The sequence below is a fragment of the Methylobacterium sp. 1030 genome, assembly GCF_040544715.1.
Classification (GTDB): domain Bacteria; phylum Pseudomonadota; class Alphaproteobacteria; order Rhizobiales; family Beijerinckiaceae; genus Methylobacterium.
This window is the reverse complement of sequence record NZ_JBEPKM010000013.1, coordinates 1-112126: the sequence shown is the minus strand read 5'-3', so window position 1 is coordinate 112126 and position 112126 is coordinate 1. Positions and strand designations below refer to the sequence as shown.

General features: G+C 72.8%; 105 protein-coding genes, 2 tRNA genes and 2 pseudogenes (1 of these 109 cut by a window edge). 75 read left to right on the top strand and 34 right to left on the bottom strand.

Features of this window, described 5'->3' with window-relative positions:
- The 5 genes in view from ABIC30_RS19870 to ABIC30_RS19850 are tightly spaced (at most 33 nt apart) and all read right to left on the bottom strand, a layout consistent with a single transcriptional unit that may run on beyond the window.
- Window positions 1-695: the 5' portion of an ABC transporter ATP-binding protein gene (locus tag ABIC30_RS19870; protein WP_354455995.1), read on the bottom strand. 106 nt of this gene lie to the left of the window's left edge; the window shows 695 of its 801 coding nt (coding positions 1-695); it begins with the start codon at window positions 693-695; the stop codon falls past the left edge of the window.
- Between the two features lie 7 nt (window positions 696-702).
- Window positions 703-2070, bottom strand: coding sequence for an ABC transporter substrate-binding protein (locus ABIC30_RS19865; protein WP_354455994.1), 1368 nt, complete (start codon window positions 2068-2070; stop codon window positions 703-705).
- A 33-nt stretch (window positions 2071-2103) separates the two neighbouring features.
- Window positions 2104-3135: a branched-chain amino acid ABC transporter permease gene (locus ABIC30_RS19860; RefSeq protein ID WP_354455993.1), complete on the bottom strand. Its 1032-nt coding sequence runs from the start codon at window positions 3133-3135 to the stop codon at window positions 2104-2106.
- Window positions 3136-3144: 9 nt separating this feature from the next.
- The gene (locus ABIC30_RS19855) at window positions 3145-4038 is read right to left on the bottom strand and encodes a branched-chain amino acid ABC transporter permease (RefSeq protein WP_354455992.1); all 894 of its coding nucleotides are present in this window, start codon (window positions 4036-4038) and stop codon (window positions 3145-3147) included.
- A complete protein-coding gene (locus ABIC30_RS19850; protein WP_354455991.1) occupies window positions 4035-5009 on the bottom strand; it encodes an ABC transporter ATP-binding protein in 975 nt (324 codons plus the stop codon). Before ABIC30_RS19850 ends, ABIC30_RS19855 begins: the two co-directional genes overlap by 4 nt.
- Window positions 5010-5433: 424 nt before the next feature.
- Here ABIC30_RS19850 and ABIC30_RS19845 point away from each other — a divergent pair, with 424 nt between their 5' ends.
- Together ABIC30_RS19845 and ABIC30_RS19840 are read left to right on the top strand one after the other, a co-directional pair.
- Entirely contained in the window at window positions 5434-6165 is a 732-nt protein-coding gene (locus tag ABIC30_RS19845) for a Crp/Fnr family transcriptional regulator (protein ID WP_354455990.1), read from the top strand.
- 56 nt (window positions 6166-6221) lie between these two features.
- Window positions 6222-6940 (top strand): annotated as a pseudogene (locus tag ABIC30_RS19840) (HWE histidine kinase domain-containing protein).
- A 3-nt stretch (window positions 6941-6943) separates the two neighbouring features.
- On the opposite strand, the gene ABIC30_RS19835 reads toward ABIC30_RS19840, so the two are convergent.
- Together ABIC30_RS19835 and ABIC30_RS19830 are read right to left on the bottom strand one after the other, a co-directional pair.
- Entirely contained in the window at window positions 6944-7723 is a 780-nt protein-coding gene (locus ABIC30_RS19835; protein ID WP_354455989.1) for a Crp/Fnr family transcriptional regulator, read from the bottom strand.
- Window positions 7724-7958: 235 nt separating this feature from the next.
- Window positions 7959-8177 carry a DUF6894 family protein gene (locus tag ABIC30_RS19830; RefSeq protein WP_020095142.1) on the bottom strand — a complete coding sequence of 73 codons (219 nt, stop codon included), beginning with the start codon at window positions 8175-8177 and terminating at the stop codon, window positions 7959-7961.
- A 325-nt stretch (window positions 8178-8502) separates the two neighbouring features.
- On the opposite strand from ABIC30_RS19830, the gene urtA (ABIC30_RS19825) reads away from it, so the two are divergent.
- The 7 genes from urtA (ABIC30_RS19825) (at window position 8503) to ABIC30_RS19795 (ending at window position 15023) form a co-directional block, all read left to right on the top strand.
- Window positions 8503-9798: an urea ABC transporter substrate-binding protein gene (urtA, locus tag ABIC30_RS19825; RefSeq protein WP_020095143.1), complete on the top strand. Its 1296-nt coding sequence runs from the start codon at window positions 8503-8505 to the stop codon at window positions 9796-9798.
- Between the two features lie 91 nt (window positions 9799-9889).
- The gene (gene urtB / locus ABIC30_RS19820) at window positions 9890-11461 is read left to right on the top strand and encodes an urea ABC transporter permease subunit UrtB (RefSeq protein ID WP_354455988.1); all 1572 of its coding nucleotides are present in this window, start codon (window positions 9890-9892) and stop codon (window positions 11459-11461) included.
- A 5-nt stretch (window positions 11462-11466) separates the two neighbouring features.
- Entirely contained in the window at window positions 11467-12621 is a 1155-nt protein-coding gene (gene urtC / locus ABIC30_RS19815; RefSeq protein WP_354455987.1) for an urea ABC transporter permease subunit UrtC, read from the top strand.
- Window positions 12618-13421, top strand: a complete 804-nt coding sequence (gene urtD / locus ABIC30_RS19810; protein WP_020095146.1) for an urea ABC transporter ATP-binding protein UrtD — start codon at window positions 12618-12620, stop codon at window positions 13419-13421. Before urtC ends, urtD begins: the two co-directional genes overlap by 4 nt.
- Window positions 13422-13423: 2 nt before the next feature.
- Window positions 13424-14119: an urea ABC transporter ATP-binding subunit UrtE gene (gene urtE / locus ABIC30_RS19805; protein WP_020095147.1), complete on the top strand. Its 696-nt coding sequence runs from the start codon at window positions 13424-13426 to the stop codon at window positions 14117-14119.
- A 300-nt stretch (window positions 14120-14419) separates the two neighbouring features.
- A complete protein-coding gene (locus ABIC30_RS19800) occupies window positions 14420-14626 on the top strand; it encodes a hypothetical protein (protein WP_020095148.1) in 207 nt (68 codons plus the stop codon).
- Window positions 14627-14726: 100 nt separating this feature from the next.
- Window positions 14727-15023, top strand: coding sequence for a hypothetical protein (locus ABIC30_RS19795; protein ID WP_354455986.1), 297 nt, complete (start codon window positions 14727-14729; stop codon window positions 15021-15023).
- A gap of 15 nt (window positions 15024-15038) precedes the next feature.
- Here ABIC30_RS19795 and ABIC30_RS19790 read toward each other — a convergent pair whose 3' ends face one another.
- From ABIC30_RS19790 to ABIC30_RS19780, 3 genes are all read right to left on the bottom strand, one after another.
- Window positions 15039-16685, bottom strand: coding sequence for a hybrid sensor histidine kinase/response regulator (locus tag ABIC30_RS19790; RefSeq protein ID WP_091926788.1), 1647 nt, complete (start codon window positions 16683-16685; stop codon window positions 15039-15041).
- 431 nt (window positions 16686-17116) lie between these two features.
- Entirely contained in the window at window positions 17117-17962 is an 846-nt protein-coding gene (locus ABIC30_RS19785; protein WP_354455985.1) for a hypothetical protein, read from the bottom strand.
- 79 nt (window positions 17963-18041) lie between these two features.
- Complete coding sequence (locus tag ABIC30_RS19780; protein ID WP_354455984.1) at window positions 18042-18674, bottom strand: LuxR C-terminal-related transcriptional regulator; 633 nt, start codon at window positions 18672-18674, stop codon at window positions 18042-18044.
- Window positions 18675-19071: 397 nt separating this feature from the next.
- On the opposite strand from ABIC30_RS19780, the gene ABIC30_RS19775 reads away from it, so the two are divergent.
- The 11 genes from ABIC30_RS19775 to ABIC30_RS19725 all read left to right on the top strand — a co-directional run bounded on the left by ABIC30_RS19775 (window position 19072) and on the right by ABIC30_RS19725 (window position 30612).
- A complete protein-coding gene (locus tag ABIC30_RS19775) occupies window positions 19072-19542 on the top strand; it encodes a hypothetical protein (protein WP_354455983.1) in 471 nt (156 codons plus the stop codon).
- 3 nt (window positions 19543-19545) lie between these two features.
- Entirely contained in the window at window positions 19546-20655 is a 1110-nt protein-coding gene (locus ABIC30_RS19770) for an AAA family ATPase (RefSeq protein ID WP_354455982.1), read from the top strand.
- An 85-nt stretch (window positions 20656-20740) separates the two neighbouring features.
- Entirely contained in the window at window positions 20741-22696 is a 1956-nt protein-coding gene (locus ABIC30_RS19765) for an AAA family ATPase (RefSeq protein WP_026605242.1), read from the top strand.
- Between the two features lie 22 nt (window positions 22697-22718).
- Complete coding sequence (locus ABIC30_RS19760) at window positions 22719-24080, top strand: hypothetical protein (RefSeq protein WP_354455981.1); 1362 nt, start codon at window positions 22719-22721, stop codon at window positions 24078-24080.
- Entirely contained in the window at window positions 24077-25504 is a 1428-nt protein-coding gene (locus tag ABIC30_RS19755) for a peptidoglycan-binding protein (RefSeq protein WP_354455980.1), read from the top strand. The genes ABIC30_RS19760 and ABIC30_RS19755 overlap by 4 nt, the downstream gene beginning before the upstream one ends.
- A gap of 12 nt (window positions 25505-25516) precedes the next feature.
- Window positions 25517-26860 (top strand): hypothetical protein, encoded by a 1344-nt coding sequence (locus ABIC30_RS19750; RefSeq protein ID WP_354455979.1) that lies wholly within the window; start codon window positions 25517-25519, stop codon window positions 26858-26860.
- 52 nt (window positions 26861-26912) lie between these two features.
- Window positions 26913-27665, top strand: coding sequence for a hypothetical protein (locus ABIC30_RS19745; protein WP_132367908.1), 753 nt, complete (start codon window positions 26913-26915; stop codon window positions 27663-27665).
- Between the two features lie 67 nt (window positions 27666-27732).
- The gene (locus ABIC30_RS19740; protein WP_354455978.1) at window positions 27733-28542 is read left to right on the top strand and encodes a hypothetical protein; all 810 of its coding nucleotides are present in this window, start codon (window positions 27733-27735) and stop codon (window positions 28540-28542) included.
- Between the two features lie 129 nt (window positions 28543-28671).
- Window positions 28672-29091, top strand: a complete 420-nt coding sequence (locus ABIC30_RS19735; RefSeq protein ID WP_056530795.1) for a hypothetical protein — start codon at window positions 28672-28674, stop codon at window positions 29089-29091.
- 91 nt (window positions 29092-29182) lie between these two features.
- Window positions 29183-30115 (top strand): lysozyme inhibitor LprI family protein, encoded by a 933-nt coding sequence (locus ABIC30_RS19730; RefSeq protein WP_354455977.1) that lies wholly within the window; start codon window positions 29183-29185, stop codon window positions 30113-30115.
- A 152-nt stretch (window positions 30116-30267) separates the two neighbouring features.
- Window positions 30268-30612, top strand: coding sequence for a hypothetical protein (locus ABIC30_RS19725; RefSeq protein WP_354455976.1), 345 nt, complete (start codon window positions 30268-30270; stop codon window positions 30610-30612).
- 46 nt (window positions 30613-30658) lie between these two features.
- On the opposite strand, the gene ABIC30_RS19720 is transcribed toward ABIC30_RS19725, so the two are convergent.
- Genes ABIC30_RS19720 through ABIC30_RS19705 form a run of 4 tightly spaced genes read right to left on the bottom strand, consistent with a single transcriptional unit; the run spans window position 30659 to window position 33999 of the window.
- Window positions 30659-30958, bottom strand: coding sequence for a hypothetical protein (locus ABIC30_RS19720; RefSeq protein ID WP_056530802.1), 300 nt, complete (start codon window positions 30956-30958; stop codon window positions 30659-30661).
- Entirely contained in the window at window positions 30942-32069 is a 1128-nt protein-coding gene (locus tag ABIC30_RS19715) for a hypothetical protein (protein WP_354455975.1), read from the bottom strand. The genes ABIC30_RS19720 and ABIC30_RS19715 overlap by 17 nt, the downstream gene beginning before the upstream one ends.
- Complete coding sequence (locus ABIC30_RS19710; RefSeq protein ID WP_026605246.1) at window positions 32066-32485, bottom strand: DUF4383 domain-containing protein; 420 nt, start codon at window positions 32483-32485, stop codon at window positions 32066-32068. Before ABIC30_RS19710 ends, ABIC30_RS19715 begins: the two co-directional genes overlap by 4 nt.
- Before the next feature lie 59 nt (window positions 32486-32544).
- Window positions 32545-33999, bottom strand: coding sequence for an FAD-binding oxidoreductase (locus ABIC30_RS19705; RefSeq protein ID WP_354455974.1), 1455 nt, complete (start codon window positions 33997-33999; stop codon window positions 32545-32547).
- Window positions 34000-34307: 308 nt separating this feature from the next.
- On the opposite strand from ABIC30_RS19705, the gene ABIC30_RS19700 reads away from it, so the two are divergent.
- From ABIC30_RS19700 to ABIC30_RS19600, 21 genes are all read left to right on the top strand, one after another.
- Window positions 34308-34994, top strand: a complete 687-nt coding sequence (locus ABIC30_RS19700; protein ID WP_020095167.1) for a helix-turn-helix domain-containing protein — start codon at window positions 34308-34310, stop codon at window positions 34992-34994.
- Between the two features lie 101 nt (window positions 34995-35095).
- Window positions 35096-36004, top strand: coding sequence for a class II glutamine amidotransferase (locus ABIC30_RS19695; protein ID WP_354455973.1), 909 nt, complete (start codon window positions 35096-35098; stop codon window positions 36002-36004).
- Window positions 36005-36038: 34 nt separating this feature from the next.
- On the top strand, window positions 36039-36725 hold the full coding sequence (locus tag ABIC30_RS19690; protein ID WP_354455972.1) for a GXGXG domain-containing protein: 687 nt from the start codon (window positions 36039-36041) through the stop codon (window positions 36723-36725).
- A gap of 14 nt (window positions 36726-36739) precedes the next feature.
- The gene (locus tag ABIC30_RS19685; protein WP_354455971.1) at window positions 36740-38068 is read left to right on the top strand and encodes an FMN-binding glutamate synthase family protein; all 1329 of its coding nucleotides are present in this window, start codon (window positions 36740-36742) and stop codon (window positions 38066-38068) included.
- Window positions 38069-38143: 75 nt separating this feature from the next.
- Window positions 38144-39451 (top strand): type III glutamate--ammonia ligase, encoded by a 1308-nt coding sequence (glnT, locus tag ABIC30_RS19680; protein ID WP_354455970.1) that lies wholly within the window; start codon window positions 38144-38146, stop codon window positions 39449-39451.
- Between the two features lie 90 nt (window positions 39452-39541).
- Window positions 39542-40006 (top strand): urease accessory protein UreE, encoded by a 465-nt coding sequence (gene ureE / locus ABIC30_RS19675; RefSeq protein WP_354455969.1) that lies wholly within the window; start codon window positions 39542-39544, stop codon window positions 40004-40006.
- Window positions 40000-40683, top strand: a complete 684-nt coding sequence (locus ABIC30_RS19670) for an urease accessory protein UreF (protein ID WP_354455968.1) — start codon at window positions 40000-40002, stop codon at window positions 40681-40683. Before ureE ends, ABIC30_RS19670 begins: the two co-directional genes overlap by 7 nt.
- A 10-nt stretch (window positions 40684-40693) precedes the next feature.
- A complete protein-coding gene (locus ABIC30_RS19665; RefSeq protein ID WP_354455967.1) occupies window positions 40694-41389 on the top strand; it encodes an urease subunit gamma in 696 nt (231 codons plus the stop codon).
- A 10-nt stretch (window positions 41390-41399) separates the two neighbouring features.
- Window positions 41400-43112 (top strand): urease subunit alpha, encoded by a 1713-nt coding sequence (gene ureC / locus ABIC30_RS19660; RefSeq protein WP_354455966.1) that lies wholly within the window; start codon window positions 41400-41402, stop codon window positions 43110-43112.
- A gap of 42 nt (window positions 43113-43154) precedes the next feature.
- Window positions 43155-43781 carry an urease accessory protein UreG gene (gene ureG, locus ABIC30_RS19655; RefSeq protein WP_132367921.1) on the top strand — a complete coding sequence of 209 codons (627 nt, stop codon included), beginning with the start codon at window positions 43155-43157 and terminating at the stop codon, window positions 43779-43781.
- A 2-nt stretch (window positions 43782-43783) separates the two neighbouring features.
- Window positions 43784-44620, top strand: coding sequence for an urease accessory protein UreD (locus ABIC30_RS19650; protein WP_354455965.1), 837 nt, complete (start codon window positions 43784-43786; stop codon window positions 44618-44620).
- A 176-nt stretch (window positions 44621-44796) separates the two neighbouring features.
- The gene (urtA, locus tag ABIC30_RS19645) at window positions 44797-46029 is read left to right on the top strand and encodes an urea ABC transporter substrate-binding protein (protein WP_091681517.1); all 1233 of its coding nucleotides are present in this window, start codon (window positions 44797-44799) and stop codon (window positions 46027-46029) included.
- A gap of 298 nt (window positions 46030-46327) precedes the next feature.
- Window positions 46328-46789: a (2Fe-2S)-binding protein gene (locus ABIC30_RS19640; RefSeq protein WP_354455964.1), complete on the top strand. Its 462-nt coding sequence runs from the start codon at window positions 46328-46330 to the stop codon at window positions 46787-46789.
- A gap of 14 nt (window positions 46790-46803) precedes the next feature.
- On the top strand, window positions 46804-48999 hold the full coding sequence (locus tag ABIC30_RS19635; RefSeq protein WP_354455963.1) for a xanthine dehydrogenase family protein molybdopterin-binding subunit: 2196 nt from the start codon (window positions 46804-46806) through the stop codon (window positions 48997-48999).
- Window positions 49000-49004: 5 nt separating this feature from the next.
- A complete protein-coding gene (locus ABIC30_RS19630; RefSeq protein WP_020095605.1) occupies window positions 49005-49289 on the top strand; it encodes a c-type cytochrome in 285 nt (94 codons plus the stop codon).
- Window positions 49289-50548: an NAD(P)/FAD-dependent oxidoreductase gene (locus ABIC30_RS19625; RefSeq protein ID WP_020095604.1), complete on the top strand. Its 1260-nt coding sequence runs from the start codon at window positions 49289-49291 to the stop codon at window positions 50546-50548. Before ABIC30_RS19630 ends, ABIC30_RS19625 begins: the two co-directional genes overlap by 1 nt.
- A complete protein-coding gene (gene soxX, locus ABIC30_RS19620; RefSeq protein ID WP_502915852.1) occupies window positions 50545-51015 on the top strand; it encodes a sulfur oxidation c-type cytochrome SoxX in 471 nt (156 codons plus the stop codon). Before ABIC30_RS19625 ends, soxX begins: the two co-directional genes overlap by 4 nt.
- Window positions 51016-51044: 29 nt before the next feature.
- Window positions 51045-51497, top strand: a complete 453-nt coding sequence (locus tag ABIC30_RS19615) for a SoxY-related AACIE arm protein (RefSeq protein WP_354455962.1) — start codon at window positions 51045-51047, stop codon at window positions 51495-51497.
- A 5-nt stretch (window positions 51498-51502) separates the two neighbouring features.
- The gene (locus ABIC30_RS19610) at window positions 51503-51823 is read left to right on the top strand and encodes a thiosulfate oxidation carrier complex protein SoxZ (protein ID WP_020095601.1); all 321 of its coding nucleotides are present in this window, start codon (window positions 51503-51505) and stop codon (window positions 51821-51823) included.
- 9 nt (window positions 51824-51832) lie between these two features.
- Window positions 51833-52624: a sulfur oxidation c-type cytochrome SoxA gene (gene soxA, locus ABIC30_RS19605; protein ID WP_502915851.1), complete on the top strand. Its 792-nt coding sequence runs from the start codon at window positions 51833-51835 to the stop codon at window positions 52622-52624.
- Window positions 52625-52799: 175 nt separating this feature from the next.
- A complete protein-coding gene (locus tag ABIC30_RS19600) occupies window positions 52800-53486 on the top strand; it encodes a zinc metallopeptidase (RefSeq protein WP_020095599.1) in 687 nt (228 codons plus the stop codon).
- 257 nt (window positions 53487-53743) lie between these two features.
- Here the strand turns inward: ABIC30_RS19600 and ABIC30_RS19595 are convergent, their stop codons facing one another.
- Window positions 53744-54232, bottom strand: coding sequence for a DUF302 domain-containing protein (locus ABIC30_RS19595; protein ID WP_354455961.1), 489 nt, complete (start codon window positions 54230-54232; stop codon window positions 53744-53746).
- An 82-nt stretch (window positions 54233-54314) separates the two neighbouring features.
- Window positions 54315-54755 (bottom strand): hypothetical protein, encoded by a 441-nt coding sequence (locus tag ABIC30_RS19590; protein WP_091681523.1) that lies wholly within the window; start codon window positions 54753-54755, stop codon window positions 54315-54317.
- 243 nt (window positions 54756-54998) lie between these two features.
- Here ABIC30_RS19590 and ABIC30_RS19585 point away from each other — a divergent pair, with 243 nt between their 5' ends.
- Window positions 54999-55943, top strand: a complete 945-nt coding sequence (locus ABIC30_RS19585; protein ID WP_354455960.1) for a LysR family transcriptional regulator — start codon at window positions 54999-55001, stop codon at window positions 55941-55943.
- A gap of 9 nt (window positions 55944-55952) precedes the next feature.
- On the opposite strand, the gene ABIC30_RS19580 is transcribed toward ABIC30_RS19585, so the two are convergent.
- Window positions 55953-56114 carry a hypothetical protein gene (locus tag ABIC30_RS19580; protein WP_020095594.1) on the bottom strand — a complete coding sequence of 54 codons (162 nt, stop codon included), beginning with the start codon at window positions 56112-56114 and terminating at the stop codon, window positions 55953-55955.
- A 331-nt stretch (window positions 56115-56445) separates the two neighbouring features.
- On the opposite strand from ABIC30_RS19580, the gene atzD reads away from it, so the two are divergent.
- Window positions 56446-57552: a cyanuric acid amidohydrolase gene (gene atzD, locus ABIC30_RS19575; RefSeq protein ID WP_354455959.1), complete on the top strand. Its 1107-nt coding sequence runs from the start codon at window positions 56446-56448 to the stop codon at window positions 57550-57552.
- Between the two features lie 276 nt (window positions 57553-57828).
- Here atzD and ABIC30_RS19570 read toward each other — a convergent pair.
- Window positions 57829-57904: transfer RNA gene (locus tag ABIC30_RS19570), tRNA-Glu, on the bottom strand.
- Window positions 57905-58066: 162 nt separating this feature from the next.
- Between ABIC30_RS19570 and cobU the strand changes: the two genes are divergently transcribed.
- The 5 genes from cobU (at window position 58067) to ABIC30_RS19545 (ending at window position 62389) form a co-directional block, all read left to right on the top strand.
- A complete protein-coding gene (cobU, locus tag ABIC30_RS19565) occupies window positions 58067-58609 on the top strand; it encodes a bifunctional adenosylcobinamide kinase/adenosylcobinamide-phosphate guanylyltransferase (RefSeq protein WP_170863042.1) in 543 nt (180 codons plus the stop codon).
- Window positions 58606-59208, top strand: coding sequence for a cob(I)yrinic acid a,c-diamide adenosyltransferase (gene cobO / locus ABIC30_RS19560; protein WP_354455958.1), 603 nt, complete (start codon window positions 58606-58608; stop codon window positions 59206-59208). Before cobU ends, cobO begins: the two co-directional genes overlap by 4 nt.
- A 35-nt stretch (window positions 59209-59243) precedes the next feature.
- Window positions 59244-60686: a cobyric acid synthase gene (locus ABIC30_RS19555; RefSeq protein ID WP_354455957.1), complete on the top strand. Its 1443-nt coding sequence runs from the start codon at window positions 59244-59246 to the stop codon at window positions 60684-60686.
- A gap of 78 nt (window positions 60687-60764) precedes the next feature.
- Entirely contained in the window at window positions 60765-62111 is a 1347-nt protein-coding gene (locus ABIC30_RS19550; protein WP_091683153.1) for an MFS transporter, read from the top strand.
- Window positions 62112-62212: 101 nt separating this feature from the next.
- Entirely contained in the window at window positions 62213-62389 is a 177-nt protein-coding gene (locus ABIC30_RS19545; RefSeq protein ID WP_010687019.1) for a hypothetical protein, read from the top strand.
- 41 nt (window positions 62390-62430) lie between these two features.
- Here the strand turns inward: ABIC30_RS19545 and ABIC30_RS19540 are convergent, their stop codons facing one another.
- Window positions 62431-63345 (bottom strand): NAD(P)-dependent oxidoreductase, encoded by a 915-nt coding sequence (locus ABIC30_RS19540; protein ID WP_091683151.1) that lies wholly within the window; start codon window positions 63343-63345, stop codon window positions 62431-62433.
- Window positions 63346-63520: 175 nt separating this feature from the next.
- Window positions 63521-64516, bottom strand: a complete 996-nt coding sequence (gene cbiB / locus ABIC30_RS19535) for an adenosylcobinamide-phosphate synthase CbiB (protein ID WP_056524805.1) — start codon at window positions 64514-64516, stop codon at window positions 63521-63523.
- Here cbiB and cobD point away from each other — a divergent pair.
- Complete coding sequence (gene cobD, locus ABIC30_RS19530) at window positions 64508-65542, top strand: threonine-phosphate decarboxylase CobD (RefSeq protein WP_354455956.1); 1035 nt, start codon at window positions 64508-64510, stop codon at window positions 65540-65542. The two genes, cbiB and cobD, sit on opposite strands and share 9 nt — an antisense overlap.
- On the opposite strand, the gene ABIC30_RS19525 is transcribed toward cobD, so the two are convergent.
- Window positions 65535-66710 carry an MFS transporter gene (locus tag ABIC30_RS19525; RefSeq protein WP_354455955.1) on the bottom strand — a complete coding sequence of 392 codons (1176 nt, stop codon included), beginning with the start codon at window positions 66708-66710 and terminating at the stop codon, window positions 65535-65537. The two genes, cobD and ABIC30_RS19525, sit on opposite strands and share 8 nt — an antisense overlap.
- Window positions 66711-67042: 332 nt before the next feature.
- On the opposite strand from ABIC30_RS19525, the gene ABIC30_RS19520 reads away from it, so the two are divergent.
- From ABIC30_RS19520 to ABIC30_RS19510, 3 genes are all read left to right on the top strand, one after another.
- Window positions 67043-67234 (top strand): hypothetical protein, encoded by a 192-nt coding sequence (locus ABIC30_RS19520; RefSeq protein WP_012318462.1) that lies wholly within the window; start codon window positions 67043-67045, stop codon window positions 67232-67234.
- Window positions 67235-67478: 244 nt separating this feature from the next.
- Window positions 67479-68888: a malonyl-CoA decarboxylase gene (locus tag ABIC30_RS19515; RefSeq protein ID WP_020095583.1), complete on the top strand. Its 1410-nt coding sequence runs from the start codon at window positions 67479-67481 to the stop codon at window positions 68886-68888.
- Window positions 68889-69004: 116 nt separating this feature from the next.
- Entirely contained in the window at window positions 69005-70522 is a 1518-nt protein-coding gene (locus tag ABIC30_RS19510) for a malonate--CoA ligase (RefSeq protein ID WP_020095582.1), read from the top strand.
- Between the two features lie 175 nt (window positions 70523-70697).
- Here ABIC30_RS19510 and ABIC30_RS19505 read toward each other — a convergent pair whose 3' ends face one another.
- The 4 genes from ABIC30_RS19505 to ABIC30_RS19490 all read right to left on the bottom strand — a co-directional run bounded on the left by ABIC30_RS19505 (window position 70698) and on the right by ABIC30_RS19490 (window position 73009).
- Complete coding sequence (locus ABIC30_RS19505; protein ID WP_354455954.1) at window positions 70698-71525, bottom strand: hypothetical protein; 828 nt, start codon at window positions 71523-71525, stop codon at window positions 70698-70700.
- A 119-nt stretch (window positions 71526-71644) separates the two neighbouring features.
- Window positions 71645-72016 carry a DUF3618 domain-containing protein gene (locus ABIC30_RS19500; RefSeq protein ID WP_020095580.1) on the bottom strand — a complete coding sequence of 124 codons (372 nt, stop codon included), beginning with the start codon at window positions 72014-72016 and terminating at the stop codon, window positions 71645-71647.
- Between the two features lie 5 nt (window positions 72017-72021).
- Window positions 72022-72459, bottom strand: a complete 438-nt coding sequence (locus ABIC30_RS19495; protein ID WP_354455953.1) for a phage holin family protein — start codon at window positions 72457-72459, stop codon at window positions 72022-72024.
- Between the two features lie 4 nt (window positions 72460-72463).
- A complete protein-coding gene (locus ABIC30_RS19490; RefSeq protein ID WP_354455952.1) occupies window positions 72464-73009 on the bottom strand; it encodes a hypothetical protein in 546 nt (181 codons plus the stop codon).
- A gap of 430 nt (window positions 73010-73439) precedes the next feature.
- Here ABIC30_RS19490 and ABIC30_RS19485 point away from each other — a divergent pair, with 430 nt between their 5' ends.
- Window positions 73440-74861 carry an alpha,alpha-trehalose-phosphate synthase (UDP-forming) gene (locus tag ABIC30_RS19485; RefSeq protein ID WP_042672419.1) on the top strand — a complete coding sequence of 474 codons (1422 nt, stop codon included), beginning with the start codon at window positions 73440-73442 and terminating at the stop codon, window positions 74859-74861.
- Between the two features lie 54 nt (window positions 74862-74915).
- Window positions 74916-77039, top strand: a complete 2124-nt coding sequence (glgX, locus tag ABIC30_RS19480; RefSeq protein WP_020095576.1) for a glycogen debranching protein GlgX — start codon at window positions 74916-74918, stop codon at window positions 77037-77039.
- A gap of 45 nt (window positions 77040-77084) precedes the next feature.
- Here glgX and ABIC30_RS19475 read toward each other — a convergent pair whose 3' ends face one another.
- A complete protein-coding gene (locus ABIC30_RS19475; RefSeq protein ID WP_012318471.1) occupies window positions 77085-78029 on the bottom strand; it encodes a ribose-phosphate pyrophosphokinase in 945 nt (314 codons plus the stop codon).
- 226 nt (window positions 78030-78255) lie between these two features.
- Window positions 78256-78492 (bottom strand): DUF4170 domain-containing protein, encoded by a 237-nt coding sequence (locus ABIC30_RS19470; RefSeq protein WP_020095575.1) that lies wholly within the window; start codon window positions 78490-78492, stop codon window positions 78256-78258.
- Between the two features lie 197 nt (window positions 78493-78689).
- Here ABIC30_RS19470 and ABIC30_RS19465 point away from each other — a divergent pair, with 197 nt between their 5' ends.
- Entirely contained in the window at window positions 78690-79085 is a 396-nt protein-coding gene (locus ABIC30_RS19465) for a hypothetical protein (RefSeq protein WP_020095574.1), read from the top strand.
- A 22-nt stretch (window positions 79086-79107) separates the two neighbouring features.
- Here ABIC30_RS19465 and ABIC30_RS19460 read toward each other — a convergent pair whose 3' ends face one another.
- Together ABIC30_RS19460 and ABIC30_RS19455 are read right to left on the bottom strand one after the other, a co-directional pair.
- Window positions 79108-79356 (bottom strand): hypothetical protein, encoded by a 249-nt coding sequence (locus ABIC30_RS19460; protein ID WP_103986185.1) that lies wholly within the window; start codon window positions 79354-79356, stop codon window positions 79108-79110.
- Window positions 79357-79566: 210 nt separating this feature from the next.
- Window positions 79567-79659: transfer RNA gene (locus ABIC30_RS19455), tRNA-Sec, on the bottom strand.
- 131 nt (window positions 79660-79790) lie between these two features.
- On the opposite strand from ABIC30_RS19455, the gene ABIC30_RS19450 reads away from it, so the two are divergent.
- From ABIC30_RS19450 to ABIC30_RS19415, 8 genes are all read left to right on the top strand, one after another.
- Window positions 79791-82271, top strand: a complete 2481-nt coding sequence (locus tag ABIC30_RS19450; protein ID WP_354455951.1) for a sensor histidine kinase NtrY-like — start codon at window positions 79791-79793, stop codon at window positions 82269-82271.
- Window positions 82268-83632, top strand: a complete 1365-nt coding sequence (gene ntrX, locus ABIC30_RS19445; protein ID WP_020095571.1) for a nitrogen assimilation response regulator NtrX — start codon at window positions 82268-82270, stop codon at window positions 83630-83632. Before ABIC30_RS19450 ends, ntrX begins: the two co-directional genes overlap by 4 nt.
- Window positions 83633-83828: 196 nt before the next feature.
- Window positions 83829-84080, top strand: a complete 252-nt coding sequence (gene hfq / locus ABIC30_RS19440) for an RNA chaperone Hfq (protein ID WP_007563033.1) — start codon at window positions 83829-83831, stop codon at window positions 84078-84080.
- A gap of 249 nt (window positions 84081-84329) precedes the next feature.
- Window positions 84330-85742, top strand: coding sequence for a GTPase HflX (gene hflX, locus ABIC30_RS19435; RefSeq protein ID WP_020095570.1), 1413 nt, complete (start codon window positions 84330-84332; stop codon window positions 85740-85742).
- A complete protein-coding gene (locus ABIC30_RS19430; protein ID WP_020095569.1) occupies window positions 85742-87067 on the top strand; it encodes an adenylate/guanylate cyclase domain-containing protein in 1326 nt (441 codons plus the stop codon). The genes hflX and ABIC30_RS19430 overlap by 1 nt, the downstream gene beginning before the upstream one ends.
- Before the next feature lie 157 nt (window positions 87068-87224).
- Window positions 87225-88199: a putative selenate ABC transporter substrate-binding protein gene (locus ABIC30_RS19425; protein ID WP_354455950.1), complete on the top strand. Its 975-nt coding sequence runs from the start codon at window positions 87225-87227 to the stop codon at window positions 88197-88199.
- Between the two features lie 5 nt (window positions 88200-88204).
- On the top strand, window positions 88205-88921 hold the full coding sequence (locus ABIC30_RS19420) for an ATP-binding cassette domain-containing protein (RefSeq protein ID WP_354455949.1): 717 nt from the start codon (window positions 88205-88207) through the stop codon (window positions 88919-88921).
- A complete protein-coding gene (locus ABIC30_RS19415) occupies window positions 88921-90480 on the top strand; it encodes a PhnE/PtxC family ABC transporter permease (RefSeq protein WP_354455948.1) in 1560 nt (519 codons plus the stop codon). Before ABIC30_RS19420 ends, ABIC30_RS19415 begins: the two co-directional genes overlap by 1 nt.
- A 154-nt stretch (window positions 90481-90634) precedes the next feature.
- Here the strand turns inward: ABIC30_RS19415 and ABIC30_RS19410 are convergent, their stop codons facing one another.
- Entirely contained in the window at window positions 90635-92881 is a 2247-nt protein-coding gene (locus ABIC30_RS19410) for a TonB-dependent siderophore receptor (protein WP_354455947.1), read from the bottom strand.
- A gap of 230 nt (window positions 92882-93111) precedes the next feature.
- Window positions 93112-94476 (bottom strand): alpha/beta hydrolase, encoded by a 1365-nt coding sequence (locus tag ABIC30_RS19405; protein ID WP_354455946.1) that lies wholly within the window; start codon window positions 94474-94476, stop codon window positions 93112-93114.
- 285 nt (window positions 94477-94761) lie between these two features.
- On the opposite strand from ABIC30_RS19405, the gene ABIC30_RS19400 reads away from it, so the two are divergent.
- The gene (locus tag ABIC30_RS19400) at window positions 94762-94947 is read left to right on the top strand and encodes a hypothetical protein (protein WP_056524620.1); all 186 of its coding nucleotides are present in this window, start codon (window positions 94762-94764) and stop codon (window positions 94945-94947) included.
- A 43-nt stretch (window positions 94948-94990) separates the two neighbouring features.
- Here the strand turns inward: ABIC30_RS19400 and ABIC30_RS19395 are convergent, their stop codons facing one another.
- Both ABIC30_RS19395 and ABIC30_RS19390 read right to left on the bottom strand, forming a co-directional pair.
- Complete coding sequence (locus ABIC30_RS19395; RefSeq protein WP_056524616.1) at window positions 94991-96628, bottom strand: acyl-CoA synthetase; 1638 nt, start codon at window positions 96626-96628, stop codon at window positions 94991-94993.
- Between the two features lie 94 nt (window positions 96629-96722).
- Window positions 96723-97283 (bottom strand): PAS domain-containing protein, encoded by a 561-nt coding sequence (locus ABIC30_RS19390; protein WP_020095561.1) that lies wholly within the window; start codon window positions 97281-97283, stop codon window positions 96723-96725.
- Window positions 97284-97655: 372 nt separating this feature from the next.
- Between ABIC30_RS19390 and ABIC30_RS19385 the strand changes: the two genes are divergently transcribed.
- From ABIC30_RS19385 to ABIC30_RS19350, 8 genes are all read left to right on the top strand, one after another.
- Window positions 97656-98303 (top strand): division plane positioning ATPase MipZ, encoded by a 648-nt coding sequence (locus tag ABIC30_RS19385; RefSeq protein ID WP_012318487.1) that lies wholly within the window; start codon window positions 97656-97658, stop codon window positions 98301-98303.
- Window positions 98287-98610, top strand: coding sequence for a ribbon-helix-helix domain-containing protein (locus tag ABIC30_RS19380; RefSeq protein WP_020095560.1), 324 nt, complete (start codon window positions 98287-98289; stop codon window positions 98608-98610). Before ABIC30_RS19385 ends, ABIC30_RS19380 begins: the two co-directional genes overlap by 17 nt.
- 458 nt (window positions 98611-99068) lie before the next feature.
- Window positions 99069-100445: a septal ring lytic transglycosylase RlpA family protein gene (locus tag ABIC30_RS19375; protein WP_020095559.1), complete on the top strand. Its 1377-nt coding sequence runs from the start codon at window positions 99069-99071 to the stop codon at window positions 100443-100445.
- A gap of 195 nt (window positions 100446-100640) precedes the next feature.
- Window positions 100641-101885, top strand: a complete 1245-nt coding sequence (locus tag ABIC30_RS19370) for a D-alanyl-D-alanine carboxypeptidase family protein (protein ID WP_020095558.1) — start codon at window positions 100641-100643, stop codon at window positions 101883-101885.
- 10 nt (window positions 101886-101895) lie between these two features.
- Entirely contained in the window at window positions 101896-102618 is a 723-nt protein-coding gene (gene tmk / locus ABIC30_RS19365) for a dTMP kinase (protein WP_085986749.1), read from the top strand.
- Window positions 102619-102784: 166 nt separating this feature from the next.
- A complete protein-coding gene (locus ABIC30_RS19360; protein WP_020095556.1) occupies window positions 102785-103837 on the top strand; it encodes a DNA polymerase III subunit delta' in 1053 nt (350 codons plus the stop codon).
- A 148-nt stretch (window positions 103838-103985) separates the two neighbouring features.
- Window positions 103986-104558 carry a MarR family winged helix-turn-helix transcriptional regulator gene (locus ABIC30_RS19355; protein ID WP_354455945.1) on the top strand — a complete coding sequence of 191 codons (573 nt, stop codon included), beginning with the start codon at window positions 103986-103988 and terminating at the stop codon, window positions 104556-104558.
- Window positions 104555-106273: an FAD-dependent monooxygenase gene (locus tag ABIC30_RS19350; protein WP_354455944.1), complete on the top strand. Its 1719-nt coding sequence runs from the start codon at window positions 104555-104557 to the stop codon at window positions 106271-106273. Before ABIC30_RS19355 ends, ABIC30_RS19350 begins: the two co-directional genes overlap by 4 nt.
- 107 nt (window positions 106274-106380) lie before the next feature.
- On the opposite strand, the pseudogene ABIC30_RS31830 reads toward ABIC30_RS19350, so the two are convergent.
- A pseudogene (locus ABIC30_RS31830) lies at window positions 106381-107354 on the bottom strand (helix-turn-helix domain-containing protein).
- Window positions 107355-108671: 1317 nt separating this feature from the next.
- Here ABIC30_RS31830 and metG point away from each other — a divergent pair.
- The 3 genes from metG to ABIC30_RS19325 are packed head-to-tail and all read left to right on the top strand — an operon-like array spanning window position 108672 to window position 111925.
- Window positions 108672-110249 (top strand): methionine--tRNA ligase, encoded by a 1578-nt coding sequence (gene metG, locus ABIC30_RS19335; protein ID WP_354455942.1) that lies wholly within the window; start codon window positions 108672-108674, stop codon window positions 110247-110249.
- A 49-nt stretch (window positions 110250-110298) separates the two neighbouring features.
- On the top strand, window positions 110299-111099 hold the full coding sequence (locus ABIC30_RS19330; RefSeq protein ID WP_091683122.1) for a TatD family hydrolase: 801 nt from the start codon (window positions 110299-110301) through the stop codon (window positions 111097-111099).
- Window positions 111100-111121: 22 nt separating this feature from the next.
- The gene (locus ABIC30_RS19325) at window positions 111122-111925 is read left to right on the top strand and encodes an MBL fold metallo-hydrolase (RefSeq protein WP_354455941.1); all 804 of its coding nucleotides are present in this window, start codon (window positions 111122-111124) and stop codon (window positions 111923-111925) included.
- The last annotated feature ends 201 nt before the right edge of the window (window positions 111926-112126 follow it).

Genomic DNA, 112126 nt, shown 5'->3' with positions numbered 1-112126 from the left:
GCGGTGCCGGCCAGCGCGCTGCGCCCGTTCTCCAGCACCACGGCGTGGTGGGCGTGGCGCAGGGCGAGGCGGACGTTCTGCTCGGCCACCAGCAGGGTCAGACCCTCGGCGCGGTTCAGGCCGGCGAGCACCCGGTAGATCTCCTCGACCACGCGGGGGGCGAGCCCCATGGACGGCTCGTCGAGGACGAGCAGCCGGGGCCGCCCCATCAGCGCCCGGCCGATCGCCGCCATCTGCTGCTCGCCGCCCGAGAGCAGGCCGGCGGCGACGCCCCGCTTCGCGGCGAGCCGCGGGAACAGGCCGTAGACCCGGTCCAGATCGGCGCGCACGCCGCCGCGGCCCGTCCCGCGCCCGAGGCCGCCCGCCAGGAGGTTCTCCTGGACGCTCAGGCTCCGGAAGCAGTGGCGCCCCTCCAGCACGCCCACGAGCCCGGCGCGGACGAGGACGTCGGTCCGGGTCCGCGTCACGTCGCGCCCGTCATAGGCGAGGCGCCCGGCCGTGACCCGGCCGCGCAGGGCCGGCAGCAGGTTCGACACCGCCCGCAGCAGGGTCGTCTTGCCGGCGCCGTTGGCGCCGACCAGGGCGACGATCTCCCCCGCCCGGACCGCGAGGTCGACGCCGTGCAGGGCGTGCACCGCCCCGCCGTAGACGACCTCCAGGGCCTCGACCTGCAGGAGGGGGGGCGCGGTGCTCACCGGGCGCTCACCGGGCCGCCGCGGCGGCCTGCTTGCCGGCCGCGTCCGCGGCCTCCTCGGCCGCGCAGTCGCGCGGGGTGATGCCGCGCTCCTTGGCGTAGGCGGTCGCGGACGCCTCGATGATCGGGCGCAGGCTCGCCCAGTCGGGGGCGATCCAGTCGGACACGACGGTCCACTTCGCCCCGTCCCATTGCTGGAAGGTGACGCGGCCCTCGCCCTCGTGGTTGGCGCAGGTGACGTTGATCGAGTGGAACAGTCCCTTGGCGCCGAGCGCCGCCACCCGGGCCTCGTCGAGGCGCAGGTGCTCGAAGCCCCAGCGCACCTCGTCGCCGGTGAGCGTTCGCTGGCCGAACCGCGCTTGCGCGATCCGCACCGCCTCGACGTTGAGGATGCCGTTCAGCACCCCGAGATTGTGGTAGACGCTGCCGATCCGCTTCCGGTCGGCGAGGTTGCCGTTGCCGGCCGCGTAGACCCTGCCGACGACCTCCTGGATCACCGGGTACGCGGTGCCCGAGGCCTGGGTCGTGATGGCGACGTAGCCCTTGGCGGCGTCACCGGCCGGGATCACGTCCTCCTCCGAGTTCGACCAGACATTGCCGACGATGCGGTCGGCCGGGAAGCCGGTCTTCTGGGCGGTCTTCAGGGCCACCGGGTTCATCACGCCCCAGCCGCGCAGCACCACGAAGTCGGGCCGCAGGCGCCGGATCGTGAGCCACTGCGACTGCTGCTCGTTGCCGGGATGGGGCACCTCGATCTGCGCGACGGTGAAGCCGTAGCGCTCGGCGAGCCGCGCGTAGATCGGGATCGTCTCCTTGCCGTAGGGCGAGCCGTGGTAGAGCACCGCGACGGTCTTGCCCTTCAGCTTGTCGAGGCCGCCCGCGCGGGTGCCGAGATACTGGATGATGCCGCTCGTCTCGCTGTAGGGGTTGAGCAGCAGCGGGAACACGTAGGGGAAGACGCGCCCGTCCGTGGAATCGGTGCGGCCGTGGTTGATCGTGATCAGCGGCACCTTGTCGGCGGTGACGCGGTCGATCATCGCGTAGGCGATGCCCACCGAGAGCGGGTTCCAGGCGGCGATGCCGGGCCGGGACTTCAGCCGCTCGTAGACCTCGACGCCGCGCTCGACCTCGTACTGGGTCTCGCCCTCGCTCCAGGTGAGCTTGACGCCGTTCACGCCGCCGTCGCGGGCGTTGATCAGGGTCAGGTAGTCGATGAAGCCGCCGAAGAAGCCGGTCCCGCCGGCCGCGTAGGGGCCGACCCGGTAGCTCTGGAGCGGGAAATACTGCTCGTCGGCCCAAGCGGCCCGGGGGGCCGCGCCGGCGAGCGCGACGGTGCCGGCGAGGAGCGCGGCGCGGAGACGAGGCGTCAGGGGCATGGTCGTCCTGGGGTTGGTCGGGCGGGGAGGGGATCAGGCAGCGCGGCGGCCGAGGCGGCGGCTCGCCCGGTCGAGGAGGGCGGCGAGGCCGGCGGGCTCGCGGATCAGCACGGCGACGATCAGGGCGCCGAGCACGACGCGCTGGACCATCTCCAGGGTGCCGGAATCGAACCCGTCGCCGAGCAGCGCCGCGCCGAGGCGCGACAGGAGCAGGGGCAGCACCACGATGAAGCCCGCGCCCAGGAAGGCGCCGCCCAGGGTGCCGAGGCCGCCGATGATGACGATGAACAGGATCTGGAAGGAGCGGTCGAGGTTGAACCCCGCCGGCTCGACGGTGCGCAGATACGCGAAGGCCCAGAGCGCCCCGGCGATCCCGATCACGAAGGACGAGGCCGCGAAGGCCAGGAGCTTGGTCCGGGCGACCCGCACGCCCACGAGGCGGGCGGCGGTCTCGTTGTCGCGGATCGCCACGAGGTTCCGGCCCGTGGGCGAGGTCACGAGCCTCCACGCGACGAAGGTCAGCAGCGTGACCACCGTGAGCGTGACCAGGTAGCGGCCGCGCGGGTCGTCGAAGGACAGGCCGGCCACCGCCAGCCGGGGGGCGGTGACGATGCCCGAGGGGCTGTCGTCGGAGATCCAGCCGATCCGGTTCAGCGCCCAGGCCACGAAGAACTGCACGGCGAGCGTCGAGACCGCGAGGTAGAAGCCCCGCAGGCGCAGGGCCGGCAGCCCCGCCACCAGCCCGGCGAGCGCCGCCACGAGGCCGGCGAGCAGGAGTGACGCCGGGAGCGGCAGGCTGGGCAGGCGCAGCGACAGGTTGAAGGCCGCGTAGGCCCCGACCGCCATGAAGGCGGCCGAGCCCAGGGAGAGCAGCCCGGCATAGCCGGTGAGCAGGTTGAGCCCGAGGCCGGCCAGCGCCAGGGCCAGGAACGGCGTCAGCAGCGCCTCGAACAGGTAGCTCGTTCCGGTGAGCGGAAGGATCCCGTAGGCGAGGACCAGCAGGGCGCCGAGGCCGAGGGTCCCGGCGGGCAGGTGCGGGCGCGGCACGGCGCGGAGGAGGGCCACCACGGCGGCTCAGACCCGCTCGACGGCGCGCAGGCCGAGCAGGCCCGACGGCCGGACCAGCAGGAAGCCCAGGGCCGCCACGTAGGCGATCCAGCCCTCGATGCCGCCGCCGATGACCGGCCCGAGATAGACCTCGGACAGCTTCTCCGCCGCGCCGACGATCAGCCCGGCCACGATCGCCCCGGCGACGGAGTCGAAGCCGCCGAGCACGAGCACCGGCAGCGCCTTCAGCACCACCAGCGACAGGGAGAACTGCACGCCGAGCCGCGCCCCCCAGAGCAGCCCCGCCACCAGCGCGACGATCCCGGCGGCGATCCAGACCGCCGACCAGATCCAGGGCAGGCGCAGGCCGGTGTTTAGGGCGGCGAGCGGATCGTCCGCCACCGCCCGGAAGGCGAGGCCGGTGCGGGTGTAGCGGAAGAAGGCGGCGAGGACCGCCACCATCAGGCCCGCCACCGCGGCGGCGAACAGGTCGAACCGGCTGACCAGCACGCCGCCGAGATCGATCGGCGTGTCGTCGATGCCGAGGTCGAGGCCGTGGACCTGGGTGCCCCAGGCGAGCTGGGCCGCGCCCTCGATCACGTAGGCGACGCCCAGCGTCGCCATGAACAGGGTGATGGGCGGCTGGTTGACGAGCGGCCGCAGCACCAGGCGCTCCACGCCAAGACCGACCACCACCATCGCGGCGAGCGTCGCGGCCAGGGCCGCCGGGACGGGCAGGCCGCGCTCGGTCAGGCTCACGAAGGTGAGGGCGGCGAACAGCACCATCGCGCCCTGCGCGAAGTTGAGCACGCCCGAGGTCTTGTAGATCAGCACGAAGCCGATCGCCACGAGGGCGTACATGACGCCCGACAGGAGGCCGCCGACGACGACCTCGATCAGGAAGGCGAGATCCGGGCTCATGCGGCGGCCGCGTCCCCGTCTTCGGCCGCGTCTCCATCCGCGTCTCCATCCGCGGCGGGATCAGCGGCGGGATCAGCGGCGGCCTCCGCCTCCCCGTCCGCGAGCCCCAGATAGGCCGCGATGACCGCCGGGTCCGCCCGTACCTCCGCGGGCGTGCCGGTGGCGATGCGGCGGCCGTGATCGAGCACGGTCACCCGGTCGGAGAGGCGCATGACGACGCCGATATCGTGCTCGATCAGGACGATCGCGGCCCCGGACCGATCCCGCGCCGCCCGGATGAAGCCGGTCATCTCGGCCTTCTCGGTCGCCGTCATGCCGGCCATCGGCTCGTCGAGGAGCAGGAGCCGCGGCCCGGCCACCAGGGCCCGGCCGAGCTCGACCCGCTTCTGGAGCCCGTAGGGGAGGCTGCCGGCGGGGCGGTCGGCCACCGCCGCGAGGCCGAGGCGTCCGATCACCGCCTCGGCGGCGGCGCGGTGCGCGCGCGCCTCCCGCCGGGCGGAGGGCAGGCCCAGGATCTGGGCCGCGGGCCCGGCGCGCCGCGCGGCCGAGAGCCCCGCGAGGACGTTGTCGCGCACGCTCAGGCCCGCGAACAGGGCGAGGTTCTGGAAGGTCCGGGCGACGCCCAGCGCGGCGAGCCGCCCGGCCGGCACCCGGGCGAAGCTCTCCGCGCCGAGCCGCACCCGCCCGGCCCGCGGCGCGTAGAGGCCGGTGATCGCGTTGATCAGCGAGGATTTGCCGGCACCGTTCGGCCCGATCACGGCGTGGATCTCGCCGGCCCCGACCGCGAGGTCGATCTCCGCGAAGGCGACGGTGCCGCCGAAGGCGAGGGACAGCCCCTCGACCGACAGGACCGCGTCCGCCCGGTCCCGGTGCGGGCCGCCGCCGGGGCCTGCCGCCGGGCGGGCGGCGGGCCGGGGGAGGGGGCCTCGCCCGTCCCGGACCGGGCGGACGAGGCGCAGCGCAGGCTGCATGGGCAGGAATCCGTCCACGATAGGCCGTCCGCTGCGGCGCGAACCGGCGGAACCCGTTGAGAGAAGGCGAGGAACAGGACGACGACGTGTCCCGAGCCGATATTCCGGCATTCCCGCCCGTCAAATCGGGCTCCGCCGGGTCCACGAAGTCAAAAGCACAGTCTTTTCAATTTCGACACGACGCGCGAACATTCTCCCTCCGGGATAGTCCGGCGAGGGATCACTGCCCTAGTCCTCGCGATAGGCCGCCCGAACCGCCAAAATCTTGCCGCCTCGCGACGGTGACGGGCCCGGATCCGGGCGATTCGGCCGGGTGCGGTGGGCGGAAAGACACCTTACGGTAGCACAAACTAATCTGCGTAAGTATTCATGGCTTGAAACAAAATGTAGGTTCGCGCCCCCACGCCGTCGTGGAGACGCCGCCATGCCAAACCCGCTCGTGCACAAGCTAAATTGCTATGTCGGGCTCTCCGAAGACGACCGGATGTGCTTGGCCGACGCCATGAGCCCGAGCCGCATGGTCGCCGCGCGCACCGACATCATCCACGAGGGCGACGATCCGCGCGCGATCAACGTGATCCTCGAGGGCTGGGCCTGCCGGTACCGGCAGTTCGCCAACGGGCGCCGCCAGATCGTCTCGCTCCTGCTCCCGGGCGACCCGTGCGACCCGCACATCTTCCTCCTCGACGAGATGGATCACGCGATCGGCGCGATCACGCCCGTGCTCCTCGGCCAGATCTCCGGCCCCGCGATGCGGGACGTGACCGCCCGCAACCCGCGGCTCGACATGGCCTTCCACCGCGAGGCCCTGGCCACCGCGGCGATCCAGCGCGAGTGGACGGTCAGCCTCGGCAGCCGCACCGGGATCGAGCGCCTCGCCCACCTGTTCTGCGAGGTGCACGCGCGCCTGGCGGCCATCGGCCTGAACGACGGGAATACCTGCGCGATGCCGATGACGCAGAACGATCTCGGCGACGCGATGGGGCAGACCAGCGTGCACATCAACCGCACGCTCCAGGAACTGCGCGGCATGGGGCTGATCACCCTGCGCAGCCGGCGCCTGACGATCCACGATCCGACCGCGCTCGCCCGGCTCGCGCATTTCGACACCGCGTACCTCCATCTCACCGAGGCCGGCCACGCCGCCGCGCGCTGAACCCTGCCCGCCCCGCGGTGATTGAGCCAGGTTGAACACATCCGGAGTGGCCCGGCATGACAGACCCTCGCGATCCGGCGGAGCGACTCGCGGCCCTCGAGGCCGACAACGCGCGCCTGCGCCGGCTGCTCGACGCGGCGGGGCTCCCGGACGGCCTGCGCCACGGCATGCGCAACACGATGGCGATGATGCGCACCGTCATGCACCGCTCCGCCGAGAGCGCCGCGGATGTCGAGAGCTACGTGGCGCATCTCGACGGCCGGTTCGGGGCGATCATGCGCGTGCAGGCCGCCACCGACGCGTTCGGCGACGCGGACCTGCACACGCTGATCTCGGACGAGCTGATGTTCCACCTCGCCCGCGAGGGCGAGCAGGCCAGCCTCGCGGGCCCGCGGGTGCGCCTCCGCCCCAAGGCCGCCCAGGTCGTCGCGCTGGCCCTGCACGAACTGGCGAGCAACGCGGTGGAGCACGGATCCCTGGCGCTCCCCAGGGCCGGATCCGCGCCGCGTGGCGGGTGACGGACGCGGAGGCCGGACCGCCCGTCCTCAGCCTCGACTGGGCCGAGACCGGCGGCAGCGGTGTCCAGGCCTCCGGACGGCGCGGCTTCGGCACGGACGTGCTGACGGAGATGCTGGCCTACGATCTCGGCGCGGCGGTCGACCTGCGCTACGAGCCGGACGGGCTGCGCTGCGCGATCCGCGTGCCGCTCACGGCCCAGATCGGGCGCCGCGTGGCCGAGGATCCCGAGACGGACTGGGACGGCGACGGCCGGTGAGCCTCACGAGCCGGACGCCGCCCGCACCTGCCCGGTCATCTGCGGCAGCGCGCCGAGCGCCTCCACGGGCGGGTTCGGGCCGGGCAGGAGCAGGTAGTCGGGCGTGAACCCGGAAAACTCCTGCAGACGCTCGAGATTCGGCACGCGCACGCTCTTGCGCCCGCTCTCGATCAGGCCGGCCCTGCGCAGATCGGAGAGGACGCGCGAGAGGTGGACGTTCGAGAGCCCCGCCGTGTCGGCCAGTTCGGACTGCGCCAGCGGCAGGCGGTAATCGGGCTCCAGGCCGAGGCCGACGGCGTTCAGGCGCGCGAAGAGCTCGCAGATGATGTGGGCGACCTGCCGGTCGGCGGACCGGCGCCCCACCCCGACGAGCCATTCCTGCAGGACGGCCTCGTCGACCAGGATCGACCACCAGAGGGCGCGGTAGATGTTGGGCCGGAGGGCGGCGAGTTCCTTGATCGTCCGGTAGGGGACCGAGGCGACGGTGCAGGGCGTCAGCGTCGCCACGGAGTGGATCGCCCGGTTGAGCAGGGACGCGTGCAGGTCGCAGCCGTCGCCGGGCACGAGGTAGGCGAGGATCGAGCGCCCCCCGTCGGGCACCAGCTTGTAGCGGCAGGCGAACCCGTCGAGGATCACGTAGGCGGCGTCGGGCCGCACGCCTTCCGAGACCAGGTCGCGGCCCGCCTCGACCTGCGCGACATCGCTGGTCGCCGCTGCCAGGGCGGCCACGTCGCCCTCGTCCAGGTTCGCGCGCAGGGCCAGCTTCCGAAGGAAGGGGTTCAAGGGATCTCCCGGACATCCTGCCCCGCGCGCGGAGCCGCCTCTGCGTAAACGCGCGACGGCTTATCCTTACTCCGCGAACGCATCAAATGATCGCCACGCCCGGATGCGGCTCTCGGCGCGATCGGACCGGGGCCGCCTCCCGGCATCGGCCGCGAAGGTCGCGACAAGTCGCGCTGGGGTCTCGCTGGGGTCGCGCCGCGTCGTGCCCGTCGGGGCATGGGGCCGGGTCGGCGTATCAGGAGAGCGGCAGCGTGCGCAGGACGGTGCCGTTCGCGTCATGGATCTCCATCCGCCAGCCCGCCGCGGCGTCCGGCAGCTCGCCGGCCTTCCGGAACTCCTCGATCAGCACCAGCGCCTCCGCCTCCGCGTGCGCGACCGACGCGGCGAGGACGCCGGTCTCGTCCTCGATCGTCTCGCCGTCGCTCCTCAGGCGGAAATAGTAGCGCTCTGCCATGACAGCCTTCAGCCCAGGACCCCCTCCCGCCCCGGCGGACGGGCGCCGCCCGCCCCGCGGGCTGAGGTAAGTGGCATCGATCCGCATCCGTTCAACGTGCTGGCGAGATTGCGGTCGCCGGTGCCCATCGCTTGGTCCGCCCGCCCCCCGACGTGCCCCCCGACGCCGCAGGACGCGGCACGGCGCTGCCGCTCCGGCGGGCGAAACGCCGTCCTTCTGGGCGCCGGCGCGCCCCGAGCAGCCTCCCGGCGCGCCATGCCTAAATAATTGGCACACGATTTGCGAAGCCCGCCCCGTCGCGAGGAAGACGACGCAGGGGACCGCCATGAAGGCATTTGGAACTTGGGCCTCGGCCGCCGCGCTGGCCGCCGGGCTGGCGATGGGCACGCTGGGGGCGGGCGCCGCCCGGGCGCAGGAGACCATCAAGGTCGGGATCCTGCACTCGCTGTCGGGCACGATGGCGATCTCGGAGACCACCCTCAAGGACGCGATGCTGATGCTCATCGCCGAGCAGAACGCCAAGGGCGGCGTGCTGGGCAAGAAGCTGGAGCCGGTGGTCGTCGATCCGGCCTCGAACTGGCCGCTCTTCGCCGAGAAGGCCCGCGAGCTGATCAGCAAGGACAAGGTCGCGGCCGTGTTCGGCTGCTGGACCAGCGTGTCGCGCAAGTCCGTGCTGCCGGTGTTCAAGGAGCTCGACAACATCCTGTTCTACCCCGTCCAGTACGAGGGCGAGGAGAGCGAGCGGAACGTGTTCTACACCGGCGCCGCCCCGAACCAGCAGGCGATCCCGGCGGTCGACTACCTGATGTCGGAGGATGGCGGCGGCGCCAAGCGCTGGGTGCTCGAGGGGACCGACTACGTCTACCCGCGCACCACCAACAAGATCCTCGAAGCCTACCTCAAGTCCAAGGGGGTCAAGGACGAGGACATTATGATCAACTATACGCCGTTCGGCTTCTCGGACTGGCAGACGGAGGTGTCGAAGATCAAGGCGTTCGGCTCGGCCGGCAAGAAGACCGCCGTGGTCTCGACCATCAACGGCGACGCCAACGTGCCGTTCTACAAGGAGCTCGGCAACCAGGGCATCAAGGCCACCGACATCCCGGTCGTCGCCTTCTCGGTGGGCGAGGAGGAGCTCGCCGGCATCGACGCCAAGCCGCTGGTCGGCCACCTCGCGGCCTGGAACTACTTCGAGTCGATCAAGACGCCGGAGAACGAGGCCTTCATCAAGAAGTGGCAGGCGTTCAAGAAGAACCCCAAGGCCGTCACCAACGACCCGATGGAGGCCCACTATATCGGCTTCAACATGTGGGTGAAGGCGGTCGAGAAGGCCGGCACCACCGACCCCGACAAGGTGATCGACGCGCTGCCGGGCATCGAGCAGAAGAACCTCACCGGCGGCACCGCGAAGATGCTGCCGAACCACCACATCACCAAGCCGGTCTTCATCGGCGAGATCGAGTCGAACGGCCAGTTCGACGTGGTCTGGAAGACCGAGGGCCTGATCCCCGGCGAGGCGTGGTCGAAGCAGCTCGAGGGCTCGAAGGACCTCGAGGCCGACTGGGTCAAGCTCAAGTGCGGCAACTACAACACCAAGACCAAGTCCTGCGGCGGCGCGTAAGCCCTGCACCTCCTCTCCCCGCGAGCGGGGAGAGGGGACACGCGCCTCACCCGTGTGGGGCGCACCGCTCCCGGCTCGCAGAACGGCCCCGATGCTCCGTCTCCTGACTCTCCTCGTCCTGCTGCTCTGCGCCCCGGCGCTCGCGCAGGCGCCCGATCCCTACGCGCAGCTCGCCGGCGACGGCTACGCCGAGATCGAGGCCGGCGTCTCCGGCCTCGCCGCCTCTGGCGACCCGCGCGCCGACGCGATCCTCTCGGCCCTGTCGGACGGCCGCCTGCTGGTGGGCCCGGACAAGACCCTGCTCATCCGGCAGGGCGGCGCCGTCGTGGACGCGAGGACCGGCGCCCCGGCCGCCGACAGCCCCGACCTCAAGCCGGTGCGGGCCAACAACCGCGTCCGCCGGGCGATCGAGGCCGCCCGCGGGCAGCTCGACCTCGCGAGCCCCGACCCGGCCCGGCGCCGGGCCGCCGCCGACGCGGTGTTCAAGGCGCGGGACGCGGCCGCGCTGCCGGCCCTCGACGCGGCGCTCGCCCGCGAGACCAGTCCGGGCGTCCGGCAGGCGCTCACCGAGGCCCGCGCCGCCGTGCTGCTCGCCAAGCCCGGTACCGCGGAACCCGACCGGCTTGCCGCTGTTCCCGCCATCCAGACCCGGGGCGATGGCGACGCGATGGGCATCCTGCGCGGTCTCGCGTCAGATCCGAGCGAGGCGGTGCGGGGAGCCGCCGCCCGCGGCATCGCGGCGATCGAAACGCGGCTCGCGATCCTCGGCGCCCTCCAGAACGTCTGGTACGGCATCTCGCTCGGCTCGGTCCTGCTGCTCGCCGCCATCGGGCTCGCCATCACCTTCGGGGTGATGGGCGTGATCAACATGGCCCACGGCGAGATGGTGATGCTCGGCGCCTACACGACCTACCTCGTGCAGGAGCTGATCCGCACCAAGGCGCCCGTCCTGTTCGGCTGGTCGCTGGCGATCAGCATCCCCTGCGCGTTCCTGGTCGCCGGCCTCGTCGGGGTGCTGATCGAGCGGTTCATCATCCGCTTCCTGTACGGGCGCCCGCTGGAGACGCTGCTCGCCACCTTCGGGGTCAGCCTCGCGCTGCAGCAGGGCGTGCGCTCGATCTTCGGCCCGACCAACCGCGAGGTCGGCGCCCCCGCCTTCATGAGCGGCGCCTTCGACTTCTACGGCCTGTCGATCACCTGGGGCCGGATGTGGATCATCGTGTTCGCGTTCGCCGTGTTCCTGGGCCTCCTGTTCGTGCTGCGGAAGACGTCCTTCGGCCTGAAGACCCGGGCGGTCACCCAGAACCGCCGCATGGCCGCCGCGATGGGCATCCGCACCCCCTACGTCGACGCCCTGACCTTCGGGCTCGGCTCCGGCATCGCGGGGATCGCGGGCGTCGCCCTCTCGCAGATCGACAACGTGTCGCCCAATCTCGGCCAGGGCTACATCATCGACTCGTTCCTCGTGGTGGTGTTCGGCGGCGTCGGCAACCTCTGGGGGACGCTGGTGGCGGCGCTGACGCTCGGCGTCGTGAACAAGCTCGCCGAGCCGTATATCGGCGCGGTGCTCGCCAAGATCGGCCTCCTGATCTTCATCATCCTGTTCATCCAGAAGCGCCCGCGCGGCCTGTTCGCGCTCAAGGGCCGGGCGGTGGAATCGTGAGCCCCATGCCGCCTCGCACCCCCCTCATCGACCTGAAGGGCTGGATCTTCCTCGCCGTCCTGGCCGCCTTCTGCCTCGCCGTGCCGGTGCTGAATCTCGCGGTGCCGGAGGGCTCCGGCCTGCACCTGCCGACCTACCTCGTCTCGCTCTTCGGAAAATACCTCGCCTACGCGCTGCTCGCGGTCAGCCTCGACCTCGTCTGGGGCTATTGCGGCATCCTCTCGCTCGGCCACGGGGCGTTCTTCGCCCTCGGCGGCTACGCGATGGGCATGTACCTGATGCGCCAGATCGGCGCCCGGGGCGTCTACGGCAACCCGGTCCTGCCCGACTTCATGGTGTTCCTGAACTACAAGGCGCTGCCCTGGTACTGGTACGGCTTCGACCACTTCGCCTTCGCGGCCCTGATGGTGCTGCTGGTGCCGGGCCTGCTGGCCTTCGTGTTCGGCTGGCTCGCCTTCCGGTCGCGGGTGACCGGCGTCTACCTGTCGATCATCACCCAGGCGCTGACCTACGCGCTGATGCTCGCCTTCTTCCGCAACGACATGGGGCTCGGCGGCAACAACGGGCTGACCGACTTCAAGGATCTCCTGGGACTCTCGGTTCAGGCACAGAATTTCCGCGTCGGCATCTTCGTGGCCACCGGAATCGCGCTGGCTTTGGGCTACCTGATCGCCCGGGTCATGACGGTCTCGGCCTACGGCAAGATCCTGATCGCCGTGCGCGACGCCGAGAGCCGCACGCGCTTCCTCGGCTACCGGCCGGAGCACTTCAAGACGCTGGCCTTCACGGTCTCGGCCATGATGGCGGGCGTCGCCGGCGCCCTCTACGTGCCGCAGGTCGGCATCATCAATCCGGGGGAGTTCGCGCCCACCAACTCCATCGAGACGGTCATCTGGGTGGCGGTGGGCGGTCGCGGCACGCTGGTCGGCGCGGCGCTCGGCGCCGTGCTGGTCAACTACGCCAAGACCGTGCTCACCGGCGCGATGCCGGACGCGTGGCTGTTCGCGCTCGGCGGCCTGTTCGTGTTCGTGACGCTGTTCCTGCCGCGCGGCCTCGTCGGCACCGCGATCGAGCGGTTCGGCTCCCGGCGCGCCGCCGCCAGGCTGCCGCCGGAGCCCGCCATCGCCCCGAAACTCGCCGAAGAAGGGCAGGGCTCGTGAGCACCGACCTCCTCGAACCGCCGGATGCCGCTGCCCGCGGCCCCGCCAACCGGAAGCGCGAGACGGACGCGCTCCTCTACCTCGACGACCTGCGGGTGACCTTCGACGGCTACAAGGCCCTGCGCGGCCTGTCGCTGACGCTGGCCCGCGGCGAGTTGCGGGCGATCATCGGCCCGAACGGCGCCGGCAAGACCACCATGATGGACTGCATCACCGGCAAGACGCGGCCGGACAGCGGCATCGCGCTGTTCGACGGCACCCACGACCTGCTCAGGAGCGACGAGCCGGCGATCGCCGACCTCGGCATCGGCCGCAAGTTCCAGAAGCCCACCGTGTTCGAGAGCCACACGGTCGCCGACAACATCCTGCTCGCCCTCAAAGGTCCGCGCGCCGCCTTCGCGTCCCTGTTCGGCTGGCGCAACCGGGTGGAGGCCGCGCGGATCGATTCGCTGCTGGAGACCGTCGGCCTGCTGGCCCACCGGGGCCGCCCGGCGGCCGATCTCAGCCACGGCCAGAAGCAGTGGCTGGAGATCGGCATGCTGCTCGCGCAGGACCCCAAGCTCCTGCTGGTCGACGAGCCGGTGGCCGGCATGACCGACGCCGAGACCGCCGAGACCGCCCGCCTGCTGCGCCGCATCGCCGGCGAGCACGCCGTGCTGGTGGTCGAGCACGACATGCACTTCGTCCGGGACCTCGGCTGCCGGGTCACCTGCCTGCACGAGGGCGCGGTGCTGGCCGAGGGCTCGATCGACGCCGTCTCGGCCGACCCGCGGGTCGTCGAGGTGTATCTGGGACGATGACCATGCTCTCCGTCGACGGCATCGACCTCTATTACGGCGCCGCGCAGGCGCTCCGCGGCGTCTCGCTGACGGCCGAGGCCGGGCGGGTCACCACGGTCCTGGGCCGCAACGGCGTCGGCAAGACCTCGCTGCTGCGGGCGATCGTCGGCCAGCAGCCGGTGCGCTCCGGCGCGATCCGTCTCGACGGCCGCCCGATCCAGGGCCTCGCGCCCTACGACCGGGCGCGCGCCGGGATCGCCTTCGTGCCCCAGGGCCGCGAGATCTTCCCGCTGCTCACCGTCAAGGAGAACCTGGAGACCGGCTTCGCGCCGCTCAGGCGCCGCGACCGCCATATCCCGGGGGAGATCTACGACCTGTTCCCGGTGCTCAAGGACATGCTGCACCGGCGCGGCGGCGACCTCTCGGGCGGCCAGCAGCAGCAGCTCGCCATCGGCCGGGCGCTGGTGACGCGGCCGAAGCTCCTCGTGCTCGACGAGCCCACCGAGGGGATCCAGCCCTCGATCATCAAGGATATCGGCCGGGCGATCACCTACCTGCGCGGCAAGGGCGAGATGGGGATCGTGCTGGTCGAGCAGTATTTCGAGTGGGCCCGGGACCTCTGCGACTCCTACGCGGTGATGGATCGCGGGCAGGTGGTGCTGGCCGGCCCCCGGGCCGGGATGGTCGAGGCCGACGTGCTCCGCTGGATGTCCGTCTAGCGGGCCCGCCGCACGTCCCGCCGCACGTCCCGCCGGCGCCGGGCCCGGGAATACCGCACTTCGATCCGGATATCGGGACGGATAATCAACAATCGGAGCGCGGCCGGGGCCGACATCGACCGCCAAATCTGTGCACACGGCCCCGGTTGGCCAATGTTAAAACACAATTCAGGTCCGCCATGGGGCACAACCACGGGGGGCCCATGACGATCCTGGATCCGATCACCGGCGAGCTGGTCACCATCGCCGTTCCGCGGCCGCGGCCGCAGGCCGGCCCGCGCTGACGGGCGGCGCGCTGTCATGACGAACGCGACCGATCGAAGGGCCGGCCGCCGCGGCGTCCGCGGCGGCCGTGCCCAGGTCCGGACGGTGCCGCCGGGCCTGCTGCTGGCCGGCGGCGTGGGGGCGAACGCCCCGCTGACGGCCGTCGACCTGATCGCCCAGGCCCGCGCGGCCCGGCGGGAGGCCGAGGCCCGCGACGGCGCGGACCGCGCGGAGCAGGGCTGACGCGGCGACCGGGGCCGCCGAGCCGGCCGCCCGCCTCTTGAGATCACCCGCGCGGGATGGTCAGAAGGCCGGCAGTCTCGCGGCAGCCGGCGGGTGGGTCATGAAGTTCGGCGTCCTGATCCTGGCCGGCGCCTGCGGCGTCCTCGTCGGGATCGTCATCGGATACGTCGCGGGAACGCGACTCAGCCAAGCCTTCGCGCAATTGCCGGTGACGGACCGCTCCCCCGCCGCGCAGGCGCTCCGGATCGTGGACCGCATCGCGACCGAGCACGGCCTCGCGCGGGACGCGCTGCTCCGGGCGATGCTCGACCAGCAGGGCGGCCGGACGGGGACCGCGCGTCCCGGCGAGGAGCCGGGCAGGGAGCCGGGCAGCGCCCCGGGCGAACCGGCCCGGTAGGGCGCCGACCGCGCCTCACGCGGCCGGCGCCGGCCGGGGGCGCAGCCGGAGGCTCGCGGCGGTGAGCACGGAGCGCAGCTCGGCCGGCCGGACCGGTTTCGAGAGGATCGGGATGTCCGGTGCCCCCAGATCCTCGCGCACGCGCGCCTCGTCGTGGCCGCTCATCACCACCGCCGGCAGCGGGCGGCCGGCGAGCCTCCGGACCGCCGCGATGCAGTCCGTCCCCGTGACGCCGTTCCCGAGCTCGAAATCGGTGATGAGGAGGTCGATCTCCGGCACGGCGTCGGGGATCCCGGTCTCGGGCCGGACGCGGCAGCCCCATTTCTCCAGCAGGCTGGCGGTCGCCCGCAGCACGGCAGCGTCGTCCTCCACCAGCAGCACGCGCAGGCCGCCGATCGTCGCCGGCGGGTCGAGCCGGGCGGGGAGGGCCGCGGGCTGCGGGGCCCGGGCGAGGGGCAGGTCACCGATCGTCACGCAGGTCCCGCGCCCCGGCACCGAGCGCAGCGTCACCGTCAGGTCCAGGAGCGCGCCGAGCCGCCGGACGATCGGCAGGCCGAGGCCCACCCCCTCGACGTCCCGGTCGCCGCGGCGGCGGACTTGGTAGAACTCGTCGAAGACCCGCTCCTGATGCGCGACCGGTATTCCGGGGCCGCGATCGTAGACCTGGATGGCGAGCCGGTCGCCCCGCCGGCGGCAGGCGATCAGGATCGGCCGGCCGGGCGCGTACTTGATCGCGTTGTTGACGATGTTCTGGACCATGGTCGTGAGCAGGGCCCGGTCGGTGCGCACCACGACCGCGCAGGCGCGGCTGCGCAGGGCCGTCCCGGCGATCTGGGCGGCCTCGGAGTTCTGGCGCCGGACATCCTCGAGGATGTCGTTGATCGCGACGGGCTCGGGCCGGGGCTCCACCCGGCCGCTGTCGAGGGTCGAGATGTCCAGGAGCGACTTGAACAGGCGCGAGACGCTCTGCAGCGACCGGTCGATGTTCTCGACCATCTGCAGCTCCTCCGGCCCCAGCCGGGCGCCGCGCAGGCAGGCGGTGAACAGGCTGATGGCGTGGATCGGCTGGCGCAGATCGTGGCTCGCCTGCGCCAGGAAGCGCGACTTGGACAGGCTCGCCTCCTGCTCGCGCTCGTAGGCGCCGCGCAGGCGCTCCAGCAGGCTGTAGATGTAGGTCGGCACGAGGACGGTGATGGCCGTCAGCGTCAGGACGAGGAACGGGTTCGCGCGCCAGTACGCGTTGAAGTACGTGGTGACCGCGATCGAGACCAGGGCCGCCGCCGTGGACGCCTTCAGGGCGGTGACGCCGTAGCGCAGGCCGTTGCCGACGATCAGCCGGATGACGATCGCGTAGAGCGGCAGGAACGGCGCGCCGCCCACCGCCATCGTGTAGGTCATCCCGCCGAGGTCGAGGAGGAAGGTGACGACGCGGCGCGGCGTGTTGCTGCCGGGATTGCGGCTGATCCAGCCGTACAGCGCCACGGCGAAGACCCAGTGGCACGTCACCAGATAGGCGACGAACCGGGCCTCCGGCGGGGCGATCCCGCCGTAGATCTGGGGCAGGAGATACAGGCAGGCGAGGCCGATGACGACGGCCCGGATCAGCGCCTGCGCCTTCTCGTTGTCGTACGCCTCGTCCCGCCGGCGCCGCGACCCGAACATCGTCGGCTCAGGCCCGCCCGGCAGCGACGCCGAGACCGAGACCGAGGCCGGGCACCCGCTCCGCCGGAGCGGACCCCGCGGCGTCCGCCCTGAATCGCGCCGTGCCGGCCCCGGTCTCCCGCTGTCGCTTCATCGTGCAGTCGCCCTGCCGCGTCGCCGCCCGGGATCCGGGCAACGGCGCGCCGCCGTCGCCGATCGCGGACAGATCTGACAAGTCTACCTGAAGGTGATCGACGCCACCAGACGCGACGGGAGCCCGCGATGTGGCGGCGCGGACGAGTCTTCGGTGCTAGAACCGCTTATTCAGTCTCCGCTACAATGGTCCCCGTGCTGCAGCGAGACGTTCCTGCGGAAAATATGCGGCAGATTATTTTTTACTTCACTGCAGGTCTGATCTCGTCGACCGGCCGCACGCACGGTCGCGGGCGCCGTCAGCGGTAGGTGCCGGCACCCGGATCGAATCGATAGACCCGGGCATCCCGGTCCGTGGCCGGACGCAGCGCCCCGTCCGCGCCCAGCACGGTGCCGCTCAGGGCGACTCGGACCGGGGGCCACGCGGCAGGGTCGCGCGGATCCTCCGGCAGGATCTCCAGCCGTCCCGTGCTCGATCCCAGCCGGCAGGGATCCTCCGCGCAGCCGGCCGTCTCGTCGGCGCCCGCCGCGACCTCGCCCGCGAGCGTCCAGTGCGCCGGCGCGTCGCGGAACTGGAGGAGGAGGTACGAGAAGCCCTGCGATCCGGCCGTCCCGTAGACCGTGAGGCGCAGGCCCATCAGGAGGCGGCCCCGGCTCAGCGGCCTGAACACGGCGCCGAGCCGCTCGTCCACCTCCGGGGCGCCGCCGTTGCGGTTCCCGGTCCCGATCCGGCCGGACAGGACCTGCACGTCTTCGAGGCGCCAGCGCATATCCTTGAGGACGTAGGTGGCGGCCGCGACGCTCAGCCGGTCGGGCGCCGCGGCGTCCGCGCCCGGGGCCGGCATCGTGACGAAGCCGGTGAACCGGCTCCCGGTCTCGGTGGAGAACATCGCGGCGGTCCAGAATTCCGCCGTGCGGCCGTCCTTCATCCGGCAGGTCTCGGCCTCCTTGTCGGCGGGCCGCCCGCAGATCGCCGCCAGCACCGTGGCGCGCGGCAGCATGGCGAGGTCGGGATCGGCCGCGGCGGGCGTGGCAGCGAGCCCGGCAGCCAGTCCGGCAGCCAGCACCGACAGCACCGCCAGGGCCGGGCCCGTCAGAAAACGCCCGCGGGCCGCGCGCCCGTCTCCCCGTCCCGCCCGTCTCATGCGCCGGGCTCTGCCACGGAGCCCGGCACCGGGCCATTCGGACAGGTGTACGATCGGCCCCGCCGCACGGTCCGCCTCCTCAATCCCCGACGCCGGCCGTGGCGGCCTTCGCGGCCGCGGCGGACCGGGAGGTCACGTCGAGGGCGCGCAGGAGCGCCGAGACGTGGATGCGGACGGTGAAGGGGGAGATCTCCAGTTCCCGGGCGATCTCCTTGTTGGTGCGTCCCAGGGCGACGAGGCGCAGCACGTCGCGCTGGCGCTGCGTCAGCGGCGGGAGCGGGCCGCGCGGCGCGGCGAGACCCGAGACCGGGCTGCGCCGGATCACGAACTCGCCGTCGCGGATCGCCGCGATCGCCTGGGCGATCTCCGCGGCGGGCAGCGCCTTGCCGATGAAGCCGTCGGCACCCTCGGCCATGACGGTCCGGATCAGGCCCTCGTCCTCGATCATCGACACGACGATGATCGAGGCCCGCTCGAACTCGACGCGCAGCGCGCCGATGGAGTGGCGGGGATCGAGGCCGGGGAACAGGAGGTCGAGGAGGAACGCCCGCGGGGGCGCCCCGGCGCGGGCCATCTCCAGGACCTGCTCCATGGTGGCGGCCTCCCGGACCAGGGCCTGCGGGTAGAGCCGCTCCGCGATGTGCCGCATGCCCTCGCGGAACAGCGGGTGGTCGTCGGCAACGATCAGGGTCTCTCGCGCGGAGCCGTTCATGCCACTCCCGGTCGCAGCATCGGAATCTATCCCCATGACGTCGCGGCGCGGAGCCATGCCGAGGAAAATCCCCGGCGTGTCAAGGCTGCGACGATAGGTCATATACACTAGTAGACCGGTTTTTTCCGCCTGCCTAGAAGTCGGCCGGTCATGGTGACAGGCATCGGCCCGCTAATTTCTTCGAATCTTTCCAAAAAGAGCGAGGCTGCAGGTCATGTCGTGCGCGCCGACGCGACGCACGAATTACGTCGTTCCATGTTCGGGGGCCCGCTGGATGTCGGAAGTCGAACACCAGAATGCTGAGCGGCAGGCTCAGGATAGGCTTTCCGAGCCTCGCGCGGCCCCGAGCGCCCCGCCCGCCGCCAAGCCGGGCCTCTCGCCGAGCCTCATCGCGATCGTGGGCGGCCTGTTGGCGGCGGGCGCCGTCGCGGGCGTGCTGCTCTCGGGCGGCGGCGAGACCGCCGGGACGGCCGCGCGCCCGGCCCTGACGCTGGTCAAGGCGGGCGAGATCGACAAGGCCGCCGAGACCCTGCCCTCCGACGAGAAGGACAAGATCGTCGCGGAGGCCAAGGCCTGCCGAGCCCCCCTGGGCCAGATGCGCCTGTCGAAGATGGCGGCCGATGCCGGCGGCGTGGTGCGCATCCGGGCCGGGAACTACCTGTCCCCCGCCTTCAACGTCGCCGACGGCCCGATCAACATCGCGGTCCCGTTCCCGGCGCCCTACGAGACCGGCAAGGGCGAGATCACCATCGAGGGCGCCGCCAAGGACGTCTTCGTCGAGCTGACGCCGGGCCTGAAGATCGACACGACCGGCGGCGTCCAGCGGATCCCCGTGATCTGGAATACCAGCAAGCCCTGCGGAGGCTGACGGATGTCGAAATCCGCCATCCTCCCCTTCGTCGTCTCCGGGCTGGTGGTCGCGGTCCTCACCCCGCTCCTGCTGAGCACCGATTACGGCCCGGTCGCCTGGTGGAACGCCGCCGGGCCGGAGCTGCGCTGGAAGGCGGCGATCGGGATCGCCGTCGCCCTGCTGGCGGCTCTGGGCCTCGCCGCGACCGCGACGGCCGCGCGGAAGGCGGAGGCCGGCCTCGGGCAGCCGGCCGGCGGCCTGCTGGCCCTGCCGCGCCTGATCGTGGCGCCGCGCCGGGTCGTGGAGACCCGGTCCCCCGAGGCCGTGATCGCGAATCTCGAGGCCATGGTCGGGCTCGCGCCGGTCAAGCGCGAGGTCAACGCCCTGATCGCGCGGCTGGAGCTGGAGCAGCGGCGGCGCGCCGAGGGCCTGCCGGTGGCGGCGATCAGCCAGCACATGGTGTTCACCGGGCCGCCCGGCGTCGGCAAGACCGAGGTGGCGCGGGCGATCGGCGAGATCTACCGGTCCCTCGAAGTGCTGCGCCGCGGGCATCTCGTGGAGGTCGACCGCGCGGCCCTGGTGGCGGGCTATGTCGGCCAGACCGCGGCCAGGACCCTCGAGAAGTGCCACGAGGCTCTCGACGGCATCCTGTTCATCGACGAGGCCTACACCCTGGCCGCCGGCGGCGGGGGCGGCGGGGGCGGCGGCGACTTCGGCAAGGAGGCGATCGACACCCTCCTCAAGTTCATGGAGGACAACCGCGACCGGATCATCGTGATCGTCGCCGGCTACACCAACGACATGCGCCGGTTCATCGACACGAATCCCGGCCTCGCCGGCCGGTTCACCAAGACCGTCGAGTTCCCGCCCTACAGCCCGAAGGATCTCTGCGAGATCCTGAGGCGCATGGCGGCCCGGCAGCAATTCGCGCTCCCCGAGGGGTTCGAGGCGGCGCTGACTCCCTGGCTCGCGCAGCGGTCCCGCGCCGACGACTGGTCGAACGCCCGCGAGATGCGGACCCTCCTCGAGAAGGCCCGCGAGGCCCAGGCCGCCCGGGTCTCCCTGCAGGGCGGCGACCTGCGCCGCCTGGAGATCGTCGATCTGCTCCGCGCCACCGGCGAGGACGCCTGAGGGCGGCCCGAGGGGCCACGCGCGCCCAGCACCCAGGCCAGCACCCAGGCCATCACCAGGGCCAGCACCAAGGTTCGCCACGTCCATGGAACGCCTCGACAAGCATCCGGTCGCGCTCTTCGCGGTCATCGTGCTGGGTGCCACCGGCCTGCTGGTCGCTCTGCGGCCGGACGTGCTCGGGTCGCTCGCCGCGACGCCGTCGGCGCTGCTGCGCAACGGCCTGATCCTCGGGGGCCTCGTCGGCGGCCTGCTCGCGGCGAGCTACATCCCGGCGCGGATCGAGGCGACGCGGCGCGCCCTGGACCGGGCCCGGGCGAGCCGCAAGATCCGCCCGATCCGCTTCGTCGACGACGGCGCGGCCGCGGAGAAGAAGGACCTCCTGGCCACCGCGCTCGCGACCCTCGACGGCATGGTCGGGCTCGACCCCGTGAAGCTGGAGGTGAAGGGCGTCATCGCCCGGATGCAGGTGGAGCAGCAGCGCCGCGCCCAGAACCTGCCGGTGGCGGCCATGAGCCAGCACATGGTGTTCACCGGCCCCCCCGGCGTCGGCAAGACCGAGGTGGCGCGGGTCCTCGGCAGCGTCTTCAAGGCGCTGAAAGTGCTGCGCAAGGGCCACCTCGTGGAGGTCGACCGGGCCGGGCTGGTGGCGGGCTACGCCGGCCAGACCGCGATCAAGACCCTGGAGCGCTGCAAGGAGGCCCTCGACGGCATCCTGTTCATCGACGAGGCCTACGCGCTGGCTCCCGGCGGCGGGAGCGGCGGCGAGTTCGGCAAGGAGGCGATCGACACCCTCCTCAAGTTCATGGAGGACAATCGCGACCGGATCATCGTGATCGTCGCCGGCTACACCAACGACATGCGCCGGTTCATCGACGCGAATCCCGGCCTCGCCAGCCGGTTCACCAAGACCGTCGAGTTCCCGCCCTACAGCCCGCCGGAGCTCGCCGAGATCCTGAAGCGCATGGCCGCGGGCCAGGGCTTCGTCATGCCGGAGGGGTTCGAGAAGGACCTCGCCGCCTATGTCGGGGCCCGGTCGAAGGCCGAGGACTGGGCCAACGCCCGCGAGATGCGCACGGTCCTGGAGAAGGCCCGCCAGGCGCAGGCGCTGCGCCTCGCCGCCAGCCCCGGCGGCGACATCAACCGGCTCGAACCCGCCGACATCGCCGCGGCCCTCGGCCGCCAGGCCGGCGGCGCGGTCGACATGGACGCGGCCCGGAAGGTCATGGCCCGCCTCGACGCGATGATCGGGCTCGCGCCGGTCAAGGAGCAGGTGAAGACCGTGGCGGCGCGGGTGCTGGTCGATGCCCGGCGCCGCGCCGAGGGCATCGAGGTCGGCGCGGTGAGCCAGCACATGGTGTTCACCGGGCCGCCCGGCGTCGGCAAGACCGAGGTGGCGCGCATCATGGGCGACATCTTCCGGACGCTCGGCGTCCTGCGGAAGGGGCACGTGGTCGAGGTCGACCGGGCCGGGCTGGTGGCGGGCTACGTCGGCCAGACCGCGGCCAAGACCCTGGAGCGCTGCCGCGAGGCCCTCGACGGCATCCTGTTCATCGACGAGGCCTACACCCTGGCCGAGGGCGGCGGGGGCGGCAGCGACTTCGGCAAGGAGGCGATCGACACCCTCCTCAAGTTCATGGAGGACAACCGCGACCGGATCATCGTGATCGTCGCCGGCTACACCGGCGACATGGCCCGGTTCATCGACACGAATCCCGGCCTCGCCGGCCGTTTCACCAAGACCGTCGCGTTCCCGGCCTACGACCCGTACGACCTCGTCGAGATCCTGCGCCTGATGGCGTCGCGGCAATCGTTCCGGCTGCCGCCGCGCTTCGAGACCCTGCTGATCCCGTGGGTCGAGCAGCGCGCGCAGCGGCACGACTGGGCGAATGCCCGCGAGATGCGCACGCTCCTGGAGCGCCTGCGCGAGGCCCAGGCGATGCGCCTCGCCAGCGATCCCCTGGGCGATTACGGCCAGTTCGAGCTCGTGGATGTCGAGCGGGCGCTCGGCGGCGGGGCCCCGCGCGCCGCCGCCCTGTCGTGACGGCCCGGGAGCCGTCGCAGCCATGAGCATCGCCCGCGAGGACTGGCTGCGCGCGCACGCGGCCCTCTGGTACGACGATCGCCGATACCGCCTGGCCTGGCTCGCCCTGCCGCAGGCCGTGACCTGCGCGGTGGCGGGCCTGTGCATGGCGCTGGCCGCGCAGGGTGTCTGGGGTCAGCCGGCCACCGCCTCGAAGGCGCGGCTCGCCGAGCTGAGCGCCCTGCGCGACCGGGCCGGCAAGGACGGCGACCGCAAGGCGTTCGACGCGCTGACCGCCGCGGCCACCCAGGGCCAGATCGACGCCGCGACCAAGCTCGGGACGCTCTACGACCCCCTGACCGCCGCCTACTTCCCGAACAAGCCCGCGCCGAACGATTTCGACCGGGCGGCCGCCCTCTACGGACCGGGCGCCGCGATCGGCGATCTCCTGGCGGTCACGCGCCTCGCGGACGTGCTGCTCGACCCGGCCAACCCCAACCGCGACCTCCGGCGCGGCTGCCGCCTGGCCCAGACCTGGATCGACGCCCCCGAGACGCTCGAGCGCACGATCACCGGCGAGGAGCGGCTGACCGTCAAGCTCGCCACCTGCTACGTCGAGCCCGAGAGCGGCCTGCCGCAGGACCCGGTGCGGGCCGGGGGGCTGGTGACCGCGGTGCTGTGGCGCCGCCACCGGCCGACGATGGACGCCTTCATCAACAATCTCGGGCAGCAGAACCCCGCCCTGGTGTCGGGCATCCAGCGGCACCTGGCCGAGCAGCGCCGGTACATCGGCCCGGTGGACGGGCGGCCCAATCCCGGGATCATCACGGCCCTCCAGGTGGAGGCGGGGATCACCAACACGGTCGCGACCCCGCGGCCCGAGCCGCGGCGGGTGACGCCCAAGGGCCCGGATCCGGAGGTGCTGGCCCTCCAGGCCGCCGCCCGGACCGGCGACCGGCGGAAGATGGCCGACCTGAAGAGCCGCGCCGAGGCCGGGGACGCGGACGCGCTCACCGCCTACGCGCGCCTGTTCAACCCGGTGATGAACAAGGGCGACGTCTTCGCGCCGGACGCGCAGGTCGCCGTCGCCGCCTACGAGCGCGCCGCGGCCGCCGGCAACGGCATGGCGGCCGGCGAGGCGGCGGTGCTGTACGATTCCGGCTACGGCAACGTCGCCAAGGATCCCGGGAAGGCGGCGGCCCTCGCCCTGCGGGGCGTCGACCTCAAGGACGACCAGATCACCTTCTGGCTGCTGTTCCCGGAGGCGGGCAACTGGAGCGACGGGTTCTGGGGCGCGATCCAGGCCGCGCTGACCGCCCGCGGCTTCTACACGCTCCCGGTCGAGAACAAGCGCAATGCCGCGGTCATCACGGCCCTGCGCGCCTACATAAAAGCCAAGTCATGAGCGGCGCCACGATCGGGACCGACCGGCTCCGGGCGCACGCGACGCTCTGGTACGCGGACGCGCGCTACCGCCTCGCCTGGCTGGTCCTGCCCCAGGCCGCGGTCGCCCTCCTGGCGGGCCTCGCCCTCGCGCTGCTGAAGCCCGCGGGCGAGTGGGGCAAGCCCGCCGACAGCAAGGAGAACGAGAAGCTCTATCTCGACCTGCTCGACAAGGCCGGCAAGGACGGCGACAGGGCCGCCTTCGAGAAGCTGCGGACGGCCGCCGAGGCCGGCGACGTCAGCGCCCGGTCGTTCATGGGCGCCCTCTACAATCCCGAATGGGCCGCGGTCTACGCCAAGAACCCGGTCAAGCCCGACGCCGCCAAGGCCCTGACCTACTACCAGAAGCCCGCCGACCTCGGCTTCCCCGGGGCCCAGCGCGGCATGACCGAGCTCCTGCTCGACCCCGCCCGCGGCCAGCACGATCTCAAGCGGGGCTGCCGCTACGGGCTGGCCTTCCAGGCGAACCCGGTCGCGGCCCGGAACAACTACCTCGATTCCTGGTCGACGCTCTACTGGATCGCCGGCTGCTACACCGATGCCGGGAGCGGCGTCCCGCGGGATCCGCAGAAGGCCGCCGACCTCTACATGAACACGGTGGCGGCCAAGCTGCCGCGGGCGGTCACCGCCTTCACGGACGAGCTCGGCCGGCAGCCCCCCGACCTCGTGGCGGCGATCCAGCGCGACCTCGCCAAGCGCGGCTTCTACACCGGGCCGGCCGACGGGACGGCGACGCCGCAGACGCGCGCGGCCGTGCAGGCCCTGGCCGGCCGGGGTGCCGGCCCGCAGGGCAACGCGGGAGCTGGCAGTCCGGGGGCGGGCAACCCCGGAGCCGGCAACACCGGAGCCGCGAAGCCCGCCGGCCCGCCGCCTCCGGCACCGCCCGCGGCGACGCCGAGCGTCGAGGACCTTATCGCGCTGTCGAAGAGCGCGGTCTCCAACGCCGCCGACGCGGCGAAGCTCCGGGGCCTGGCGGAGAGCGGCGTCCCGGTGGCGCAGTATCTCTACGCCGCGATGCACCTGTCCCCGGCCAACCGGGAGCAGCGGGTCACCGCGCCGGACGGCCCCCTGGCGGCCCGGTATCTCGAGCGCCTCGCGGTCGAGCGCTCCTTCGCCCCGGCGGCGGCCTCGGCGGCCTTCCTGTACGATCTCGGCGGCGCCGGCCTGCAGCGGGACCCCGCGAAGGCGGCCGACCTGACGATCCGCGCCCTCGAGCTCAAGTCCACCGAGATCCTGCAGAATCTCGAGCAGGACCAGTGGGGCGCCGGCTTCTGGGCCGCCCTCCAGCAGCGCCTCGCCGACCGGAATCTCTACCAGGGCCGCGTCGTCGACCAGCGCAACGACCGGACCATCCAGGCGGCGCGCCGCCTCCTCGGCAATCCATAGGAGACGGCCATCATGGGTCCCCGCCGCAAGGATCCCGCGCGGTTCCCGGCCCCCCGGGCCGGAAACCGCATCGGCCACCGCACCGCCGCCCTGCTGGCGGGCCTGATGGCGGGCCTGCTGGCCGGCCTCCTGATGCCCGCCGCCGCGCAGGCGCAGATCAAGGTCCGCAAGGCCGACTGCTTCTTCGCGGCCGACGGCAGGACCGTCATCGACGGGGTCTGCGAGTTCCTGACCGACGCGCGCAGCTACGGCGTGGGCGGGTTCCGCCTCGCCACCTATACCAACGGCTACCTGCGCGACGGCGTGGTCGTGTCGGTGACGGCGCCCGGCCAGGGCACGGCGACCTGGAACCGGGAGCCCGGCGGCAAGCCCGAGGACGGCCCCGCCGACAGCGTCACCGCGGAGGGCGCCTGCTGGACCGGGTCCCGGAGCCGGATCTGCGCCTGGAAGGTCGGCGAGGGCCGCCCCGGCTTCGGCGGCGCCCCCGCGGCGGCGCCCGAGGCCGGCGCCCCGCGGGCCGCCGACTGCTACCTCGAGGTCGCGGGCGATGTCCGCCTCGACGGGGCCTGCCAGTTCCGGTCGGAGACCGGGCAGACCGGTGCCCGCGGCTTCGAGATCCGCTCCTACGCCGCGGGCAAGCTCGACGTCGTGGCGCAGCTCGTCCGCGACCCGCAGAACCCGCTGAAGGCCACGGCCTTCTGGAACGGGTCGTCCGGGGGCCTGCGCGCCGCCGAGGCCCTCGGCGCCCTGTCGCCGAGCGGCCCCTGCTGGGACAATGACGGCGCCCGTCTCTGCGTCTGGCAGCCCGGCCAGCCCCGCGGCGGCTGGGACCGGCGGGCCGAGGCTCGGGCTCCGGCCCCGCCCGAGACGCCGCCGTCGCCGCCACCGTCACAGGCGCCGTCACAGGCGCCGCCTCCGCCGCGCGACGGCGCGGAGGGGCGCGATCCGCCGCCGGGCACGTTCCTGAAGCTGTCCTTCAAGGGCCGCTGCGAGTCCCTGATGATGGACGGGGAGGACCTCACCGCGACCTGCGCCCCGGAGGCGGTGAACACCTCCGTCGTCGGCAGCCCGAAGGCCGGGTTCATCTTCGGCACCACCGACGGCAAGGCCATGGCGTTCATGGCCTCGGCCAAGGGCTTCGTCGAGGGCGGCACCCTGCACCAGCCCGTCGACGAGCTGATGTACGCCGAGCGCGACCAGTCCACCTTCAAGGTCAAGGGCACCTGCGAGATGCCCAACCCGATGGGCGGCCCGGTGGTCATCACCTGCAACGCCCAGTCGGCGAACAGCACCTACGCGGTCCGGTTCCGCACCGACGGCGGCAAGCCGGTCCTGACGCGCGGCGACGCGAAGTGAGGCTCTCGCCGCGGACCGGAACCGCCCGACCCGCGAACCCGAGGAGGATGCCATGGCACGACGCGTTACGACGGGAGGGGCCGGCGGCACCGGGATCCTCGTCGGCCTCCTGGGGCTCTGCCTCGCGGGACCGGCGCTCGCGGGATCCACGAGCGTGACCGCGCGGCCCGGGGAGCGGGTCCGCCTCGACGGCTACGCCACCCACGAGACCCGACCGGGCTGCCCGTCCGTTCCGGCGGCCGCGATCGAGCTGGTCACGCCCCCGCGCGGCGGCCGCATCGAGCAGCGGCGGGAGTTCCTGGTCCTCGGCCAGAACATCGACGGCACCCCGTCGCGGGACGGCTGCCAGGACGTCGAGCGGGACGCGCGGACGCTCTACTACACGGCCCGGCCCGACTTCGCTGGCCACGACACGGTGTCGGTGATCGTCACGTTCGTCACCGGCGAGGAGGCCACCTACACCTACAGGATCACGGTGCCCGAGGGCGAGGGCCGGCGGGCGCCGGCGGTGTCCCAGGCACCCGCCCCCCGCGACGCGGGCCTCGCGCGGCCGGCCCCGGCGGCGCGCGCCGCTCCCGCCGAGCGGGCGACTCCGGCCGCGACTCCGGCTCCGGCGCCCCGGGAGGCCAGCACCGGCGACTTCCTGCGCGACGCGGTCCGGGGCGCGGTCCCGGCCACCCGGCCGGCGCCGGCCGCGCCGCCCCCGAAGGCCGCCGAGGCCGCGGCGCCCGTGTCCGGCACGCCCGCGCCGCCGCCGCCGCAGCAGCTGGCACCACCGCGCCCGCCCGCCGCGCCGCAGCTCTGACGCAGCTCCGGCGCGGACGGCCGGACCGGCCGCCCGCACCCCCACCGCCAAGCCGAGGACGAGTCCCGTGCATCAGCGCCTCCCGAACGCCCCCCGATCCGCGGCACCGAACCGACCGCGTCGGCGCATCGGCGCCGGCGTCCTCGCCCTCGGATCGGCGCTCTGCCTGCCTCTCTGCCTGCCGCTCTGCCTTGCCCTGCCGGCCCGGGCGGAGGTGGAGAACAAGACCGCGCGCGCCGGCCAGCGGATCTTCCTCCAGGGCTTCACCTACTACTTCGCCACGCAGGGGTGCCGCTCGCGCGCGGCCACGATCGAGCTCGTCAGGCCGCCGCGCGGCGGGCGCATCGAGCAGCGGCGCGAGTTCCGGATCCTCAGCGGCAAGGTCGACGAGACCGGGGCGCAGATCCGGCAGCCGGACGGCTGCGAGGACGCCAAGAAGGATTCGATGTCGCTCTACTACACGGCACGGCCCGACTTCTCCGGACTCGACACCCTGTCGATCGACGTCACCTTCGGGGACGGGTCCACGGTGCCGTACACGTTCCGGATCACCGTGCCGCCGGGCGAGCCCCGCCGGGCCCCGGCGGTGTCGCAGGCGCCCGTCCCGCGCGCGGGCGGCGCCGGGCAGGCCGCGCCGGCGGCCCGGGCGACGCCGGCTCCGGCCCCCCGGGAGGCCGGCACCAGCACCGGCGACTTCCTGCGCGACACCGTCCGCGGCTCGGTCGCGGCCCCGCGGCCGGCACCGGTCGCGGAGCCTCCGGTGTCCGAGGCGGCCGCGGCGGACGCGCCCGGCGCGCCGCCTCGGACCGAGCCTCCGCCGCCGCGCGCGATGGCGCCGGCGCCGCGCCCCCGGCCAGCGGCCACGCCGCAGCTCTGAGACCCTGCGGGGCCGGCCGGTGCGGCCCGGCCTCGCTCATCCGACGAATCCACGCCTGACCGGCCCCCGCTGCACAGGTCCGGCAGGTCATCGACAGAGCCACCAGCAGAGCGAAGTGAGAGGCGCCCCATGGGATCGATGCGGAACGCGTTCATCTACGCGGCCATCCTTTCGACGCTCCCGCTCCCCGCGGCCGCGGCGGAGACGTGCCGCGACCATTATCGGAGCGAGGGGACGCCGATGCTCCAGGCCATCACCTACAAGACGTGGATGATCTTCCCCTCGGTCAGCCCCAGGGCCGCGTTCGACCGGGTGACGCGGGCGGTCCTGGCCGAGGGGTTCGTGGGCGTGCACGTGGAGAAGGCGCTCGGGACACTGACGGCCCAGCAGGAGACATCCGGTTCGGGGCGACCGCAGACGCTGCGGGTCGTCGTGCGCAAGGCCGGGGCGGGCAGCCGGGTCGACGCCCTGTTCATGGTGCAGGCCGGTCAGATCGGTCAGGATGTCGACCAGAACCTGTGCCGCATCGTCGATGCCGCGGCGCAGTAGGCCCCCGATGTCGACCGGCTCCAGGGACGCGGCCCAGTGGCGAGGTTCCGATGCGCGGTCCGGTGCGAGCTTCGGGGCGAGGTTCGGCGCGATGCTCAGCGCGGGGCCGGCCGTGACGCGCCTCCCGGCGGCCACCCTCGCGGCAGCCCTCGCCGCTTCCCTCGCCGCAACCCTCCTGGCGCCGTCGTCGGCCCGCGCGATCGACTGCCGCAAGGCGGCCAGCCCGCTCGAGCGCATGATCTGCGCCGACCCGGCGCTCCGGAAGGCGGACGCCGCCCTGGGTGCGGCCTATTCCGGCCTCCTGCACAGCACGGACGACGCCGAGATCCGCGCGATGCTGGTCGCCAGCCAGAAGCGCTGGGTGGCGGCCCGGGACACGTGGCTCGGCGACCTGGACGCGGCCGACGCGCGCGCCGTCGTGCTGGAGGCGATCCGGGCACGGACCGAGGACCTGTCCGGCCGCTCGAAGAGCGATCCCGCCCGACCGCACTGGATCGCGGCGGCGCTGCGGCAGCGGGCCTTCGCGGCGCGGTTCACCGGCGGCCCCTTCGCGGGGTTCGACACGGCGTGCGACTTCCTGCCCGTCGGGCAGGACCGGGTCTACGGGTGCTTCGGCAGCCGGCGCTACCAGAACGGCGACCGGGTCTGCACGCTGTCCGACGACTGGGCGAGCGGCCACACCTCCGAGACGCGCACGGTCGCGCGGGTCGTCGACGGCGCCGCGCGCACGGTCGCGACCTGCACGATCGGCGGGGGCGACGACGCGGAATGCCCGGGTCCCGACAACGCCGACGGCCGCTGGGCGCGGCCTGCCGCCCCGGCCGTCGCCGCCGGCGCAGCGGCGGCACCCGCGGGCCCTCGGCCCGTCCTCGACGTCGAGCTGGCCCCGGACGCCGATGCCGAGACCTGGCTCTCGACCTGCCTGACCGACCCCGCCTATCCGCCGCCCGACCCGGTTCCGGCGGCCCGGACGGCCCCGGGATCGAGCCCGCCCGCGCCTGCGGGCGCCCCGAGCAGCCGGTGACGATGGGACCGCACGCCCCCACGCCCGATCCGGTCCCTGTGCCGGCCCCTGCGCCGGCCTCTGCGCCGGCTCGGGGCCGCCGGCACGCTCTCGGTGACTACGACGGGCGACGGCGAACTGCCCGAGGCCCACGAGTACGGAGTCGCGTGCCGATGAGACGGATCCTGCGGGCGCTGCCGCTGTTCGCCGTGACGGGCCTGGCCGCGACCTCCGCGGTCGCGGCCCCCATTCTCCCCTGCGCGGCCGACGCCGAGCGGCAGGCCCTCAAGCTGCTGCGCTTCCACAGCGACGGCGACGCGCGGGCCACGGTCGATCCCTCGTCCGTCCGGTCCGTCGGCACCGTCGCGTCCCTGGTCGGGACGCGACGCTTCCAGGTGATCGAGGTGGAGGGCAGCATCTACAAGGGCGCGTATCGGATCCGGCTGATCTACGCGCCGATGCCCGGGAGCTGCGTGCTGATGGGGCAGGAGATCCTTGAGCGCTCCGATCCCTACTGAGCACCGGCCCGCGGCCGGCCCTCCGGCCGCCCCGCGGGCGCTGTCCTCAGCGCACGCCGAGGCAGCCGGTCCCGGGCGCCGGCAGGACCAGCCAGGCACCGCCCGCGTAGAGGCGCCGGACCGCGCCCGGCGCGGCAGGCCGGAGCACCAAGTACGCGCGGCCGGACGAGACCAGGGCCCCGTCGTCGGCGGCCGCCAGGGCGGCGGGGTTCCCGAGCGCCACCACGGTCTCCGGCTGGACCGCGAGGGCGGTCAGCGCGGTCACGCCGAGCCCCCCGGCGAGCGCCGCCGCGACGGCGCCGACCGGCAGGCCGCGCCGCGGGCGCCGATCAGTAATCGTAGGCATGCTCGAACCGGCCCCCCGCGGCCTCCACGGCGCGGATCTGCGCGACGAGCTGCTCCACCGCGGTGTCGTAGCCGACGCGCTGCCAGCCCGGCTCGGACTGGATCGGCATCGCGAACAGCGGCTCGGCCCCGGCGAGGGTGACCGTCCGGCCCGGCGGCAGGAGGACGGTGGTGAGGATCCGGTGGTTGCCGGCGATCTCCAAGACGGTCCGGCCCCGCGCGCCGAGGCCCCGGACGATCTCCGTGAAGGCCCGGTAGCGCGGGGTCTCCATCAGGGCGGCCGGGCCGCCGTCGCCGGCCGGGACGGGGCCGAGGAGGGTGATGCGCGGGTCGGCGGCCGCGTCGCCGGCATCGAGCCCCGCCACGACGCTGCGGATCGTCAGGCCGGCCGGGTCCATCCCGGCGAGCCACGCGATCCCCTGGGCGTAGGCCCATTTCACCCCGTATTGCAGCGTGAGCGCGCCGCGCCGCTCGACCGCCCGCAGGGACGGCGTGAACGGGACCTCGTGCCAGAGCCGGGACAGCTCCGCGTCGAACGGGTAGCGGTACCAGGGGGTCTGGCGCAGGAACGCGGCGTAATCCCCGAGCAGCCGGGCGTTGAACCGGTCCTCGTCCGTCGGCTCCGGCCCCCGCCACCGCGCGGTCAGCGCCCCGAGGCTGCGCTCGTAGGCGCCCTGGATCAGCATCTCGGCCGTGAAGCTCAGGCCGATCACGTAGTTGGTGACTTTCTGGCCCGCGGTGACGTCGCCGGTGCGCCCGGCCGCCCGGGTCGCCCCGCACAGGCTCGTCCAGAAGCCCGTCGTCGCCGCCCAGTAGTCGAAGGCCGATTCCGAGGCGGAACGCGTCACCCCGGCGAGGTCCGCGTAGGCGTGGACGATGTCCCATTCGGGGAAGGTGAGGTAGCTGTCGCCGGCCGCGCGCTTGTAGCCCTCGGGGGCGATCCCGAAGCGCGAGCCGCCCGCCGAACGCCCCGGCCCGGCGGGATCGGGCCTGACCGTGCAGCCCCCCTCGATCGCCGCGACGGGCAGGGCGCAGGCGAGGGCCAGAACGGCGAGGCCGGCGACCGCCCAGCGGACGACCCGTCGCCGGCGGCGGGGGGGCCGGGGGCTCACGCGGCGACCCCGGCCGCGGTCCGGGCGCGCCACGGCCACCAGCCGAGCACGACGCCGGCGAGGCCGAGGCTCAGGTGCGGGCCGTTGGACAGGAGCGGGCTGTCCTGGAAGCCCTTCAGGAACAGCGACAGGTCGAGGAAGCTCGACCCGGTGAGCACGCCGACGACGCCGTCGAGGAGGTAGATCGCCCCGAAGGCCCGCAGGAAGGTCACGGCGGCGGAGCGCGACCACAGGCCGGCGGCCAGCGCCCACAGGCCGGAGGCGAGGTGGAGCGCGTCCTTGTAGACGTCGAGCCGGAACAGGCCGAAGACGCGGCCCTCCGCGTCCCGGAAGGCCGGGACGTAGTCGGTGGCGGCGGCGAACAGCAGGATGGCCGCGAAGGCGAGGGCGGCCACCTGCGGGGGCGTGGGTCTCATGGGCGTCTCCTGAGTCGGCACGCGCGGCCCGCGCGAGGCGGATCCGTGCCGGGGCGCGGTCAGGCCATGTAGGTCGACCACAGGGCGTTCCGGAACAGCAGCCCCGGATCGTAGCGGCGCTTGGCGGCCACGAAGGCGTCGAGCCTGGGATAGGCCCGGGCCATCTGGTCGCGCCGGGCGTGCAGGCGGTAGGGCAGGTAATAGGCCCCGCCGATCGCCACGACGCGCTCGATCAGGGCCTCGGTCATGCGCATCATCGCGGCCTCGTCGCCGGGGGTGAGGCCCTGCGAGAACGACATCACCGCGCCGATCCGCGGGCCCGGCGCGTAGGCCAGCGTCGAGTCCGGGTCCGCCGCCACGTAGCGCAGGGTGACGTTGAGGCAGTCGCAGCCCGAGCGCGGGATGGTCTCGCGGCAGGCGGCGAGGAACGCGTCGAAGCGCTCGGGCGGGACGAAGTACTCGTGCAGGATGTCGGTGCGGCTGCGGTCGCGCGAGGCGAGGTTGGCCACCGGCTCGTTCATCAGGCTGTTGCGGGTGGCGAGGCCGGGATCGAGCGTCGGGTTGAGCCGGGTCTCGGCGATCCAGCGGGCGCGCTTGCCGAACTCGCTGCCGACCTGGGCGCGGTAGATCTCCCGCGAGACCGCCGAGAACGCCCCCTGGGCGGCCGCCGCGGGCAGGACCTGCGGCGGGTGCTCGGCCTCCGCGTAGGTGACGAGAATCGCCTCGTCGAAGAACCCGGCCTGCGCGACCGAGAGCCGGCCGTAGGCCATCCGCAGGCGGGCGTCGCGCGCCACCGCCGCCGCGAAGGCCGGCGCGAAATCCGCGGCCGGCATCACCGCGAAGGTCGGCGTCAGGAGGCGGTTCGGCACCATCTCGACCACGAGGTCGACCACGATGCCGAACAGGCCGTAGCCGCCCATCGCCAGCCCGAACAGCTCGGCGTTCTCCTCGCGGGAGCAGGTCACGAGGCTGCCGTCGGCCAGGACGAGGCGGAGGGCGCGGACGGTGGAGCCGAACGGGCCGTGCGGCGCGGGCCAGCCGTGGGCGTTGACGCAGAAGGTCGAGCCGACCCCGAAATCGCTGTTCGACTGCATGACCGTCGGCGAGTAGCCGATCCGGTCGAGCTGCCGGATGACCTGCGACCAGCGCGCGCCGGCCCCGACCCGGTAGAGGCCGGCGGCTGTGTCGGGCTCGATCGGGCCGCCCTCCAGGGTCACGGCCGTCCCGTCGCGGGCGAGGCTCTGGGCGCCCATGGAATGCCGGGCGACGCCGACGGCGACCGGCCGGCCGGCGGCGGCGGCATCCCGGATCTCGGCGCGCACGGCCTCGATCAGGGCGTCGGTCGACCCCGTCGGGAGCACGGCGTGGCGCGTCACCGGGGTCGGGTTGAGGCCGCTCGCGTCGTTGAGGATGATCCGCGGCGCGGCCCGGGCCGCCCGCGGCAGCAGCGCGGCCGCCGCCGCGGCGCCGCCGCCCGCGAGGATCCCGCGCCTGCTCGGTCCTGTCCCGGCCATGCCCACCCTCGATTCGCACCGGCGGGGCGACCGGCTCGCCCCGCCGGCCAACCCTGCGACGGGTTCGGATCCGGCGGCGTGAGTTCACGCACGGAGCGCGGTGCGCCGCCGGTCGGGACGATGCCACGCCGCCCCCGGCGCGGTCGAGCGTCCGCGCTCCGGCCGTCGGCGCCGCGCGCCGATCCGTCCTCAACCGCGGTTCCTCGACGGGTCGCGGATCGCGACGTTGACAGGCGTCCGACGCCGCGGCACGGCGGCGGAGGACCCGCTAGGCCGGAGCCCACGATCGCCGAGGAGGGAGATCCGCCATGCCGTCAGGCGCTTCGAACCGGACGGCAGGGGAGGCCCCGCGGCCGGAGCGGGAGCCGGTCCTGCTGCAGGATCCGCACGCCGTCCGCGAGCCGCGCGAGAACAACCTCGAGCGCGCGATCGGCCACGCGGTGCGCGAGCGCCGGAAGCGGCTCGGCATCACCTCGGCGGACCTCGCCGCGACGACCGGCCTGTCGCCCGGCATGCTGTCGAAGATCGAGAACGGCAACATCTCGCCGTCCCTGACGACGCTGCAGCTGCTCGCCCAGGCGCTCGGCATGCCGATCACCGGCTTCTTCCGCGGCTACGAGGAGGTCCGCAACGCGGTCTTCGTCAAGGCCGGGGAGGGGATCGAGCTGGAGCGGCGCGGCACGCGGGCCGGGCACCAGTACAACCTGCTCGGGCACATCCACGAGAACACCAGCGGCGTGACGGTCGAGCCGTATCTGATCACGCTCACGACCGATTCGGACGTGTTCCCGACCTTCCAGCACCCCGGCCTGGAGTTCCTCTACATGCTGGAGGGCGAGGTGCTGTACCGGCACGGGGACCGGCACTTCCACATGCAGCCCGGCGACAGCCTGTTCTTCGACGCCGATGCCCCGCACGGGCCGGCGGAGCTGCTCGTGCTGCCGGCCCGCTACCTCTCGGTGATCGCGTATCCGCAGTCGGGCCGCACCGGCTGACGGGCCGCGTTGTTCTCAGGAAGAAATCTTATTTCTTGAGGGTTGATTTCCGCCGCGCAGGCCGCCTATGCTCCGGGCGAACCCGCGACGGAGGTGGTGCCATGTGCGGCATCGTCGGATTGTTCCTGAAGGACCCCGCCCTGGAGCCGCAGCTCGGCGCGCTGCTCGCCGACATGCTCGTCACCATGACGGATCGGGGGCCGGACTCGGCCGGCCTCGCGATCTACGGGCCGCCGGCCCCCGGCCTGTCGAAGATCACCGTGCAGTCGGCACGCCCGGAGGCGGATTTCCCCGCCCTGGAGCAGCGCCTCGCGGAGGCCTCCGGCGGCTCGGCGCGGGTGGCGGTGAAGAGCTCGCACGCGGTCATCACCGTGGCGTCCGACCGCCTCGCCGCGACGCGCGACGCCCTGAAGGGCCTCGCGCCCGATCTGCGCGTGATGGGCGCGGGCGAGAGCGTGGAGATCTACAAGGAGGTCGGCCTGCCGAAGGACGTGGTGGCGCGCTTCGGCATCGCCGGGATGTCGGGCACCCACGGCATCGGCCACACCCGGATGGCGACGGAATCGGCCGTGACCACCATGGGCGCGCACCCGTTCTCGACGGGCGCCGACCAGTGCCTCGTGCATAACGGCTCGCTGTCGAACCACAACAACCTGCGCCGGAGCCTCGCCCGCGACGGTATGGCCTTCGAGACGGAGAACGATTCCGAGGTCGCGGCGGCCTATCTCACCACCGCGATGGCGCGGGGCCGGGACCTCGGCGCGGCGCTCGCGGGGGCGCTCACGGATCTCGACGGGTTCTTCACCTTCGTGGTCGGCACCAAGTCCGGCTTCGGGGTGCTGCGCGACCCGATCGCCTGCAAGCCGGCGATCATGGCCGAGACCGAGCGCTACGTCGCCTTCGGCTCGGAATACCGGGCGCTCGTCGGCCTGCCGGGGATCGAATCCGCCCGCGTCTGGGAGCCCGAGCCGGCGACCGTTTACTTCTGGGATCAGCGGCAGGCCGCCTGAGCCGCTCCCCCCGCAGCCTTCACGGATCTCGCCCATGCCCGTCTTCGATCTGGCGGCGACGCCGCTGCGCGCCCTGAACCAAGCCCTCCACGGCGTCGCGCCGGGCGCCAACGACACCGAATTCGAGGTGCTGAACCCGCGGGGCCAGCACGCGGTGGCGGTCGGGATCGACGGGCCCGTCACCGTCACGGTGCGCGGCCCGGTCGGCTACTACTGCGCCGGCATGAACGACGGCGGCACCGTCACGGTGCAGGGCTCGGCGGGTCCCGGCGTCGCCGAGAACATGATGTCCGGCACGGTCGTGATCGAGGGCGACGCCTCGCAATATGCCGGCGCCACCGGGCGCGGCGGCCTCCTCGTCATCAAGGGCAACGCGGCCTCGCGCTGCGGCATCTCCATGAAGGGCATCGACATCGTCGTGCACGGCTCGATCGGGCACATGTCGGCCTTCATGGGCCAGTCCGGCTCCCTGGTGGTCCTGGGCGATGCCGGCGAGGCGCTGGGCGACTCGCTCTACGAGGCGAAGCTGTTCGTCCGCGGCAGCGTGAAGAGCCTCGGGGCCGACTGCGTCGAGAAGCCGATGCGCCCCGAGCACCGGGAGCACCTCGCCGCCCTGCTCGACCGGGCGGGGGTCACGGACGTCCGGCCGGAAGAATTCCGGCGCTACGGCTCGGCCCGCAAACTCTACAGCTTCAACATCGACAACGCCGACGCCTACTGAGCGGGAGACCGGGCATGACCTACCAGAACCCGCCGATGCCGCCGCGCAAGTCGGCGACCTTCGACGACCACACGATGGCGGAGATCCGCCGGGCCGCGGCCACCGGCATCTACGACATCCGCGGCGGCGGCACGAAGCGCAAGCTCCCGCATCTCGACGACCTGCTGTTCCTCGGCGCCTCGATGTCCCGCTATCCCCTGGAGGGCTACCGGGAGACCTGCGGGACCGGTGTCACCCTCGGCACGCGGTTTGCGAAGAAGCCGATCGCGTTGAAGATCCCGATCACCATCGCCGGCATGAGCTTCGGATCCCTGTCCGCCAACGCCAAGGAGGCCCTCGGCCGCGGCGCTACGCTGGCCGGCACCTCCACCACCACGGGGGACGGCGGCATGACCGACGAGGAGCGCGGCCATTCCGACATCCTCGTCTACCAGTACCTGCCCTCCCGCTACGGCATGAACCCGCGCGACCTCCGGCGCGCCGACGCCATCGAGGTGGTGGTCGGCCAGGGCGCGAAGCCCGGCGGCGGCGGCATGCTGCTCGGCCAGAAGATCTCCGACCGGGTCGCCGCGATGCGCGACCTGCCCAAGGGCATCGACCAGCGCTCCGCCTGCCGGCATCCGGACTGGACCGGCCCGGACGACCTCGAGATCAAGATCGGCGAACTGCGCGAGATCACCGACTGGGAGAAGCCGATCTACGTGAAGGTCGGCGGCGCCCGGCCCTATTACGACACCGCGCTCGCCGCGAAGGCCGGGGCCGACGTCGTCGTGCTCGACGGCATGCAGGGCGGCACGGCGGCGACCCAGGACGTGTTCATCGAGCATGTCGGCCAGCCGACGCTCGCCTGCATCCGGCCCGCCGCGCAGGCGCTGCAGGATCTGGGCCTGCACCGGAGCGTGCAGCTCGTGATCTCGGGCGGCATCCGCTCGGGCGCGGACGTCGCCAAGGCCATCGCGCTGGGGGCGGACGCGGTCTCGATCGGCACCGCGGCGCTCGTCGCCATCGGCGACAACGACCCGGCCTACGAGGAGGAGTACCGCGAGCTCGGCTCCACCGCGGGTGCCTACGACGACTGGCACGAGGGCCGCGACCCGGCGGGCATCACCACGCAGGACCCCGAGCTGGCGGCCCGCCTCGACCCGGTCCGCGCCGGCCGGAAGCTCGCCAACTACCTGAAGGTGATGACCCTGGAGGCGCAGACGATCGCCCGCGCCTGCGGCCACAACCACCTGCACAATCTGGAGCCCGAGGACCTCGTGGCGCTGACGCTCGAGGCCGCCGCCATGGCCCGCGTGCCGCTGGCCGGGACCGACTGGTACCCGGGCAAAGCGGGCTTCTAGGGCCCTTCAACCCCGCCGGTCGCGCCGGAACGGGGCGCGGCCGGCCCCCAACCGATCCGCGCTCAGGGGGCTGCCGTGACGACCGACCTTTCCGCCTACGCCGCAGAGCACGGCGTGAAGTACTTCATGATCTCCTACACGGACCTGTTCGGCTGCCAGCGCGCCAAGCTGGTGCCCGCGCAGGCGATCGGCGCCATGCAGCGCGACGGCGCGGGCTTCGCGGGCTTCGCCACCTGGCTCGACCTGACCCCGGCCCATCCCGACCTGTTCGCGATGCCGGATGCCGCCTCGGTGATCCGCCTGCCCTGGAAGCCGGACGTCGCCTGGGTGGCGGCCGACTGCACCATGGCGGACGCTCCCGTCGACCAGGCGCCCCGGGTGGTGCTGAAGCAGCTGGTGGCGCGGGCCGCCGCCGAGGGCTTGCGGGTCAAGACCGGCGTCGAGGCCGAGTTCTTCCTGCTGAGCCCGGATGGGGCGGCGATCTCGGATCACCACGATCGGGCGGAAAAATCCTGCTACGACCAGCAGGCGCTGATGCGCCGCTACGACGTGATCGCCGAGATCTGCGACCACATGCTGGCTCTGGGCTGGAAGCCCTACCAGAACGACCACGAGGACGCGAACGGCCAGTTCGAGATGAACTGGGAATACGACGACGCGCTGGCCACCGCCGACAAGCACGCCTTCTTCAAGTTCATGGTCCGCTCGGTCGCCGAGCGGCACGGCCTGCGGGCGACCTTCATGCCGAAGCCGTTCCCGGGGCTGACCGGCAACGGCTGCCACTGCCACGTCTCGGTGTGGAACACGGCCGGCACCGTGAACGCCTTCGCGGATCCCGAGATGCCGTTCGGCCTCTCGACCCGGGGCCGGCACTTCCTCGGCGGGATCATGCGGCACGCGCCCGCGCTCGCCGCGATCACCAACCCGACGGTCAATTCCTACAAGCGCATCAACGCGCCGCGCACGATCTCGGGCGCGACCTGGGCGCCGAACGCCGTGACCTGGACCGGCAACAACCGAACCCACATGGTGCGCGTGCCCGGGCCGGGCCGGTTCGAGCTGCGGCTGCCCGACGGCGCGGCCAATCCGTACCTGCTCCAGGCGGCGATCCTGGCGGCGGGCCTGGACGGCCTGGCGTCGGCGGCCGATCCCGGGCCGCACAGCGACGTCGACATGTACCGCGACGGCCACGCCGTCACCGGCGCGCCGCGCCTGCCGCTCAACCTGCTGGACGCCCTGCGCGCCTTCGAGGCCGACGAGGCCCTGCGGGACAATCTGGGCGGCGCGTTCTCCGTCGCCTACCTCAAGTTGAAGCAAAATGAGTGGGACAGCTACTGCGCCCATTTTACCGCCTGGGAGCGCGAGACCACGCTCGATGTCTGAGCCGGTGCTGCCGGTGACGGGCCGAACGGCGGACCGGCTCTTGCAAGGCCCAGATCGATCCTGGCGACGGGGAGCGGGACGCGGACCGACATGCGTGTGATCCATCGTATCTTGGGCAGCCGGCACGAATCCGGGATGGCCCAGCGCCTGCACCATCTCGCGCATCACGGCGCGGTGGACGTGCTCGTCGTGTCGAGCACCGACGTCGCCCGGCGGCGGATCCGCGCGACCACCCAGTCCGGCGAGGAGATCGCCCTCGCCCTGCCGCGGGACGAGCCGCTCTTCGACGGGGCCGTGCTGGCGCTGGACGCGGACCGCGCCCTCGTCGCCCGCGTCGGCTCCGAACGCTGGCTCCGCCTCGTCCCGGAAAGCCGGGCCGCCGCCCTCGAACTCGGCTACCACGCCGGCAACCTCCACTGGCGGGTCCGCTTCGCCGACGGCGCCCTCCTGGTGGCCCTGGACGGGCCGGCCGACGCGTACCTCGTCCGCCTCGGCGCCCTCGTCACCGACCGGCAGGTGACCCACACCATCCTCGACGAGGCGCCGCCGTGCTGAGCCGGCTCCTGGCGTTCCAGCAGGCCGACGCCGCCTTCCCGAGCGGGAGCTTCGCCTTCTCCAACGGGATCGAGGGGCTCGTCGCGGGCGACCCGGCCTTCGACACGGGGAGCCTGACGCGGACGCTCACGGCCCTCGTGCGCTTCCGGTGGGCGGAGAGCGACCGCGTCGCCCTGATCCTGGCCCACCGCGCCGGCCCCGATCCGGCACGGCTCGGCCGCATCGACGCCGCCGTGGAGGCGGCCACGCTCGTCGAGGCGATGCGCACCGGCAGCCGGCGCAACGGCGCCTCCCTGCTGACCACCCACGCGCGGCTCGCAACGCCCGGCGCCGGGGACATCCGCGCCGCGATCCGGTCCGGGCTCATGCTGGGGCACCTCGCCACCGTGCAGGGCGCCCTGTGGCGCGGGCTGGGCCTGTCGGAAGCGGAGGCGGCGGCCGTCGCCGGCTACCAGCTCGTCTCCGGCCTGGTCTCGGCCACGGTCCGGCTCGGTCAGGTGGGCGCCATCCAGGGCCAGCAGGCGCTCCAGGCGGTGCTGCCGCTCGTCGCGGAGATCGCCGAGCGGCCGGTGACCGAGGACCCCGACGGCGCGATCGTGCTCACGGGCTTCACGCCCCTGATCGAGGTCGCCGCGATGCGGCACGCGCGCGCCGACCTGCGCCTGTTCGCCAACTAGGGAGCGGGTGATGCTGCTCACGCCCACCGAGCTGGAACGTCTCACGATCTTCACCGCGGCCGAGCTCGCCCGCAAGCGCCGGGCCCGCGGCCTCAAGCTCAACTACCCGGAGGCGGTGGCGCTCATCACCGACGAGATCCTGGAGGGCGCGCGCGACGGGCGCAGCGTCGCCGACCTCATCGGCTGGGGCTCCACGATCCTGTCGACCGAGGACGTGATGCCGGGCATCGCCGCCATGCTGCCGATCCTGCAGGTCGAGGGCGTCTTCCCGGACGGCACCAAGCTCGTCACGGTCCACGAGCCGGTCCGCGCCCGGGCGGGCGCCCCCGCCGACACCCTGGAGCCCGGCGCGATCCTGCCGGCCGACGGCGCGATCGAACTGGCCGCGGGCCGCCCGCGGGTCACCCTCGACGTCGTCAACACCGGCGACCGGCCGGTCCAGATCGGCTCGCACTACCACTTCTTCGAGGTGAACCGGGCGCTCGACTTCGACCGGGCGGCGGCCCTGGGCCACCGCCTCGACATCCCGGCCGGGACGGCGATCCGATTCGAGCCGGGGCAGCGCAAGACCGTGACGCTGGTCGGCTTCGGCGGCGCCCGGGAACTGACCGGGCTCAACGACCTGACGCAGGGGACCCTGCCCGACGACGCGGCGCGGGCGGCGGCCGTCGCCCGCGCCAAGGCCCGCGGCTTCAAGGGCGCCTAGGGAGAGTGCCATGGTGACGATCCCGCGCCGCGACTACGCCGCCCTCTACGGGCCGACCACCGGGGACGGGGTGCGGCTCGCCGACACCTCCCTGGTGGCGGTCGTCGAGCACGACCACGCCGTGTACGGGGACGAGTGCCTGCACGGCGGCGGCAAGACCCTGCGCGACGGGATCGGGATGGCGCCTGGGGTGACCGCCGCGCAGGGCGCCCTCGACTTCCTCCTCTGCAACGTCGTGGTGATCGACCCCGTCCTCGGCATCCGGAAGGGCGATCTCGGCATCAAGGACGGGCGGATCGTGGCGCTCGGCAAGGCCGGCAACCCGGCGATCATGGACGGCGTCGACCCGCGCCTGATCGTATCGGCCGGGACGACGGTGCGCGACTGCGAGGGCCTGATCGCGACGCCCGGGGCCATCGACGTGCACGTGCACTTCGATTCCGCCGCCCTGCCGGACCACGCGATCGCCTCCGGCGTCACGACCCTGCTCGGCGGTTCGCTCGGGCCGATCACCGTCGGCATCGATTCCGGCGGCCCGTTCAACACCGGCCGCATGCTCCAGGCCGCCGAGGCCTGGCCGGTCAATTTCGGTTTCCTCGGGCGCGGCAACACCCACCGGCCGGCCGCCCTGAAGGAGCAGCTGGAGACCGGCGTCCTCGGCCTCAAGATCCACGAGGACTGGGGCGCGATGCCGGCGGCGATCGACGCCTGCCTGGGCTTCGCCGACGCCTACGACTTCCAGGTCCAGCTCCACACCGACACGCTGAACGAGTCGGGCTTCGTGGAGGACACGCTGGCGGCGATCGGCGGCCGCACCATCCACATGTACCACACGGAGGGGGCCGGGGGCGGCCACGCGCCGGACATCATCCGGGTCGCCGGGCTGCCGCACTGCCTGCCGTCGTCGACGAACCCGACCAACCCCTACACGGTCAACACCTTCGACGAGCACCTCGACATGACGATGGTGTGCCACCACCTCAACCCGGCCCTGCCGGAGGACGTGGCCTTCGCGGAGAGCCGCATCCGCGCCCAGACCATCGCGGCCGAGGACGTGCTCCACGATATCGGGGCGATCGCGATGCTCGGCTCCGACAGCCAGGGCATGGGCCGGATCCACGAGGTCGTCTGCCGGACCTGGCAGCTCGCCTCGAAGATGAAGGACCAGCGCGGCCCGCTCCCCGAGGAGAGGCCGGGCTTCGGCGACAATGCCCGGATCAAGCGCTACATCGCCAAGTACACGATCAACGCGGCGCGCACCTTCGGCATCCAGGAGCATGTCGGCTCGCTGGAGCCCGGCAAGATGGCCGACATCGTGGTCTGGCGGCCGGCCTTCTTCGGGATCAAGCCGGAGCTCGTGATCAAGGGCGGCTTCATCGCCTGGGGCGCGATGGGCGATTCCGCCGCCTCGCTGATGACCTGCGAGCCGGTGCTGATGCGCCCGCAATGGGGCGCCTTCGGGCGCGCCAAGCAGGCGCTCTCGGCCTGCTTCGTCCATCCCCTGGCGATCGAGGCCGATCTCGGCGGCCGGCTCGGCCTGCGCAAGGCGCTCCTGCCCGCGCGCGGGACCCGCACGCTGACGAAGGCCGACATGCTCTGGAACGACGCCTGCCCGGAGATCCGCGTCGACCCGCAGACCTTCGACGTCTTCGTCGACGGCGTGCTCGCCACCTGCGAGCCGGCCCGGACCCTGCCGCTCGCCCAGCGCTACATGCTGCGCTGAGCGCCGCCGAACCCCGCCACCCCTCTCACGGCCCCGCTCCCCATGACCGACGTGACTCCCGCGAACGCCGCCCGGATCGGGATCGGCGGCCCGGTCGGATCCGGCAAGACCGCGCTGATCGAGCGGCTGATCCCCGTGCTGCGGGCGCGGGGCGTCGATCTCGCGGTGATCACGAACGATCTCGTCACCAAGGAGGATGCCGAGCGGCTGCGCCGCTCCGGGCTGATCGATCCGAGCCGCGTCGAGGCGGTGGAGGCCGGGGCCTGCCCGCACACGGTGATCCGGGAGGACCCGACCCTCAACATCGCCGCGGGCGACGCGCTGGAGGCGCGCTTCCCGGGCCTGCAGCTGCTCGTCTTCGAATCCGGCGGCGACAACCTCGCCTCGACCTTCTCCCTCGACCTCGTGGACTGGTGGATCTTCGTGATCGACGTGGCCGGCGGCGACGACATCCCGCGCAAGCGCGGCCCGGGCGTGCTGCGCTGCGACCTCCTCGTGATCAACAAGATCGACCTCGCGCCGCATGTCGGCGTCGACCTCGACGGGATGCTCGCGGAGGCCGCGCGGGTCCGGAGCGGCAGGCCGGTCCTCGCCACGAACGCGCGCGCGGGCCTCGGCATCGACGCGGTGGCGGATGCCATCGGCCGGGCCGTCCTGTTCGCGCCCTAGCCGTGCCCGACGACGTCCAGACCGGCCGCCGCGCGACGGCCCGCCTCGGCTTCGTCCGCGGCGGCGGGACCAGCGTGCTCGCCGACCAGCACGTGCCGTACCCGTTCCACATCACGAAGCCGTTCCGCCTGTATCCGCAGCGGCCGGAGCTGATCACGCTGTACCTGCAATCGGCTTCCGGCGGCCTCTACCGCGGCGACCGTCTCGGCCTCGACATCGCGATGGGTCCGGGCTCGGCGGCGCACGTCACCACCCAGGCCGCCACGGTCGTCCATCGCAGCGCCGACCAGCCGGCCCGCCAGGACACGTGGATCCGCGTCGGCGCCTATGCCTTCCTCCACTGCGTGCCCGATCCCCTGATCCTGTTCCCCGGCGCCGCCCTCTCGGCCTCGACCCGGGTCACGCTCGAGCCCGGGGCCCGTGCCGTCGTCTCCGAGAGCATTGCGTGTCACGACCCGGAGGGCCGCGGCAGGCCATTCGAGCACGTCGAGCTCGCCCTCGGCATCGAGACGGCGGCGGGGGCCGTCCTGGTCCGCGAGCGGGCGCGCATCGCCGGCGCCGAGTTCCGCGATCCGGCCTCGCCGCTCGGCCCGTGGCGGGCCTACGGCGCCCTCGTCATCCTCGGTCCGGCCCCGTGCCTGCCGGATCCCGGGGACGTCCAGGCCGCGGCCGACCGCACCGGCTGCCGGGCCGGGCTCAGCCCGCTGCCGAACGCGGCCGGGCTCGGCCTCCGGCTCCTCGCGCCCGACGGCGGCACCCTGGCGGCGGGGCTGGAGGCGGCCGCCGGTCGCGCCTTCGCGGCGCTGACCGGGCTCGCCCCGGCGCGCCGCCGCAAATAGGAAGCCGGCGCCCGGGAGCGCCGCTGCCGATATGGGCAGGCTGCCGATGTTTTCATCTTGCGAAATTTATTTTCTTTTGAAGAAATGTACCGAAGGAGACGATCCCGTGCGCGACGGCTGATCCGGTGCGGACGGGGCGGCCCACCTTCTCGAACGATCTGAAGGATTTGCCCCCCATGGCGACAGACGATCCCGCGCACTTCACCCTCCGCCGGCGCCTGCTGCTCGGGCTGGCGGCGGCCCCGCTCGCGGCATCGCTGCCGCGCGTCGCGGCGGCCGCCGAGGCCGGCGCTCTGGCGGTGACCGACAGCGAGGTGACGGTCGGCATCCTGCACTCGATCACCGGCACCATGGCGATCTCGGAGACCGGGCCGAGCCAGGGCGAGAAGCTGGCGATCCAGCAGATCAACGACGCCGGCGGCGTGCTCGGACGCAAGATCAAGATCATCCAGGAGGACGGCGCCTCCGACTGGCCGACCTTCGCCGAGAAGGCCAAGAAGCTCCTCGTCAACGACCATTGCGCCGCCGTGTTCGGCTGCTTCACCTCGGCCTCGCGCAAGGCGGTGCTGCCGGTCTTCGAGCAGTACAACGGCCTGCTGTACTATCCGACCTTCTACGAGGGCCTGGAGCAGTCGAAGAACGTCTTCTACACCGGCCAGGAGGCCACGCAGCAGATCCTCGCCGGCCTCGACTGGGTCCACAAGGAGAAGGGCGGCGACAGCTTCTACTTCATCGGCTCCGACTACATCTGGCCGCGCACCTCCAACAAGATCGCCCGCCGGCACATCGAGACCGTGCTCAAGGGCAAGGTCGTCGGCGAGGAGTACTTCCCCCTCGGCCACACGCAGTTCAACTCGGTCATCAACAAGATCAAGCTCACCAAGCCGAAGGTGATCTTCGCCACGATCGTGGGCGGCTCGAACGTGGCGTTCTACAAGCAGCTCAAGGCGGCGGGCATCGACCTGTCGAAGCAGGTGCTGATGACGCTGTCGGTGACCGAGGACGAGGTCGACGGAATCGGCGGCGAGAACATCGCCGGGGCCTACTCGTGCATGAAGTACTTCGAGTCGATCCAGAACGAGAACAACAAGGCGTTCGTGGCCGCGTTCAAGAAGATGTGGGGCGAGAAGACGGTCATCGGCGACGTGACGCAGGCGGCCTATCTCGGCCCGTTCCTGTGGAAGATGGCCTGCGAGAAGGCCGGCACCTTCGACGTCGACAAGGTCGTGGCGGCCTCGCCGGGCCTCGAGTTCAAGGGCGCGCCGGAAGGCTACGTGAAGATCGACGAGAACCATCACCTCTGGTCGAAGACGCGGGTCGGCCGGGCCAAGCCCGATGGCCAGTTCGAGATCGTCTACACCAGCCCCGAGCTGATCAAGCCCGATCCGTTCCCGAAAGGGTACCAGTAGGCCAGGCTGACGGCTGCGAGGATGCGCGTCGATCCGCTCGGAGAGCAGCGTCAGGCGAGCGGCCACGGCTCGGTGCTCGGTTCCGATCCAGCTGACGGCGGCCGGGATCTGCGGGAAGCCGGTTCGATGGCAGGAGAGGTCACGCTTTTGGCTCCGAGAGCCTTGGCGCCTTCGGGCCGCAGACGTCGACCTGTCCGAGCGCCGGATGGCTGCTGCCGACGGTCGCTGACGCCCTCCCTTGAGGCCTCCCCCGCTTTGGGGATACTGGATACATAATCTCGTTCGGGAGAGGGGTCAGATGGCACGACTGAACGTCAACGGCGTCGTGCGTGACGTCGATGCCGAGGCCGACACCCCGCTCCTCTGGGTCATCCGCGAGCAGATCGGTTTGACCGGCACCAAGTACGGTTGCGGCATCGCCCAATGCGGCGCCTGCACCGTGCATATCGACGGGGCGGCCGTCCGCTCCTGCTCCGTGCCGCTCTCGGCGATCGAGGCGGGGCAGAAGATCGTCACGATCGAGGGGCTAGCGCCGGATGCCCGCCATCCGGTCCAGCAAGCCTGGGCCGAGCTCGACGTGCCGCAATGCGGCTTCTGCCAGCCCGGGATGATCATGGCCTCGGCGGCGCTGCTGGCGCAGAACGCGCGTCCGAGCGAGGAGCAGATCCGCCAGGAGATCACCAACATCTGCCGCTGCGGCACCTACAACCGTGTGCTCGCCGGCATCAAGATCGCCGCCGAGCGCGGCCAGTCCGGCTGACGGGGGACGAGCAGATGAGCCTCGAATCCAAGGCCTCTCCGAAGGCTGCCCGCCCCAGCCGCCGCACGCTGCTCGCCGGCGCCGGTCTCTTCACCCTCGGCTTCCACATCCCGTTCCCCGCACGGGCTGCAACCCTCGACGCGGCGCCCACCGCGCCGGAGGTCAATGCCTGGGTCGTGGTGAAGCCGGACGAGACCGTGGTCATTCGCATCGCCCGTTCGGAGATGGGCCAGGGCACGCTCACCGGCCTCGCGCAACTCGTCGCCGAGGAGCTCGACTGCGACTGGGCCAGGGTCACCACCGAGTATCCGAGCCCGGGCCAGAACCTCGCCCGCAAGCGCGTCTGGGGTGATTACTCGACCGGCGGCAGCCGCGGCGTGCGCGATTCTCACGAGTACGTGCGAAGAGGCGGCGCCGCCGCCCGCACGATGCTCGTTGCCGCCGCCGCGAAGGGCTGGGGCGTACCCGCCGCCGAGTGCCGCGTCGAGCGGGGCGTGATCACCCACGGCCCCTCCGGCCGCAGCATCACTTACGGCGCCGTCGCCGCGGAGGCGGCCAGGATCGAGCCGCCGAAGGACGTGGTGCTCAAGGATCCGAAGGACTGGACCATCGCCGGCAAGCCGCTGAAGCGGCTCGACACCCTGCCCAAGCTCGACGGCAGCCAGGTCTACGGGATCGATCTCAAGCTGCCCGGCCTGCTCAACGCCGCGATCCGCGACTGTCCGGTGACCGGCGGCAGCGTGAGGAGCTTCGACGCCGCGGCTGTGTCGGGCATGCCCGGTGTCCGAAGAGTGCTCCAGGTCGGCGACAGCGCGGTCGCGGTGGTGGCCGACACGTTCTGGCGCGCCAAGACCGCCCTCGACGCCCTTCCGGTCGTCTGGGACGAGGGACCGAACGCGCAGGTTTCCAGCGAGACCATCGCGGCGACCCTGCGCGAGGGACTCGACGCCGAGCAGGCCTTCGTCGGCAACAAGGCCGGCGATGTGGCCGGCGCCCTCAAGGGCGCCGCCAAGGTGGTGGAGGCCGTCTACGGCGTACCGTTCCAGAATCACGCCACGATGGAGCCGATGAATGCCACCGCGCTCTGGACGCCGGAGCGCTGCGAGGTCTGGACGCCGACGCAGAACGGCGAGGCGGCTCTGGCCGCGACCGCCGACGCCGCCGGGCTGCCGGCCACGTCGTGCGAGGTCTACAAGATCCATCTCGGCGGCGGCTTCGGCCGGCGCGGCGCCACGCACGACTGGGTGCGTCAGGCGGTGCTCATCGCTAGGGAGATGCCGGGCACGCCGGTCAAGCTGATCTGGACCCGCGAGGAGGACATGACGCATGGCCGGTACCACCCGGTCACGCAGTGCCGGATGCGCGCCGCCCTCGACGGGGACGGCAACCTGACCGGCCTGCACATGCGCATCTCCGGCCAGTCGATCCTGGCCTCGGTCGCCCCCCAGCGCATGGTCGAGGGCCGCGACCCGGTCACCTTCCAGGGTCTCAACCCCGGAGGTCCGGAGGCCGCGATCGGCTACACGATCCCCAACATCCTGGTCGACCACGCGATGCGCAACCCGCACATCCTGCCGGGCTTCTGGCGGGGCGTGAACCTGAACCCGAACGCCATCTATCTCGAATGCTTCATGGACGAGCTGGCCCACGCCGCCGGGCAGGATCCGCTCGCCTTCCGGCTGAAGCTGATGGACAACCACCCGAAGCACCGGGCCGTGCTGCAGGCGGTGGCCGAGCGGATCGGATGGGCCAGCAAGCCGCCCGCGGGCGTCTACCGCGGCATCTGCCAGACGATGGGGTTCGGGAGCTACGTCGCGGGCGCGGCCGAGGTCTCGGTCTCCGACCGGGGCGAGCTGAAGATCCACCGTATCGTGGCGGCGACCGACCCCGGCCACGCGGTCAACCCGCAGCAGATCGACGCGCAGGTGGCGGGCTCCTTCGTCTACGGTCTCTCGGCCGCGCTGTACGGCGCCTGCACGGTGAAGGACGGGCGCATCGAGCAGACGAACTTCGACAGCTATCCCGTGATGCGGATGGACGCGATGCCGGCGGTCGAGGCCATCCTGATGCCGTCCGGCGGTTTCTGGGGCGGTGTCGGCGAGCCGACGATCGCGGTCGCCGCGCCGGCCGTGCTCAACGCGATCTTCGCTGCGACCGGCAAGCGCGTCCGCCAGCTTCCGCTGAAGGACACGGATCTCCGCCGGGCATGAGGGCGATGACGCCGGCGCTCGCGCTGCTCGCCGCCCTCGCCGGCGGAACGGGCGCGGGCGCCGCCGAGATGCGGCCGCCGCCCGGCGCCTCGTCCTGCACCGGATGCCACGCCGAGGGCTCCGCGATGGGCGTGCTCGCGGGGCGGCCGGAAGCCGAGATCGTCGGCGCCCTCGAGGCCTTCCGGACCGGCGCGCGCCCGGCGACGCTCATGAACCGCATCGCCAAGGGCTTCGGCGCGCAGGAGAGCCAGGCCATCGCCGCCTGGTTCGCGGCGCAGGGATCGCGGTGATGCGCGCTCCTTCTCCGACCCGCCGCGCCCTGATCGGCGGAGCCGCGGCCGCCGCGCTGGCGCGCCCGGCCCTCGGTGGCACAGCGCCGCGCGTCGTGGTCGTGGGCGCCGGGTTCGGGGGTGCCACGGCGGCGCGCTGCCTCGCCGCGGGCGGCGTCGACGTGACCCTGGTCGAGGCGGCCGAGCGCTATGTCGCCTGCACGGGCAGCAACGCGGTCGTCGTTGGCCTGCGCGGGATCGAGGCCCAGACCTTCGGCTACGAGGCCCTCGGCCGGGCTCGGCTCCGCTTCGTGCGCGGAACGGCGGATGCGGTCGACCCTGTGGCGCGCCGGGTGACGCTCGGCGACGGCACAGTCCTGCCCTACGACCGCCTGGTGCTCTCGCCGGGCATCGCGCTGCGCTTCGACGCCGTGCCGGGCTACGACGCGAAGGCCGCCGAGGCGATGCCCCATGCCTGGAAGGCCGGGGCGCAGACGGTGCTCCTCGCCCGCCAGCTCGAGGCCATGCCGGAGGGCGGCACGGTGGTCCTCTCGGCACCCGCCAACCCGTATCGCTGCCCGCCCGGCCCCTACGAGCGCGCGAGCCTGATCGCGCATTTCCTGAAGACCCGGAAGCCGAAGGCGAAGCTCGTCCTGCTCGACGCCAAGGACACGTTCTCGAAGCAGAAACTGTTCGAGGCGGCCTGGGCGAAGCTGTACCCGGACGTGCTCGAATACGTGCCGCTCGCCTCGGGCGGTGCGGTCACGGAAGTCGACGCCGCCGCGATGGTCGTTCGCACGGACTTCGCCGAGTACAAGGCCGATGTGGCGTGCATCATCCCGCCCCAACGCGCCGGCCCCATCGCGGCGCAGGCCGGCTGCGCCGACCGCAGCGGCTGGTGCCCGATCGATCCGGTGACCTTCGAATCGCGCCTCGTGCCGGGCATCCATGTCATCGGCGACGCGGCGATCGCAGGGGCGATGCCGAAATCCGCCTTCTCGGCGAACGCGCAGGCCAAAGTCTGCGCGCAGGCGGTGATCGACCTGATGGCCGGACGGGAGCCCGAGAGCCCGAGGCTCATCAACACCTGCTGGAGCCTCGTCGCACCGGGCAACGGCATCTCGATCGCGGGCGTCTTCCGCCCGACCGACGGCCTCCTGGCGGACGTTCCGGGAGCCGGCGGCATCAGCCCCCTCGACGCGCCCGACGCGGTGCGCGCGCAGGAGGCGGCCTACGGCGAGAGCTGGTACCGGACGATCACCCGGGACGTGTTCGGATGAGGGAAGGCCGCGCGGCCGCCATGCTCGTGCTGGCAGTCGCCGCCCCGCCGGCGCAGGCCGGGGAGGGCCTGGTCCCCACCGCGATCGTCGGCGACGCCATCCCCGAGAGCCTGACCGGCGCACCGGGCGATGCCGCGCGCGGTCGGGCCATCGTTGTGGACCGGACCCGCGGGCTCTGCCTTCTCTGCCATACCGGGCCCTTCCCGGAGGAGCGGTTCCAGGGCAACCTCGCCCCGGATCTCGCGGGCGTCGGCGGGCGGCTGGGCTCGGGTCAGCTGCGCCTGCGGCTGGTGGACGGACGGGTCTTGAACCCGGAGACGATCATGCCACCGTACTATAGCCTGACAGGGCTCACCCGCGTGGCGCGGCCGTGGCAGGGGCGGCCGATCCTGAGCGCGGCCGAGATCGAGGATGTCGTCGCCTTCCTGGCGACGCTGCGCGAGGCGGGTCCCGAGGAAGGTCGATGAGCAGGCACAGGAGTCGGAGCGCGCGTTCGATGGACCGGCGCGGCGTGCTCGCCGGGGCTGTCGGCACCGCGCTCGCCGTCGCGCTGCGCCCCGCCGCCGCGGCGACGCTCCCGCGCACGGAAACGACGGAATCCGCCATCCGACGCTTCGCGGGTGACAACCCGATCCGACCGGGCCGGGTGACCCTCGACCTGCCGCCGCTCGTGGAGAACGGCAACACGGTGCCGCTCACCGTCGCCGTCGAGAGCGCGATGACGCCCGAGGATTACGTGCGCCGGATCGGGGTGTTCAACGAGAGGAACCCGCAGCCGAACGTCGTGACGGTCCACCTGCGGCCGGGCGCCGGCCGCGCGCAGGTCTCGACACGCATCCGGCTCGCCGACACGCAGCGCATCACCGCCATCGCCGAGATGAGCGACGGGACCTACTGGTCGGCGAGCGCCGATGCCATCGTGACCCTCGCCGCCTGCCTGGAGGGCTGACCCCGATGGCCCGCACGCTGATCAACCTGCCGAAGACCGCCGAGCCCGGCGACACGATCACGATCAGGACCCTGATCTCGCACCCGATGGAGACGGGCTTCCGCCCCGGTGCCGATGGCCGGATCCTGCCGCGCAACATCGTGACGGACTTCGTCTGCCGCTTCGAGGACGAGGAGATCTTCCGGGCCGAGCTGTTTCCCGCTTCGGCGGCCAACCCCTACCTGACCTTCACCTGGGTCGCGACGCGCAGCGGCCGCTTCAGCTTCACGTGGCGCGGCGATGGCGGCTTCGATCAGACCGAATCCGCGGCGATCACCGTGGCCTGAGTCTCCGCCGTGCCGCGCCGCTCGGGCTCCCCGCTGCAGACGGCGCTCGTGGCGCTGCTCCTCACCAGCCCTCTCGCGCGGTCGGAGCCGGTCCCGCTGGCCGAGCGACGCTCGGGCTTCGACCAGATGAGCCCCGAGATCCAGGCGATGCAGCGGGACGACGGGGCCAATCCCGGCATGCTCGCGGTCGCGGACGGGGAGGACCTCTGGGCGAAGGCGCCCATTTCCGGGGGACTCGCCTGCGCCGGCTGCCACGGCGAGGCCTCGTCCACGATGCGGGGCGTCGCGGCACGCTATCCCGCTTGGGACGCGCGGACGGGCAGGCCCATCGACCTCCAGTCTCGCGTCAACGCGTGCCGCCGCGAGCATCAGGGCTCCGAGGCCCTCGCCTACGAGAGCCCCGACCTGCTGGCGCTCACGGCCTTCGTCGCCGCGCAGTCCCGCGGGCTGCCGATCGCTCCGCCGGACGATCCCCGGCTCGAGCCCGCGCGGGCGGCGGGTCGCGCGCTGTTCGAGACGCGCCAGGGCCAGCTCGGCCTGTCCTGCGCCATCTGCCACGACGACCATCGGGGTCACCGCCTCGGCGCAGCGATGATCCCGCAGGGACACCCGACCGGCTACCCGCTCTACCGCCTCGAATGGCAAGGTCTCGGCTCGCTGCAGCGGCGCCTGCGCAACTGCCTCACCGGCATGCGCGCCGAGCCCTTCGGGTACGGCGCGCCGGACTATGTTGCGCTCGAACTCTACCTCGCGACGCGCGCCGCGCCGCTGCCGCTGGAGACGCCGGCCGTGCGCCCCTGATCGAGCTCGGACTGGCCACCGCTCGACGCCGCGCGCACCTCGTCGACCGCCGCGGTGACCCGCCGGACGGCCGAAGCGCGAACGCCTCAGCCACCAGTCGATCCACGACTGTGGCTCCAGCGGTCGAGCCAGCGCCGCGCTTCCACGGATTCGGCCCCGCGCCTACATACCCGGTATGCCGATCCTCCTGGCGCTCGGCGCCGCCCTGCTGTTCGGTCTCGTGTTCGGCCCCCAGTGGTGGGTGCGCCGGGTGATGCGGCAACACGCCACCGAGAGGCCGGACCTGCCCGGGACCGGTGGCGAGCTTGCCCGCCATCTGCTCGACCTGGCACGGCTCGAGCACGTTCCCGTCGAGATCGCGCAGGCCGACCACTACGATCCGGTCGCGAACGTCGTGCGCCTGTCGCCGGAGAACCATGAGGGCCGCTCCATCACGGCGGTCGCGGTGGCGGCACATGAGGTCTCCCACGCGCTCCAGCACGCGGCGGGGGACCGGCTGCTCGCGGCGCGGGTGACCTTCGCGCCGGTCGTGCAGGGCTTCGAGCTTGCCGCAGGCTTGGTGATGATGACCGCGCCCATCATGCTCGCCGTCATCAAATCCCCCGCCCTGCTCACCCTGCAGGTCGGGTTCGGCATCGCGCTCCTCAGCGTTCGCCTCGTGTTTCACCTCTTGACGCTGCCCGTCGAGCTCGATGCGAGCTACCGCCGGGCTCTGCCCATCCTGGAAACGGGCCGCTTCCTCGACGCTGACGACATGCGTGGCGCCCGCACCGTACTGCGCGCCGCAGCCCTCACCTACGTGGCCTCGTCCCTCGTGTCGCTCGTGAACATCGCCCGCTTCCGGCGACTCCTCCGGTTCTGAGACCTACCAAACGCGCGTCCGCTCCTGCTCTGCTCGGCCGCGAGCGGGTTGCCTTCGATCAGCCAGCCTCTGTCACCACCGAACGACCGCTCGAACGTCTCGGAGGGGTGGCTTTGAGACGGTCTGGTCGCGGCCGAAGCTGCCGTGAAGCCGAACAAGCGTCGGAACCGCGCGTGGAACAGAGCTGCCGCGTCACGGCGCGCCCCGCGGAACGGAGACACTCGGCACCGATCCGCGGCGTTCTCGAGCGCCTCACCTCACGCGGCGGCCGCGGCGAGCGTGCTCCGAAGCAGTTCATCGAGTTCGCCAGCGACGCGGTCGACCTGCGGATTCGCGAACTGGCCGAAGGTGCTGACCGGGCGGTCGTACTCGAAGGCGACGCCACCCTCGGAATCCTCACGCAGAAGCACCCGGATCGGCGCGTACAAGGCGGCAGAAACGGCGTGCCGGGTCATCGACGCGGCCGTCAGCGGGTTGCCGATGTCGTACTGGACGGCCTTGCGGCTCAACCCGGCGGTGCGCAGCACATCGCCATGGTCTCGGGAGCCGAAGATCGAGAGCGGCGCCTGCCGTTCGAGGAGGTCGCGCGCCTCGTCCACTCGTCCAGCCTTCAGGAGCGTGGCGTAATCGAGGTCGATGACGGGCACCGAAGCCTCCAAGGCGGATCGGACCGCCTCGAAAGACTTGGCCGAGGAAAGGGTGACGTGCTCGACCGCGATTTCGGTCGACGCGAAGTGGTCGGACATGATCTGATCTCCTGACTTCATGCAGCGGGCGGCTCGCCGGGCGGGCCTCGACTGCTCGTCCTCGGCCTGTCCGCGTGCTCGCTCAGTTCATGGCCTCAAGCGACCCGAGCTTGACCGTGTTCGTGTTGGCCTCGACCGCAACAGGCGCGTCGGGCAGCCACCGGACGACGCCCGCGGTCGCGAAGCCCCCCTGCTTGAGGACCTGCGCGGCATGCGTCGCGACGTCTCGGCTCCGATAGGCCACGGTGATGGTGGCGGGCGCCTTGAAGGGCTCGACGGAGGCGATGGCCGGCCGAGCCTCCTGCCAGCGCGTGAGGGCCGGTACGAGGAGACCACCCTGCGCACGGACGTCGGCGGCACTCAGCGCGAGACCCGGCGTATGGTGGGCCGCGCCGATGACGGCGGGGACGGAGAATGCGCCGTGCGCGGCGGTGTCGAGGGTCACCTCCGACGCGGCGGCCGGCAGGAGGGACGCCACGGTCATCGTCAGGGCGGCGGTGAGGGTGATGGTAGGGTGGGTCATCTCTCGATCCTCTCGGTGTGACGGGGTGGCCCGTCTTTCGATGAGGAGGAGATGCGGCCGGGAGGCGCATTCATCAAACAGATGCGATTGATACCCAGTATCTACGCCGTAAATGATGGTTCGGTTTTCGACGGCCGCGACGGCGCGGCCGATGCGGCTCGGAAGCCTGATGGTCTCGCTCGGTCGGATGCCGCATTGTCCGGTCGCCGAGACCATGGTCGCGAGCCACCGGCGGACCTGACCATGACGATCAAGCACCGTGACCTCGCGGGCATCGACCTGAACTTGGTCGTGGCGCTGGACGCACTCCTGACCGAGAGCAGCGTCACGCGCGCTGCCGCGAAGGTCGGCATCACGCAATCCGCCATGAGCAGCAGCCTTGCCCGCCTGCGCAGGCTCCTCGGCGACGAGCTCCTGACGCGCACGCCGGACGGCATGCGCCCGACACCGCGGTCGCTCGCCCTCGTCGAGCCGGTCCGCGCCGCCCTGCGCCAATTCCAGGGCATCGTCCTCCGGGAGGACGACTTTGCCCCCTCGCAGGTCGAGCGGTCCTTCACGCTCGCCATTCCCGGCAGCGTCGAGGTACGTCTCATCCCGCGCCTGCTCGCGTTCCTCGCATGCGAGGCGCCCGGCATCCGCCTGCACTTGGTCGGCCTCGATTACGGGAGCGTGCTGCGGGACCTCGACGCCGACAGGATCGACATGGCCGTCGGCATGATCTCCGAGGGCCAGGTCCACCACAAGGTCCGGCCGCTCTATCGCTTCGGCTTCCTGAGCCTGTTCAATCCCCGGCTGCTCGGCGTGAGCGGTCCGCTCTCGCTCGACGACTTCGTCCGCTTCCCGCACATCCTGACGTACCTGACCGGCGTCGGCCCGGGGGTGGTGGACGAGGCGCTCGCGAAGGTGGGCCGGACGCGGAGGCTGGCGGCGACGACGCCGCGCTTCGCCACCGTGCCGTTTCACGTGCAGGCCGCGCCCTTGATCGCCACGATGGCCGACGAGCTGGCCACCACCTTCGCGACCCAACTCGGCCTGGCGACGAGCCCCGTCCCGGTGCCGACCGGGGAGATCGTCATCTCCATGCTGTGGCACGCCTCCTATGACCGCGATCCCGCCCATCGCTGGCTGCGGGAGGTCATGGTTCGCCTGGGACGAGAGGCCGGTAGCGCCCGCGAAGACGCGGTGTAGCTCGTAGCCTCACGCCTCTCGGTCCCTGAGCCACCTTTCCGTTTGGGTGCCCCTGGAGGCAGCAAAGGCATCGACGACCCGGACAGGGTTGTCCTCGGCGATCCGATCTTCGAGATAAGGCGGGAACAGCGTCGTCTGATCGCGCTCGGCGCCGACAACGAACCGTTCCATGCCGCCCCCCGGGCGTGCCGGACAAAGCTACCACCATCGAGGTTTCGACACAGCCAGGGTCGCTACCGGAACGGCGGCATGGAGTGGTCTAGAGACGATCTGCTTCTACCACAGATTGGGCCATCCTGCTGGTTCGGCGTCGGGAGCCGATCAACGCGTTGCTTCTCCCGCGCGGTAGAAGGCTCGGGGATTCTCCGAAGATGGTCCGGTCTGTGCTTGCCCGTGCTGGCCACCTGATCGTGCCGGTTTCTGTCGTCGCTGGACGCGGACAGACGACGGGATCGCCCCAATGGAAGGGGGGCGCCCCTTCTTGTTCCACCCCGGTTCCCCCATGCCCGAATGCCTCGTCTTCCGCGTGCCCGCGCAGCATCCCGCCGACGTCTCCGAGGTGATGGGCCTCGTCGCCTCCGGGGCGGTGGACGCGACCGAGATCGTCGCGATCTTCGGCAAGACCGAGGGCAACGGCTGCGTGAATGACTTCACCCGGCAGCTCGCGGTGATGGCCCTGGAGACGGCGCTCGCCACCGTCCTCGGCTGTACGGCGGCGGAGGTCGGAGCGCGGATCGCCCTCGTCATGTCCGGCGGCACCGAAGGCGGGCTGTCGCCGCACTTCCTCGTCCTCGCCCGGCGTGAAGGCCCCGCGGTGCCGGAGGGCAAGGCGCTCGCCATCGGCACGGCCTTCACCCAGGAGTTCCGGGCGGAGGAGATCGGCCGGATGGCGCAGGTCGAGGCGACTGCGGCGGCGGTCGGCCGGGCCATGGCAGAGGCGGGACTCACCGATCCCGCCGACGTGCATTTCGTGCAGGTGAAGTGCCCGCTCCTGACGAGCGCTCGGATCGCCGAGGCGGCCGCCCGGGGCCACGGCGTCGCCACACACGACACCTACGCCTCGATGGGCTTATCCCGCGGCGCCTCGGCGCTCGGCATCGCGCTCGCCCTCGGAGAGGTCGACCGCGAACATCTCGCGGATTCCGCCATCGGCACCCGACGCGATCTCTTCTCCGGCCGCGCCAGTTGCTCGGCGGGGATCGAGCTGATGCGCAACGAGATCATCGTGCTCGGCAACGCCCAGGGCTGGACCGGCCCGCTCGCCATCGCCCACCGGGTTATGGACGACGGCATCGACCTGTCCGCGATTCGGCGGGTGCTCACCGACCTCGGCTTCCTGGAGGCGGGGCAGTTGCCGCCTCCTGAGGCGGAGCGCGTGATCGCCCTGCTCGCCAAAGCCGAGCCCTCCCATGACGGCCTGATCCGGGGACGGCGCCACATCATGAACGACGACAGCGATATCAACGCCACCCGGCACGCCCGCGCCCTGGTCGGCGGCGTGGCCGCCGCGGCGATCGGCCGGACGGACCTCTTCGTCTCCGGCGGCGCTGAGCATCAGGGGCCGGATGGCGGCGGCCCGGTAGCGGTCATCGCCCGCGTGAGGGACTGAAGCCGGGGGCGGGGAAGCAGAAGTGCGTCCGCATTGCCGAGAGTCAGGGACAAAGCCGTTCGACCGGTGCCCTGCACCGGCCCTCTGCAACCGCCCGTTGGTGAAAATCAGGCTGCGAGAGTGGGCGCAAGGCCGCAACAGCGAAATCGGCCTGCGCATCCAAGGGCGATGAAGAACAGGCCAAGCCACGGGGACACGGCAGGAGCCATTTCGCCGCGAATTTTTCCCAATACAAGCTAGGCAGGCCGCCAGATGCAGCCAAGCGCTTGATTTTGTTGGCGCGCCCTACGGGAATCGAACCCGTGTTTTCGCCGTGAAAGGGCGACGTCCTGGACCGCTAGACGAAGGGCGCTCTGGCTGGGCCGGGGTTCTATAGTCGGACCGGAGACGCCCGGCAACCGTCCAGGCGCGGCACAGGTGCCACAGGTCCCGAGTTTGCAGGTCCTGAGGTCACAGACCCTGACTCTGTCGGTCCTGGGTTTGACCGCGCACCGGGTTGGGGCGATGGAGAGCCATGCCCCAGCCCACCCCTCGCATGACCCTCGTCCTCGGCGGGGCGCGGTCCGGCAAGAGCGCCTACGCGGAGGGGCTGATCGAAGCCTGCCCCGGCCCGTGGCTCTATCTCGCCACCGCCCAGGCCTTCGACGACGAGATGGTCGACCGCATCGCCCAGCACCGCGCGCGGCGCGGCGGCGCCTGGCGCACCCGCGACGTGCCGCTCGCGCTGCCGGAGGCGGTCGCCGAGGCCGAGGGACCGGTCCTGGTCGACTGCCTCACGCTCTGGCTCACCAACCTGATCCTGGCGGAGGCCGACGTGGCGGAGGCGTCGGCGCGGCTCCTCGCCGCCTGCGCCGACGCCCCGGGCCCGCTCGTGCTGGTCGGCAACGAGGTCGGGCTCGGGATCGTCCCCGACAACGCCCTCGCCCGGCGATTCCGCGACGCCGCCGGCCGCCTCCACCAGCAGCTCGCCGCGCGGGCCGACCGGGTCGTCCTGACCGTGGCCGGCCTGCCGCTGGTCGTGAAGCCGCGAACCTCTGAGACAGGAGCCTCCGCATGAGCGACGACGCCGCGCGCCACCGCGAGAAGATGGAGAAGCGCAAGGCCGTCCAGGACGCCGAGGTCGCGGGCAAAACCCTCGAGAAGGGCCTGCTCCTCGTCCATACCGGCCCCGGCAAGGGCAAGAGCACGGCGGCCCTGGGGCTGATGCTGCGGGCGCTCGGCCGCGGCTGGCGGGTCGGCATGGTGCAGTTCATCAAGGGCGGCTGGGACACCGGCGAGCGCCACGCCGTGGCGGCCTTCGGCGAGAGGGTCGTGTGGCACACCCTCGGGGAGGGATTCACCTGGGAGACCCAGGACAAGGCGCGCGACGTCGCCGCCTGCCGCCACGCCTGGGCGGTCGCCGAGGGCCTGATGGCCGATCCCACGATCCGCCTGCTCGTCCTCGACGAGCTCAACATCGCGCTGCGCTACGAGTACCTCGACCTCGATGCCGTCGTCGCCGCCCTCCGCGCGCGCCGGCCGGACCTGCACGTCGTGGTCACCGGCCGCAACGCCAAGCCGGCCCTGGTCGAGGCCGCCGACCTCGTCACCGAGATGGGCAGCGTCAAGCACCACTTCGCCGCCGGCGTGAAGGCGCAGGAAGGGATCGAGTTCTGAGCCCGCCGCGCGCGACGGCGCCCAAGAAGGCCCTGATGATCCAGGGCACCGGCTCCGATGTCGGCAAGTCCCTGATCGTGGCGGGGCTGGCGCGCGCCTTCACGGAGCGGGGCCTGAAGGTCCGGCCGTTCAAGCCGCAGAACATGTCGAACAACGCCGCCGTCACCGCCGACGGCGGCGAGATCGGCCGGGCGCAGGCGCTCCAGGCCCGAGCCGCCCGGGTGGCACCCTCCGTGCACATGAACCCGGTCCTGCTGAAGCCGCAGAGCGAGGTCGGCTCCCAGGTGGTCGTGCAGGGCCGGATGGTCGCCACCGTGAAGGCGCGCGACTACCAGGCCTGGAAGCCCCGGCTGATGTCCGCCGTCCTCGACAGCTTCTCCCAGCTCGCGGACGAGGCCGACTTGGTTCTGGTCGAAGGCGCGGGCTCGGCGTCGGAAATAAACCTCCGCGCGGGCGACATCGCCAATATGGGCTTCGCCCGGGCCACCGACACGCCGGTGGTGCTGGTCGGCGACATCGACCGGGGCGGCGTGATCGCGAGCCTCGTCGGCACGAAGGCCGTGATCGACCCGGCGGACGCCGCGATGGTCGCCGGCTTCCTCGTCAACCGGTTCCGCGGCGATCCGAGCCTGTTCGCCGACGGGATGCGCCTGATCGCCGAGCGCACCGGCTGGGCGGCGCTCGGCCTCGTGCCGCACTTCCCCGACGCGGCGCGCCTGCCGGCCGAGGACGTGCTGGGCCTCGCCGGCTCGGAGTCGCGCGGGCCCGGCTCCGTCACGGTGGCGGTGCCGGTGCTGCCGCGCATCGCCAATTTCGACGACCTCGACCCGTTGCGGGCGGAGCCGAACGTGTCGGTGGTGCTGGTCCGGCCCGGAACGCCGATCCCCGCCGGGGCCGCCCTCGTGCTGCTGCCGGGGTCGAAGACGACGATCGACGATCTGGACTTCTTCCGCGCCGAGGGCTGGGACGTCGACCTGCGCGCCCATATCCGCCGGGGCGGCCGGGTGCTCGGCCTGTGCGGCGGCTACCAGATGCTCGGAAAGAGCCTCGCCGACCCGCACGGGATCGAGGGGGCGCCGCGCACCGTGGAGGGCCTCGGGCTCCTCGCCGTCGACACCGTGATGTCGCCCGAGAAGCGCCTGGCCGCCGTCACCGGCACGAGCCTGCCCGACGGCGTGCCGTTCTCCGGCTACGAGATGCATATCGGCGCGACCGCGGGCCCCGACGCGGCCCGGCCGCTGCTGCGCCTCGCCGACGGGCGCCCGGACGGGGCGGTCTCGGCGGACGGGCGCGTGGCCGGGACCTACGTGCACGGCCTCTTCGCCGACGACGCCCAGCGGGCGGCATGGCTCGCGCGCCTGGGCACCGTCTCGGCGGGCGCCGGCTACGAGGCCGGGGTCGAGGCGGCGCTGGACGGCCTCGCGCGACACATCGCGGCCCATGTCGACTGCGACCGCCTCCTGGCGCTTGCCCGGTAGGCGGGGCGCGGGCCAGGGATTACTCTGTGTTATGCCGGCCCCGCCACGAAGGGCCGCACGCCCCCGGAGGAACGCCCCATGCCGCCCACGCCGTCCCCCGCCGGGGAGGATCTCGCCGCGAGCACCGTCCGGACCGTGACCCTGCGGCTGATGCCGCTCCTCGGCCTGCTCTACCTGATCGCCTATATCGACCGGCAGAACGTCTCCTACGCCAAGCTGGAGATGGTCGGCAGCCTCGGCCTCTCCGAGACCGCCTACGGGCTCGGGGCCTCGCTGTTCTTCCTCGGCTACTTCCTGTTCGAGGTGCCGGCCAACGTCTTCCTGGAGCGGGTCGGCGCGCGGATCTGGTTCGCCCGGATCATGATCACCTGGGGGATCGTCACCGTCCTGCTGGGCTTCACCCAGGGCACGGCGATGTTCTACGTGCTGCGCTTCCTGCTCGGCGCCGCCGAGGCCGGCTTCTTCCCCGGCGTGCTGTTCGCGCTGACCCTGTGGTTCCCGCAAGCGCACCGGGCGCGGATGATCGGCTGGTTCATGATCGCCAGCGCCATCGCCAACGCGGTCGGTGCGGCGATCGGCGGCGCGCTGCTGGGCCTCGATGGGCTCCTCGGCCTCCAGGGCTGGCAGTGGGTGTTCCTGGCCACCGGCGCGCCGGCGATCCTCATGGCCGCGGTGGTGCTGTTCGTCCTGCCGGACGGCCCCGAGACCGCCCCCTGGCTGTCGCAGGCCCAGCGCGACTGGCTCGCCCGCACGCTCCGGGCCGAGCGCGAGGACGGCGGCCACGTCGACCACGGCAACCCGTTCGCGGCGCTCCTCGACCGGCGGGTGCTGATGCTCGCCGGGGTCTACGTCTCCCTGCCGCTCGCCGCCTACGGCCTGGGCTACTGGCTCCCCACCGTGGTCAAGGGCTTCGGCGTCTCGAACCTCACCAACGGCTTCCTCAACATCATCCCGTGGCTCGCCACGGCCTTCGCCCTGTGGTGGGTGCCGCGCCACGCCGCCCGCACGGGGGCGCAGGGCAACGCCCTGACCTGGCACGTGGTCGGGCCGGCGCTGGTCGGGGCGGCGGGCCTCGCGCTCTCCGTCGTCCTGCCGGGCAACGCCGTGAAGTTCGCCTGCCTGTGCGTGGCTGCGGCCGGGACCTTCGCCGCCCAGCCGGTCTTCTGGTCGATGCCCGGGACGTTCCTGCGCGGTGCCTCGGCGGCCGCCGGGATCGCGGCGATCAATTCGGTCGGCAATCTCGGCGGCTTCGTCGCCCAGAACGCCGTACCGTTCATCCGCGACCAGACCCAGAGCGACCTCGTGCCGATGCTGTTCCTGGCCGCCTGCCTCGCCGTGGGGGCCGGCCTCATGTTCGTGGTGCTCTCTGCCCTGCGCCGCGACGCGGCGCGGCGGGCGATGCCGACGGCCGCGAGACCGGCCTGAACACGGTCCGGATTCGTGCGTTATCCTTCCTCAGGCCGGCACGACCGGCAGGATGATGCAGACCCGCAAGCCCGCGGGCCATCGTCGAGGAGGGCACCGCGATGAGTCAGGGATTTCCGCTCATGATCCTCGCCTTCGGGACGCTCGGCGGCATCTGGTTCCTGGCCGCCGCGGCCCGGAAGCAGGTCGCCGACGCGAAGGGGAGCCCGGAGCGCTCCAGCGTGATCCACCACCACGGCGGCGAGCCGCGCCCGAACATGCAGGGCACCGAGCACTAGGAGAGCCGGGCACCGGGGCGGCCGCTCCCGCGGCGCAGCTGTCAGCCGGCGGCGATCCGCCGGCAATGGTCGAGGGCGGCGCCGATCAGGTTGTCGCTCGCCTCGGGCGTGCGGAATGCCGAGTGCGCCGACAGGGTGACGCTGGGCAGGTGCGCCAGCGGGTGATCCGCCGGCAGGGGCTCGACGGTGAACACGTCGAGCCCGGCCCGCGCCACGTGGCCGGTGCGCAGGGCCGCGACCAGGGCGTCCTCGTCGAGCACCGCCCCGCGGGCGGTGTTGATCAGCATCGCGCCGGGCTTCATCGCGGCGATCCGCGCGGCCGACAGGAAGCCGCGCGTCGCGTCGGTCAGGAGCAGGTGGAGCGAGACCACGTCGCTCTCGGCGAGCAGGCGGTCGAGCGGGACGAAGTCGACGCCGGGATGGGTCTTCGGGGTCCGGTTCCAGGCGAGCACCCGCATGCCCGCGCCCCGGCAGAGGCGCGCCATCTCGGCCGCGATCCCGCCGAACCCGACGAGGCCGACGGTCTTGCCGGTGAGCTGGATCCCCTCGGTGCGCAGCCAGGATCCGGCGCGCATCGCCCGGTCCATCTCGGGCAGGCCGCGGGCGGCGGCCCACATCAGCGCGAAGGCGCACTCGGCGACCGCCGTGTCGCCGTAGCCCTTGATGGTGTGGACGGTGACGCCGAGGGCGTCCCGGAGCGCCTCCGGGTCCATGTAGCTGCGGGCGCCGGTGCCGAGGAACACGACGTGCTTCAGGCCCGCGCAGGCCCGGGCCACGTCGAGGGGGAGGGCGGTGTGGTCGATCACCGCGGTCTCGGCGCCGTCGAGGATCGCGGGCAGGTCCTGCGGCGCGATTCCGGGATCCGCGTGGATCGCGAAGGGCGGATCGTCCGGCCGCAGCAGCCGCCGGGCCACCGCCGCCAGGGTCTCGCTGGCATCCACGAACACGGCACGCATCGGCGTCTCCCTCATCCAGCCCCGTCCGGCCACGATGCGTCCGGTGCGCGGGCCGTGCCAAGGCCCGATCGGGAATTGCCGCCGTCTCTGCGAGCGGAGCGAAGCGATCCCGTCGGCGCCACGATCTCAGAGGTCGCGCGGCCCTGGCGCGCTTCGCTCCGCTCGCGAGGACGGCTCAGCCGGTGAGCGACAGGCAGAGCGCGAGGAGCGCCAGCACGAGCCCGCCCTGCAGCCAGCAGGCGGTGCGGTAGAGGGCCAGCGCCCGGGCGATGTCGTCGGCCGTGGCGGCGTCCCGGCCGTCGCCCATATGGGCGTCCGGGACGAGGGTGCCGTCGTAGACCCGCGGCCCCGCGAGCCGCAGGCCGAGCGCCCCCGCCATGGCGGATTCGGGCCAGCCGGCATTGGGCGAGCGGTGCCGGCGCGCGTCCCGGGCCATGGCCCGGAGCGCCCCGCGCGCGTCGGCGCCGCGCAGGGCCGCCGCCCCGGCGATCAGCAGGCCCGCGAGCCGGGAGGCCGGCAGGTTCACGCCGTCGTCGAGCCGGGCCGCCGCCCAGCCGAAGGCGGCGTAGCGCGGGCTGCGGTGGCCGATCATGCTGTCGGCGGTGTTGACCGCCTTGTAGAGGGCACCCCCCGGCAGGCCGAGGCAGCCGATCCAGAAGGCCGGCGCCACGATCCCGTCGGAGAAGTTCTCCGCTAGGCTCTCGATCGCGGCCCGGCAGACAGCCGCCTCGTCGAGGCGGTCGGGGTCGCGCCCCACGATCATCGCCACGGCCCGGCGCCCGGCCTCCAGGCCGCCCGCGCGCAGGGCCGTCTCCACGGCGGCGACGTGCTGGTGCAGGCTGCGCTGCGCCGGCAGGCTCGCGCCGAGCAGGCCGAGGAGGAGCAGAGCGGGGAGGGGGCCGGCGAGCCCCGCCAGCGCCGTGACGGCGAGGGCGGCCGAGCCGACCGCGGCGAGGAGCAGCGCCAGCGCGGCGCAGCCGGCGACCCGCCGCCGGCGCGCCGAGCCGCGGTTGAGGCCGCGCTCCAGGGCGGTGATCAGCCGGCCGATCCAGGTGACAGGGTGACCGGCCGCCCTGTAGAGCGCGTCGGGATAGCCGGCCGCCGCCTCGATCCCGAGGGCGACGGCGAGGACGGCGAGCGTGTCGGCGAACGTACCGGGCAGATGGACCATTCGGTGTGGAGCGTTCCCGCGCGTGAGGCCGCCCCGATCGCGCATGGCGGCGATCTCGGCGGGCTCCGACAAGCCTTTCCCGACGCGCCGGAGCCCTGGCTCGACCTCTCGACGGGGATCAACCCGGTCCCCTATCCCGTGCCCGCGCTGGAGGCCAGCGCCTGGGCGCGCCTGCCCGAGGCCGCCGAGGTCCGCGCGCTCCGGGAGGCCGCCGCCGCGGCCTACGGCGCGCCGGACGCCGACCACGTCGTGCCCGCGCCCGGCACGCAGGTCCTGATCGAGACCCTGCCCCGGCTCCTGGCCCCGACCCGGGTCGCGGTTCTCGGGCCGACCTACGCCGAGCACGCCGCCGCCTGGGCGCGGGCCGGGCACGCGGTGGCGGAGGTTTCGAGCGTCGACGCCCTCGGCGCGGCCCGGGTGGCGGTGATCGTCGATCCCAACAACCCGGACGGGCGGACCCATCCCCTGGCCGAGCGCCGGGCGCTCGCCGCGGCACTCGGCCGGCGCGGCGGCCTGCTGGTCGCCGACGAGGCCTTCGCCGACCTCGAGCCGGTGGAGAGCCTGTGCCCGCACGTCTCCGCACCGGACTCGGGGCCCGGCACCGTGGTGCTGCGCTCCTTCGGCAAGACCTACGGGCTCGCCGGCCTGCGCCTCGGCTTCGCGGTCGCCGAGCCCGGCACGGCGGCCCGGATCGCCGCGGCGCTGGGCCCCTGGGCGGTGTCGGGCCCGGCCCTGGCGATCGGGCGCGCGGCCCTGTCGGACGCGGGCTGGCGCGCTGAGGCCGCCCGCGCCCGGGCCGCGGATGCGGGCCGCCTCGACCGGATGATCGCCCGCGCAGGCGGCCGGATCGTCGGCGGCACCTGCCTGTTCCGGACCGCCGATTTCCCCGACGGGCCGGACCTCTACCGGCGGCTGGCGGCGGCCGGCATCGCGGTGCGGCGCTTCGCCGGGCGCCCGGAGCGCCTGCGCTTCGGACTTCCGCCCGACAGGGCGGGCTGGTGCCGGCTGTCGCGGGTACTCAGGTAGCCCGGGCCCCCGGCGGATGCGGGTCGCGGGCCGCCACGATCACGGCCAGCGCCGAGAAGGCGAGGCCGACCGCGCAGACGCCCGGCCAGCCCACGAGCAGGAAGGCCTGCGAGCCGGCATAGGCGCCGAGCGCCCCGAACACGAACAGGGTCGTGAACAGCACGGTGTTGATGCGGCCCCGCGCGCCCGGGACCAGCGCGTAGGCGCGGGTCTGGTTGGCGATGAGCGCGCCGTTCATGCCGATGTCGATGAGCAGCACGCCGAGCGCCACCGCGGCGAGCGACCACGTGCCCCCCGCCCAGAGCACCACGAAGGACAGGGCGACCAGCAGGCTGCCGCCGAGGACCACGGGCTTCGCGCCCCGCCGGTCGGTGAAGCGGCCCGAGATCGGCGCCACGAAGGCCCCGCAGACGCCGATCACGCCGAACAGCCCGGCCCCGGCGGCGGTGAGGCCGAAGGGCGGCGCCTCGACCAGCAGGGCCAGGGTCGCCCAGAAGGCGTTGAAGCCCGCGAACAGCAGCGCCTGCGACAGGCTCGCCGTGCGCAGCACCGGCTGCGTGCGGGCGAGGTGGAGGATCGACAGCATCAGGGCGCGGTAGCGCAGCGGGTGCGTCTGCACTGTGTGGGGGAGGGTGGCCCGCGCGATGCCCGCCATGGCGAGCGCCACCACGGACGCGACGAGGAAGACAGGCCGCCAGCCGAGATGCGCCCCGAGGAAGCCGCTCGCCGTGCGGGCGAGCAGGATGCCGGTGAGGAGCCCGGTCATGACCTGGCCGACGATCCGCCCGCGGCTCGCGTCCGGGGCGAGCTCGGCCGCGAACGGGACCGCCTGCTGGGCCGCGCAGGACAGCACGCCGACCACCAGATGGGCGAGCGCGAGGCAGGCGAGGTTCGGCGCGAGGCCCACGGCGAGCAGGGCCAGGGCGAGGCCGAGGCACTGCCCCACGATCAGGGCGCGGCGCGGCAGGGCGTCGCCGAGCGGCACGAGCCCGACGATGCCGAGCCCGTAGCCGACCAGGGCCGTGGTCGGCACCCACAGGGCGGCGCGGTCGCCGAACTCGGCCACGATCAGGCCGAGCAGCGGCTGGTTGTAGTAGATGTTGGCCACGGCCCCGCCGGCGATCAGCGTCAGGCCGAGCCGGGCCTTCGCGTCGAGGGGTGCGGTCACGGCCGGGTCGGGGGCAGGCGGGTGGGCCGCCGCGGGAGAGCCATGGTCGGGTCCGTGTGGGGAGGGCGATCGGAGCGGCGAGCGATACGGGCGGAGCGCGCCGCCGGGCAAGCTGCGGCGATGCATCCCTGCCGGGACGCCCCGGGCCCCTTCACCGGAGCCGGCGGCGCACCATATGCAACAGACGCAACCGGCACCGCCCGCATGCGGGCGGGCGCCGCGACCGATGCGCCGGGCGCCGGGCCTCGCGAGGTTTACGGACCGGACTACGAACGAGAGGGCGGTTTCGTTCCGTGCGAACGGCGCCGGGCCGCCGCAGCAGGGAGTACGGGATGCCGAACTACCGCGTCGACTTCGCCAAGGAGATCCTCGGGGTGCCGTTCACGATCGGCTCGGTCGCGATCGCGCGGGCCCGCGATCCCGAGCGCGCCCGCCGTGCCGCGGAGCTGCGCTTCGCCCGCCAGCACGGCGTCGGCGACTGGCGCGAACGGGCGGACCTCGCCACCGTGGCCGAGCGGCTCTGACGGCCGGCCGGATCCGCCGCACCACCCCCGTCACACGATGGTCGTGCCGCGCCCGCACATGGGAAGCCCCGTGTCCGCGACCGGTCAAGCTCTGGTCGCGGCGGCCGCGGCGCCGTAGAATGGCGGGCGGATCGGGACGCCCGCCGGCGTCCGGATCCCGTTCCGTCCGCGCCCGACCGACGAGCCGGCGTCGCGGGACCGGACACGTCTCGAATTCGGGTCGACGGGGGTCAGTGCGAAGGTCATGGCGGCGATCTCCTTCTTCGGCGACCTGCTTCAGACCATCAGCGAGCGCGGCCGCGACCTGATCGGGATCGGGCGCGGCGACATCGCGTCCCGGGCGAGTGCCGGCGACCTCGTCAAGCTCTGCGAGGACCTGATCTCCCGGCGCGGCGAGGCCTCCGGGGTGGCGCTGGCCCGCCTGATCCTCGACCGCTACGCGAGCTTCGGCCAGGCGGAGCGCCACGCCTTCCTGCGGGCCATCGCCCTCGACTTCGACGCGGACCACGCCGCTGTCGACGAGGCGATCGCCGCCTACCGCGCCGCGCCCTCCCGCGCCCGGCTCGGCAGCCTGCACGAGGCCGCCGAGCCGCGCAGCCAGGAGCTGATCCGCCGCCTCAACCTCGCCCGCGGCGGCACGCTCAGCCTCGTGCGGATGCGCGAGGACCTGTTCGACCTGCGCCGGGCCCTGCGCGCCGGCGACGAGGCCGACCCCGCCCTGATGGACGCCGTCGACAGTCTCGACTGCGACTTCGAGCACCTGTTCGCGTCATGGTTCAACCGCGGCTTCCTCGTGCTGCGCCACATCGACTGGACGACGCCGGCGCACATCCTGGAGAAGATCATCCGCTACGAGGCGGTCCACGCCATCTCCGGCTGGGACGACCTGCGCGCCCGCATCGAGCCGCCGGACCGGCGCTGCTTCGCGTTCTTCCACCCGGCGCTCGCCGACGAGCCGCTGATCTTCGTCGAGGTGGCGCTCACCGACCAGATCGCCCCGGCGATCGCCCCGATCCTGTCGCAGGAGCGCAAGCCGCTGCAGCCGCAGGCGGCCACCACGGCGGTGTTCTACTCGATCTCGAACTGCCAGAAGGGCCTCGCCGGCGTCACCTTCGGCAACTTCCTGATCAAGCAGGTGGTCGAGGACCTGACCCGCGAGGTCCCGACGCTTAAGACCTTCGTGACGCTCTCGCCGGTGCCGGGCTTCGCCGCGTGGCTGGCGCGGGAGCGCCGGGCCGACAGCCCGCAGGGCCTGCTGCCCGAGGATGTCGAGACCCTGCGGGCGCTGGACGACCCGGCCTGGCCGGCCGACAAGGCCCGGGCCGAGACGGTGCGCCGGGCGCTGATCCCGGCCGCGGCCGCCTATTTCCTGCGCGCCAAGAACGAGCGCGGGCGCCCCCTCGACCCGGTGGCCCGGTTCCATCTCGGCAACGGCGCGCGCCTCGACCGGATCAACTTCCTGGGCGACACCTCCAAGAAGGGGCTGGCGCAGTCCCACGGGCTGATGGTCAACTACCTCTACGACCTCGCGGCCATCGAGCGGAACCACGAGACCTACGCCAATCTCGGCACCGTGGTGGCGGCCCCGGCGGTGACTCGGGAGCTGCGCGCCAAGCTGCCGCCGCCCCGGGCCGTGGTGCTCGCCGAGGCGTAGGCGTCGCGACGCACCGGGCCGCGCGGACGACGCGCCGCCGGAAAGGGCTCGCCGAGGGGGCCTCCGGGCGGCTATGGGTGCGCGCGACCCATAGCCCGTGATAGCCCAGCCTCACGATGACGAACCACCTCTTCTCCCTGGTGCGGGACGGCGCCGCCGATCCCGCCAAGACCGTGATCGAGACGCCGGACGGGCGCCGCTACGCGTACGCGGACCTGATCGCCCGCTCCGGCGCCTACGCGGCGGCCCTGCGGGCGGCGGGCGTCGCGCCCGGCGACCGGGTGGCCGTGCAGGTCGAGAAGAGCCCCGAGGTGATCTTCCTGTATCTCGGCGCGGTCCGGGCCGGCGCCGTGTTCCTGCCGCTCAACACCGCCTACACCCCGGCGGAGATCGGCTACTTCCTCGGCGACGCCGAGCCGACCGTGTTCGTCTGCGACCCGGGCCGGCGCGACGCGCTCGCCGAGGCCGCCGCCGGCGTCCGGCAGGTCTGGACCCTCGACGCGGCGGGCGGCGGCAGCGCCGCGGAGGCCGCTGACCGGGCCGCCGATGCGGGCGCCGCCTTCGCGGACGTGCCCCGGGGTCCGGAGGATCTCGCGGCGATCCTCTACACCTCGGGCACGACCGGGCGCTCCAAGGGCGCCATGCTGACCCACGACAACCTCGCGTCGAACGCCCGGACGCTGGTCGCGTACTGGCGCTTCACCGCCGACGACGTGCTGATCCACGCCCTGCCGGTGTTCCACACCCACGGCCTGTTCGTGGCGACCAACACGGTGCTGGCGAGCGGCGGCTCCATGCTGTTCCTGCCCCGGCTCGACCCGAAGCTGATCCTGAGCCTGATGCCGCGGGCGACCGCTCTGATGGGCGTCCCGACCTTCTACACCCGGCTCCTCAAGGAGCCGGGCCTGACGCCGGAGGCGGCCCGGGGCATGCGCCTGTTCGTGTCGGGCTCGGCGCCGCTGCTCGCCGAGACGCACCGGGAATGGCAGGCCCGCACCGGCCACGCCATCCTCGAGCGCTACGGCATGACCGAGACCAACATGAGCACCTCGAACCCCTACGCGGGGGACCGGGTCGCCGGCACGGTGGGCTTCCCCCTGCCGGGCGTGTCCCTGCGGGTGGTCGATCCCGAGACCGGCGCGGCCCTCGGGCCCGACGCGGTCGGCATGATCGAGGTGAAGGGCCCGAACGTGTTCCAGGGCTACTGGCGCATGCCCGAGAAGACCGCGGCCGAGTTCCGGGCCGACGGATTCTTCATCACCGGCGACCTCGGCAAGGTCGACGGCCGGGGCTACGTCCACATCGTCGGGCGCGGCAAGGACCTGATCATCTCGGGGGGCTTCAACGTCTACCCGAAGGAGGTCGAGACCGAGATCGACGCCCTGCCGGGCGTGGTCGAATCCGCCGTGATCGGTCTGGCGCACCCGGATTTCGGCGAGGCCGTCACCGCCGTCGTGGTGGGCGGCGCCGGCTGCCCGGACGAGGCCGGCGTGCAGGCCGCCCTGGAGGGCCGCCTCGCCCGGTTCAAGTGCCCCAAGCGCGTCCTGTTCGTGGACGAGCTGCCGCGCAACACGATGGGCAAGGTCCAGAAGAACCTGCTCCGCGAGGCGCATGCGGGGCTGTACCGGGACTGACGCGCCGTCCTGTCAGAAGGGTCGACGGAGCGAGGATCCGGCCACCGCGTCGCTGCGAGCGGAGCGGAGCAATCCAGGCGGCGCCACGCTGCTCGACGTCGCGCAACTCCGGGGCACGTCGCCTCGCCCGGGATGACGGCGCCGAGGCCCCTACGGAGGGGCCTCGACCACCGAATCAGAGATTGTGCTGCGTCCGCTCGCCCGCGGGCGGCGTGTGGCTCTCCGGATCGACCACCTTGCGGGCGGCGGCGTTGAGGTTGTCCGGATCGAGGGCGGTCTGGACGAACTCGCGGCCGATATTGGTCACCTCGCGGGCGTAGCGCAGGCCCTGGTCGCGGACCTCGTCGGCCCAGGGACCGATGCTCCGGTCCTCCTGGCGGGTGCGCGGCAGCAGCGCGCCGAGGAGCAGGCCCGCGGCCACGCCGACCACGCCGACGAGGAGCGGGTTGTCGTCCACGAAGCGCTCGACGGCGGTGCGCCCGCGGTTGATCCCCTCGATCCCCTGGTTGGTCAGGTCGTCCAGCGCCCGCATGTTGCGGCGATGGAGGGCGCCGGCCCGCTCCCGGGCCTCGTCGTAGGCCGCGGTGGCGCGGTCGCGCGCCTGATCGGCCGCCCCGCCGAGGCGGTCGTTGATGTCGTCGGCGAGGCCCGAGACGGTGCGGCGCGCCTGCCCGGCGAACTCGGTGGCCCGGTCGCCCGCCGCCCGGATGCCGTCCTTCGCGGCCGAAGCGGCGTCCTGGGCAGCGTCCTGGGCAGTGTCGCGGGCGGCGTCGTGCACGGCCGCGTCGTGCGAGCCCGTCGCCGCGCCGGGCCGGAGCGGGTCGTGCAGGCCGCGCGGATCGGGCCGGAGGGTGAAGTCGCCCGCGGCGGTGCCGGGCGTGCCCGGGTCGCCGAGGCCGGCCGGATCTGGCCGCAGGCTCTTGTCGTCGGCGCCGTGCGGCATCCCCGCCGCGGCGGCGAGCTGCTCGGGGGTGCTGGAGGGGATACCCGGCTTGTCGGTCATGGCGCTGTCCTCAGATGTCGGTCTCGCCGGCCCGCCTTCGGCGCCGGTCTGCCCGGTCGTCCGGCCGGGCGGCACGGTGTCTCGTCCCGGATCCGGCCGGACCCGGACGGGTCCGGTCCTCAGATCTCGGTCGTGTCCAGCGGATCGCGGGCCGGGCGGACCGTCGGGCGGTCGGGGTCGTAGCCGCGGGCCGCGCCGGTGTTCAGGGTGGGCACGCGCTCGGCCGAGACCTCGGTGCGGCGGCGCTGGGCGTCGCGGGCCATCCGGTTGAACAGCAGGCCGACGCCCGCCGCGATCAGCAGCACCGGCACGGGATTGCGGCGCACCGCCTCCAGGGCCGAATCGTAGGTCGTATTCAGCGCCGGCACCCGGCGGGCATTGCCCAGCATCTCGTCCACGAGATTCGGCACCGAGAGCCGGCCCTGGATGCGGTCGATCGTGTCGTCGAGCCGGGCGCGGCTCTCCTCGATCTCCTTCTCGAGGTCGTTCATCGTACTCATCCGGACACGCGCTCCGAGAGGGCCTGGGCATCCTGGCGGACCTGGCGCGTCGTGCGCTTCGGGGCCAGGGTCGAGAGGGAGAGGACGCTGCGCGCCCACAGGGCCATCCCGAGGGCGAGGAGCAGCAGAACGCCGCCGACGATCAGGGCCGAGAGCCACTCGGAGCCCACGATGGTGGCGAGCCACTTCACGAAGGCGCCGATCAGCACCAGCAGAGCGACCACGGCGAACACCGCCGAGCCGACCATGCAGGCGAGGCCGACGATGAGCTGGCGGACGTTGCCGGCCATCTCGGCCCGGAACAGCGCGATCTCCTTGCGGGCGAGCTCGTTGGTCTCCCGCAGGGCGTCGCCGATCAGGCTCTGGATGCTGGAGGGGCCCGTGGCTGGGCCCGTGGAGGGGCCCGCCTGGCGCGGGTCGGAGCCGTAGGTCATGGCGTCAGGCCCGGAAGCTGTCGCGGGCGTCGCCGTCCGGCGCCTCCGGCGGCAGGCTGGACGACTTGATGAAGCGGGCGGCGATCAGGCCGGCCACGAAGGTCCCCACGGCCACCGCCACCGGCGCGCGCCGGGCGAAGGCCTCGGCCTCGCTGTAGAACTCGCCGAGGCTGCGGCGCTCGATCGAGGAGCCGAGCTGCTCCAGCCCGTCCGCGGCGCTGTCGAAGAAGGCGCGGACGTTCGGCTTGTCGCCGAGATCGCGGCCGGAATTGCGGATCGTCTGCGCCAGGTCGTGGACCGACTGCGCGGCGTCGCTCTTGCGCTGCTCGACGTAGCTCTGCGCCTGCAGCCGGGCCGCGTCGAGCAGACCGCGCCCGCGCTCGGCCGCCACGTCGGCGAGCCCCTCGACGTCGCCCTGGAGGGCCCGCCACTGCGCGCGCTCCTCCGCGGCGGTGTGGGGCGCGTCGTGCGGCGCGGCGTGCGGCCCCTCGCGGTGCGGATCCGCGATCGGATCCGCGGGGGTGCCTTGCGGTAACTCGTTGCCGGCCATCTCGAAAACACTCCTCGCGGCGCGGGGACGGGGCCGCTCGCGGCGACCGCGGGCCCCGCGATGGCTGAGTAACCGACTCGGCTGTCGCGGGTTCCGGTCCCTGTGCGCCCTTCCGATGCATGCGCGGGGTCCGGCGCGACGGGCGGCACCGCTCACGCGCCGTTCAGGCAAGATCTGCCAGAACCGCCACGCTTGTACAACGCTCGCACGGGGCGCCCGACCGGGGCGCTCGACCGGGACGGAGCGGCCGCCCTGTCCCGGAACGGCAGGGCCTCGACTTGACCCGCGCCCGGCTTCACGCTTGGGTTGCGGGACGACCGACAAAGGATCGCGCAGGGCCTCCGCGCGTTCTGACATAATAGTGACGTCCCGATGCAGGCGCGGCGAGATCCTCGACCCGACCCGCGCCCCTGATCCGGAGCCGACCCGCGTGGCACGCCTTGTGATCGTATCGAACCGCGTCGCCGTCCCGGAGGAGGGCGGCAAGGCGGTGGCGGCGGGCGGCCTCGCCGTCGCGGTCAAGGAGGCCTTCACGGCCTACGAAGGTCTGTGGTTCGGCTGGAGCGGCACCATCACGGACGAGCCGTCCGAGGAGCCGACGCTGATTGATCGGGGCCGGGTCCAGTACGCCGTCGTCGACCTCTCGCCGCAGGATCACCTGGAATACTACGCCGGCTTCGCGAATCGCGCCCTGTGGCCGATCATGCATTACCGGCTCGGGCTCGGCGCCTTCTCGCGCTCGGACTATGCCGGCTACAGCCGCGTGAACCGGACCTTCGCGCGGGCGCTGGCCAAGCTGGTCGAGCCCGACGACATCATCTGGGTCCACGATTACCACCTGCTGCCGCTCGCCGCCGAGCTGCGCGGACTCGGGCTCGACAACCCGATCGGCTACTTCCACCACATCCCCTGGCCCGCCGCCGACGTGTTCAACTCGCTGCCGGCGAGCGGCGAGCTCCTGCGCGCCATCGTCGACTACGACCTGATCGGCCTGCAGACCGAGGCGGACGTCCAGAACCTGCAGCGCAACCTCGTCGATACCCAGCGGGCGATCCCGCTCGGCGGCGGCTCGCTGATGGTCGACGGCCGCCGGACCCGGATCCGCGCCTTCCCGATCGGCATCGACGTCGCGGGCTTCAAGGAAGCCGCCGAGAAGGCCAATTCCAACAAGGTCGTGCGCGAGACCATCGCGGGCCTGCGCACCCGCAAGCTGCTGATCGGCGTCGACCGGCTCGACTATTCCAAGGGCGTGCCCGAGCGGATGGAGGCGGTGGAGAGCTTCTTCGCCTCGAATCCCGACCAGCGCGGCAACGTCACCTACATCCAGATCACGCCGAAATCCCGCAGCGAGGTGCCGGAATACGAGCAGCTCGCCCGCGAGGTGAACGAGAAGGTCGGCGAGATCAACGGCTCGCTCGGCGACCCGGCCTGGACGCCGATCCAGTACATCACCAAGGCCTATCCGCGGCCCGTGCTGGCCGGCCTCTACCGGGCCGCCCGGGTCGGGCTCGTCACGCCGATGCGCGACGGCATGAACCTCGTCGCCAAGGAGTACGTCGTCGCCCAGAGCGAGGACGATCCGGGGGTGCTGGTCCTGTCGAAATTCGCCGGCGCCGCCCGGCAGCTGCCCGAGGCGCTGCTGATCAACCCCTACGACCGGTTCGAGGTCGCCGAGGCGATCCGCGCGGCCCTCTACATGCCGAAGGCCGAGCGGCTGGCGCGCTGGAAGCCGATGGTCGAGCGCATGACCCGCGAGGACGTCGACTGGTGGGCGCGCAACTTCCTGGCGGAGCTCGAGAACTTCCGCACGGTCGAGCGCGAGCCGCCCACCGCCGCCGCGGCCGCCGAATAGCCGGCGCCTCCCGCTGCTCCCGCCCGCCGCCATCCGTGTGACCGGACGCCCCGCATGATCGCCGTCGACGACGGGGTGCCGGCACCGCTCGGCGCCCATTTCGACGGGCGCGGCGTGAACTTCGCCCTGTTCTCCGAGCACGCCACCGCGGTCGACATCTGCCTGTTCGAGCCGGGGGAGCGGCACGAGACCCGCACGGTGCGGCTGCCCTGCCGGACCGACGACGTCTGGCACGGCTACCTGCGCGGCGTGCTACCGGGCCAGCTCTACGGCTACCGGGTGCACGGCCCCTGGGACCCGGCGGCGGGCCACCGGTTCAACGCCTCGAAGCTCGTCCTCGACCCCTACGCGCGGGAGATCCGCGGCCGGATCCGGTGGCACGACGCGCTCTACGGACACCGCCGGGGCGGCGGGCGCGAGGACCGGATCGACCGGCGCGACAGCGCGGTCTACATGCCGCGCTGCGTGGTCACCGCGCCGGAGGTGCCCGACCTCGCCCTCAACCCGGTCCGCCGGCCGCTCGCCGAGACGGTGGTGTACGAGGCGCACGTCAAGGCGCTGACCCGCACCCATCCCGACATCCCCGAGGCGGAGCGCGGCACCTACGGGGCGCTCGCCCACCCGGCGATCATCGAGCACCTCGTCAAGCTCGGCGTCACTGCCCTGGAGCTGCTGCCGATCCAGGCCTTCGCGGACGACCGCTTCCTGGTGGAGAAGGGGCTCGTCAATTTCTGGGGCTATCAGCCCCTGGGCTACTTCGCCCCGGAGCCGCGCTACCTGGGGGAGGGCGGCCTCGGCGGCCTGAAGGCGGCGATCCGGGAGCTGAACGCCGCCGGGATCGAGACCTGGCTCGACGTGGTCTACAACCACACCGCCGAGGGCGACCATACCGGCCCGACCCTGTCGTTCCGCGGCATCGACAACGCCAGCTACTACAAGCTCGACCCCGCCGACCCGCGCCGCAACCGCGACTGCACCGGCTGCGGCAACACCTTCGACGCGAGCCACCCGCGGGTGATGCAGCTCGTGCTCGATTCCCTGCGCCACTGGGTCACCGCCTACGGCATCGCGGGCTTCCGCTTCGACCTCGCCTCGAGCCTCGGGCGGGCGCCCTTCGCCTTCACCCCGCAGGCGGCCTTCTTCCAGGCCGTGGCGCAGGACCCGGTGCTGGCGCGGGTGAAGATGGTGGCCGAGCCGTGGGATGTCGGGGAGGGCGGCTACCAGCTCGGCGGCTACCCGCGCGGCTGGAGCGAGTGGAACGACAAGTTCCGCGACGCCGCCCGGGGCTTCTGGAAGGGCGATTCCGCCACGCTCGCCAAGGTCACGCAGGGGCTGACCGGCTCGCGCGAGGTGTTCGCCCCGTCCGGGCGCTCGCCGCTTGCCAGCGTCAACTTCATCGCCAGCCACGACGGCTACACGCTCGCCGACACGGTGTCGTACGAGGAGAAGCACAACGAGGCCAACGGCGAGGACAACCGCGACGGCCATAACCACAACGTCAGCCGCAACTACGGCGTCGAGGGCGACACCGACGACGCGGCGATCCTCGCCCTGCGCGCCCGCCAGAAGCGCAACATGCTGGCGACGGTGATGCTGGCCCAGGGCGTCCCGATGCTGCTCATGGGCGACGAGCGCTCCCGCAGCCAGGGCGGCAACAACAACGCCTACGCCCAGGACAACCCGACGAGCTGGATGGACTGGAGCGTCGATCCGGATCCGGCCCTCACGGACTTCGTGGCCAACCTGCTGGCCCTGCGCCGGGCCCAACCGGCCCTGCGGCGGCGGCGCTTCTTCACGGGCGCGCTGATCGACCCCGACGAGCCCCTGCGCGACGTGCACTGGCTCTCCCCCGAGGGCATCGAGATGGAGGTCCGGCACTGGTCCGACGACGGGCTTCAGGTGTTCGGCATGCAGATCGGCAACGACGGCGACCCGGGCGAGCGCCTGCTGATGCTGTTCAATGCCGGGGCGGAGGCCGTCAGCTTCCGCCTCGCCCCGGTGATCGGCGGCCCGTGGACGCCGGCCTTCGACACGGGCGAGCCCGCGGGCGCCCGCACCCCCGGCGCGCCGGCGATCGCGGCCGGGACCGCCGTGCCGCTGCCGGGCCGCACGGTCCTGGTGCTCACCGCGCCGGGCACCGAGACCGGCAACCGGGGCGGCTGGGTGCCGGGCCGGTAGGGGCGGGGCGCCTCAGGGCCGGCCGGAATCGGCCGGACGGCGCCGTCAGTCGAACAGGCTGGAGACGCTGGATTCGGTCGCGGTCCGGCCGATCGCCTCGCCGAGCAGCGGCGCGATCGTCGCCACCCGGATGTTGCGGGCGAGCTTGACGGCCTGGGTCGGCTGGATCGAGTCGGTGATCACCAGCTCCTTCATCCGCGAGGCGGCGATGCGGGAGACCGCGCCCCCCGACAGGACGCCGTGCGTGATGTAGGCCGAGACGTCCTTGGCGCCGGCGTTGAGCAGGGCCTCGGCGGCGTTGACCAGGGTGCCGCCCGAATCGACGATGTCGTCCACGAGGATGCAGGAGCGGCCCTCGACCTCGCCGATGATGTTCATCACCTCGGACTCGCCGGGGCGCTCGCGGCGCTTGTCGACGATGGCGAGCGGGCAGTCGATCCGCTTGGCGATGGCGCGCGCCCGGACCACGCCGCCGACGTCCGGCGAGACCACCATCCGGTCGGCGCTCGGCAGCCGCTCCTTGATGTCGCGCACCATCACGGGGGCGGCGAACAGGTTGTCGGTGGGGATGTCGAAGAAGCCCTGGATCTGGCCGGCGTGGAGGTCGAGGGTCAGGACGCGGTCGGCGCCGGCCTCCGTGATCAGGTTCGCCACCAGCTTGGCCGAGATCGGGGTGCGGCCGGAGGTGCGCCGGTCCTGCCGCGCGTAGCCGAAATACGGGATCACCGCCGTGATGCGCCGGGCCGAGGACCGGCGCGCGGCGTCGATCATGATCAGCAGCTCCATCAGGTGGTCGTTCGCCGGGAACGAGGTCGACTGGACGATGAACACGTCCTCGCCGCGCACGTTCTCCTGGAGCTCGACGAAGATCTCCATGTCGGCGAAGCGCCGGACCATGCACTTGGCGAGCGGCAATTCGAGATAGGCCGCGATCGCCTCGGCCAGGGGCCGGCTGGCATTCCCGGCGATGATCTTGATCGAGGATTTCATGGGCGGCCGCTCGCTCGCGGCCGGACCTCCCGCCGCTCTTGTTCAGACCGGTCTCCCGAGGAGCCGGAACGATCCGATGACGGGCGAGGCTCTTAGCAGCGGGCCGGAAGTGTCACAATGCCTTCACGGCCGCGCCCTCACCGCGCTCTTACCCCGCTCTCACCGCGGACGCGCGCGGCGGACCCGGCCCCGGACCCGGGTTCGGATCCCCGCGCGCCCGGTCCCCTCAGGGGGCCGGCGGCTCCAGCAGCCGGTGCAGGTGCACCACGAAGTAGCGCGTCTGCGCGCTGTCGACGGTGGCCTGGGCCTTGGCCCGCCACGCGGCCTGGGCGGTGGCGTAGTCCGGGAAGATGCCGACGATGTCGAGGTTCTTGATGTCCCGGAACCGGACCCCGTCGAGATCCTGCAATTCACCGCCGAAGACCAAGTGCAGTCTCTGGTCGCTGTCGATTTCCGTCGTCATGGCCCGTCCTCCGTTCCTGCGCGGCGCTCGCAAATGGCGGGCCCGCGGTCAAGCCTGAACATCCGCAGGCGAGCCCCGAATCCGCCGCAGGTCTGCGGCGGCCGGGCGAGGGGGCCGGGCGAGGGGGCCGGCCGGGGGGCTGAACGTAGCGGCGCGGTGGATGCGCAACACCGGACGCGCCGTGCTACGAGCGGCCCATGACACGCCGCCTCCTCCCCGACGCCGTCCTCGTCGCGCTGGCCCTCGGCCTCGGCGCGGCGCAGGTCCAGGCCCAGCAGGCGCCCCGCGCGCCCCGCCCCGACAGGAGCGTCCCGGACCGGCGGGCCGGGCCGCCGGTGATCGGCTGCCCGTCGCTGGCCAATTACCGCATGCTGATGCGCGACGGTGCGGCGGCGGCCGCGGCGCACTTGGCCGACCCCAAGGCGGACCATCTCGGCTGCGCGGCGCTGGCGCGCACGGACCTCGCCGGCATCGTCGACAAGGTGACGCTGGGCGGCGCGAGCTACGACTGCGCCGCCGTGCGCGGCACCACGGCCTGCCACTGGATCGCGCCCGGGACGATTCCCGAAGGCCCCGCACCGGCCAAGCGCTGACGGTCGGCCGCGCGGCCCGCGCTCAGCGCAGGTGGCCGCTGGCGCGCAGGTCCCGCTCGACGGCGTCGTGGAGGGCCTGGAGGGGATTGTCGTTGATGGCGGCGGGCGGGTGCAGCGGCGCCATCGGGGCGGGCCGCGCGTCGAGCCCCGGCAGGATCGTGGCCTCGGCGCCCGGCCGACGCGGGGGAAGTCGCACGGGCCGGCGCGCCGCGAGGGTTCGCAGCGCCTCGCGGGCGCCGGGCGGGAGGAGCGTGACGAGTCTGTCCAGCATGGCCGGCCTCAGCGCGCGCGGCCGGCCGCGGCCGGCGGGAACGGGACGGTGGCGGCGGATCGGTTCTTCACGCGGGCACCCGTGCGGGATCGATCGCGGGAAACGAGCCGGCACCCCCACAGTTCCGATGAAGCAGTATCGCGAATTTAATCGCACGTGTCGCCTGAATATCGGCGAACACTGGTTTATCGGTTTCGATTGTCTGAAGCGTGGCGGAAGCGGATGGGAATCGAACCCACCGTACGCTGTTGGCGTACCACTGGTTTTGAAGACCAGGAGGGCCACCAGACCCCGTTCGCCTCCGCGACCGGGGGTACGGGCAGGGCGGGGCGGGGTCAAGGCCGCCCGCGTGCGGCGGATCGCGCCGCCGATCCGCCGCCCGGACGCCCGGATTCGTATTAATTCCGCCACACTGTTGTGGCCCTGCACCAGTCATGCCGTTCCTGAGACGCTCACGGAGAGAGGAAGGCCCCGCGTCGGTCCCCGAGAGGGGTGCCGACGGGGCGGGCCAGGACGCGGTCCAGCAGGACGCGGTCCAGCAGGACGCGGTCCAGCAGGACGCGGTCCAGCCGGCCGCGGATCAGCGGGACGCGGGCACGCCCGCGGGCCCCGAGGCGTCCCAGCCGTCCGGCACGCCCCTGGCGGAATCGCTGCGGCCGGGCCCGCGCGGTCCCGGCTGGATCGGCGCCGCCATGGTGATCACCGCCCTGGTCTCGGCGCTCGCGACCTTCCTGATCCTGGCCGGGGTGATCCGGGTGACGCCGACGCCGGCCTACGGCGTGACGCTGCTGGCCATCAACGCCGCCCTGGTGCTCGGCCTCGCGGTCATCATCGCCTGGGAGGCGCGGGTCTTCCTGCACGCCCGCAAGGCCAACGCCGCGGTGGCGCGCCTGCACACCCGCATCGTCGGCCTGTTCTCGCTGATCGCGATCCTGCCGACGATCCTGCTCGCCGTAGTCGCCTCGGTGACGATCGACCGGGGCCTGTCGCTCGGCTTCACCGACCGGGTCCGGGACGTGGTGCTGAAATCCGTGGAGGTGGCCGACGCCTACCAGGAGAACCAGTGCCAGAGCCTCGCCCGCGAGATCCGCATCCTCGCCGACGACCTCACCCGGGCCCGGCCGAACTTCGACGTGAACCGGGACTGGTTCCAGACCTTCCTGACCACCCGGGCGACCAATCTCGGCCTGCCGGTGGCGCAGATCATGCGCGGCCCCACCGAGGTGGTGGCCCGGGCCAAGATCGACGTCCTGAAGACGAACCGCCTGCCCTCGGCGGCGGCCTTCGAGGACGCGGCGAACTCCGCCGATCCGATCTGCCTCCTGCCCACCGAGGGCCGGGTCTTCGCCGCGCTGCTGCGCATGCCGGCCTACGACGACGCCGTGCTGATGGTGCAGCGGGAGGTGAGCCAGCTCGCCATCGAGTTCCCGGGCGTGTCCCGGGCGGCGGCGGCCGAGTACCTCACCTACGATTCGCTGCGCCGCTCGATCCAGATCACCTTCGCGTCGGTGTTCCTGCTGATCGCGCTGATCGCGCTGCTCTCGGCCGTCTGGTTCGGCATGAACTTCGCCAACCGGTTCGTGGCGCCGATCCGGCGGCTGATCAACGCCGCCGACCAAGTGGCGTCGGGCAATTTCTACGCCCAGGTGCCGACCAAGAAGACCAGCGGCGACCTCGCCCACCTGGGCGAGAGCTTCAACAAGATGACCCAGGAGCTGCGCCGCCAGCACGCCGGTCTGATCGCCGCGAGCGACCTGATCGACACCCGCCGCCGCTTCACCGAGGCCGTGCTGTCGGGGGTCTCGCCCGGGGTGATCGGCCTCGACGCGGCGGGCTTCGTCACCATCGCCAACCCCGCCGCCGAGCGGATGCTCGACCTCGCGAGCGACGCCCTGGTCGGCGAGCCGCTGGCCCGCGCGGTGCCGGAGCTCGCGCCGGTGCTGGCCGAGAGCGAGGCGCGCCCGCGCAGCCTGCAGCAGCAGCAGGTCCAGCTCACCCGGTCCCGGGGCGAGCGCACCATCACGGTGCGGGTCACGAGCGAGCAGGCGCAGGGGGCGTCCCGCGGCTCGGTGGTGACGCTCGACGACATCACCGACCTCGTCCAGGCGCAGCGCAGCTCCGCCTGGGGCGACGTGGCGCGCCGCATCGCCCACGAGATCAAGAACCCGCTGACCCCGATCCAGCTCTCCGCCGAGCGGATCCGCCGCAAGTACGGGAAGGTCATCACCGCCGACAAGGAGGTGTTCGACCAGTGCACCGCCACGATCGTGCGCCAGGTGGACGAGATCAAGCGTATGGTCGACGAGTTCTCGGCCTTCGCGCGGATGCCGAAGCCCGCCATCGCGCCGAACGACCTCACCGAGATCGCCAAGCAGAACCTGTTCATGATGCGGGTCGCGCACCCGGACATCGACTTCGCGTTCTCGGCCCAGGGCGGCGCGGGCAGTGCGGAGAAGATCGTGGCGGCCTTCGACATCAGGCTGCTCAGCCAGGTGATCACCAACATCCTCAAGAACGCCGTCGAGGCGGTGGCCGAGGTGCCGGAGGCCGAGCTCGGCAAGGGCAAGATCAGCCTGAACCTCGCCGTCGAGGACGGGTTCGCGGTGATCGCCGTCACCGACAACGGCAAGGGATTCCCGGCCGAGGGGCGCCAGCGCCTGCTCGAGCCCTACATGACCACCCGCGAGGGTGGAACCGGGCTGGGGCTTGCTATCGTCAGCAAGGTGCTCGAGGAGCACGGCGGCGGGATCGAGCTGAACGACAATCCCGCCGGCCGCGGCGGCCAGGTCCGGATGCGGGTCCCGCGCGAGCACGGGCCTGAGCCGGCGGCGGCGGCCCCTGAGACCAGTCCCGTCACGACAGAGGAGAAGGGCGCCGCGCCGACGGCCCCCCGGATCGCGGAGATGCACGCATGAGCGCCGATATCCTGATCGTCGACGACGAGGCCGACATCCGCGACCTCGTCGCCGGGATCCTGGACGACGAGGGCCACCGCTGCCGCACGGCCGGCGGCTCGGACGAGGCGCTCGCCGCCATCGAGGCGCGCCGGCCGCACCTCGTCTTCCTCGACATCTGGCTGCAGGGCTCCCGGCTCGACGGCCTGCAGGTGCTCGACCTGATCAAGGCCGCGAACCCCGACCTGCCGGTGGTGATGATCTCGGGCCACGGCAACATCGAGACCGCGGTCTCGGCCATCAAGGCGGGCGCCTACGACTTCATCGAGAAGCCGTTCAAGGCCGACCGGCTGATCCTGGTGGCCGAGCGGGCGCTGGAGGCCTCCCGGCTCCGGCGCGAGGTCCGCGACCTGACGGCGCGCTCCGGCGCCACCAACCGCATCGTCGGCACGTCGCTCGCCATCAACCAGCTGCGCCAGACCCTCGACCGGGTGGCGCCGACGAACGCCCGGGTGATGATCACCGGGGCGCTGGGCGCCGGCAAGGAACTCGCGGCGCGCAGCCTGCACAAGGCCTCGGCCCGCTCGAACGGCCCGTTCGTGCTCCTCAACGCGGCGGCGATCCTGCCCGAGACCATGGAGGCCGAGCTGTTCGGGGTCGAGGGCGAGAGCGGCCGGCGGGTCGGCGCCCTGGAGGAGGCCCACGGCGGCACCCTCTACCTCGACGAGGTCGCCGACATGCCGCGGGAGACCCAGAACCGGATCCTGCGCGTCCTCGTCGACCAGAACTTCCAGCGGGTCGGCGGCACGACGCGGGTCCACGTCGATGTCCGCATCATCTCCTCGTCCTCCCGGGACCTTCAGGAGGAGATCGCCGCCGGCCGCTTCCGCGAGGACCTGTTCCACCGCCTGTCGGTGGTGCCGATCCGGGTCCCGGCCCTGTCGGAGCGCCGGGAGGATGTGCCCGAGCTGATCCAGTTCTTCATGGACAACATCTCGTCCCAGACCGGCCTGCCCAAGCGCCGGATCGCCGAGGACGCCATGGCGGTGCTGCAGTCGCACAACTGGCCGGGGAACGTGCGCCAGCTCAAGAACAACGTCGAGCGGCTGATGATCCTGACCCAGGCCGACCCGGAGCAGGAGGTCACCTCGGAGATGCTGCCCTCCGAGATCGGCGCCCTGGTGCCGACGACGCCGGGCGGCGCGGGCGGCGAGAAGCTGATGAGCCTCGCGCTCCGGGAGGCCCGCGAGATCTTCGAGCGCGAGTACCTCGTGGCGCAGATCGCGCGGTTCTCGGGCAACATCTCGCGCACCGCCGAGTTCATCGGCATGGAGCGCTCGGCCCTGCACCGCAAGTTGAAGTCCCTCGGCATCGGCCCGTGAGACCGCGGCGCCGGGGCGCGCGTTGAGGGCGGGGCCGATCCGTCACGGATCGGCTGGAACGGGGGTTGCTTGCACCCACGCTTTCACGTCGTCATGGTGTTGGTATACACGGCCCTGGACCGGATGATCGGACGATCCGGCCCGCGGCATACTCCTCCCGGACCGAGCGAGCCGGGACAACAAGAAGGCCAAGAAGATGGCGGGCGAACGCGCACAGAACCTTCAGGACACCTTTCTCAACCATGTCCGCAAGAACAAGATTCCGCTGACCATCTTCCTCGTCAACGGCGTCAAGCTGCAGGGCGTGGTGACGTGGTTCGACAATTTCTGCGTGCTGCTGCGCCGGGACGGGCACTCGCAGCTGGTCTACAAGCACGCGATCTCCACGATCATGCCGGGCCACCCGGTGCAGCTGTTCGAGCCGGACGAGACCGCCGAGAAGGCGTGAGGGCCGGCGGCCCCGGCGCCTAGCGGGCCGGAAGCCGGGGATCGGGCGGGTCGGAGGCCCGATGCGCCGCGCGGGCGACGCCGCGCGACCGGCGCGGCCGCGGCGGGGGGAGGGCGGAGACCCCGCCCGCCGACGGATATCTGTGCCCGTTCGCGGCCGGCATCTTGGCCCGGCCCGCCCGCATCCCCATTCTGACATTCCGACCTCTCCAACGAAGCCGTCGCCCGGGGCGGCGGCGCCGAAGGCCGTATGACCGAAACGCTGACGTCCGGCGAAGCCCGCCTCCAGGCGCAGGCCGCCCCCGAGGGCGAGATCGCCGCGGCGACCCACACCCTGGTGATCGGCCCCTACCTCGCCCGCGGCGCGGCGGGGGCCGGCCCCGGACCGGCCGCGCCGTCGCGCTCCGTGGAAGCCCGCCTCGACGAGGCAACCGGGCTCGCCGCCGCGATCGAGCTCGACGTGGTCGAGAGCCTCGCCGTCAGCCTGCCGCGGATCCGGCCCTCCACCTATCTCGGCAAGGGCCGGGTCGAGGAGATCGCCGGCCTGATCCGCGCCCGCGAGATCGGCCTCGTCGTGATGGACTGCGCCCTGTCGCCGGTGCAGCAGCGCAACCTCGAGAAGGCCTGGGGCGCCAAGGTCATCGACCGCACCGGCCTGATCCTGGAGATCTTCGGGCGCCGCGCCTCCACGCGCGAGGGCACGCTGCAGGTCGAGCACGCCCACCTCGCCTACCAGAAGTCCCGCCTCGTCCGCTCCTGGACCCACCTGGAGCGCCAGCGCGGCGGCTTCGGCTTCCTGGGCGGCCCCGGCGAGACCCAGATCGAGGCCGACCGGCGCATGATCCAGGAGCGCATGACCCGGATCGAGCGCGACCTCGACGCGGTGGTGCGCACCCGCGGCCTGCACCGGCAGAGCCGGGCCCGGGTGCCGTACCCGATCGTCGCGCTCGTCGGCTACACGAACGCCGGGAAGTCGAGCCTGTTCAACGCCCTGACCCGGGCCGAGGTCACCGCCAAGGACATGCTGTTCGCGACCCTCGACCCCACCGCGCGGGCGACCAAGCTGCCCCACGGCGAGACCGTGATCCTGTCGGACACGGTGGGCTTCATCTCCGACCTGCCGACGCCCCTGATCGCGGCCTTCCGGGCGACGCTCGAGGACGCCATCGAGGCCGACGTGCTGCTCCACGTGCGGGACGTCGCCCACGTCGATTCCGAGGCCCAGGCCGAGGATGTCGGCGAGGTCCTGCGCGAGCTCGGCATCGAGACCAGCACCGACCGGATCATCGAGGTCTGGAACAAGGCCGACCTGCTCGACGACGACGAGCGCGCGCGGCTCCTGAACCTCAGCGGCCAGGCCAGGGCCCGCAACGACCGCGACAGCGCCGCGCCGGTCCTGGTCTCGGCGGTGACCGGGGAGGGGCTCGCCGCGCTGTCGGCCCGGATCGAGGCGCGGATTGGGCGCAACCGCGCGAGCTTCGCGGTGGCGCTGCCGCCGGAGGACGGGGCGGCGCTGAACTGGCTCTACGAGAACGCCGAGATCCTCGACCGCCGGTCGGAGGCCGACGGCACCCTGCATCTCGCGATCCGGATCGCCCCCGAGAAGGAGCCGCGCTTCCTCAACCGCTTCGCGGCGGCCCGGCGCCTCGGCCGGGGCGGTTGATGGCCTCGGGCAGCGCCGGCAACCCGACGCTCTCCGCGCTGCGGCCCGCGCGGGCTCCTGCCGAGGGCCGGGCGGATCCCGGATCGGACGACGAGGCGGTTTTGCGGACCATGCAGGCCGGCGGCGGCCTGCGCCTGCTCGGCCTCCGGGTGGTGATCGTGCTGGTGCTGCTGATGGCGGCCCAGGCCTATGACGGCTCTCTGCACGCCCTGAGCCACTGGTTCATCCTCGGCCTGTACGGCCTCGGCACGATCTGGTTCGGGCTGCGGGAGCGGGGCGGCGGCCCCGCGGCCACCGTCTACAGCTGGGCCGGCACCGGCCTCAATGCCGGGCTCGCCGTCTACGTGATCATCGAGCACATGCTGGCCGGGGGCGGGGCGGGGCTCGGCGCCGACGCGGTGAGCCGCCTGCCCGCCTTCCTGCTCCTGCTCCAGACCGGCCTGAGCATGCGGGTGGCGCAGACCCTGCTATTCTGCGGGCTCGTCACCGTCTGCTGGAGCGCGGCCTTCCTGGTCGGCCTGATCCATCCGGACCTGTTCCCGAACGCCGACACCTTCCCGACCGCGCAGCTCACCGGGCTCGCCACCTTCATGGCGGCGGGCCTCCTGGTGGTCGACGGCATGGTCCGCCTGCGCGCCGCGGTGGTGCGGGCCCTGCGCATGGAGCACGAGCGGACCCAGCTCGCCCGCTTCGTGCCCGACACGGTCGCCCTCGACCTCGCCGCCGACGACGGCGATTCCGGCCTCGGCATCCACCGGCGCCACGCCTGCCTGATGATCCTCGACATCCGCGGCTTCTCGCGGCTCTCCCGCGAGCACCCGCCCGAGGCCATGGTGACGGCCCTGCTGGGGGTCCGGGCGGCGGCCCAGGCGGCGGTGGCGGAGCAGGGCGGCCTCGTCGACAAGTATATCGGCGACGCGGTGCTGGTGCAGTTCGTCGTCGGCCATCCCGACGTCCAGGCGCGCGCGGCGCTCGCCTGCGCCCTGTCGATCCGCGACCGGATCGCCGCGCTCAACGCGGCCCGCGCCCGGGAGAATCTGTTCCCCCTGCGGGTCGTGGTCGCCCTGCACGCGGGCGACCTGCTGGTCGGGGTCTTCGACGACGGCGTGCGGGCCGAGTACACGGTGCTGGGCCCGGCGATGAACGCCCTGGCGCGGATCGAGACCCAGGCCAAGGCGGCCGAGATCGAGATCGCCGCGTCGGGAGACTTCCTGGACCTGCTCGGCGGCGTGCTCCCGGCCGGGATCCGGGCCGTGCCGGTGCCGGACGCCGCCCTGCCGGAGCACCTCACCCTGTCGGCGATCGCGGTGGCGCCCGGCGCCTGAGACGGATTTCCGGGGGGATCCCGGCGGCGTCTCGGCGGTCTCCCGGCGCCGCAGGGCGCCGGGATCGCGAGGATCGAGGCTGGCGCGCGCGGCGTCTTCTGCTACGCCCGCCGTGTTGCGAGCCCACCGTGCGTGGGCGCGGTGCCACGAGGACGCGATGCAGGGATCGACGCTGGGATCGACGCAGGGATCGAAGCCGGGCTCCAAACCGGGATCGAGGTCGGGATCGAAGCCGGGACCGGGCTGGCTGAGGCGGCTCGCCCTGGGCGTCCTGGCGGCCCTGGCCGCCGCCGGGCCGGCGCGGGCGCAGGAGAAGCCGGCCGCGAAGGCGCTCCCGCCCCTCGTCTTCACCGGCATCCCCGACCAGGACGAGAGCCGGCTGGTCGAGCGCTTCGGCAAGGTCGCCGCCTATCTGGAGGCCGAGCTCGGCGTGCCGGTGCGCTACATCCCGGTGAAGAGCTACCCGGCGGCGGTCACCGCCTTCACCAACGGGCAGGTGCAGCTCGCGTGGTTCGGCGGCTTCACCGGCGTCCAGGCGCGCAAGGCCGTGCCGGGCTCCCAGGCGATCGCGCAGGGCGCCGAGGACGCGGCGTTCAAGACTTATCTCATCGCCAACGCCGCCACCGGGCTGAAGCCGGAGAAGGATTTCCCGAAGGCCGTCGCGGGCAGGACCTTCACGTTCGGCGCCCGCGCCTCGACCTCCGGGCGGCTGATGCCCGAGTACTTCGTCCGGCAGGCCTTCCCGGGGAAGACCCCGGAGCAGGTCTTCGCCCGGGTCGGCTTCTCGGGCGACCACACCCGGACGATCCAGCTGGTCCAGTCCGGCGCCTTCGCGGTCGGCGCCGTCGACTACTCGGTCTGGGACCTCGACTCGAAGGCCGGCAAGGTCGACCCGAAGGCCGTCTCGGTGATCTGGGAGAGCCCGACCTTCCCCGATTACCAGTGGACCGTGCGGGGCGACGTGGAGCAGACCTACGGCGCCGGCTTCACCGACAGGCTGCGGGCCGCGCTGACCGGCATCGCCGACCCGGCGATCCTGGAGCCGTTCGGGCGCTCGAAGTTCATCCCCGTAACCAACGCGGCCTACGAGCCCCTCGTCGAGGTCGGACGCTCCACCGGCCTCCTGGACTGACGCGCGTGTCGCGCGGCGCGGCAGCCGGCACGGCAGCCGGCGAGGAGTCGGGCGCGGGGTCCGGCACGGCCATCGTCCTGGCGAACGCCTCCGCGGCCTATGACGGGCGCCCGGTTCTGTCGGGCCTCGACCTGACCGTGCGGGCGGGCGAGCGGGTCGCGCTCATGGGGCGCTCGGGGGCCGGCAAGTCGACCCTGATCGGCCTGATCCACGGGCAGGCCCCCGGGCGGGTGGCCCTGGTGCCGCAGGCGGCCGCCCTGGTGCGGCCGCTCTCGGTGTTCCACAACGTTTACATGGGCCGCCTCGACCGGCGCTCGACCCTGCACAACCTGCGGACCCTGGTCCGGCCGGCGCGGGCCGACGTCGCCGCCGTGGCGGCGGTCCTCGACCGGGTCGGGCTCGCGGACCGGCTCTGGGACCGGGCCGGGGAACTCTCCGGTGGCCAGCAGCAGCGCGTCTCGGTGGCCCGCGCCCTCTACAACGGACGGCCGATCCTGGTGGCGGACGAGCCGGTCTCGGCGCTGGACCGCCAGCAGGGCGGCCGGGTCCTCGCCGAGCTGGCCCGCGGGCACGAGACCCTGATCCTGGCGCTCCACGACGTGGCCCTGGCCCTCGCCCACACCGACCGGATCGTGGTGCTGGAGGCCGGCCGGATCGTCCTCGACGCGCCGTCGGCCGGCCTCGATCCGGCGCGGCTCAGCCCGTTCTACGAGGCCGCCTGATGGGCGCTCTCGCCGGCAAGGCCGGGTTCCTGCCGCGGCCGGGCTACGCGGCGGTGAGCCGCTGGTTCCTGGCGGCGGCGCTCGCCGGCCTGCTGGTCGCCGACCTGCAGGTCACGACCCTCCATCCCTTCGCCGACCTCGCCCGGCTGCTGGGCGGCCTGATCCGGCCCGATTTCCCCGCCGTCGAGGGCTGGAGCGTCCTCTACACCGTGGCCTTCGCGATGCTCGGCGTCGGGCTCGGGGCCGGGACGGGGCTGCTGCTCGCCGTCCCCTTCGCCCGCTCGCGCGCCGTCCGGCTCGCCTGCGCGGGCCTGCGCGCCGTCCACGAGCTGTTCTGGGCGCTGCTGCTGATGCAGGTCTTCGGCCTGTCGGCGACCACCGGCGTCCTCGCCATCGCGCTGCCCTACGCGGGCATCTGCGCCAAGGTCTACGCCGAGTTGATCGAGGAGGCCGACCTCGCGGCGCTCCGCGTCCTGCCCGCGGGCACCGGCGCGGTCTCGGCCTTCCTGTACGCGCGCCTGCCCGAAGTGGCCGGACGGATGCGCGACTACACCCTCTATCGCCTCGAATGCGGCCTGCGCTCCAGCCTCGTGCTGGGCTTCATCGGCCTGCCGACCATGGGCTTCGCCTTCGAATCCGCCTTCCGCCAGGGCCGCTACGCCGAGGCCGGGGCGCTGCTCCTGATCTTCTACGCGCTGATCGGCACGCGCCGGCTCTGGGTGCGCGCCCGGACCCTGCCGTTCCTCCTCGTCGGCGCCGTGCTGGCGCTGCCGCCGACCGTCGGCAGCGCGGCGATCGGCCCGAGCCTCGCCCGCTTCCTCGGCCACGACGTCGTGCCGGCCCCGCTCCGGGGCGCGCCGCTCGCCGAGCCCGAGACCTGGGCGCGGCTCTGGTCGTGGCTGCGCCCGATCCTGACCGAGCAGGTCCTGCCCGGGACCGCCCAGACCCTGATCCTGGCGCAGATCGCCCTGGCCGCCACCGCCCTCGGGGCCCTCGTCCTGTTCCCGCTGACCGCGCGGCGCTTCGCCGGGCCGATCGGGCGGCCGCTGGGGCGGGCGCTCCTCGTGGTGGTGCGCTCCACGCCGGAATACATGCTGGCCTACGTCGCCCTGCAGCTGCTCGGCCCCTCGATGCTGCCGGCGATCCTGGCGCTGGCCCTGCACAATGCCGGCATCGTCGCCTACCTGATGGGCCGGCACGCCGACGCGATCCCCTACCGGGCGGACGCCCCCCGGGGCCTCGACCTCTACGCCTACGAGACCGTGCCGCGGCTCTACGGGCAGTTCCTGGCCTACCTGCTTTACCGCTGGGAGCTGATCCTGCGGGAGAGCGCGATCTTCGGCATCCTGGGGGTCACGACCTTGGGCTTCTATGTCGACGCCGCGATCTCGGAATTGCGCCTCGACGTGGCCCTGGTGCTGATCGCCGCCACCGCGCTGGTGACGATGGCGGTCGACGCGTTCTCGCGGGCGCTCCGCCGGTCCCTGCGGATCGACACCCTGCCGACCCGGCTCTCCGGGCCGCAGCCGATCACCGGGGCGGAGGCTGCGGACGGCTGATCGGAGCGCCGCCGTCGCTGCGAGCGGAGCGAAGCAATCCAGCAGCGCCACACCCGCCGATGTCGCGCTGCCCTGGATCGCCTCGCTGCGCTCGCGATGACGGGGCTGGTCACCATGCTGCGGGCGGCCGCAAACAAGAACCGCCCGGGCCACCTCACCACTTGTAGCTGACCTTCGCCAGCACCCGCCGGGCGTCGCCGTAGAAGCACGACACGTTCGACTGGCAGGAGGCGACGTAGCGTCGGTCGGCGAGGTTCGAGGCGTTCACCTGGAAGCGCCAGTTCTCGTAATCGTAGTGCACCTGCGCGTCGAACAGCACGTAGTCGGGCACCCGCAGGGTGTTGCCGACATCCGCGAAGGAGCTGCCGACGTAGCGCACGCCGCCGCCGAAGCCGAAGCCGCGCCACGGCCCGAGCGGGATGGTGTAGTCGGCGAACAGCGAGGCCAGGGTCTGGGGGATGTTGACCGGCGTCTTGCCGACCCGCACCGGATCGGCATCCCGCTCGGTGGTGAAGTCGAACTTGGTGAAGGACGCCACGAGGTTGAGGCCGTCGGCGACGTTGGCGACGAGCTGCGCCTCGAAGCCGGTGGAGCGCACCGCACCGACCTGCGTCTGGAAGATCGTGTTCACCGGGTTGGGGGTGAGCACGTTGTTGCGGTGGATGTCGAAGCCCGCCAGCGTCAGGAAGTAGCCCTGGCCGGGCGGCTCGAACTTGACGCCGCCCTCGACCTGGTCGCCGGTATCGGGCCTGAAGGTGCGGTTGTTGATGTCCACGCCGATCTGGGGCTGGAACGAGGTCGCGTACATGATGTAGGGCGCGAGGCCGAAGTCGAAGTTGTAGATCGCCGCCGCCCGGTAGGTGAAGGCGCTGTCGTTGCGGCCGTTGGTGTTGGCGGGCGTCAGGCGGTCGTAGACGGTGTTCTGGACGAAGTCCTGGCGGCCGCCGAGGATCAGGGTCAGCTCCGGCGTGAGCTTGATCTGGTCCTGGAAGTAGAGGCCGACCTGCTGGAACGAGTTGGCGTTGATCAGGTAGGGCGAGGCCGAGACCGCCTGCGGGCCGTAAGAGGGCGCGAGGATGTTGAGGTCGGGGCCGGGGAAGCCCGAGGCCTGGTTGTCGTGGATCTGGAAGTTCCGGTACTCCACGCCCATCAGGAAGTCGTGGCGGAAGAAGCCGTCGAAGAACTTGGCCTCGGCCTGCGTGTCGACGTCGAGCTGCGCGATCTTGGCGGAATCCCGGAACAGGTAGCGGCCGAGCCGGGTCTGGAGCGGGTCGGTGTAGCCGAGCTGGCCGATATAGGAGTTCTGGAAGCTCTGCGTGTAGCCGTAGCGGGCGTTCTGGCGCACCGCCCAGGTGTCGTCGAAGACGTGCTCGAACTCGTAGCCGATGAAGGCCTGGTCGCGCCGGAAGGTGTTGAAGCCGGCATCGCCCACGTTGAGCGAGCGCGGGATGCGCAGGCCGAGCACGGTCGGCCGGGCCGTGCCGTAATAGGGCAGGAAGTTCGCCGTCACGGCCGTGTTGTCGTGCTGGAAGCTCGACAGGACCGTGAACTTGGTCGACCCGTCCGGCTTATAGGTGAAGGCCGGGGCGATGTAGTAGCTGTCGTCCGGCGCGCCCTGGACCTGCGTGCCGCCGTTGCGGGCGTAGCCGGTCAGGCGGCCGAACCAGTGGCCCTCGGCGTCGGCCGGACCGCCGACGTCGAAGGCGGCGTAGCGCTGGTCGAAGGAGCCGCCGCCGACCTCGACGAGCCCGAACGGGGTCTCGGTCGGGCGCTTGCTGATCTGGTTGATCAGGCCGCCGGGATTGCCGGCGCCGAACAGCACCGCGGAGGGGCCGCGCAGCACCTCGATGCGCTCCAGCCCGAACGTGTTCACGCGGCTGTAGGCGAAGCCGTAGTTCAGGAGCTGCAGGCCGTTGAGGTAGAGGCCGTAATCGCTGACCACGAAGCCGCGGAGCTGGAAGAAGTCGAGGCGCGTGTCGGCGCCGAAGGTGCCCGCGTAGGTGCCGGCGACGTACTGGGTCGCCTGGGTGAGGGTCTGGGCGTTCTGGGTGTCGAGCTGCTTGCGGCCCACGACGCTGATCGATTGCGGCGTCTCGATCAGCGGGGTGTTGGTCTTGGTCGCGGTCGCCGAGCGCCGGGCCACGTAGCCGTCGATCGGGCCGGTCGGGCTCTCCGCGCCGCGCACGGGTGCGCCGGCCGGGGCCCCGGAGGCCGGGCCGCCGCCCTGGCCGGTGACGCTCAGCTCCTCGAGCTGCACGCTGCCGCCGGCGGTCGGGCCGGCGCCGCCGCGGCGCGGCGCGTCCTGGGCGAGGCTCGGCGCGGCCTGCGCCAGCACGGCGAGCGAGGCCCCGGCGAGCAGGGCGCGCAGGGTGATGCCGGGGAGGGGGTGGACGGCTCTCATGGTCTCTTGCCGGATGCGACGCTGCGGGCAGCCGACCGCGCGCGCCGGGACCCACCCCGGCGTCTCGGCCGCGCTGTTTAGAATTGTGATAAAGTACTGTAAAACTTGATCTTTCTCCATCCGGACTACGGGCAGCCGGACGCGGCCGCAAGCGGCCTTCACGCGGAAGGCGACGCCTGTTGCCGTAGCGACACGTATCGGTGGTGCGGCGGGGGGGCGGTCCCGCGGGGCTACTTCACCCGGTCCGCGAGCCAGCCGGCCAGGACGTCCGCGACGGCGTCGCTGTTCGTCTCCAGCATCATCATGTGGCCGTTGCCGTGGAGGCCGCGGTCGGCCAGCCGGACCACGTCCGGCCTGGCGCCGGCCTGGGTCAGGAACGCGACGGTGCAGTCGTCGTAGGTCGCGTGGAAGGAGGCCTCCGCGGTCACCACCACGGCCGGCACCTTGGCGAGGTTCGGCAGGGACCGGACGGGCTCGCCCTGCAGCCAGCAGCGGATCCGCCCGTCCGCGGCCCTGTCGGACTTGGATTCGGACCCCTTGGCCGCCTGCGCCACCGTCAGGTCCTCGGGCGCCCGGACCGGCGGGTCGAAGGTCAGCGGCATGCGGGTCAGCCCGTAGGCGCGGGCGCGCCCGTCGCCGGTCTTCTCCCAGAACTCCTTGCCGCCGCGGAACTGCACGTCGAAGAAGGGCGGGCCATTGGGCTCGAAGGCGACATGGGCCTTCACGAGGTCCGGCCGCGCGTCCGAGGCCGCCCAGCCGAACAGGGCCGCCTGACCGTGGGTGAGCAGGATCGCCGGCCCGATCCTGTCCAGCAGCGCCACGAGCGCCGGATCGACCAGCTCTTCGGTCTGCTGGCTGTTGGCGAGGAACGGGACCTGGCTGGCGAAGAACTGGTCGAAGGCGGCGTTGCCCTGCACGCCGGCCCCGCCCGGCCAGCGGGTGTGGAGCTTGGCCTGCGGGTAGAGATCGTAGACCTCCGGGGCCGTGTGGGTGCGCTCCAGGCTGCGCGTGCCGAGCCGGTCGTACGGCCCGTAGACCTCCGGGTTGGTGCCCGAGCGCCCGCGCCCGACCTGATCGACCACGTAGACCTGGTAGCCCTTCTCGACGAAGCGCTGCACCCAGCCCGGGCGGCCGTCCGCGGTGGCGAGGTAGTTCACGCCGGTCTGGGCGAGGCCGTGGACCATCACCACCGGGTAGGGCTGCGTGACCCGGGCCGGGGTGCGCGACTGCACGAACATCTGGCCGACCATCACGGTCTTGTCGCCGAGCTTCTGGTAGCGGCCGCCGATGTAGAAGTAGCCGGCGCGGGTCACCGGCTCGGCCGGGCCCGGCTCCGCCGCCGCCGCCGCCGCCGCTCTCGGCGCGGCGGGGGCGGGCGCCGCGCTCCGGGGCGGGGCGTTCGGAGGCGTCGCGGGCTGGGGAGCGGGCAGGGGCGCGGGCTGGGCCGGGACCGGCCCCTGCGCCCGGGCGGGGCCCGCGACAGGCCCGGCTCCCAGCACAGTTCCCAGTCCGGCGGCCAGGATCAGCCCCTGAGCGGCGCGCAGCGCCGCGCGGGTGCCGTTCGCGATGCCGCCCGCGATGCCGCTGCCGGCCATGCCGTCTCTCCCGGATGCGCGCCGCTCCGCGCCGGCGCTTATTGCGGGAAACGCAACGTTCCACCAGCCAGGAAAGCTGCACGGTCCCGCGCGATCATCCCCGGCCGGACGAAGCGTCGCGGCGACCGGGATCGCGGCCGAGCCCGGCCCTCCGCGCATGCCAGGCGCGACCGCGGCGGCGCTGGCGCGGCGCGGGCGGCGCGCCCACTTTGGGGAGGCACCGGCGCCACAGCGGCGCCCCCCGCCCGGATCGCCCGCGGCGGGGCGAAGCCAAGGACTCCCGCCGTGGATCCCGAAACCGCCAAGACCCTGGTCTCCGCCGCCCTGGTCGCGTCGATCACCCTGTTCAGCCTCGTGTCGCTCCAGGCGTTCGTCGCCCAGATCCTGGCCGACCTCCGCGACGCCGGGTCCGCCCCGAAGCCCGTGCCGGTGCCGGTGCGCGTCGACCGCCGGGATCCGCCGCAGGCCTGACCGGCCCGCCGCTCCGATCGACGGGTGCCGGGCCGGGCGCGGATCAGGCCCCGTCCTGCCGGGCCCGCTCGCGCAGGATGAACTTCTGCACCTTGCCGGTGGAGGTCTTCGGCAGCTCGCCGAAGACCACGTGGCGGGGGAGCTTGTAGGAGGCCAGCCGCCCCCGGCACCACTGGATCAGCTCGTCGGCCGTGGGGGTCGCGCCGGCTTTGAGCTCGACGAAGGCGCAGGGCGTCTCGCCCCACTTCGCGTCGGGCTTGGCCACCACCGCGGCCGCGGCGACCGCCGGGTGCTTGAACAGGGCGTCCTCGACCTCGATCGACGAGATGTTCTCGCCGCCCGAGATGATGATGTCCTTCGAGCGGTCCTTGAGCTGCACGTAGCCGTCCGGGTGCTTCACCCCGAGGTCGCCGGTGCGGAACCAGCCGCCCTTGAAGGCGGCCTGCGTGGCCGCCGGGTTCTTGAGGTAGCCGCGCATCACCACGTTGCCGCGCATCATCACCTCGCCGATCGTCGCCCCGTCGGCGGGCACCGGCTCCAGCGTCTCCGGGTCGCGCACGTCGAGGGCCTCGAGCACCGGGTAGCGCACGCCCTGGCGGGCCTTCCGGGCTGCCCGCTGGTCGGCCGCCAGCGCGTCCCAGTCGGCGTGCCAGGCGTTGACCACCGCCGGGCCGTAGCTCTCGGTCAGGCCGTACAGGTGGGTCACGTCGAACCCGGCCTCCGACATGCCGGCCAGCACCGCCTCCGGCGGCGGGGCCGCGGCGGTGAAGAAGGCGACGCGCCGGGGCAGGTCGCGGCGCTCGGCATCGGGGGCGTTGATCAGCATCTGCATGACGATCGGCGCGCCGCAGAGATGCGTGACCCCGTGCTCGGCCATCAGCCGGTACATCGTCTCGGCCCGCACCTGCCGCAGGCAGACATGGGTCCCGGCCACGATCGACAGGGTCCAGGGGAAGCACCAGCCGTTGCAGTGGAACATCGGCAGGGTCCAGAGATAGACCGGGTGCTGGCCGAGGCCGCCCGTGATGACGTTGCCGAGGGCCAGCAGCGCCGCCCCGCGATGGTGGTAGACCACGCCCTTCGGGTCGCCGGTGGTGCCCGACGTGTAGTTCAGGGTGATCGCGTCCCACTCGTCGTCCGGCAGCCGCCAGTCGTGCTCCGGGTCGCCGCCGGCCAGGAAGGCCTCGTAGTCGGTCGCGCCCAGGCGGGCGCCCGGGCCGTCGTACTCGGGATCGTCGACGTCGATCACGAAGGGCTTGGGCTCCAGCCCCTCCAGGGCCCCGGCGGCCGTCCGGGAGAACTCGCGGTCGGTGATCAGCACCTTGGCCTCGCCGTGCTGCAGGCAGAAGCGGATCGCGTCGGCGTCGAGGCGGGTGTTGAGGGTGTTGAGCACCGCCCCGGTCATCGGCACGCCATAGTGGCACTCGATCATCTCGGGGGTGTTGGCGAGCAGCGCCGCCACGGTGTCGCCGCGGCCGATCCCGCGCGCCGCCAGCGCCGAGGCGAGGCGGCGGGCCCGGGCGTAGACCTCCCGGTAGGGCCGCCGCAGGGGGCCGTGGACCACCGCGACGTGGTCGGGAAACACCCGCGCGGCCCGGTCCAGGTAGAGCAGGGGCGTCAGCGGCTGGTGGTTGGCCGGGACGCGGTCGAGGTCGCGGTCGTAGATCGTGTCGCGGGCCATCCCCGTCCTCCCGGCAAAGTGTTGCCGGGACAGTAGCTTGCCGGAACGGGCGCGATCAATCGGTCCGGCGGGGCTTCCGCGCCCCGTCGCGCGCTCAATGGCGCGGCTCGTCCTCGGGTTCGGGCAGGAAGCGGGCGAGCTCGAAGCCGATCTCGATCATCAGGTGCTCGATCCGGTCGGTCAGCGACGGCCGGTGCAGGGCGCGGGCGAGGTCGCGCAGGGCGATGACGTGCTCGGCCATCCGGTTCACCACCCGCTCGCTCTGCACGAGGTTCGCGGCCTGCTCCTCGGTGCGGTCGATGGCGATGCCGCGCCCGCGGGTCGCCCCGCCGGCGGGGTCGCGCTCGATCCGGCCGCGCATCAGCAGCGTGCGGATCCCGGTGCGGGTGTCCTTCGTGCGGAACTCCGCCTCGACGGGACCGCCGGTCTCGGCCACCGCGTGGAGATAGCTCTCGATCCGGACGCGGTCCTCGGGATGGGTGCGGTCGAGGAAGGCCTCCAGGGACACGCCGGCGGCGGCCGCCTCGGGGTCCAGGCCGAGCAGATCCGCGAGCGGGGCCGAGAGCGCCAGCTGCCCCGCCCAGTAATCGTGGGCCCAGGTGCCCACGACGCCGGAGGCCTCCAGAATGGATTGCGGGATCGGGGCTTCGGACATGCCATTCCTCGATGGGGCGATCCTTGTCTTTAAACTTGAGGTTTTCACCCCCACCAAGCTCCTCGTCTCACCCGCGCTCACGCTACGGTATCCGGGCGTCGCTGGAAAGGCTGTTAACCCTCTATATGCCAAGAATCTTAACTTGAAGTTTAGACTGCTGTCCTGCTGCCGCACTGGGCGGGGATATCCGCGAGGGACCGTTGTCTTAACGGCTCGTTAACCATGTCGACCCCAACCTATGCCCCGACATCCTTGGGTCACAGGATCGCGGCACGCCGCGAATCCCATACCTGAGGTTGGCACAGACGGCGCGGCGACCGGCAGTTGCGGGCGCCCGGACGGATGCATGGGGCCTTCTGGAGGACGCCCGGGATGAAAGCGATCACCTTCGTCACGCAGAAGGGCGGCAGCGGCAAGAGCACGCTGTGCATCTCCCTGGCGGTGGCCGCCCGGGAGGCGGGCCACACGGTCTGCATCCTGGAGATGGACCGGCAGGCCACGATCTCCGACTGGCTGGACCACCGCACGGCCGACGGTCCCGAGGTGGCGCAGATCGACGCCACCCAGATCGACGCCGTGATGGAGCGCCTGCGCGACTCCGCCTACGACTACGTGTTCATCGACACGCCCGGCGTCGATTCCACCGGCACCCTCTCGGCGATCCGCGCCGCGGATCTGTGCATCATCCCGTGCCGGCCGACCCCCGCGGACCTGCGGGCGTTCAAGCCGACCCTGGCCGCCGTCTACCGGCTGGAGAAGAAGTTCGCCTTCGTGCTGAACCAGACCCCGCCGCGCTCCTACCGGGTCCGCGACGCCGCGGACGGGCTCGCGGTGCTCGGCATCCTGCCCGACGTGAACATCGTCGCCCGCACCGACCACCAGGACGCGATCGGCCTCGGCCAGGGCGTCACCGAGTTCAACCCCAAGGGCCAGGCCGCCGGCGAGGTCCGCCGCCTCTGGTCGTGGATCGAGCGCCGCACGCAGTCCCTGAGGACGGGCCAGCATGTCCAAGCCGCCTAAGCTCAGCCTCGCGGCGATCGTGGCCTCGGCGAGCCCGCCGGCCCGGCCCCAGGCGGCCCGGCCGCAGGGCGCCGAGATCGTGTCGCTCACCCTCGCGCCCCCGGCGCCGAAGCAGGCGGCCACGCTCAAGCAGCGCGCCCGCCAGATGTCGGTCTATCTGGAGCCGCCGGTCTACGACCAGCTGCGCGACCTCGCCTACGCCGAGCGGACCAAGATGCACGCGCTGATGCTGGAAGGCCTCGACCTGCTGTTCAAGCAGCGCGGCGCCCAGTCGATCGGGCAGCTCACCGACACGCAGTCCCGCTGAGGCCGGACCGGGCTCGAACCCGGGGCGGCGCGGCCGCTCCGGAGCGTGCCGCTGCTGCGCGCGGCGCCTTCCGGCCCTCCGGGACCGCGGCGCCGCGGAGGGCCGGCGCGGATCAAGCGGCCCGCGGCCTCCGCACCGACTCGGTCCCGAGCCATCGCGATCCTGGCCCCGCTCCCACACGGAAAAGTGGAGCGCCGCGCCCGGGGGCGGTCGGACGGGCGCGCCAGTAAGAATTTGAAAAATCCGTTCCCGAACAAGATGTTGCCCGTCGATCCGCGCGCAATGCTCGAGAACCGACCGGCCGCGCGGCCCGCTTCCTGAACCCGGCCGCAGCCCATCGTTCAGGCTTCCTTTACGCGACCGCTACAAATCTGGGTGGACCGATCGCGGCCCCGTGCACGCGGCCGGCTCCGGTCCGGTCGGGCCCCGCTCACGCGTAGAGTTTGGTGAACCCCACGATGGTGCGCACGACGCTTCCCCGGCCGGCGCGCCTCGCCCTGCGGCTCATCGCCGTCTCGGGCGTGGCCCTGGCCACGGCCAACTGCGCGACCTCGCCCCAGCAGAAGCTCGCCGCCGGGAACGGGATCGACCCGAAATACGGGGTGAAGGCGAGCCCGCGCCTCTACAACGAGGGCGACGTGATCCCGAAGGGCGGCGGGCGCCGCTACACCGGCAAGCCCTACGTGGTGGCCGGGCAGACCTACGTGCCGAAGGAGAATCCGAGCGGCTACGTCCGCGAGGGGCTCGCCTCCTGGTACGGCTCGGCCTTCCACGGCCGCATGACCGCCAACGGCGAGGTCTTCGACCGCCACTCGATCGCCGCCGCCCACCCGACCCTGCCGCTGCCGAGCTACGCCCGGGTGACGAACCTCGAGAACGGCTACTCGATGCTGGTGCGCGTCAACGACCGCGGCCCCTACCATGCCGGCCGGGTCATGGACGTGTCGGAGGATGCGGCCGAAGCGCTGGGCTTCCACCGGAGGGGCACCGCGCGGGTGCGCGTCGAGTATGTCGGCAAGGCCTCGGTGGCCGGCAGCGACGACCGCAAGCTCCTCGCGAGCCTGCGCACCGACGGGCGGCCGGCCGGCCGCTCGACCGTGATGATGGCCGATCTCGGCCCGACGGAGGACACCGAGCGCTACACGCGCTCAGCCCCGGCTCTGGCCTTCAGGCCCGCCCAGGAGGCGGAGGAGAGCGGGACGGAGGCCGGGACGGCGGCCGGGAAGGCGCCCGCCGAGGCCCCGGCCGCCCGGCCCGAGCGGACGGCGCCGGTGCGCGCGCCGATCGTGCTGGCCTCGGCCGCCGTGACGGTCCCGGCGGCCGTGCAGCCCACCGCCCCGCGGGTGCGCGAGTTCCGGCCCGCCCCCGTGCCGGCCGTCGCCGCCAGGGGCGGCCTCGGGGCCGGGACCCTGAAGGTCGCGGGTCTCAACCCGGCCCACACCCCTGGCCTCGCCCCGGCCGCGCCGCCGGCGCACGGTCATGCCGCCGGGAAGGCCGGCCCGAAGGCCGGCCCGGCCCTCGCCGAGGTCCATCGCCGGGCGGTCCCGGCGCCCGGGACCGTGAAGCTCGCCAAGGCGTCGTCGGGCCCGTCCTCCGCGCCGCACGGCGCGTCCCCGGCCGCGATGCCCGCCGCGATGCCGGCCTCGGCCAAGCTCGCCATGGCGCGCCTCGCCGCGGTGCCGGCCAGGGCGTCGGCCACGAAGGCCGGTGCGCCGGCCGCGAACGGCTCCGCGACCACCTCTGCCAAGACCGCCCCCAAGGCCCCCGCCGCCAAGGGGCCGGCCACCAAGACCGCCGGCAAGGCGGGACACGCCCGCCTCGCCGGGATCTACTGACGGCGGCGCCCGGGCCGACCCGCGGCCGCCCGACGGGTCCGGCGGCCCATGTGGCGGTCGATGTGGCGGCCGATGTGGCGGCCGATGCGGCATTTCGCATTCGATCCGGCGCCGAAACCGTAATATGGTCACGCTTGTTATTGGGATACGGGCGGGACGCTTCCGGCCCGACGGCAGGCGCGGGACGGAACGGTGATGCGCAGACCCCTTCTCACCCTTCTCGCGGCCGCCTGCGCGCTGGGCGCCGGCCTCGCCGCCGCCGCCGCGCAGACTTTCCAGACCGCGGCCCCGCACGCGATCCTGATCGACGCCGATTCCGGCTCGGTCCTGTTCGAGAAGGCCGCCGACGAGCGGTTCTCGCCGGCCAGCATGGCCAAGCTCATGACCACCGACATCGTGTTCGAGGCGCTGAAATCCGGCCGCCTGTCGATGGACACGGAGTTCACCGTCACCGAGGACGCGTGGAAGCGCGGCGGGGCCGGGGGCGGCGGCTCGTCGATGTTCGCGCAGGTGAACAGCCGCATCAAGATGGCGGACCTGCTGCGCGGCCTGATCGTGCAGTCGGGCAACGACGCGGCCATCACCATCGCGGAGAACATGGCCGGCTCCGAGGAGGCCTTCGCCGGGCTGATGAACCAGCGCGCCAAGGAGATCGGGCTGACGAACTCGACCTTCCGCAACGCCACCGGCTACTCGGCGCCCGACCAGAAGGTCACGGCCCGGGACATGGCGAAGCTCGCGCTGCACATCATCGACACCTACCCGGACTACTACAAGATCTTCGCCGAGAAGGAGTTCACCTGGAACAAGATCCGCCAGCAGAACCGCAACCCGCTGCTCGCCCTCGACATCGGCGCGGACGGGCTCAAGACCGGCTACCTGGAGGAATCCGGCTACGCGCTCACCGGCTCGGCGGTGCAGAACGGCCAGCGGCTCGTGCTGGTGGTCTCGGGGCTCAAGACCGCCCGGGACCGCGCCTCCGAGTCGCGCAAGCTGATGGAGTGGGGCTTCCGCGCCTTCGAGCCCCGGCAGGTCTTCGCGCCGGGCGAGACCGTGGCCGAGGCCTCGGTGTTCGGCGGCCAGTCGGGCTCGGTGCCGCTGGTGGCGAAGAAGCCCGTGCGGGTGCTGCTGCCGCGGGGCTCCAGCGACCGGGTCAGCGCCAGGGCGATCTATACCGGGCCGCTCATCGCCCCGGTGGAGGAGGGCCAGCGGGTCGGGATCCTGCGCGTCCAGCGCGGCGACACCGTCGCCCTCGACCAGCCGCTCTTCGCCGGCGCCGCGGTGGAGCCCGGCACCCTGTCGCAGCGGGCGATGGACGCGGCGCTGGAATTCGGCACCGGCCTCGTCCGCAAGGCCTTCGACCGGGCCGGCAAGGGAACCGACAAGGGAACCGACAAGGGCGGGGACAAGGGTGCTGCCGGGGCGGCCAACCCGTCGTGACGGCGCGCGCGTGACCGGGCCGCTGTCCGGGGATCCCGCCGGGGCGGGCGGCACCTTCATCACCGTCGAGGGCGGGGAGGGGGCCGGCAAGTCGACCCAGATCGCCCGCCTCGCCGCGACCCTGCGCGCGCGCTCGGGGCGGCCCGTCTGCGTGACGCGCGAGCCCGGCGGCTCGCCGCGGGCGGAGGAGATCCGCACGGCGCTGCTCGACGGCGTCGCCAAGCCCTACGGCCCCTTCGCGGAGGCCCTGCTGTTCAGCGCCGCCCGGATCGACCATCTCGACCGGCTGATCCGCCCGGCGCTCCGCCGGGGCGAGACCGTGCTGTGCGACCGGTTCATCGACTCGACCCGGGCCTACCAGGGCGCCGCCGGGGGCCTCGATCCCGGGCTCGTGGACGCCCTGGAGCGGGTCGTCGTCGGCCCGACCCGGCCCGATCTCACCCTGATCCTCGACCTCGCCCCCGAGTCCGGCCTCGCCCGCGCGGCCGGGCGCGGCGCCCGGACGGGGCAGGGGGCCGACCGGTTCGAGGCCGAGGCCCTCGACTTCCACGTCCGGCTGCGGGAGGCCTTCCTGGCGATCGCCCGGGCGGAACCGGGGCGCTGCGCGGTGATCGACGCGTCCCGCGATCCCGACGCGGTCGAGGCGGCGATCCGCGCCGCCGTCGCGTCCCGGCTGCCGGCGCTCCTGCCCGACCGGCCGGCGGGGGCGGGCCGGAGCGGCGACGCCGCGTGAGCGGCCGTACGGGCGGGGCCGGTCCCGGCCCGACCGGTCCCATCCTGGCCGGCGGCCGTGTAAGCAGTCGCGCGGGCGCGCCGCCCAGATCGGAGGCCGCCGGCCCGCGCCGTGAGACCCACTCCATGAAGCCCGCCCGTGAAGCCCGCCCCGTGAGACCCGCCCCGTGAAGCCCACCGACCGCGCCGCCGACGACGTCGAGCCCGGGGACCTCGCCGGGATCCCGCGCCCGCGCGAGACCCTCGGGCTCGTCGGCCACGCGGCCGCGGCCGACGCCTTCGCGGCCGCCATCGCGGCGGGGCGCCTGCACCACGCGTGGCTGATCGGCGGCGCCCCCGGCATCGGCAAGGCGACCCTGGCCTACCGGGTCGCCCGGCGCCTGCTCGCCTACCCGGGGGGCGGGGGCCCGGCGGGCCTCGCCGTGCCGGCGGGCGACGCCGTCCTCGGCAAGGTGGCGGGCCTGTCGCACCCGAACCTCGTGGTCCTGCGCCGCCACCGGAGCGCCGGCGCCAAGACGCTGCCGACCAAGATCTCGGTCGACGCCGTGCGCCGCGCCCTCGACCTGTTCGCCTCGACGGCCGCGGATTCGGGCTGGCGCGTCTGCATCCTCGACAGCGCCGAGGACCTGAACGCCAACGCCGCCAACGCGCTGCTGAAGGTGCTGGAGGAGCCGCCGCCCCGCGCGCTGTTCCTGATCCTATCCCACCAGCCCGGCCGGCTGCTGCCGACCATCCGCTCCCGCTGCCGGGCGCTGATGCTGCGCCCCCTCCCGGCCGAGGACGTCGCCCGGGTGGTGCGCGGCCTGCCCGAGCCCTTCGCGCAGCCCGACGAGACCGCCCTGGCCCGGGCGCTGGCCCAGTGCGAGGGCTCGGTCGCCCGCGCGCTCGCGATGCTCGATCCGGTCACCGCCGGCCTCGTAGCCGAGATCGAGACCCTGCTGGCGCGGGCGCGCACGCCCGACTGGGGCCGGGTGCTCAAGCTCGCCGAGACCCTGGCGGGCCGCGACGCCGAGGCGCGGTTCGAGGCCGCCCAGGACGCGGTGCTGCGCTTCGTCTCGGCCGAGATCGACCGGCGCCGGGACGAGCCCCCCGCCCGCCTCGCGGCCCTGGTGGAGGTCGCCGACCGGTTCGGCCGCGCCGCCCGGGAGGCGGCGATCTACAACCTCGACCGGCGCCCGGTCGTGCTGTCGCTGTTCGGGGATCTCGCGGCGGTGGCTTAGGGCCCGGCGGGCACCCGTCCCCGTCGCCCGTATCCGACATCCGGATCCGGCCCGCCGCCGGCGTGGAACCGTCCGGCGCCGGCGCCGTTGTCCGCGCGATGACAGCATACTGTCATTCTGACAATATCCTGCCGCCAGGACGTGCCCCATGGAGCCCGACCCGCCTCGGACAGCCCGCGACCGCGACCGGACCCGGCACGCCCTGTCGGACCTCGTGGTCGCGGTGTTCCGCCTCAACGGCGACCTGCTCGCGGCCGGCGACACGCTGGTGCAGGATCTCGGGCTCACCAGCGCCCGCTGGCAGGTGCTGGGGGCCATCGCCCTCGCGCCGGCGCCGCTGCCCGTCGCCCACATCGCCCGCAACATGGGCCTCGCCCGCCAGTCGGTGCAGCGCCTCGTCGGCGAGATGCGGGCCGACGGGCTGATCCGGCTCGCGCCCAACCCCCACCACCGCCGCGCGCCCCTCGTCGCCATGACCCCGCGGGGCGCGGAGGCCTATCGGCAGGCGATGGCGCGCAACGCCCTCTGGTCGGACGGGCTCACCGAGGGCCTCGCGCCCGAGGGCGTCGAGGCCGCCGCCGCGCTGCTGCAGGGCCTGCAGCGGCGGATCGGCGCCTCCCACGCCGCCATCGCGTCCATCGCCGCGGAGGCCCGGCAGGAGACCCCGCACGAGACCCCGCACGAGACCCGACAGGAAAGCCGACAGGAGACCGACCGATGACCGACGCCCACGCCGCCCCGGGCTACGACGCCGACGTGATCGTCGTCGGCGCGGGCCCCGTCGGCCTGACCGCGGGCTGCGCCCTGCGCCATCACGGCGTGTCGTGCCTGGTCCTGGAGCAGCGCGCGGAGGTCAGGGCGTACTCGCGGGCCAACAATCTCTGGGCCCGCCCGCAGGAGCTGCTCGCCGGCATCGGCCTGCGCGACGCCCTGGCGGAGAACGCCTACGCGGTCCGCACCATCAACTTCTTCGTCGACGGCGCGCCGACGGCGCCGATCCCCATCGCCGACGTCGCCAGCCCCTATCCCGACGTCCTGTACAGCGGGCAGGACGTGATCGAGCGGACCCTGATCGACGCGTTCGAGGCCCGCGGCGGCCGGCTGGACCGGGGCTGCACGGTGACCGGCATCGACCAGGACGCGGCGGGCGTCACCGTGACCCTCCGGCGGGGCGCGGACGGGCCGGAGACGCGGCTGCGCGCCCGCTACTGCGTGGCCGCCGACGGGGCCCGGAGCACGGTCCGCGCCCGGCTCGGCCTGGATTTCGAGCCCGAGCGGCTCGCGGGCTGCATGAACCGGCAGGTCGACGCCCGGCTGTCCTGGCGCCGCGGGTCCGAGCCGGACCAGCTCTGGTTCTTCTACTACCCGCGCGGCTTCGCCGGCATCATGCCGGTCTGGGGCGGCTACCACCGGCTGTTCTTCCTGGCCGACGACGCCGGCGTGCCGGACCGCGACCCGACGCTCGCGGAGATCCAGGCCCTCGCCCGGGAGGTCACCGGCGACGAGACCCTCACCCTGAGCGACCCGCAATGGCTCACCCACAGCCGCTTCGCCTACGGGGTCTCCCCCGGCTACGCGCGGGGCCGCGTCTTCCTGGCGGGCGATGCCGGGCACCTGTCCCTGCCGATCGGCGGCCAGGGAATGAATGCCGGCCTCCACGACGCGGTCGAGATCGCGTGGCGGCTGGCCATGACCCTGCGGGGCGAGGCGGCGCCCGCCATCCTCGACTCCTACGACGGCGAGCGCGGCGGCGAGCACGCCCGGCTGAGCGCCCAGCAGGTGCGCGGGTTCCGGTGGACCGTCTATCGCGGCCCCGTCACCGACACGGTGCTGGGGCTGGCCGCGAAGGCGCTGCCGAACCTGGGCTCCCTGCTGCAGGGGACGGACGACATGCAGCAGATGGGCGTCGCCTATCCCGGCAGCCTCCTGAACGCGGATCACCTGTCGGGCCTCACGAACCTGACGCACCTGCTGCGGCCGGGGCCGAAGCCGGGCCAGCGCGCGCCGGACGCGCCGGTGACGCGGGACGGGGTGCGCACGCGCCTGTTCCCGTTCCTCTACAACCCGGACGGATGGACGACGGGCTGGGCGCTCCTGTGCTTCGACGGACGGTCGCCGGAGGCGGCGCCCGCCCTTCTGGAGGCGGTCCGGGCCGTGGCGCCCTGGCCCTGGCTGCGTCCGCGGCTCGTCCTCGCCGGCCCCCTGATCGCGGCGGCGGAGGTGCCCGTCCTGTCGGATCTGGACGGCCGGGCACACGGCGCCTACGGGCTGGAGGGCCAGCCGGCGCTCGTGCTGGTGCGCCCGGACGGGCACATCGCCTTCCGGAGCGGCGCGGACCGGACCGACCGCCTGATCGCGTATTGCCGCGCGCTCTTCGACGCGGCGGGGCGCGCGGCCGGGGAAGCGGTGCGGCCGGAGGCGGCTTGCGCCGGGTGAGGGCGGCGGGGGCCGCGACGTCGGAGCCGTGCCCCGGGGCACGGCACCGCCCCTCGTCCCGGCGCCGCGTCCCGGCCGCCCGCGACCGGCACCGGAGTCGCGGCGTCTCACGGATCCGGCCGGCTGCCGGACAGGCGCAAGATCGCGGCTTCCCTGTAGGCGCGGGGCGACAGGCCGTGGCGGTCCTTGAAGCGCCGGGCGAAATGGGCCTGGGTCGCGAAGCCGCACTCGTAGGCCACGACGCCGATCGGGCGGTGCAGGCTGACCGGATCGGAGAGGCGCCTGGCCGCCGCCGCGAGGCGGCGCTCCCAGATCCAGTCGGAGATGTGCTGGCCGCGCTCGTGGAACAGCTCCTGGAGCCGGCGCAGGGACACGCCCATCGCGGCGGCGAGCCGGGGCGGATCGAGGGTCTGGTCGCCGAGATTCGCCTCGACATGGGCCTTGGCGCGCTGGACCACGACGCTGCCGTGCAGGGAATGCGGCACCTCCCGGGCCATCCGATCCGGAGCGCGGCCACGATCAGATCCACGCCGATGGTCGCCATGCGCTCCGCCGCCTCGGGGGAGAGGTGCCGGTTCACCCGGAGCAGATCCCCGAAGAAGGTCGTCACCAGGCGGGTCGTGGCCGATCCGGCGGGCATCGTCAGGGCCGCGAACAGCCGGGCCGGTCCGAGCAGGCCCTCGAGGCGCTCCCGCGGCAGGGCCATGACCAGGGTCTGGCCATCCGTGCGCGCGTCCAGCACGCCCGGGTGATGGTCGATGACGGTGAGGTCTCCCGTCCCCTGCACCGCCTCGCGGCCGTGCTGCTGGACGGTGGACGCGCCGGCGAGACGGAAGTTCACGCGGATCAGCCCGTCAGGCCGGCGCCGGACCGTATCGGCGGTGATCGTGGTCGTGAGGGCGCTCTGGGTGATCCGGCTGAAGGTCAGCGGGCCGACGGCGCCGATCTCGATCTCGCCCGCGAACGGCCTGTCGGCGCGCCGCCGCTGCTCGATCGGCCCGATCCGTTCGGCGACGACTTCCTGCCAGAGCTTGAAGCGCGTCCGGGGATGTGTCCCGGCCGTCGAGAAGACCCGGCGCATCAGGCCGCTCGGAGAGGCGCTGGCGCGCGGCCTCCGGAGGGCCCGTCCGTTGCGCGGAGCCGGATGCCCCGGAACGTGACCTGAAGACAAATCATCGACGACGGATAGATCACATTACCTCCATATTCGATCGACAAATTCAGCAATAACTGACTTATTTTCTCGATGATTAGTAATATATCTAATCTTCATCGATCGTCCGCCCGATACCTATAGAGATTTCGTCGGCAAAGATTCGGCAATACCGATTCGAATCGCTCATATGTCACGATCCTGCGTCTCTCAAGATCTGAGAACAACTTAGCGAACGGATCTGCGTCCGCTGGCGCTCGGCATTCCGGGCCGATGTGACGTCGATGGCGGCCGTGCGTGATGCACCGACCCGGAAGCGCGACGGAACGTCGGCAGGGTTCGGCCCACGTGACGGTGCCCGCGGCCGATGGTTTCTCGGCACCGACGTCCTTGCGAGCGGAGCGAAGCAATCCAGCAGCGCGACCTTGCCGATGGTGAGCCGCCCTGGGTCGCTTCGCTGCGCTCGCGATGACGGAGAGGTGCGCGTCGACAGCGGCGCGCGGCTCGAATTACCTTGACAATGTTCCTATTTTGTTCTTTCTGACCGCACCTGTCCGCGGCGACCTGGGAGCGATCCCGGGGCGTCCTTCGGGGGCCCGCCCGGTGGCTGACCGTGCGGGTCCGGGGACGGGGCGGCGCCCGCGTCGGTGGCTCTCAGCCGCCATCGCCCCGGGCGGCGGACCGGTGCGGGGCGTGCCTCGGACGCGGGCGTGAGACCGGGCGGCACTGTGCCCGGCGGGGTGAGGAAATGCCCCCGCGCCGACCCGCCTCTGGGCCGACCCTGAGCGACCTGCGGACCCGCCCACTACGAGGCGGGGGACGGTTGGAAGGCCACGGCGCCGATGCGGGTTCCGGAGGCGCGGGCACGGCGTGCGAGTACGGCGTGCCTGCACCTCGACCGAGACCGCTCACGGGGAGTCGCAGGACCGGGACGTCGGAGACGCCGCGACGAGACAGACGGCACCGGCCGGGGACCATGCCCGGCCGATGCCGCGGGGCGCCGCGGGGATCGGATCCCGCGCGTACTTGGCCGACACCTGGGTTCCCGCGGCGTCCCCCGTCCCTCGTGCTCGCCTCCCGGGCCATGCCCCCGGCGCCAGACGGCGCGCGGGGACGATCACGCGTGTCCGGTGCCGGCCGCCGCGGAGGATCGCCGTCGCGCCCGCAGGCGGCGACGGTTGCGTCCCGGCGCCGGCCGCGCGACAACGCGGGCAGCTTCCCGCGCTCATCCGGAACACCACAGACGTGACGTCCAACGCCCCGGCGAATCCCCGAAAGACGTTCGGTCTCTCGACCGCGATCTCCTACCCCAACGGCGCGCCCCATATCGGCCACGCCTACGAGGTGATCGCCGCCGACGCGATCGCGCGCTTCCACCGGCTCGACGGCTACGACGTGCTGTTCTCCACCGGGACCGACGAGCACGGGCTCAAGATCCAGCAGGCCGCGACCCGGGCCGGCACCACCCCGCGCGCCTACGTCGACGGCACCGCCGCCCGGTTCCAGGCCATGGCCGACCGGATGGACTGCGCCTACGACCGCTTCATCCGCACCACCGAGCCCGGCCACTACGCCGCCGCCCAGGAGATCTGGCGGCGGATGGAGGCCAACGGCGACATCTACCTCGACAAGTATGCCGGCTGGTACTCGGTCCGCGACGAGGCCTACTACGACGAGTCCGAGACCCGGCTCCTGGAGGATGGCAGCCGCCGCAGCCTCGCCACCGACACGCCGGTCGAGTGGATGGAGGAGGAGAATTTTCTTTTCAGACTGTCCGCCTACCAGGACCGGCTGCTGGAACTCTACGCGGATCAGCCGGACTTCATCGGGCCGGACACGCGCCGGAACGAGGTGGCGAGCTTCGTGCGCTCCGGCCTCAAGGACCTCTCGGTCAGCCGCACCAATTTCGACTGGGGCGTGCCGGTGCCGGGGCATCCGAACCACGTGATGTACGTGTGGGTCGACGCGCTCACCAACTATCTCACCGTCACCGGCTTCCCCGACGCGGAGAACCCCCAAAAAAGATTCTGGCCGATGGACCTGCACGTGATCGGCAAGGACATCGTCCGGTTCCACGCGGTCTACTGGCCGGCCTTCCTGATGTCGGCCGGGCTGCCGCTCCCGAAGCGCGTCTTCGGCCACGGCTTCCTGCTCTCCAAGGGCGAGAAGATGTCGAAGTCGCTGGGCAACGTCCTCGACCCGTTCGAGCTCGCCGACACCTACGGGGTCGACCCGGTGCGCTACTTCGTGCTGCGCGAGGTGCCCTTCGGCGGCGACGGCAGCTACAGCCACGAGGCGATCATCGGCCGGATCAACGCCGATCTCGCCAACGACCTCGGCAACCTCGCCCAGCGCTCGCTCACGATGGTCGCCAAGAACTGCGACGGCGCGGTGCCGGATCCGGGCAGCCTGGACGCGGCCGACACGGCCCTGCTGGCCCTGGCCGACGCCCTGCCGGCACGGGCCCGGACCCTCATGGGCGAGCTCGCGCTCCACTCCGTCCTGGCGGAGATCTGGGCCGTGGTGGCCGAGGCCAACCGCTACTTCGCCGCCCAGGAGCCGTGGAAGCTCCGCAAGTCCGACCCGGCGCGGATGAACGCGGTGCTCTACACGACGCTGGAATCCCTGCGCGTCTTCGGCATCCTGACCCAGCCCTTCGTGCCGGGGGCGGCGGCCAAGCTCCTCGACCTGCTGGCGGTGCCGGCCGACCGGCGCGGCCTCGCCGATGTGGGGGCGGGGGGCCGGCTCGTGCCCGGCACGGCGCTCCCCGCCCCCGCGCCGATCTTCCCGCGCTTCGAGCGCCCCGAGACTCCGTCCGCTTGAAGGCCCCTGCCGCTTGAAGGACCCTGCCGCCCGACGGCCCCGAGACCCGATGCTCATCGACAGCCACTGCCATCTCGACTTCCCGGACTTCGCCGCCGACCTCCCGGGCGTGATCGCCCGCGCCAAGGCCGCGGGCGTCGCCGGCATGCTCACGATCGCCACCCGGGTCGCCAAGGCCGACACCTACCGGGCGATCGCCGAGGCTCATCCCGAGGTCTGGCACACGGTCGGCACCCATCCCCACGGGGCCGCCGAGGAGCCGGACGTCGCCGCCGAGACGATCGCGGGCCTCGCCCAGGCCAGCCCGCGCTGCGTCGGGATCGGCGAGGCGGGCCTCGACTACCACTACGCCGACGCCGCCCCCGAGGCCGTGCAGGAGCGGGTGCTGCGCGCCCATATCGCGGCGGCCCGGCTCTCCGGCCTGCCGCTCGTGATCCACGCCCGGGACGCCGACGACCACATGGAGCGGGTGCTCGCCGACGAGATGGGCCGGGCGCCGTTCCGGGCGGTGCTGCACTGCTTCTCGTCGGGGCGGCGGCTGGCGGAGGCCGGGGTGGAGCTCGGGCTGTACGTGTCCTTCTCGGGCATCGTCACCTTCCGGCGCTCGCACGACCTGCGCGACATCGCCAGGGCCGTGCCCCTCGACCGGATCCTGGTGGAGACCGACGCGCCGTTCCTGGCCCCCGAGCCCCACCGGGGACGGACCAACGAGCCGGCCTACACGGCCGACACCGCCCGGTCGCTGGCCGGGACCCTGGGGCTGACCGCCGAGGACTTCGCCCGGACCACGACGGCGAATTTCTTCACCTTGTTCGACAAGGCCGCCGGAACGCGCCCGGGCGCTGCGTGACGAGTCGGAGCGGGAGATCCGGATGGCGAGCCTGACCCTGCGCATCCTCGGTTGCGGCTCGTCCGGCGGGGTGCCGCGGGTCGGCAGCGGCTGGGGCGCCTGCGACCCGGCGGAGCCGCGCAACCGCCGGCGGCGCTGCTCGATCCTGGTGGAGCGCGCGTCGGGGGCGGGGCGGACCACGCTCCTGGTCGACACCTCTCCGGACCTGCGCGAGCAGCTCATCGACGCCGGCGTGACGCGCCTCGACGGGGTGCTCTACACCCACGCGCACGCCGACCACACCCACGGGATCGACGACCTGCGCCCGCTGGTGATCGCCATGCGGGCCCGCATCCCGGTCTACGCCGACGCCCTGACGCGGTCGCTGCTCACCGCCCGGTTCGGCTACTGCTTCGAGACGCCCCCCGGGAGCGCCTACCCGCCGATCCTCGACCTGCGCGACCTCGCCGCCGGCCGCGACCTGACCCTGGAGGGGGAGGGGGGCGCGATCACCGTGGAATCGCTCCCGGTGGAGCACGGCAACGAGGCGGCCCTGGGCTTCCGCTTCGGCGCGGCCGCCTACATGCCCGACGTCAGCCTGATCCCGGAGGCGAGCCTCGCCCGGCTCCGCGGTCTCGACCTGCTGATCATCGACGCCCTGCGGGACACCCCGCACCCGACCCACTTCTCGGTCTCGGACGCCCTCGCGCTGATCGAGTCGGTCCGCCCGCGCAGGGCGGTCCTCACCAACCTGCACACGGATCTCGACTACGGCGCCCTCGCGGCGCGCCTGCCGGAGGGCATCGTGCCCGCCTATGACGGCATGACCCTGAGCCTCGAGGCCTAACGCGCCCACCGGGAGCGCGAATCGGGCGTCACACGGCTGTCGTCCGCGGAGTCCAAGAAAATCGGCTTTCCGGCCAACAAGCCTGTTGACGGCCGGGAACCGTGGATCTATACCCCGGCTCATCGGCGCCGGCCGCGGAAGTGGACCGGGCGCTGAGCCATCTTCTGACAAGCGGGCGGGCTGGCCGGCGGGATTGCCGGG

What these genes read in the sequence shown, in the direction of transcription:
- ABIC30_RS19585 (WP_354455960.1), top strand. Translation starts at nt 54,999, where the DNA reads ATGACGATCAAGCACCGTGACCTCGCGGGCATCGACCTGAACTTGGTC.
- ABIC30_RS19500 (WP_020095580.1), bottom strand. Translation starts at nt 72,016, where the DNA reads ATGAACGACCTCGAGAAGGAGATCGAGGAGAGCCGCGCCCGGCTCGAC.
- ABIC30_RS19635 (WP_354455963.1), top strand. Translation starts at nt 46,804, where the DNA reads ATGAGCCTCGAATCCAAGGCCTCTCCGAAGGCTGCCCGCCCCAGCCGC.
- ABIC30_RS19490 (WP_354455952.1), bottom strand. Translation starts at nt 73,009, where the DNA reads ATGGCCGGCAACGAGTTACCGCAAGGCACCCCCGCGGATCCGATCGCG.
- ABIC30_RS19600 (WP_020095599.1), top strand. Translation starts at nt 52,800, where the DNA reads ATGCCGATCCTCCTGGCGCTCGGCGCCGCCCTGCTGTTCGGTCTCGTG.
- ABIC30_RS19795 (WP_354455986.1), top strand. Translation starts at nt 14,727, where the DNA reads ATGAAGTTCGGCGTCCTGATCCTGGCCGGCGCCTGCGGCGTCCTCGTC.
- hfq (WP_007563033.1), top strand. Translation starts at nt 83,829, where the DNA reads ATGGCGGGCGAACGCGCACAGAACCTTCAGGACACCTTTCTCAACCAT.
- atzD (WP_354455959.1), top strand. Translation starts at nt 56,446, where the DNA reads ATGCCCGAATGCCTCGTCTTCCGCGTGCCCGCGCAGCATCCCGCCGAC.
- ABIC30_RS19410 (WP_354455947.1), bottom strand. Translation starts at nt 92,881, where the DNA reads ATGAGAGCCGTCCACCCCCTCCCCGGCATCACCCTGCGCGCCCTGCTC.
- ABIC30_RS19355 (WP_354455945.1), top strand. Translation starts at nt 103,986, where the DNA reads ATGGAGCCCGACCCGCCTCGGACAGCCCGCGACCGCGACCGGACCCGG.
- ABIC30_RS19595 (WP_354455961.1), bottom strand. Translation starts at nt 54,232, where the DNA reads ATGTCCGACCACTTCGCGTCGACCGAAATCGCGGTCGAGCACGTCACC.
- ABIC30_RS19545 (WP_010687019.1), top strand. Translation starts at nt 62,213, where the DNA reads ATGAGTCAGGGATTTCCGCTCATGATCCTCGCCTTCGGGACGCTCGGC.
- ABIC30_RS19640 (WP_354455964.1), top strand. Translation starts at nt 46,328, where the DNA reads ATGGCACGACTGAACGTCAACGGCGTCGTGCGTGACGTCGATGCCGAG.
- urtE (WP_020095147.1), top strand. Translation starts at nt 13,424, where the DNA reads ATGCTCTCCGTCGACGGCATCGACCTCTATTACGGCGCCGCGCAGGCG.
- cobO (WP_354455958.1), top strand. Translation starts at nt 58,606, where the DNA reads ATGAGCGACGACGCCGCGCGCCACCGCGAGAAGATGGAGAAGCGCAAG.
- ABIC30_RS19720 (WP_056530802.1), bottom strand. Translation starts at nt 30,958, where the DNA reads ATGCCTACGATTACTGATCGGCGCCCGCGGCGCGGCCTGCCGGTCGGC.
- ABIC30_RS19505 (WP_354455954.1), bottom strand. Translation starts at nt 71,525, where the DNA reads ATGACCGACAAGCCGGGTATCCCCTCCAGCACCCCCGAGCAGCTCGCC.
- ABIC30_RS19685 (WP_354455971.1), top strand. Translation starts at nt 36,740, where the DNA reads ATGACCTACCAGAACCCGCCGATGCCGCCGCGCAAGTCGGCGACCTTC.
- ABIC30_RS19425 (WP_354455950.1), top strand. Translation starts at nt 87,225, where the DNA reads ATGCAGGGATCGACGCTGGGATCGACGCAGGGATCGAAGCCGGGCTCC.
- ABIC30_RS19705 (WP_354455974.1), bottom strand. Translation starts at nt 33,999, where the DNA reads ATGGCCGGGACAGGACCGAGCAGGCGCGGGATCCTCGCGGGCGGCGGC.
- cobD (WP_354455956.1), top strand. Translation starts at nt 64,508, where the DNA reads ATGGACCATTCGGTGTGGAGCGTTCCCGCGCGTGAGGCCGCCCCGATC.
- ABIC30_RS19765 (WP_026605242.1), top strand. Translation starts at nt 20,741, where the DNA reads ATGGAACGCCTCGACAAGCATCCGGTCGCGCTCTTCGCGGTCATCGTG.
- ABIC30_RS19475 (WP_012318471.1), bottom strand. Translation starts at nt 78,029, where the DNA reads ATGAAATCCTCGATCAAGATCATCGCCGGGAATGCCAGCCGGCCCCTG.
- ABIC30_RS19665 (WP_354455967.1), top strand. Translation starts at nt 40,694, where the DNA reads ATGCTGCTCACGCCCACCGAGCTGGAACGTCTCACGATCTTCACCGCG.
- ABIC30_RS19855 (WP_354455992.1), bottom strand. Translation starts at nt 4,038, where the DNA reads ATGAGCCCGGATCTCGCCTTCCTGATCGAGGTCGTCGTCGGCGGCCTC.
- ABIC30_RS19430 (WP_020095569.1), top strand. Translation starts at nt 85,742, where the DNA reads ATGGCCTCGGGCAGCGCCGGCAACCCGACGCTCTCCGCGCTGCGGCCC.
- ABIC30_RS19615 (WP_354455962.1), top strand. Translation starts at nt 51,045, where the DNA reads ATGGACCGGCGCGGCGTGCTCGCCGGGGCTGTCGGCACCGCGCTCGCC.
- ABIC30_RS19865 (WP_354455994.1), bottom strand. Translation starts at nt 2,070, where the DNA reads ATGCCCCTGACGCCTCGTCTCCGCGCCGCGCTCCTCGCCGGCACCGTC.
- ABIC30_RS19465 (WP_020095574.1), top strand. Translation starts at nt 78,690, where the DNA reads ATGACACGCCGCCTCCTCCCCGACGCCGTCCTCGTCGCGCTGGCCCTC.
- ABIC30_RS19610 (WP_020095601.1), top strand. Translation starts at nt 51,503, where the DNA reads ATGGCCCGCACGCTGATCAACCTGCCGAAGACCGCCGAGCCCGGCGAC.
- ureC (WP_354455966.1), top strand. Translation starts at nt 41,400, where the DNA reads ATGGTGACGATCCCGCGCCGCGACTACGCCGCCCTCTACGGGCCGACC.
- ABIC30_RS19330 (WP_091683122.1), top strand. Translation starts at nt 110,299, where the DNA reads ATGCTCATCGACAGCCACTGCCATCTCGACTTCCCGGACTTCGCCGCC.
- ABIC30_RS19735 (WP_056530795.1), top strand. Translation starts at nt 28,672, where the DNA reads ATGGGATCGATGCGGAACGCGTTCATCTACGCGGCCATCCTTTCGACG.
- ABIC30_RS19415 (WP_354455948.1), top strand. Translation starts at nt 88,921, where the DNA reads ATGGGCGCTCTCGCCGGCAAGGCCGGGTTCCTGCCGCGGCCGGGCTAC.
- ABIC30_RS19745 (WP_132367908.1), top strand. Translation starts at nt 26,913, where the DNA reads ATGGCACGACGCGTTACGACGGGAGGGGCCGGCGGCACCGGGATCCTC.
- ABIC30_RS19845 (WP_354455990.1), top strand. Translation starts at nt 5,434, where the DNA reads ATGCCAAACCCGCTCGTGCACAAGCTAAATTGCTATGTCGGGCTCTCC.
- ntrX (WP_020095571.1), top strand. Translation starts at nt 82,268, where the DNA reads ATGAGCGCCGATATCCTGATCGTCGACGACGAGGCCGACATCCGCGAC.
- ABIC30_RS19800 (WP_020095148.1), top strand. Translation starts at nt 14,420, where the DNA reads ATGACGAACGCGACCGATCGAAGGGCCGGCCGCCGCGGCGTCCGCGGC.
- ABIC30_RS19515 (WP_020095583.1), top strand. Translation starts at nt 67,479, where the DNA reads ATGGCGGCGATCTCCTTCTTCGGCGACCTGCTTCAGACCATCAGCGAG.
- ABIC30_RS19555 (WP_354455957.1), top strand. Translation starts at nt 59,244, where the DNA reads ATGATCCAGGGCACCGGCTCCGATGTCGGCAAGTCCCTGATCGTGGCG.
- ABIC30_RS19790 (WP_091926788.1), bottom strand. Translation starts at nt 16,685, where the DNA reads ATGTTCGGGTCGCGGCGCCGGCGGGACGAGGCGTACGACAACGAGAAG.
- glgX (WP_020095576.1), top strand. Translation starts at nt 74,916, where the DNA reads ATGATCGCCGTCGACGACGGGGTGCCGGCACCGCTCGGCGCCCATTTC.
- ABIC30_RS19460 (WP_103986185.1), bottom strand. Translation starts at nt 79,356, where the DNA reads ATGCTGGACAGACTCGTCACGCTCCTCCCGCCCGGCGCCCGCGAGGCG.
- cbiB (WP_056524805.1), bottom strand. Translation starts at nt 64,516, where the DNA reads ATGGTCCATCTGCCCGGTACGTTCGCCGACACGCTCGCCGTCCTCGCC.
- ABIC30_RS19510 (WP_020095582.1), top strand. Translation starts at nt 69,005, where the DNA reads ATGACGAACCACCTCTTCTCCCTGGTGCGGGACGGCGCCGCCGATCCC.
- ABIC30_RS19325 (WP_354455941.1), top strand. Translation starts at nt 111,122, where the DNA reads ATGGCGAGCCTGACCCTGCGCATCCTCGGTTGCGGCTCGTCCGGCGGG.
- urtC (WP_354455987.1), top strand. Translation starts at nt 11,467, where the DNA reads ATGCCGCCTCGCACCCCCCTCATCGACCTGAAGGGCTGGATCTTCCTC.
- urtA (WP_020095143.1), top strand. Translation starts at nt 8,503, where the DNA reads ATGAAGGCATTTGGAACTTGGGCCTCGGCCGCCGCGCTGGCCGCCGGG.
- ABIC30_RS19550 (WP_091683153.1), top strand. Translation starts at nt 60,765, where the DNA reads ATGCCGCCCACGCCGTCCCCCGCCGGGGAGGATCTCGCCGCGAGCACC.
- soxX (WP_502915852.1), top strand. Translation starts at nt 50,545, where the DNA reads ATGAGGGAAGGCCGCGCGGCCGCCATGCTCGTGCTGGCAGTCGCCGCC.
- ABIC30_RS19590 (WP_091681523.1), bottom strand. Translation starts at nt 54,755, where the DNA reads ATGACCCACCCTACCATCACCCTCACCGCCGCCCTGACGATGACCGTG.
- ABIC30_RS19350 (WP_354455944.1), top strand. Translation starts at nt 104,555, where the DNA reads ATGACCGACGCCCACGCCGCCCCGGGCTACGACGCCGACGTGATCGTC.
- ABIC30_RS19830 (WP_020095142.1), bottom strand. Translation starts at nt 8,177, where the DNA reads ATGGCAGAGCGCTACTATTTCCGCCTGAGGAGCGACGGCGAGACGATC.
- ABIC30_RS19630 (WP_020095605.1), top strand. Translation starts at nt 49,005, where the DNA reads ATGACGCCGGCGCTCGCGCTGCTCGCCGCCCTCGCCGGCGGAACGGGC.
- ABIC30_RS19495 (WP_354455953.1), bottom strand. Translation starts at nt 72,459, where the DNA reads ATGACCTACGGCTCCGACCCGCGCCAGGCGGGCCCCTCCACGGGCCCA.
- ABIC30_RS19540 (WP_091683151.1), bottom strand. Translation starts at nt 63,345, where the DNA reads ATGCGTGCCGTGTTCGTGGATGCCAGCGAGACCCTGGCGGCGGTGGCC.
- ABIC30_RS19770 (WP_354455982.1), top strand. Translation starts at nt 19,546, where the DNA reads ATGTCGAAATCCGCCATCCTCCCCTTCGTCGTCTCCGGGCTGGTGGTC.
- ureE (WP_354455969.1), top strand. Translation starts at nt 39,542, where the DNA reads ATGCGTGTGATCCATCGTATCTTGGGCAGCCGGCACGAATCCGGGATG.
- ABIC30_RS19405 (WP_354455946.1), bottom strand. Translation starts at nt 94,476, where the DNA reads ATGGCCGGCAGCGGCATCGCGGGCGGCATCGCGAACGGCACCCGCGCG.
- ABIC30_RS19385 (WP_012318487.1), top strand. Translation starts at nt 97,656, where the DNA reads ATGAAAGCGATCACCTTCGTCACGCAGAAGGGCGGCAGCGGCAAGAGC.
- ABIC30_RS19450 (WP_354455951.1), top strand. Translation starts at nt 79,791, where the DNA reads ATGCCGTTCCTGAGACGCTCACGGAGAGAGGAAGGCCCCGCGTCGGTC.
- ABIC30_RS19750 (WP_354455979.1), top strand. Translation starts at nt 25,517, where the DNA reads ATGGGTCCCCGCCGCAAGGATCCCGCGCGGTTCCCGGCCCCCCGGGCC.
- ABIC30_RS19580 (WP_020095594.1), bottom strand. Translation starts at nt 56,114, where the DNA reads ATGGAACGGTTCGTTGTCGGCGCCGAGCGCGATCAGACGACGCTGTTC.
- ABIC30_RS19760 (WP_354455981.1), top strand. Translation starts at nt 22,719, where the DNA reads ATGAGCATCGCCCGCGAGGACTGGCTGCGCGCGCACGCGGCCCTCTGG.
- hflX (WP_020095570.1), top strand. Translation starts at nt 84,330, where the DNA reads ATGACCGAAACGCTGACGTCCGGCGAAGCCCGCCTCCAGGCGCAGGCC.
- ABIC30_RS19390 (WP_020095561.1), bottom strand. Translation starts at nt 97,283, where the DNA reads ATGTCCGAAGCCCCGATCCCGCAATCCATTCTGGAGGCCTCCGGCGTC.
- ABIC30_RS19375 (WP_020095559.1), top strand. Translation starts at nt 99,069, where the DNA reads ATGGTGCGCACGACGCTTCCCCGGCCGGCGCGCCTCGCCCTGCGGCTC.
- ABIC30_RS19725 (WP_354455976.1), top strand. Translation starts at nt 30,268, where the DNA reads ATGAGACGGATCCTGCGGGCGCTGCCGCTGTTCGCCGTGACGGGCCTG.
- urtB (WP_354455988.1), top strand. Translation starts at nt 9,890, where the DNA reads ATGCTCCGTCTCCTGACTCTCCTCGTCCTGCTGCTCTGCGCCCCGGCG.
- ABIC30_RS19730 (WP_354455977.1), top strand. Translation starts at nt 29,183, where the DNA reads ATGCTCAGCGCGGGGCCGGCCGTGACGCGCCTCCCGGCGGCCACCCTC.
- ABIC30_RS19755 (WP_354455980.1), top strand. Translation starts at nt 24,077, where the DNA reads ATGAGCGGCGCCACGATCGGGACCGACCGGCTCCGGGCGCACGCGACG.
- ABIC30_RS19520 (WP_012318462.1), top strand. Translation starts at nt 67,043, where the DNA reads ATGCCGAACTACCGCGTCGACTTCGCCAAGGAGATCCTCGGGGTGCCG.
- urtA (WP_091681517.1), top strand. Translation starts at nt 44,797, where the DNA reads ATGGCGACAGACGATCCCGCGCACTTCACCCTCCGCCGGCGCCTGCTG.
- ABIC30_RS19780 (WP_354455984.1), bottom strand. Translation starts at nt 18,674, where the DNA reads ATGAACGGCTCCGCGCGAGAGACCCTGATCGTTGCCGACGACCACCCG.
- ABIC30_RS19470 (WP_020095575.1), bottom strand. Translation starts at nt 78,492, where the DNA reads ATGACGACGGAAATCGACAGCGACCAGAGACTGCACTTGGTCTTCGGC.
- ABIC30_RS19710 (WP_026605246.1), bottom strand. Translation starts at nt 32,485, where the DNA reads ATGAGACCCACGCCCCCGCAGGTGGCCGCCCTCGCCTTCGCGGCCATC.
- ABIC30_RS19785 (WP_354455985.1), bottom strand. Translation starts at nt 17,962, where the DNA reads ATGAGACGGGCGGGACGGGGAGACGGGCGCGCGGCCCGCGGGCGTTTT.
- ABIC30_RS19625 (WP_020095604.1), top strand. Translation starts at nt 49,289, where the DNA reads ATGCGCGCTCCTTCTCCGACCCGCCGCGCCCTGATCGGCGGAGCCGCG.
- ABIC30_RS19395 (WP_056524616.1), bottom strand. Translation starts at nt 96,628, where the DNA reads ATGGCCCGCGACACGATCTACGACCGCGACCTCGACCGCGTCCCGGCC.
- ABIC30_RS19695 (WP_354455973.1), top strand. Translation starts at nt 35,096, where the DNA reads ATGTGCGGCATCGTCGGATTGTTCCTGAAGGACCCCGCCCTGGAGCCG.
- ABIC30_RS19850 (WP_354455991.1), bottom strand. Translation starts at nt 5,009, where the DNA reads ATGCAGCCTGCGCTGCGCCTCGTCCGCCCGGTCCGGGACGGGCGAGGC.
- ABIC30_RS19380 (WP_020095560.1), top strand. Translation starts at nt 98,287, where the DNA reads ATGTCCAAGCCGCCTAAGCTCAGCCTCGCGGCGATCGTGGCCTCGGCG.
- cobU (WP_170863042.1), top strand. Translation starts at nt 58,067, where the DNA reads ATGCCCCAGCCCACCCCTCGCATGACCCTCGTCCTCGGCGGGGCGCGG.
- ABIC30_RS19370 (WP_020095558.1), top strand. Translation starts at nt 100,641, where the DNA reads ATGCGCAGACCCCTTCTCACCCTTCTCGCGGCCGCCTGCGCGCTGGGC.
- ureG (WP_132367921.1), top strand. Translation starts at nt 43,155, where the DNA reads ATGACCGACGTGACTCCCGCGAACGCCGCCCGGATCGGGATCGGCGGC.
- ABIC30_RS19700 (WP_020095167.1), top strand. Translation starts at nt 34,308, where the DNA reads ATGCCGTCAGGCGCTTCGAACCGGACGGCAGGGGAGGCCCCGCGGCCG.
- ABIC30_RS19690 (WP_354455972.1), top strand. Translation starts at nt 36,039, where the DNA reads ATGCCCGTCTTCGATCTGGCGGCGACGCCGCTGCGCGCCCTGAACCAA.